Below are 85,477 nucleotides of genomic sequence, written 5' to 3' on the forward strand. Positions count from 1 at the left end.
CCGACCCTGAAGCTGCGCGGTGACTACCTGGCCATCGTGACGCTGGGCTTCGGCGAGATCATCCGCATCTTCATGAACAACCTCAACGCGCCGGTGAACATCACCAACGGTCCGCAGGGCATCAACCTGATCGACCCGATCCGCGTGTTCGGCGTGTCGCTGGCCGGTGAGCCGGGTTCGGGTTCGATGGTCAAGGTCTTCGGCATGAACCTGCCCTCGGTGAACGCGTACTACTACCTGTTCCTGGTGCTGTGCATCTTCGTGATCTTCTTCTCGTCCCGCCTGCAGGATTCGCGCCTGGGCCGTGCCTGGGTGGCCATCCGTGAAGACGAGATCGCCGCCAAGGCGATGGGCATCAACACCCGCAACGTCAAGCTGCTGGCCTTCGCCATGGGCGCTTCGTTTGGTGGCGTGGCCGGTGCCATGTTCGGTGCCTTCCAGGGCTTCGTCTCGCCGGAATCCTTCTCCCTGACCGAATCCATCGCCGTGCTGGCCATGGTGGTGCTGGGCGGCATCGGCCACATTCCTGGCGTGGTGCTGGGTGGCGTGATCCTGGCGGCGCTGCCCGAAGTGCTGCGCCATGTGGTGGAGCCGCTGCAGATGGCCATTTTCGGGAAGGTGTGGATCGATGCCGAAGTGCTGCGCCAGCTGCTCTACGGCCTGGCCATGGTGATCATCATGCTGACCCGTCCGGCTGGACTGTGGCCCTCGCCGCGCCATGAGGACCGTCCCGAAGTGGACCATACCAAAGTCGGTACCACCGGCGAAGTCAAAGCCTAAGCAGGAGATAAGAAGATGAGTCAGACACTGCTCAAGATCCGTGACGTCAGCAAGCGTTTCGGCGGCCTGCAAGCCTTGAATGGCGTGGGCCTCACCATCGAGCGCGGCCAGATCTATGGCCTGATCGGCCCCAACGGCGCCGGCAAGACCACGTTCTTCAACGTCATCACGGGCCTGTACCAACCCGATACCGGCAGCTTTGAACTGGATGGCAAGCCTTATTCGCCGAGCGCCCCGCACGAAGTGGCCAAGGCCGGCATCGCGCGTACCTTCCAGAACATTCGCCTCTTCGGTGAAATGACCGTGCTGGAAAACGTGATGGTCGGCTGCCACGTGCGCACCAAGCAAAATGTGTTCGGTGCCGTGTTCCGCCACAAGGCAGCACGTGACGAAGAGGCGGCGATCCGCGCCAAGTCGCAGCAGCTGCTGGACTTCGTGGGCATCGGCCAGTTCGCCAAGCGCACGGCGCGCCACCTGTCGTATGGCGACCAGCGCCGCCTGGAAATCGCCCGTGCCCTGGCGACCGATCCGCAACTGCTGGCGCTGGATGAACCGGCGGCCGGCATGAATGCCACCGAGAAACTGGGCCTGCGCGAGCTGCTGGTGAAGATACAGGCTGAAGGCAAGACCATCCTGCTGATCGAACACGATGTGAAGCTGATGATGGGCCTGTGCAACCGCATCACGGTGCTGGACTACGGCAAGCCGATTGCCGAAGGTGTGCCGGCCGACGTGCAGAAGAACCCGGCGGTGATCGAGGCCTACCTCGGTGCAGGACATTAAGCGAGACCACAGAACATGACAACGAACATCCTCAAAGTCGAACAACTGAGCGTGGCCTATGGCGGCATCCAGGCCGTCAAGGGCATCAGCCTGGAAGTCAACGACGGTGAATTGGTCACCCTGATCGGCGCCAATGGCGCGGGCAAGACCACCACCCTGAAAGCCATCACCGGCACGCTGCCCAGCAGTAAAGTCGATGGTCACATCTACTATCTCGGCAATCCGTTGAAGGGCAAGAAGTCCTTCGAGCTGGTCAAGGACAAGCTGGCGATGGTGCCGGAAGGCCGTGGCGTATTTACGCGCATGAGCATCCAGGAAAACCTGTTGATGGGGGCTTACACCAGCAATGACAAGGGCCAGATCCAGGCCGACATCGACCGTTGGTTCGAGGTCTTCCCGCGCCTGAAGGAACGTGCGGCGCAGATGGCGGGGACCTTGTCGGGTGGCGAGCAGCAGATGCTGGCGATGGCGCGCGCGCTGATGAGCCATCCCAAGCTGTTGCTGCTGGATGAACCGTCGATGGGCCTGTCGCCGATCATGGTGGAGAAGATCTTTGAAGTGATCCGCAATGTGTCGGCGCAGGGGATCACCATCCTGCTGGTGGAGCAGAACGCCAAGCTGGCACTGCAGGCGGCGCATCGCGGTTATGTGATGGAGTCGGGCCTGATCACCATGGAAGGGCAGGCGCAGCAGATGCTGGATGATCCGCGGGTGAAGGCGGCTTATCTGGGTGAGGGGTAAGTCGAGCCGGTAATTCGTAAATGATATAAATCATTTGTGATGTATCGACGAAAAAACGCAGCCTTGGCTGCGTTTTTTTTACGTCATCCGCATGCGATGACCAAGCATGCATCACGCGTGACCTCAGGCAGTCTTGCGTGCCCGAACCTCATTGCGCAAGCTGCGCACCTTGTCATGGTTGGCCAGCACGCCTTGGTACTGGCGTTCGATGACCAGGCGGATGTCGGTCGGCAGGTCTTCGCTCAGTGCCTTGCGATAGGCATTGACGGCGGCATCCTCGCCGCGTTCGCATTCTTCCAGGATGCTTTCGTCATCGCGCCCGGTGATGGCGCTCTTGAGGTTGACCCACTGGCGATGCAGGGTGCCGCCCAGGGTGCTGTGGCTGGCCGGTTCGCCGCCCAGGCGCTGCACCAGGTCCTGCAGGTCCAGCGCTGCCTGCGCACACTCGGTGGCGCGCAGCATGAAGGTTTCCTTGTAGGGAATGTAGCGCTCCTGCGCATCATCGGCACAGGCACGGAAGCCCTTTTCGCCATCGATGGAGATCTGGATCAGGTCGTTGAGGGTGGAAATCAGGTGGTCATTGTTCATGTTGCCTTCCTTTCTTTTTGCGTTCTTCGGGCTCGCCGCACGCGCTGTCCGGCAGGACATCCGGGGCGGCAGCGGGTTGTTCAATGCCTCAATGGAAGAAGAAATAGATCAGCACCAGCAGAAACGCCGGAACGCCGCACAGCCATGCCAGGAAATACTTGCCCATGATGTTCTCCTTGTCGGTATAGGGTGAATGGTCAACAGTCGCCTCCCGGACAGATCAGCCTGGATCAGCCGACCAGCAGAAGCAGGACCGTCGTTGCACAGTTCCATCCTAGGAGCCCGGCGTGCTTGACTCCATCGGACGGCAACGCAAGCCCGTGTAGGAAACGGCCGCGCTTTTGCCTGCCTCAAGCCCCACCGTAAAGATTGCCTCATCCGCCGCCATACCAATGCCGACAAGGCTTTCCGGTTTGTCCTACAAAACAATTGGCCGCCGTCCTATAGAGCAGAACAGTAGGCGCTCGCTATCATTTTTCCCATGATGTTCACGGTCACACAGGCAGCAAAAAACGCTGCAGCGGATCGTGGATATATCTACGCAAGACCTGCACCGCTCCTTTCAATCCATGTTGAACCCTTGACGACGAGGAACCGCATCATGAACAAGAAGACGATCACCGGCCAGTTCAACTTTGCCCTCGGCAAGTTCCAGGAAAGCGTGGGATCGGTGCTGGGCAACGTGCAGCTGCAGCGTGCGGCACAGCGCCGCCAGATGGACGGTCGCATCATGCACGCCGTCGGCGAAGCGCAGGACCTGATCAAGCGCTCCCTGCGCCAGCGTGCAGGTTCGCTGTAAGGCGCCGCCGTTGCGACGCAAACCGAAGGAGAGCATTGATGAGTTTCGGAAAGACATTGTTATGGGCCGCCGGCATCGCCGGTGTGGCCGTCGGTGCCAGCCTGCGCATGCTGGCTCGCCAGGCGCAGCGCCGCGACCAGCGCCAGCAGGACATCGCCCTGCAGCGTTGGGAAGACGAGGGCGGCAGCGCCCGTAGCGTCGCGCAACGCCGTGTTCGGTGAGCGGCGGCAACGGTGGCCGGTGGGCCTTTGTCCTACACGGCAATCGGTCTGGCGCCGATACAAAGCGCGACAAGGCACCGGTATCTTGCTCCTGACTCTCTGAATCAAGCAGGTGAGAGCAGCAAGCAGAGATGGCGAGAGCAGCACGGAAATTGAACGCAGCAGGACAGCATCAACGAAGGCGCCGGAATTTGCGTCGAGTCAGTCCGCAACCGCCCGGCACGACCAAGAACAAGGGAGGAGATCATGGACAAGCTCGTACTCGGATGGCTTCTGGGTGTGCCGGTGCTGATGCTGATCGTGCTGCAGTACCTGATGTGAGCAACACGTGAGCACGCCTCACCCCGGGTGGCCGGAACAAGTCCGCCGCCCCGATCAAACCGCAACGTATACCAGGAGGCCAAGCATGCAAGCCAACAAATTCAAGACCGCCCGTACCGACGTGCAATCCCTGCTGCAGCAAGCCCAGGACATGTTCGCCGAGGCCGCCAGCGCCACCGGCAAGAAGGCCGACGACCTGCGCGCCGGTGCCCAGGACCTGCTGGAGCAGGCACTCAACACCGCCCAGGATGCCCAGGCTGCCGTGGTCGAAACGGGGCGCCAGATCGTCACCAGCACCGACGATTACGTGCAGTCCAACCCGTGGCGCGCCATTGCCATCGGCACCGGTATCGGCCTGCTGGTCGGCCTGGCCGTGGGCCGCAGCGCTGACCGCTACTAAGCACAAAAGCACAAGCATTTTCCCGGAACCCGGTACTGCCCTAGGGCAAGGCCGGATCCAGCCAGGCGCGCGGCTGCCAGACAGACCGCAGCGCATTAGTCAAGAAACCGGAGAGAAGGAATGACCATGACCAAGAATCCACCGAAGACCGACGTCAAGAACAAGCAGGGCTTCCACCTCGACAAGGATGCCATCCGCGCCGCCGCCAAGAAGATTGATGACGGTGCCGTCACCGAAGGCTATCGCGGCAACCGCGAGGAAGTCGTGGCGATGTTGAACGATGCGCTGGCCACCGAGCTGCTGTGCGTGATGCGCTACAAGCGCCACTACTACACCGCCAAGGGCCTGAATGTGGAAGCGATCAAGGGCGAATTCCTGGCGCACGCGCAGGAAGAACAGAGCCACGCCGACCAGATTGCCGAGCGCATCGTGCAGCTCAATGGCGAGCCCGATTTCAACCCGAAGACCATCGCCGAGCGCAGCCATGCGCAGTACGACGAGTCCGAGGACATCAAGGACATGATCCGCGCCAACCTGGTGGAAGAGCGTGTGGCCATCGAAGCCTATCGCCAGATGATCGAACGCATCGGCGATGACGATCCGACCACCAAGCACCTGCTGATCCAGATCATGGCGCAGGAAGAGGAACACGCCGACGACATGAGCGACCTGCTGGGCCTGTAAGCCCGGGCAGCGAGCCACTGGAGCAGCACATCATTCCGGGAATTCTTTCCCCCACCGTCACAAGGAGATCGACATGAACTGGGACATCGTTGAAGGCAACTGGAAGCAATTCAAGGGCAAGGCCAAGGAACAGTGGGGCAAGCTGACCGATGACGATCTCGACGTCATCGCAGGCAAGCGTGACCAACTGGCCGGCCGCGTGCAGGAAGCTTACGGCGTGAGCAAGGACGAAGCCGAAAAGCAGATCCGCGACTGGGAAGACCGCAACAAGGATTGGCGCCAGTAAGCATCCCTGATGCACAGGCGCAATCCCGCCGCCGGGCGCAGTCCAGGTGGCGGGAGCAGCAGGAGTTGGAGTGTGTGAGTGTGAGTGAGTGAAAGTGCAGGACGCAGGCCGGTCACCATGCCGGCCTGCATAAGAATACGGCCCCAGGCCGCAACCCAAGCAAACCATGAGGAAGGACACAATGAAAAAAATCATCGCAACCATGATCTTCGGCGCAGCCGCTATCGGCATGCATGGCGCAGTCTTCGCAGCCGACCCGGCAGCGGCCCAGTACAAGGCCGACAAGGCCAAGGCTGATGCCGACTACAAGACTGCCAAGAAGAAGTGCGGTCCTTTGAAGGGCAACGACAAGGACGTCTGCGAGAAGGAAGCCAAGGCCGCACACGAATCGGCCGTCGCTGACGCCAAGGCCAAGCGCAAGGGCGTGGAAGCCGACAAGGACGCCATGAAGGACAAGAACGACGCCAACTATGACGTCGCCAAGGAAAAGTGCGACGCCATGAGCGGCGACGCCAAGGACAAGTGCGTGGCCAACGCCAAGGCCAAGTACGGCAAGTAATCCTGTCCGGCGCGATTGAGCGCAACTGATTCGCACCCGGGCCTGCGGCCCGGGACGATCAAGAATCAATATCTTTATCCCGTTCCTGTCGCAGTCACCCGATTGCGCAACACAACTCAAAGGAGTTTCATCATGTCGCTGACCAAAATGTCCCTGACCAAGCGTTTCCTCGGTTTCTTCCTGGCCCTGTTCATGGTTTCCCTGGTGGGCTGCGCATCCAGCCCGGGCAAGGAAGGCACCGGCGAATACGTCGATGATGCCGTCATCACCACCAAGGTGAAGGCCGTCATCTTCAACGAGCCGAACCTGAAGTCCGCGGAAATCAACGTCGAAACCTACAAGGGCGTGGTCCAGCTGTCCGGTTTCGTCTCCAGCTCGACCTCGGCTGCCCGTGCTACCGAACTGGCCCGTGGCGTCAAGGGCGTGGTCTCGGTGCGTAATGACCTGCGCTTGAAGCAGTAAAGCGCGGAACTTGCAAGCGCGTGTCCGGTCTGTTGACCGGTCCGCGCTTTGCCTGCTTGTGGATTTGCCGCTTGCAAAGCGCATCGAGACGATCCGGTGCGTTTCGCAAGAAGACAGGTCAGGGCCTGTCAGGTATAGTTGGAACCCGTTGCTGCCGGGCAGGGGCAGGCCACCGGTCTGCCAGGACAGGGAGGCAGCGATGATCACCGGAACTCGCGCATGCATGACGGTACAGATTGCTGTACGGAATCATGTGTTGCACCCGGTGCAGAATCGAGTACAAACATAAAACAGGTCCAAGCAGCGCCCACGGCGCTGAAGTTACAATTCACCGCTCAAAAATGCCATGACAAAAATACTTGTAGTCGATGACCACGCGGTCGTACGGGCAGGTGTGCACCACTTCATTTCGGAAATCCCGTCGATGGAAATCGGCGGCGAGGCCAGCACGGCCGAAGAAGCCATTCGCCTGGTGCGTACCCAGGATTGGGATATCGTCCTGCTCGATATCGCCATGCCCGACAAGAGTGGCGTGGAGGTCCTCAAGCAGATCAAGCGGGAAAAACCGGAATTGCCGGTGCTGATGCTGTCGATGCACCCCGAAAGCCGCTATGCGGTGCAGGTGCTGCGCAGCGGCGCCTCCGGCTACGTGCAGAAGGAAGCGCTGGCGACCGAGCTGGTCAATGCCATCAACACCATCCTGCGCGGGCACAAGTACATCAGCTACGGTGTGGCCGAACTGCTCACCAGCGAGCCGGTGGATTCCGAGAAGCCGCTGCATGAGACGCTCTCGCAGCGCGAGTACGAAATCTTCTACAAGCTGGGCCAGGGCCAGGGCGTGACGCAGATCGCTGACGAGCTGTGCCTGTCGGTCAAGACGGTCAGTACCTATCGTTCGCGCGTGCTGCAGAAGATGAGCATGACCAACAACGCGGACATCATTTATTACGCGATCAAGAACAACCTGATCGACTGAGGCCTGGCACCCCGGGCAGATATGCCACCGACAGGTCGATGAGGCCGGTCGGCAGGCAGGGAAGAGTGGTACGGCGCATCATGGATGACATTCTCAACAGCAGGCCCCAGCGCGAGAGCGACGGGACGCCCTTGCGGATCTTCCTGGTGGAGGATTCGGAGGACGTGCGGGACCTGATCGTGGAGAGCCTGGCGGAGATTGCTGGCGTGCGCCTGGTGGGCTATGCCGAGACCGAGCTGGAAGCCCTGCGCGATTTGCAGCAGAACAGCTATGACGTCCTGATCCTCGATATCCAGCTCAAGCAGGGTAACGGCATGAGCCTGCTGCAGTCGTTGGCACGATCCAATACGCGGCGCCAGAGCGAGGTCAAGGTGGTCTTCAGCAATCACGTCAGCCCGACCTATCGGCGCGTGGGAGTGCAATGCGGGGTCCAGCACTTCTTCGACAAGTCTTCCGAACTACCGCTGCTGTGCGACCTGCTGGAGGAATTGGCAGCACAGCGGGCGGGCAAGTTTGGCCGTACCTCTTCGAGCAACAATTCGCCGCAGGGCCCGGCCCAGGCGGGGGGACTTTGATGCCTCTTTTTGCTGCATAATTCGCGCAGCCCAACATCCTGCCGCCAGGGCAATTCGGCGCGGCACGGATGAAGAAAGACAATGAGAACCGATCAAGGCAAGCGGGCCGCCAGCGATGGCCGGTGCGTGGCACGGATCGCACTAGAGCAAGGGATTTCCGACGATGCAGAAGAACAATGACGGCCTTCGTCCGTCCTCCGCCGATCTCCAGAACAGCGCATCGGTAGAGTATTTTGCCGCGTCCCACGCGCATTACAGCAGCATGGTGACGCTGGCCATGGGACTGTCCATGGCGGTGATCCTGCTGGGTGTGGTGGTGCTCGTGACAGGCCTGTTGGGCGCGGAATACCGTCGCCTGCTTTCGGGCCTGCTGGCCGTGCGCGAAGTGACGGCCGGTGGCTTCATCCTGGGTGCGTCAGCGCTCTACCTGCGCTGCATGCATTCGGGCGCGCGCCGCGCGTCGGTGCGCAAGCTGGCCGCCGGGCTGGCGCTGCTGTTGCTGGTGCTGGGCGTGGCCTCGCTCGTCCATGCAATGATGCTCACACTGGGCTGGCTGCCGCTGGATGGCGCCAATCCGATCTCGCCGCTGGCCATTCCGCCCTTGCTGTCGGTGGGCTTCGTCCTGATGGCGCTGGCCTTGCTGCTGCATGACTGGCGCTTGCTGGGCGGCTACTATCCCGCCGAGTACCTGGCCTTCACGCTCATGGGCCTGTCGGCCATTCCGCTGGTGGGTTACCTGTATGACGTGAGCCAGTTCATCTATCTCGATTTCCCGCTACCGATCTCGCTGCTGTCGTCGCTGGTGTTTGCGCTCCTGGGCGCGGCCTTGCTGATGGCGCGTCCGTCTCATCCGCTCATGGCGGTGATCCTGCGCATGGCCCCAGGCGGCCAAATGCTGCGCCATCTGCTGCCGCAGACCCTGTTCCTGCTGCTGGCGTTCAGCCTGCTGCTGAACTGGGGCATGTCGCACGGCTGGATCCTGCCGGAACTGGTGCTGCCGACCTTGACGCTGATCAACGGCGTGATCGTGCTCTTCATCTTCTGGGGGTCGGCCAGCCGGCTCGACAGCGAATACGGCGAACGCACGCGTAACGCCCAGAAGCTGGCCGAGACCAGTGCGCTGCTCAATGCCGTGAGCGAAAGCACGAGCGACCCGATCTTCGTGAAGAACCGCCAGGGCCTGATGATCTTTGCCAACCCGGCGACCCTGCACAAGCTCGGCAAGACCTGGGAAGAGACCATGTACCGCTCCAGCCGCGAGCTGTTCCTGGTCGAGGAAGAGGCCGATACGGTGGACCGCGACGATCGCCGCGTGATGGCCTCGGGCAAGCCCGAGAAACTGGAACAGACCCTGCACCTGCCCGAAGGCGTGGTCACCTTCCAGACCGCCAAGGTGCCCTGGTTCGGCAAGGATGGCAGTGTGCAGGGGGTCATCGGGATCAGTACCGACATCACCGAGCGCAAGCAGGCCGAGGATGAATTGCGCGAGCGCGAGAGCCGGCTGGAAAAGACCGTCATCGAACGTACTGCGCTGTTGCGCGAACTGACCAACCACCTGGAAACGGTGCGGGAGGAAGAAAAGCGTGCCATCGCCCGCGAGCTTCACGACAACATGGGCGCCTCGCTCACAGCCCTGTCGATGCATCTGGAAGGGGTCTACCAGATCCTGCCGCAGGATGAAAAGTGGGCAGACCGCAAGGTGCGCATGCAGGGGCTGATGAAGTCGCTGGTGGCCACCACGCGCCGCATCCAGACCGAGCTGCGACCCAATACGCTGGACCTGTTCGGCCTGAAGGCAGCGATCTCGGAACAGCTCGATGAGCTGCACGAACGCACCGGCATCGCCTGCCATGCCAGCCTGCCCGATGAAGACGTCGATGTGGGCCACGAGATGGAAATTGCCATCTACCGCATGCTGCAGGAAATGCTCAACAACGTGACCAAGCATGCCAAGGCCAGCAAGGTCGATGTCATTCTCGACGTCGATGAGGACCACGTGGCCCTGACCGTACGCGATGATGGCGTGGGCATTCCCGAAGAGCGGCGTGACAACCACAAGACCTACGGCCTGCGCGGCTTGCGCGAGCGCGCCACGTTCTTTGGCGGGGAGGTCGATATCCGTTCCACGCCGGGCAAGGGTGCCCTCATCAGCATCAGCCTGCCGATACGCCCGGAGCTGGCTGCCAGCGACGCCTGAGATCGCGGCTGCACGGCTGTTTCAAGTACTCGTCATCATCCACGAAAGCCGCCCCCAGGGCGGCTTTCTGCGTTTTGGTGAGCTTGTTTGCAAGAGCGTTTTTCCGGCACGATTTTTCGTTTTTTCCTACGCGTGAAAGGGCGACTCTCTTATGTCGGGCCAAGAGGCTCATCGGTACCATGGATTCATCGTCACTCACCGCCCGAACGGGAGGCCAGGGTGGCGGGACCGGCAAGGAACGGAGCTCTGCGCCGGGTAACCCACAGACGAACAACGCAAAGGAGCCATCATGAACAAGGATCAGATCAAGGGCAGCTTGAAGGAAGTTGCAGGCAAGGTGCAGGAGAAGACCGGTGAGCTGACCGGCAACACCAGCCAGCAGGTCAAGGGCGCCGCCAAGCAGGTCGAAGGCAACGTCCAGAAGACCTATGGTGACGCCAAGGAAGCCGCCAAGGACTAATCCGGACTGCGTGCCGTCAGAGGCAGGACTGCGTTGGTGGTCGTTTTTGCATCGCTGCGGCGATTGCTGGCTACCACTGGCGCAGGCCGAAGCTCAGCCGTGTAGGAAAACGCCTACGCCAGAATCGGAAATGGCTGATTTTGTGATGCAGCAATTTCCGCGACCATGTCGTCATGGTGCTGGTAGAGCCGGGAAATCAAAAAGAGTTCTCGGTTTGCCGCATGAAATTTTCAGCTCACCGCCAGAAGGGACCCCTGAAAGGGCAGACCATGAAAAAAACAGTCGGTATTTGCATGCTGGCAGCCGCCTCGGCTTTCGCCTCTCACGCTTTCGCAGAAACTTCACAAGCCGTCGACAGCGCCGCGCGCTGGTCGGCTTCCACGATGGACCGTCACATGCCGGTTGATGCAGCGCGCCTGCACAAGCTGGGGCAGAAGAAATTCCGCTACATGGACATGGCCCAGAGCAAGCGCTCCAAGTCCCTGCAGAATGCCGTGCTGCTGTTTGGCGCACGTGCCGACGGCCAGGGCCAGGTGGCGCAACGCGACCAAGCCAAGGCTGCGCCCAGCGCACCGGTTTATCGTGATCACGCACAGTCCAAGCCACCGCGCGTGATCATGCGTCCGTCGACCTGAGCGCCGGGCGTATCCAACCATTCGATCAAGAGGAAGGAGTCATCATGAAGACCATGCAAAAACTGGCAGTGACCTCGGTAGCCATCTGTGCCTTTGCCGCCTTGACCGGCTGCAGCGGCATGACCCAGCAAGACAAGAACACCGCCATCGGCGCAGGTGCCGGTGCTGTCGGTGGTGCCGTCCTCACTGGTGGCAGCGCCATCGGGACCGTCGGTGGTGCCGCTGTCGGTGGCGTGATCGGCAACCAGGTCGGCAAGTAATTTGCTGATCGGCTGATCGCCTGGCACTGCGCCTCGTGGTGAGGCGCAGCACCCATCAACAACGCCGCGACGGGAATGACCTGTCGCGGCGTTGTTGCATTGAGGGCGGGATGCGGGTCAGCTTATTTGGCAGCGGGCATGGCGCCGTGCTTGTGTGGCGGCTTGCGTGTGCCCTTCCTGGCGGATGCAGCGGCGGGAGCGTCACCCTGGTAGTCCTTGAAGATGCGCTGCGCGCGTGCCGCATCCTGCGACCTGGCTTGTGCCGCCTGCTGGCGGCATGCCGCAGCGTCCTTCCCCTTCATGCTTTTGCAGGCCTGCAGCGCTTCGGCATAGGCCGCTGCGGTTTCCTTGTTGAGGTTCTGCAGCCGGCCCTTGGGGCTGTTGTCTTCCTGGTACCAGCGCTGCGGATCGGCCTTGCTGACATCTTCTTCAGCAGCGTGCACGGTACCGGCAGACAGGATGGCGAAGGCCGCAAGGAGAGCGGGCAGGGGAGAAGCGAGGAATTTATTGTTCATCTGATGTCAGCCTCTTCACGTTACGGGTGCGGGAGAGCCGCGTGCGTGAACCTGCCCCCACAGGGGATGAGGCAGCCTCCACAAGCAAACGGCGCGGACGGTGACAGGCACCGTCCGCGCCGTTTTCCCGTCCGCCACCGGATGTTATCAGGCTTGCGGGAGGGAAGGGAGCGTCAGAGAGGAGGGGCTTGGCCGCCGGATCGAAGATGCCAGCGGCCGCCCCGCCTTATATCTTGCCAAGCAGCAGCAGGATCAGCAGGATGATGACGATGGTGCCAGCGATGCCGCTGGGACCATAGCCCCAGCTGCGGCTGTGCGGCCAGGCCGGGATGACGCCGAGCAGGATCAGGATCAGGACGATGAGCAGGATGGTGCCGAGGGTCATGGATTTCTCCTTTGTTATTGAGTTCGTTCTTGCCCGCCAGGGTGCAAGCGCCGGTTGATTCGTGAAGCTGGGCCCATTTTGGGGCCACCCCGTCGGCCAGACGATCAGCGGCCCTCGCAATGTGCTGTAGGAAAATCCGGCAAGCGCGAGTAGGTGGCCGGGCGTGCCTGACAAATCGCTGCCAACTTGGTGCAAGGCACAATCGAAGTGCGGGCCACGCCCGATTTGATCGCGCCGTGCCACCTCCAAGGGCCCGTAGGGTGGGCTGGCCTTTCTCCCGCAAGTTCAGTCCCCGCGCGGCTTTGCGAGCGAGGAGGAGGTTCTGGCACGCTCTTTGCTGAATCCTCGTCACAAGCGCAGCAATGCGCAAGCAATGTGAAGGTGTGGCCAATGGCGGTCGCGCCGTCCAGGACAAAGGCGTCTTCCGGTATGGGCATCCATGTCGGAACACGCCTTTTTTTCGTTTGGGCTTTCTTCAAATCGCAACACAAGGGGAACAGTGCTATGGAATCCAAAGGTCAGGCAGGCAAGGCAGGCGCGCTGGAGAGCGGCACGCCAGTCGTACAGGACAGCGCCGTCAAGGCAGCCGATGGTGTAGACGGACGTCGCCGCACCCTCCTGCAGGGCGCGGCACTGGCTGCCGGCAGCGGCATGCTGGGGCTGGCCCCGGGCGGCGCCTGGGCGGCCGGTTCCGACAAGCCGGAGAAGGAAGAGGTCAAGATCGGCTTCATCCCCCTGACCGATTGCGCCTCGGTGGTGATGGCTTCGGTGATGGGCTTCGACAAGAAGTACGGCATCAAGATCGTCCCCAGCAAGGAAGCCTCCTGGGCCGGTGTGCGCGACAAGCTCACCAACGGTGAACTGGATGCGGCCCACGTGCTGTATGGCCTGATCTACGGCGTGCAGATGGGCATCGGCGGCCAGAAGAAGGACATGGCCGTGCTGATGGGCCTGAACCACAACGGGCAGGCCATCACCCTGTCCAGGAAACTGGCCGACAAGGGCGCCGTCGATGGCGCATCGCTGGCCAAGCTGATGCAGGCCGAGAAGCGCGAATACACCTTCGCACAGACTTTCCCGACGGGCACGCACGCCATGTGGCTGTATTACTGGCTGGCCGCCAACGGCATCAATCCGATGAAGGATGCCAAGGTCATCACGGTGCCGCCGCCGCAGATGGTGGCCAACATGCGGGTGGGCAACATGGATGGCTTCTGCGTGGGCGAACCCTGGGGCCATCGCGCCATCGTCGACGGCGTGGGCATCACCGCCATCACCACCCAGGACATCTGGAAGGACCATCCCGAGAAGGTGCTGGGCACCTCGCTGGAGTTCGTGCAGAAGTATCCCAACACCTGTCGCGCGATGATGGCCGCCATCCTGGAAGCCAGCAAGTGGATCGATGCCTCGCTGGCCAACAAGAACAAGATGGCCGAGGTGATCGCCGACAAATCCTATGTGAACACCAGCAAGGACGTGATCGACCAGCGCATCCTCGGGCGCTACCAGAACGGCCTGGGCAAGACCTGGGACGATCCCAACTACATGAAGTTTTACGACGAAGGCCAGGTCAACTTCCCCTTCCTCTCCGACGGCATGTGGTTCATGACCCAGCACCGCCGCTGGGGCCTGTTGAAGAGCGATCCGGATTACCTGGCCGTGGCCAAGTCGGTCAACCAGATCGATCTCTACAAGGACGCAGCCGCGATGACCAAGACGCCCTTGCCCAAGGATGTCATGCGCAGTTCCAAGCTCATGGATGGCACGGTGTGGGATGGCAAGAATCCGGCCGCCTACGCGCAGTCGTTCAAGATCAAGGTGTGAGCGGGTGCGGCCAGGTGCCGTGTCCATCAAGGTGAAGTGCATAGAGCAAGGGGAAGATGATGAGTGCAGTCGCAGAAAGCATCATGGGTGACAACGCCAAGCCCGCCGGCGTGCCTGCGGCCAGCGAGCCGCTGCGTGCCGCCGCCGCCAACGAAGCGCAGGTGGCGCCTGCGGCCAGCGCTGCCGGCAGCGTGAAGACACGCAGCCTGCGCAAGAAGATCATCGCGGGCGGACTCTTCATGCGCGTGGTGCCGCCGCTGCTGGGGGTGGCGCTGCTGGTGCTGGTCTGGCAGATCATCGCCTTGAAGACCGCCAGTTTCCCCACGCCATGGGTGACCCTGAAGGAAGCGGGCGTGATGTTTTCCGATCCCTTCTACCGCAACAGTCCCAATGACCAGGGCATAGGCTGGAACGTGCTGGCCTCGCTGCAACGGGTCGGCATGGGCTTTGGACTGGCCGCGCTGGTGGGCATCCCGCTGGGCTTTGCGATCGGCCGCGTGGAATTCCTCTCGCGCATGTTCGGCCCCATCATCAGCCTGCTGCGTCCGGTCTCGCCGCTGGCCTGGCTGCCCATTGGTTTGCTGGTCTTCAAGTCGGCCAATCCGGCGGCGATCTGGTCGATCTTCATCTGCTCGATCTGGCCGATGATCATCAACACGGCCGTCGGTGTGCAGCGCGTGCCGCAGGATTACATGAACGTGGCGCGGGTCTTGAATCTCTCTGAATGGAAGGTGCTGACCAAGATCCTGTTCCCTTCGGTGTTGCCTTACATGCTGACGGGCGTGCGTCTTTCCATCGGGACTGCGTGGCTGGTGATCGTGGCCGCCGAGATGCTCACCGGTGGTGTCGGTATCGGCTTCTGGGTCTGGGATGAATGGAACAACCTGAACGTGCCGCACATCATCATCGCCATCGTCGTCATCGGGGTGGTGGGGCTGGTGCTGGAGCAATTGCTGGTGGCGCTGGCCAAGGCGTTTACCTACGAACAGGTCAACAACTGAGGAGGGCAGGATCATGGACAACATCAACGGCAAGTTCATCGACATCCACGGCGTGGAGATGGTGTTCCACACCAAGAAGGGCGTCTTCCATGCACTGCGCGAGATCAACCTGACGGTGGCCAAGGGCGAGTTCGTGACCTTGATCGGGCACTCCGGCTGCGGCAAGTCGACCTTGCTGAACCTGATCGCGGGTCTGCTCAAGCCCAGCGAGGGCGTGCTGCTGTGTGCCAATCGCGAAATCGGCGGCCCGGCCCCGGAGCGCGCAGTCGTGTTCCAGAACCACTCGCTGCTGCCCTGGCTGACCTGCTACGAAAACATCTATCTCGGCGTGGAGCGTGTCTTCGGCGCCACCGAGAATCGCACCCAGCTGCGTGACCGCACGCGTGCCGCGCTGGCGCTGGTGGGGCTGACCGCCGCCGAGGCCAAGCGGCCCAATGAGATCTCCGGCGGCATGAAGCAGCGCGTTGGCATTGCCCGCGCGTTGGCGATGGAGCCCAAGGTCTTGCTGATGGATGAACCCTTTGGTGCCCTCGATGCGTTGACGCGCGCGCACCTGCAGGATGAGCTGTTGAAGATCGTTGCCAAGACCGAATCCACCGTGGTGATGGTGACCCACGATGTGGATGAGGCAGTGCTGCTGTCGGACCGGATCGTGATGATGACCAACGGACCGGCCGCCACCATCGGTGAGGTCGTGGAAGTGAAGCTGCCGCGTCCGCGTGACCGTGTCACGCTGGCGCAGGATGCGCAGTATGGTGCCTATCGCACGGCGGTGCTGGAGTTCCTGTATCGCAAGCAGGCGCATCCGGCCCGGGAGGCAGCGTGAGCCTGCGCTAGCGGAGTGCCAAGGCCACCTGTCCAATGCCATTGAAGGAGAAGTCCATGAGCAGCCTGGCTGTCATCGAAGAGGCCCCGGTTCAAGGGGAGGAGGCATCCGGAGTCGTTCCGCTCTCGGGCGAAGTGTTCGGTGCCCTGATCAATCTCTCGGGCCGCCGCCGTTTCACCTCGCAGCGCCTGGTGCTGTACGCGGTGCTGGCCGCACAGGGCCAGCAGGGCGCGTGTGCCACCGCGCGCGAGGCGCTGGGCTTGTTTCGCAGTGCCCATGCGGCCTTGCTCAAGCGCTCCGGGGATTTGCCCGGCGTCTTCTGCCCGGAGCTGGAAGAGGTCTATTTCGGACGCAGCCGGGGCGATGCCCGCATCACCAGTTTTGCCGAGCTGGCGCAACGTGCGCTCAATGCCATCGAGGACAAGCTCAAGACCGGTCCGGCCCTGCTGGAACAACTGGTGCAGGAAACCACGCCGCTCCTGGCCGTGTTGAACGAGATCACGGCGGTCTACGAAGCGCAGTCCAGGAAGCATGCGCGCCTCATGCGCGAACAGTTGCGCGGCATCATGACCGATATCGAAACCATTGCGCGCGAAGCCAAGATGGTGGCCTTCAATGCCCGTATCGTGGCGGCCCGGTCAGGACAGGCGGGCCGGGAATTTTCGGTGGTGGCCGGTGTGCTTTCCAACATCACCGGTGAAATCGATGAACTGGTCAAGGAGGCCTTGAGCGGTGCTGCCGCCTGAACTCGCCTTCCTGGCGCCATTCATCTGCGTTTAATGCTCTTTTGCAGAGCATTTAATCTTGCTTAATGCTGCTCACCGGTTCTTCAACGCTGCCCATGCCACCAGCAGCCAAGCAGCGAGGAAGGCCACGCCGCCGAACGGCGTGATGGCGCCCAGGATGCGCGTGCCGGTCAGGGCCAGCAGGTAGAGGCTGCCGCTGAAGATGACGATGCCCGCCAGCATCAGCCGGCCGGCCCAGTGCAGGGCGGCCCCGGCCATGCGTGGCATGAGCAGCGCGATGGCAATCATGCCCAGCGCATGCATGACCTGGTAGGTCACGGCGGTGTGCCAGATCGCCAGCATCTCTTCGGAAATCATTTTCTTCAAACCATGCGCGCCGAAGGCGCCACAGCCCACGGCCACGAACATGTTCAGCGCGCCGGCGGCGATCAGGGTGCGTTCTTTCATCGGTCTCGTTCTCGGTCAGCGGTCATCAGCGATTCAATAAGTCGGGCGCATGCCCTTGCCCAGCCGATACTCATGCCGCAATACGAACTGGGAGGTAGCGATCAGGCCCGACAATCCCAGGATCAGTTGCGTCAGGGTATCCGGCGGCAGCACCCATACGCTGCCGGCGGGGGCGGGCACATTGGCGGCAGCGCTGATGACCGGGGCGGCCCATGCGGCTTCCTCGCTCACGTCCAGCAGGATCTGGCCTTCGGGTGTGGTGTGCAGATGGATCTCGCCGCCCAGCTCCAGCGTGAAGCAGATGCCCTGGCCGGCGTTGACGGTGTTCATCTTGTGACGGAAGACCACGGCTTGCAGTTCGCGGTTGTAGGTGTCGATCCAGGTCTCCACTTCCTGCACGTTCTGCAGGACGATCCAGCGGCGTGGCGCGGGAATGGTCTCGGCGCCGGCGACGGCATCATCGGGGAAGATCGGTTCGGGGGCTTGCTCGGACATGGTGGCTGCGGGAGTCGGGGGAAGGCAGCAGTATATAGGATCGCTGTGGCGCAAGGCAGCGGCCGTGGACGTGCCAAAGCGCTTGCCTGGCACAGCGCAATGGCGGTAGCTTATGCACTCCGGGCTGCCCGGCTCTCATCATAAAAATTCCATGCGCCAATTCTCTTTCTCCGCCTTCGGCAGGCTGCTGCCGGCATTGGGCCTGTGCGGCCTGATCCTGGTTCCCTTCTCGGGACGCGCCCAGCAGCTGGCGCTGGACATCAACGAATCGGTCAGCAGCATCGACGTAAGCGTCAAGGACATGTATGGCCGGCAAGAGAGCGGCAAGGTCGTCATCACCCAGTTCAAGCCGGCCGGACCGGGACCTTTCCCGGTGATCATCCTCAGTCACGGACGCAGTCCCACCAATCGCCAGGATCCGCCGCGTTTTCGCTTCACCAGGCAGGTACGCTACTTCGTCTCGCGCGGCTTTGCCGTCTTCGAACCGACCCGCATCGGCTACGGCGCCTACATGACGCAGTTCGATCCTGAGGACAGTGGCAGTTGCGCCAGCAAGGATTACGCGCCCATGGCCGAGGCCGGCAGCACCGAAATCCTGGCCGTGCTGGATTATGCCAGGCAGCAGCCGTATGTCGATGCCAAGCGCGTGCTGCTGGTGGGTCAGTCGGTGGGTGGCTACCTCACGGTGGCCACTTCCGCGCACAACCCCGAGGGGGTCGTGGGTGCAATCAATTTTGCCGGTGGCTCCGGCGGCGATCCGGAAAAACGTCCCGGCAATCCCTGCGCACCCCAGCGGCTGGAAGAGATGTACGCCCGCTTTGGCCAGGCCACGAAGATGCCCATGCTGTGGATCTATACCGAGAACGACCTCTACTTCGCCCCGACCCACAGCAAGGCGTGGCACGAGGCCTTCGTCAAGGCCGGCGGCAAGGCGGACTATCGGCTCCTGCCGCCCTTCGCCCAGAACGGGCATACGCTCTTTGCCCGGGGCCCCGAGATCTGGGAGCCCATCGTCGGCGAGTTCCTCGACAAGCTCGGCCTGCCGGCACCGCGTGCGGCTCAATAAGCCAGCCGATACGCCTCATTGGTCGATTCCAGCCGGCTGGCAATGACCTTGACCACATACGCATGCAGCCGCAGGGCCGTGGCCGGGTCGTCCTGCTCCAGCTGGCGCAGGTTGGCCCGCGTCAGTTGCCAGGCGCGCGTGGGACGATCGGTGACCACGTCGGCGGTGCGCCGCTGGCCGCGGTAGAGCGCCATCTCGCCCACGATGGTGGCACTGCCGAAGGAGCGCAAACGCATGCGGCCGCCTCCTTCCAGGGGTAACGAGATGCTGACCAGCCCCTCGTCGATGAAATACATCGAATCACCCGCATCACCCTTGCGAAACAGCATCGTGCCGGCGGCCAGTTCCACTTTCTCCATGCGCGCCAGCAGGGCGGCCAGTTCGCGCGCATCGAAATGCTCGGCCAGGCTGCTGTGCAGGGCATCGCGCGACTGGTCGCCTGCGGCGTGTTGCAGCAACTGGTCTTCTACCCATTCCAGTGCCAGGTCGAGATCGGCGAACTCGCGCGGGGCCTGGCCGGGGAAGGCGGCGCGTGCGATGGGGCGGCGGATCGCTTCGCTGATGCCGGTCAGGATCAGGGTCACCTTGTAGTGCTCGCACACCTGCGCCAGCTTGACGAAGCTCTGCGAGGTCGATGCATCCAGGCCCTGGACGTGGCGGAAGTCGATGATGATGAACTGGCGCGGCGACTGCAGTTGTTCGCGCACCCGATGCACGATCTGGTTGGCGCTGCCAAAGAACAGGAAACCCTGCAGGCGCATGCCGAAGACGCGCTGGCCCAGCTGCTTGAGTTCGGCCTGGGCGGCGGCGCTGCGCTCGAGCTTGGAGTGCAGCGTGGCACCGGTGAATTCCATCTTCACGCAGGATACCCGGCCATAGTCCAGCACGAACAGGACGCAGGCCACCACCACGCCCAGCGCTACGCCGGTGACGAAGCCGTAGCAGGCCACCACTGCCACGATCAGCACGATCAGGAAATAGTCCCCGCGCGCCAGGCGGCGGCTGCGCACCAGCCATTCATTGAGCAATCCGCCACCCAGGCCGATGAGCAGGCCGGCCAGGACCGGCTTGGGGAAATAGGCCAGCAGCGGGATGAAGAAAAGTGCAAACACCAGGCAGAGCAGCGCTGCCAACAGCGTGGCGATGCGGTCGCGCGAGCCGAAGCGGTAGTTCAGCAGCGTGCGCGAGAGCGAATGACAGCCGACCACGCCGCCGAACAGCCCGCTGAGCATGTTGGCCAGGCCGGCGCTGCGCAGCTCGCGGTTGAAATCGACCTCGCGCCGCGTGGCCAGGCTTACCCCGGTGGCATTGAGCAGGATGGCCAGTGTGGTCACGGCAATGAGCGCCAGCAGTTCGCCGTAGTGGCGCCACAGGATGTCCCAGTGCACCAGCGACCAGGAGACTTGCACCGGCAGCTGCACATGCCCGGGGCTCAGCGGCGCGAACATCCAGCCAAAAGCACGCGCCTGGGCCAGCGAGATGCCGCTGGCGGCCAGGGCGGCGTAGAAGGCGGCACTGGCCAGCGCCAGCGAGGCCGGCAGGGCCAGCGGATGTTCGAACTTGCGTCCCGGCAGGCCCAGCATGCCGACCACCACGATGGCCACCGGCAGCAGTTCCTGCCAGTGCAGCTCAATGCCGGCGCCCAAGGCATCCAGGCCCAGGGGATGTCCGGTCAGCACCGTGAAGGCCCCGGTCCACAGCAGGTAGCCGGTGCCGGCGAGGAAACCGCCGATCACCGGGAAGGGGACGAACAGCACCAGGTTGCCCCGCCGCAGCGCGCCCAGCAGCATCAGCACCAGACCCACCAACAGGCTGCTCATGGTGATGGCGGTGGTGACCGTGGCCAGGATCTCGGCCGGGGAAAGTTGGGCACGTTGCATGGTGGCGCTGATGCCGCCGACCATCAGCGAGAGCAGGCCCACCGAATTGGAGTCGGCGCCGCCCAGCATGAAGGGCAACGAACTGGTGAAGCAGATCACCAGCAGGCAGAGCACGCTGGTGATGAACATGAGCGGCAAGCCGGCCTGCAGGAGGCCATCGCCACTGCCCCCGAAAATCATGACGGCGTAGCTCACTGCATAGCTCACCGACACCAGTGCCACCACGCAGGCTGCCGGCAGGCTGCCCAGGCAGTGGCGCAAGCGGGTGAGCGGACTGGATTGCGGCATCAGATGACCTTCCCCGAAGGCTGCGCGTTTGTGCGGCATGCCTGTACCCCCATCGATATGGCCGCGCACGTGCCGGCCGTTCTTGTTGTCTGGCGTCTTGCCGCGCGCCCCCGCGCGCGATACCGGACGGGCGCCGCTGCGGTGCATGCCGCAGGGTCGCTGGTGTCCGGATATTGCCAATGATGAATGCCAATCTATCACACGAAAATGACAGAATTACAACAAGAGGCGGCTTTCTGGGCGAAATGAAATAAAGCTCAGGTATTCCGGTCGCGACGGCCGCGCAGCCGTTGCATGCAGGAAAAAAGTGAACGTTTACATCCTCGTTCACATCCTCTTCAGGACGATCTGCCGTCGGCATGCTGGCGATGCCATTGCACCGAAGCTTGCCCGGCCAGTTCACGCAGGCTGCGCAGGGAGGCGACCTCTTCCGAGGTCAGTCCGTCGCGCTGGCGGCGCAGGCCACCCAGTTCGTGCAGGGCGGTTTCGGCGTCGATGCTGGCCAGCCCGGCCTGCCGTTGCAGCTGGCGCAGTACCGGGGCCGGCTGGCGCGCCAGTACGGCATCCAGGTAGGCGCGGTTGGCCTCCAGTCCGGCGGCGATACGCTGGCGCGGCGTGGCACCCAGATCGGGCCACAGCGCCAGCGCGGCCAACAGGGCGGCGCCGCTGCCGACCAGGTTATCCAGTGCGCGGGCCGAGGCGATGCCGGCACCGGGCTGCAGCATGTCGGTCACGCAGATGAAGAGCATGGTCAGGAACACCACGAACACCGTGTAGTTCACCAGCCGCAGGGCAATCGCCAGCCCTGCCAGCAGGATCGCCAGCAGCGGCAGCAGCAGCCCGTGGGGCGGGACCAGCTGCAGCAGCGTCAAGGCCAGCAGGCCGCCCAGCAGGCTGCCAAGGATGCGTTCCACGCAGCGCGCCCAGGTCTGGCGGGCGGCTCCCTGCAACACCACCACCACAGCCATCGTGGCCCAGTACGGATAGCCAAGGTGGAAGGCCTGCGCCGCATAGAACACGGCACCCACCCCCGCTGCCTGGCGGCCACCCTGCTGCAGGCTCTTGTGCAGCTGCGGCAGCAGGGGCTTGCGGGGCGGCGTGGGCGCGGTTTCTGCCACCTCCCGGGAGCGCTGTTCGGCCCACAGCAGCCTGTCGGCGTGCGACAGCGCGCGCAGGCAGCCGGCAACCAGCGGGTCGGACACCGGCGCTTGCTGGCTGGCGCTGAAGCGCTCCTGCAGGGCGCGGCCGGGGGGCATGCCGCGGGTGGCCTCCAGCCGGGCATGGGCGCGCAGCAGCACCGCCAGGGCCAGGCGCGCGGCGCGCCGCTGCTCGTGCGGGGTGGTCAGTTGCTGGATGGCGGCGTGCTCCAGGGCGATGAGCGTGTGGAAGATCATTTCGCTGGCCTGCAGCAGGTGTTCCCAGGGATGTGCATCGGCCATGGCCGTGCCGGCATGCCGTTGCAGCATGGCACGCAGGCGTTCCAGGGCCAGTCGCGTGGCGCGGCGATGTTCGCCGTGCTCCCGGTGCCAGTGCTGGTCGCGGTGCTGGCCGGCTGGCGAGGCCAGCAGGGCCTGGCTCATGTCGAGCATGCGCAGCAGGGCTGCGCGCGCGGCCTGGCGCAGGGCGGCCTGGTCATCGATGCGCCAGATCAGGTTGATGAGCAGCCAGGCCCAGAGCGCGCCAGCGCAGAAGGACGCGGCCTGCAGCGCGGCCATCGCCTGGCCTTGCGGAAAGCCTGCCGCCACTACGGCGACCACCGCCAGCAGCGTGCCCAGTAGCGCACCGGACTCGATGGCACCAGTGAGCGTGACCGCGCCCAGCACCATCAGCGGCGCCGTGAGCAGGGCGGCATGCGGGGTCCATGAGGAGGTCCAGGCACCGATGAACGCCACCACTGTTCCTGCCAGGGCAAAGATGCCCAGCAACAGGCGGCGCTGCGCATGCGGGCCGGGTGCATCGCACAGGCAGGTCCAGAAGGCGGCGAACACCGCCCACGCCAGCCAGCGCTGTCCGCTCAGCATGGCGGCCGCCAGCGGCAGGGCAATGGCGACCCCGGCACGCAAGCCTTCCTGGGCGCTGAACTGTTCCTGGAGCAAAGGAAAAGAGCGCAATTCCAGCCGCCGTGCGATGCGGCGCGCATGGGCGGCGAGGGTGCGGGTCTCGGGCAGGAAGATGGTGCGCATGGCAAGTACAAGTGGTCGGACCACTTTTTCAATGAATTTGGCGTGGTATGGAGTGGATACTACAATCGACTGCACTACCTTTGTGAGGACTCTGTAAAGTGGTCCGACCACCTTCCAAGGAGCCGCCGATGACTGCCTCTCCCCTGGTTGACCGCCTGGCCGACCTGATTGCCCAGCGTGCGCTGGTACCGGGCCAGAAGCTACCGTCTGAACGCACACTGGCCTCGGAGTTCGGCGTGTCGCGTTCGTCCCTGCGCGAGGCCATTGGCGTGCTCACCAGCCGGGGTGTACTGGTGGCCCGCCATGGCGGTGGCACTTTCCTGGCCGAAGACGAGCATGCGGCGCTGACCGATCCGATTGCCGACGCCTTGCTGCCGCTCGCACCGCTGGCCCGCAGTGATGCCGGCTATTGGAAGGACGTGGCCGAGATCCGGTTTTCGCTGGAAGGCGATGCCGCGTATTTCGCCGCCCTGCGCGCTAGCGAATCAGACAAGCAGCGTTTGCAACAGGCATATTTCGCCGTCTCCACCGCGCCCCTCGATGACCTGGCCGCGCAGGCCCGCACCGATGCCGCCTTTCACCTGGCCATCGCCCAGGCCTCGCGCAATGTGGTGCTGCGGCAGGTGATGTCGGGCCTGCTGCGGCTGCTGGAGATCAGCATTGCCGACACCTTGCGGCAGCTGTATCGCCTGCCGGACATCGTGGCCCAACTGGACAAGCAGCATCGCCAGATCCTCGACGCCATTCTCGCCGGCCGCGCCGAGGAGGCGCGCCAGCATGCCAATGCGCACCTCGACTTCGTACAGCAGCGCCTGCTGGACATCGAAGAAGCCCCTGCCCGGGCGCGGCGTGCCGCTGCCGTTTGATTTTCTTCACGTTACCAGGACCATCATGATCATCTCTTCCACCCACGATTACCGCGAAGCCGCCCGGCGGCGCTTGCCGCGTTTCCTGTTCAATTACATCGACGGCGGTGCCTACGATGAACACACACTGGCGCGCAATTCGCTGGACCTGCGCCAGCTGGCCTTGCGTCAGCGGGTGCTCAAGGAAGTGGGCGAGGTCGATCTCTCCACCACGCTGCTGGGCCAGTCGCTGTCCATGCCGCTGGCGCTGTCGCCGGTCGGCCTGACCGGGATGTATGCACGGCGCGGTGAAGTGCAGGCGGCACGGGCGGCAGAAAAGGCTGGCATCCCCTTCACCTTGTCGACGGTGTCGGTGTGCCCGATCGAAGAGGTGCAGCAGGCGGTGACGCGGCCGATCTGGTTCCAGCTGTATGTGCTCAAGGATCGCGGGTTCATGAAGAATGTGCTGGACCGTGCCTGGGCGGCGGGTGTGCGCACGCTGGTGTTCACGGTGGACATGCCGGTGCCGGGCGCACGCTATCGCGACCGCCATTCGGGCATGTCCGGGCCCAACGCGGCGCTGCGCCGCTATCTGCAGGCCGTCACGCATCCGCGCTGGGCGTGGGATGTGGGTTTGCTGGGACGTCCGCATGATCTCGGCAATGTCTCGGCGTATCTCAAGAAGAAGACCGGGCTGGAAGATTACGTGGGCTGGCTGGGAGCCAATTTCGATCCGGGCATCGGTTGGCATGACCTGCAGTGGATACGTGATTCGTGGCAGGGCAGCATGCTGTTGAAGGGCATCCTTGATCCCGAGGACGCGCGCGAGGCAGTCCGATTCGGTGCGGATGGCATCGTGGTCTCCAACCATGGTGGCCGCCAGCTGGACGGCGTGCTGTCGACCGCGCGCGCCTTGCCGGAGATCGCCAGTGCGGTGAAGGGGGATCTCGCCCTGCTGGTGGATTCGGGCGTGCGGTCGGGACTGGATGTGGTGCGACTGCTGGCATTGGGTGCCGATACGGTGATGCTGGGGCGCGCCTTCATCTATGCGCTGGCCGCAGAGGGGCAGGCAGGGGTGGAGAACGTGCTGAGTCTGTTTGCCAGGGAGATGCAGGTGGCCATGACCTTGACGGGGGCGCGCCGGATCGCGGAGATCAGTGCGGATAGTCTGGTGAGGGCAGGGGTAGAAGGGCAGTGACGTTCCGCCGGCCGCGCTGGGGGATCGGATGTACGCCGGCGTATCCCAAGGTAGTGCGCGCGGGCTAGGCCGATGGCAAGCAGAGCAGCGATGCTTGCCGATGCATTTCGTCACTTCATTTCACCAATTACTGCCAACTATGGTGTCATGTCGTCTCGTGCGAAGGTGATCAGGTTTGCAGCGTGGAAATCCTGATGGATGCCGGGTCTGAATTGCAGTCACGTTTTCGCAAGCGCGAAAAACAAAAAGGGCTCCAGCGAACTGGAGCCCTTCGTATTTCTGGTAGGCCGTGCGGGACTCGAACCTGCGACCAACGGATTAAAAGTCCGCTGCTCTACCAACTGAGCTAACGACCCGAAAGACCGCTATTATAGGCAAACTCTATCAGCGGTGTCAACACTGTGCCGTCACAAACGATCATCGATCGTTCATCAAACACCCCACCGCGATGAAGCCGCTTACTTGAGCGATGCCATCCTGTCCTTGCCGGTCTGCGCGGCAGGGGTGTTCGGATACTTGGCGATCAACTGTTCCAGCGTTTTCTTGGCCGCTGCCTTGTCCTTCAGTTCGGCTTGCGAACTGGCGATGTTGAGCAGGGCGTCAGCGGCCTTGGGGTTGTCCGGATAATTCTTCACCACCACCTGCTGCGCAGCGATGGCACCCTTGTAGTCGCGCTGGGCGTACAGGGCATTGCCTTGCCAGTATTGCGCCGAGGCGGCGTAGCCGGATTGCGGATAGCGCTTGAGGAAGTCGGCGAAGGCGTTGCCCGCTCCCTTGTAGTCGCCACCCTTGAATTGCGACAGGGCCGCATCATAGGCCTGCTGTTCGGAGACGCCTACAGCCACGGTCTGGCCATCGACTTGCACCTGCTGCGGTTCCAGCTTGCGCAGGCGTGCATCCAGGTCGACGTAGAAATCCTTCTGGCGTTGCTGGGCGTTGGTAATCTCGTTGGTCAGCACCTCGATCTGGCCGCGCAGCGCCGCAATCTGGGATTGCAGGTTGTCGTTGCGGTCCGAGAGCGTCAGGACGCTGTTCTTGTCAGCCTTGTTGGCGACGTCACGCTGCAGGGCTTCGATCTTGGAACGGATGTCCAGGATGGCCTTGCGCGCCTCGTCATCATCAAACAGGCCGGCACGGGCGGTAAGCGGTAGGAAAGCCGTGGCGGCCAGCAAGGCCGCCACGGTTACCGATTTCAGTTTGAAAGCGGTATGCATGTCGATTATTGGTAAGCGATGTCAGCGCGACGGTTCTCGGCGTAGGACGCTTCATCCTGGCCCAGTGCCTTGGGCTTTTCCTTGCCGAAGGAAACCGCTTCCACTTGTGCATCCGACACGCCCAGCAGGACCAGAGCCTTGCGGACTGCTTCAGCACGCTTCTGACCCAGGGCCAGGTTGTACTCGGCGCCACCGCGATCATCGGTGTTGCCCTGGATGATCACCTTGCGGTCCTTGTGGGCCACCAGGTACTTGGCGTGGTTTTCGATGACGGTACGGTATTCCGGCTTGACAGTGTAGCTGTCGTAGTCGAAGTACACGCTACGCTTGGCCAGCACGCCTTGCGGGTCGTTCAGCGGATCAACCGAACCGGCGTTGACGGTGCCCACGGCGCGGGTGTCAGCGCCGTTGCTGGCGCCGTTCTGCACGGGAGCGTTGGCCTTGTCGTCCAGCTTGGTCGACGAGCAGGCGGCCAGCAGGACAGCGCTGGAGACGATGAGGGCGAAGGTACTGATAGTGCGCATTTTGGATTTCTCCTTGTCGTGATGAAAGCAATATTGGATTTCTTTATTTCATGAACGGACCCCAGGTCGGTTCCCTGATATCACCGGCCTGCGTCGTGAGACGCTGTTTGATTCGGCCATCGACGGAAACGACGGCCAGGGATCCGCGACGACCAGATTCCGTCGCGTACATGATGTATTTGCCATTGGGCGCAAAGCTGGGCGACTGGTCGCGGCTGCCGTCGGAGAGGCGAATCTCCTGGCCATTGGTCAGGTCCAGCGCATACAGCTGGAACAGACCGTCGCGACGCGAGATGAAGGCCAGCGTCTTGCCATCCGGCGAAATGCGCGGGCTGATGTTGTAGCTGCCATTGAAGGTGACGCGCTGGGGCGAGCCACCATCCAGGCCGACCTTGTACACCTGCGGACCGCCGCTGCGGTCGCTGGTGAAGTAGACGCTACCGCCATCGGGCGAAAACTGCGGTTCGGTATCGATGCCGGCGCTGTTGGTCAGGCGGCGCAGGCCCGAACCGTCGGCATTGATCACGTACACCTGGGTCAGGCCATCGCGGGTCAGGGCCACGGCCAGGCGCGAGCCGTCCGGCGACCAGGCCGGGGCCGAGTTGCTGCCCTTGAAGTTGGCCACGATGGAGCGCTGGCGGGTCACCAGGTTCTGGATGTAGACCACCGGCTTCTTCATCTCGAAGGAGACGTAGGCGACCTTGGTGCCGTCAGGCGACCAGGACGGCGAAATGATCGGCTCATTGGAGCGCAGTGCCACTTGCGTGCCTTCACCATCGGCATCAGCCACTTCCAGGCGGTATTCGCTGCCGGACTTGGTCACGTAGGAGATGCGGGTGGAGAAGATGCCGGGAATGCCGGTCAGCTTCTGGTAGATGTCGTCGGCGATCTTGTGCGCGGTCAGGCGCAGCAGTTGCGGCTGGGCGCCGATGGACAGGGCCGAGAGCTGGGTCGATTGCACCGTGTCGAAGAGGCGATAACGCACGTCGAAACGGCCATCGGCCAGGCGCGTGACGCTGCCCACGGCCAGTGCATTGGCACCGCGCTTCTGCCAGTCGGCATAGTTGATGGCCGAGGAGTCCGAGAGTGCATCGCCATTGTCGATGAGCTTGAAGATGCCGCTGCGGGCCAGGTCGGCCTTGACCACCGAGGTGATCTGCTGCGGCGCGGCTTCTTCGCCGGGGAAGGCGGTGATGGCCACCGGGATCTGGGAAGCACCCACGCCGGTGATCTCGAAGCGGATCTGCGCCTGCGAGGCCGGGGCGAAGGACAGGCCGGCCACGGCCACCATGGCAGTGGCCATGCGGGTCAGGGACAGGGTCAGGTAACGGGCTTTAATCATCGTTTACTGATCTTTCGGATAATGGGTGAATGTGAAGCTGGACGGTACCTTGCCATCCGCGTCGGCCGGGAAGGGCTGGGACTTCATGATGGCAGTGCGCACGGCTTCGTCGAAGCCCGGGACGCCTGAAGGCTTGTTCACACGCACGCTGCGTACGGTCCCGTCCGGGAACAATTCGACAGTGTACTCCCCGGCAGGGTTTCCGCTGACGCCGCTATTGTCGAAGACCGTATTGCTGCGGATCTTGGCGCGCAACTTGTTGGCGTAGTTCGGGCTGCCCTTCGGACCTTGCGACTTCTCCGCCGTGCCGGTGCCGCCGGTGGCACTGGTCGCCTGGCCCATCATGCGCTTCAAGTCTTCCTGGCGACGTGCTTCAGCAGCCTTGGCGTCGGCCGCGGCTTGCTGCTGCTTCTTCTTGTCGGCAGCCTGCTTTTCGGCGTCGGCCTTCTTCTTGGCCTCTTCTTCCTTCTGCTTTTCTTCCTTCAGCTTCTTCTGCTTTTCGGCTTCCAGCTTTTCCTTCTTCTCGCGTTCCGCCTTGTCCTTCTCGGCCTGTTCCTTCTTCTCGCGCTCGGCCTTTTCCTTTTCGGCCTTGAGCTTGTCAGCCTTTTCCTGTTTCTCCTGCTCTTCCTTGCGCTTCTTTTCCTTCTCTTTTTGCAGGGCGATATCGGGCTTGTCGAGCTTGGGCTCGTCGATCACCTTGGGGGCGACGGGCTTGGGCTCGATCACGGGCTGCGGCTTGGGCGGCTCGACCACCGGATCCGGTTCGGGCTGCGGCTGGGGCGGCGTGGGCAGGGGCGCGGCTTCCTTGTACTGCGGATCCCAGATCTCGGCTTCCACGGTCAGCGGTGTTTCGCTCTGCCAGCGGATGCCGATCCAGAAGAACAGGAACAAGGCCACGTGCATCACCAGCGCCAGCGTGATGGCGCGCCAGCGGCCGGGTGGCTTGGGGATGGTGTAGTGTGCGTTATCGCTCATATCACTCGGCTGTGCGCTTACTTGGTGGCCAGGCCGACCCGCGCGATTCCTTGTTTCTTGGCTTCCGAGATGACTTGCACCACGTCGTCGTACTTGATTTCCTTGTCGGCCGAAATCATCACGGCCAGGTCCGGATTGTCCTCATGCAGCTTGCGCAGGCGTTCCGACAGGTCGGTCTTGCCGGTCACGGTCTCGGCCTTCTTGCCGCCGCTCTTGGGGCCGTTGATGCGGATGGTGGCCTGGGCGTTGGGCTTCAAGGCGATCTCGATGTAATCCGACGGCGGCTGCGTGGACTTGCCCGCCGTAGGCAGGTTGATCACGCTGGGATTGGTGATGGGGGTGGCCACCATGAAGATGATGAGCAGCACCAGCATCACATCGATGTAGGGCACGACGTTGATCTCGGACTTGAACTTGCGGGGACGGCCCCCGCGCATCGATGAGCCAGCCATTAGCGTGCCTGACGTTGCAAGATGTTGGAGAACTCTTCGATGAAGCTCTCGAAGCGGATCGCCAGACGGTCGATGTCGTGCGAATAGCGGTTGTAGGCCACCACCGCCGGAATGGCCGCGAACAGGCCGATGGCCGTGGCGATCAGGGCTTCGGCAATGCCGGGCGCGACGGCCGCCAGGGTGGCCTGCTGCACGTTGGCCAGGCCGCGGAAGGCGTTCATGATGCCCCAGACGGTGCCGAACAGGCCCACATACGGGGAGACCGACCCGACCGAGGCCAGGAAGGCCAGGTGCGATTCCAGCGCATCCATCTCGCGCTGGTAGGCCGCGCGCATGGCACGGCGGGCACCGTCCAGCAGCAGGCCGGGATCGACTGCGCCGCCGCGGGCGGCAACCGATGCCTTGGCCTTGGTGAATTCGCCCATGCCGGCCTGGAAGATGCGCTCCAGCGCGCCACCGGCGTCGGCCTTGCGGCGGTTGGACAAGGCATCCTGATACAGCGCCGAGAGGTTGCCGCCAGACCAGAAGACGCGTTCGAATTCCTCGGTCTGCACGCGCGCCGAGCGAATGGTGAACATCTTGCGGAAGATGTAGGTCCAGCTGATGATCGATGCCGACAGCAGCAGCAGCATCACCAGTTGCACCAGGACGGACGCGTTTGCGATCAGTGAAATGAAGGACAGGTCTTGTGTGACGTTCATGGGAAAGTGTGGCGGCTTGGAGGCGGCGTTTGGATGATGAAGCTAGGTTAAGGATCTGTTGTAGTGTTCAATCGTTCATGTGTTGATGAAACGATACGAAACAAAAGACGGTAAATACGCAGAGAAGTTTTCCATGGTGCAGATTGTCCCAGCCGGCGGGAGTTTGTCGCCCTGCGGCGACACGCCCAGCACCATAAAGGCCCGGATGAGCTTTTTCGTTGACATCATGTGGTCGTTTTGATGCAGGTCATCAATTCGTCAGGAATCGGACGCGGCCGGAAAGTGGCCTGGTCCACGCAGACTACGGTAATGCTGCCTCGTGCCAGCAGCCTGGGTTGCACATCATCGGCATGGGCGCCATCCAAGCCGTCCCCCGACGGCAGGCGCCAGGCCTCCTGGATGAATTGCATGGAGGCATTTCGACATTTTTCGACCACGACGGTCATGCGGAGTTCATCGTCCAGGCGGGCTGGCGAGAGATAGTCGACACTGGTGTTCTTGACCACGAAGATGGCGCCGGTGGTCTCGGCCAGGTGCTGTTGCTGGAAACCGAAGGAGCGCAGCCATTCCGTGCGGGCGCGCTCGAAGAACTTCAGGTAGTTGGCGTAGAAGACTACGCCTCCGGTGTCAGTATCTTCATAATAGACCCGGATATTCCAGTCGAATGGACTACTGGCGGCACTCATATGCTTCTTGTTATTGGGAAATCTGCTGTGGCAGTGAAGAAGGAATCAAGAAAAACGAATCAAGGAAAACACGTCGGCGATTCACGATGATGCCGTCAGGCAAGCGGACTGGGAGGGGCCGGCCGCTGCCAGAAGAACTTGTCCATCAGGCAATGATCTGGCGAGGATGGCGTTCTTGCGGTGCCAGGGCACCTTCGGCAAAAACGCCATTCTACTCCATCCCTTACTGTTTGCGCTTGATGTTGAAGGGGCTGAAGCCCTGGCAGGTCGGCATCAGTTCCATGTAATTGATGTTCACATGGGCGGGCATGGTGGCGACCCAGAAGGCGGCTTCGGCGATGTCTTCGGCCGTCAGCGGGGTGGTTCCTTCATACACCTTCGCTGCCGCCCCATCGTCACCCTTGAAGCGCACGTTGGAGAACTCGGTGCCGCCGCACAGGCCGGGGGCCAGGTTGGTGGCGCGCACGCCGGTACCGACCAGGTCAGCGCGCAGGTTCAGGGTGAACTGGTCGACGAAGGCCTTGGTGGCACCGTAGACGTTGCCGCCCGGGTAGGGGTAGGCACCGGCCACCGAGCCCAGGTTGATGATGGTGCCGCTGCCGCGCTTGACCATCTCCGGCAGCAGGGCGTGGGTGATGGTGACCAGGCCCTTGACGTTGGTGTCGATCATGGTTTCCCAGTCCGACAGCGCCACTTCGTGGGCCGGGCCCAGGCCCAGGGCCAGGCCGGCGTTGTTGATCAGCACGTCGACCTGCTTCCATTCGCCCGAGAGGCTCTCCAGGCCGGCGTTGATCGATTCCTTGCTGGTCACGTCCAGCACCAGGGGCAGCACCTTGTCGGCACCCAGTTCCTTGACCAGGTCATCCAGGCGCTCCTTGCGGCGACCGGCCGCGATCACCTTGTGACCGTTGCCGGCAAATTTGCGCGCCATGGCGGCGCCGAAGCCTGCGGTTGCTCCTGTAATCAACACGACCATCTCTTGATTCTCCTGTTGTGTGGCAGTTGGACCGGCGCCGGCGCAGAGCTTGTGTAAAGCTTCATGCCAGCAGTCCGGAGATAAAACGAAATTGTAGCCGAAAGCCGCTTTTTACGAGGATGGGGGCGCTTTTGCACGCGGTTTTCTCGCTTTTTCGTTCATATTCGCGTGGTGCGATGCTGTTGCGCGGCCACCATGGTTCTTGCCCAAATCGCCCCGTTTCACTACAATGCGTTCACCATTTCGTCTCACGTGACTGGCGAAAAGCCGCTTAAAACCGGCCAAGATGGGGATCCATCGGGAAGCGTGAGATTTCAACAGCCGTGCGCCTGGGCAGCCGAATGGACAGTACGACTGAGGCTGCCCGCAATCCCATTCCATTTTTCAGGCCCTCATTCGATTTCGGAAGTCGAGCCCCCGGCATGTCCGCATGCTGCCGGTGACGCGATCTTCGGCCCAGCTCATCAATTTGGAGAAAAACCATGTTTGACAAGAACCAGACTCTCGCGGAAGTCGATCCCGACCTGTGGTCTGCCATCCAGAAGGAAAACACCCGCCAGCAGGATCACATCGAGCTGATCGCGTCCGAAAACTACACCTCGCCGGCCGTGATGGAAGCGCAAGGTTCGCAGCTGACCAACAAGTACGCCGAAGGCTATCCGGGCAAGCGCTACTACGGCGGCTGTGAATTCGTGGACGTGGCCGAGCAGCTGGCCATCGACCGCCTGAAGGCCCTGTTCGGCGCCGAAGCCGCCAACGTGCAACCGAACTCCGGTTCCCAGGCCAACCAGGGCGTGTTCTTCGCCATGTTGAAACCGGGCGACACCATCATGGGCATGTCGCTGGCAGAAGGCGGCCACCTGACCCACGGCATGGCACTGAACATGTCGGGCAAGTGGTTCAACGTGGTTTCCTACGGCCTGAACGACAAGGAAGAAATCGACTACGACGCCATGGAACGCCTGGCCCGTGAGAAGAAGCCCAAGCTGATCATCGCTGGCGCCTCGGCTTACTCGCTGCGCATCGATTTCGAGCGCTTCGCCAAGATCGCCAAGGAAGTCGGCGCCTACTTCATGGTGGACATGGCCCACTACGCCGGCCTGATCGCGGCCGGCGTGTACCCGAACCCGGTGCCCTTCGCCGACTTCGTCACCTCGACCACCCACAAGTCCCTGCGCGGTCCGCGCGGTGGCGTGATCCTGATGAAGGCCGAGCACGAGAAGGCCATCAACTCGGCCATCTTCCCCGGCATCCAGGGCGGCCCGCTGATGCACGTCATCGCTGCCAAGGCCGTGGCCTTCAAGGAAGCGGCGTCGCCGGAATTCAAGGCGTACCAGCAGCAAGTGGTGAAGAACGCCGACGTGCTGGCCAAGACCCTGATCAAGCGCGGCCTGCGCATCGTCTCCGGCGGCACCGAGTCGCACGTGATGCTGGTGGACCTGCGTCCCAAGGGCCTGACCGGCAAGGAAGCCGAAGCCATCCTGGGTTCGGCCCATATGACCTGCAACAAGAACGGCATCCCCAACGATCCGGAAAAGCCATTCGTGACCTCCGGCATCCGCCTGGGCAGCCCGGCCATGACGACCCGTGGTTTCAAGGAAGCCGAAGCCGAGAAGGTCGGCAACCTGATCGCCGACGTGCTGGACAACCCGCACGATGCAGCCACCATCGAGCGCGTCAAGGCCGAAGTGAAGAAGCTGACTGAAGCCTTCCCGGTCTACGGCTGATCCAGGTTGGAAGGGCTGGCCCGTTTCGGGCCGGTGTGAAGTTTCCTGCAAAAACCAGGAAATTTCCGAAGTGCAGGAAGATGTTGCTGACGGCGCCCGTTCCCGCGGGCGCCGTCGCTTATTGGACCCTGGTGTTTGCACTACCATACGATGGTGCCGGCGATGTCCGGATGCAACACTGGCGAGCCTGCTACAGCATGCATGCAGCGTGCCAGCGAAGTCCCGGGGGCCAGGCCCTCATTGTTCAGTTCAACCAGATCACAGCCACCATGAAGTGCCCATTCTGCAATCACGAAGACACCCCGGTGCTGGATACGCGCCTGTCCGAAGACGGCCATTCCATCCGCCGCCGCCGCCGCTGCGGCAATTGCGACAAGCGCTTCACCACCTACGAACGCATCGAGCTGACCATGCCGGTGATCGTCAAGAAGAATGGCAGCCGCACCGATTTCGATCCGGCCAAGCTGCGCGGCAGCCTGATGCTGGCCTTGCGCAAGCGCCCGGTCTCAGCCGAGGCGGTCGACATGGCCATCCAGAGCATCCAGGACAAGCTGCTGCAAAGCGGCGAGCGTGAGGTGATGTCGGCGCAGGTCGGGGAGCTGGTCATGCGCGAATTGAAGCGGCTGGACAAGATCGCCTATATCCGCTTTGCCTCGGTCTACAAGAGCTTCGAGGACGTGACCGAATTCCAGGATGTGATCGATGAAGTGGGGCTGGAGCGCAAGGGCGCGAAAAAGCGCGAGAGCTGAGTGCGGCGCAGAGGGCCTGTCTGTTGGGTCCCTATGTCCCGGTGTCGCCAGCGAACGGGCATAAAAAAACGGCTGCGAATGCAGCCGTTTTTCTTCAATCCAAGTCCCGCCTGTGCCGCTGTGCCGGCATCCTGAACCTGACGGTTCAAGTTGGCTGCGGTAGTTCAATTTCGGGTTCATCGGACTAGCGACGCTCACGCCCATCGAACGATCCCACAGCCTATGCTCGTAAATGGTTCAAGGAATATATGGCAATCGCGAACACGGCAGGAGTACGAAGTCTAACCCATTCATGTTCGTCCTCCAAGACCTTCCTCAAAAATAAATCCGCGATTTTGTAACCGGATTTCCTGGCCCGCATCGTAGCGGGAGTGCAAAACAAAATGGCTGCGCAAGGCAGCCGTTTCATCGACGTCAGGGCACAGGATCTGCGCTGTCAGCAAGATCCTGACAGGGTGCTCAGAACAACTTCTCCTGCGGTGCCAGTGCCTGGTCCACCACTTCGGTGATGGCGGCAATCTGCTGCTGCCACTGGGCAATGGTCAGGCCGGCGAAGGGGCCTTCAGCGCGTTGCATGCTCAGCAACTCGGCGGCGATGCCAAGTCCCGCCATCACGGCGATGCGATCAGTGCCCTTGATGCGGCCGGCGTCGCGGATGGCACGCATCTTCTGGTCGAGGTAGGCGACTGCATGATGCAGCGCGGCCTGTTCGCCTTCCTGGCAGGCCAGGGTATAGGACTGGCCCATGATCATGGCGTTGATCTGGATGGTGCTCATGCAGCCTCCTCATCGGCCGCAGCCGCTTCTTCCACTTCGGCTACCGGCAGTTGCGCCAGGACAGCGGCCACGCGGTCGTAGGCCTGGTCCACGCGGGAGAGCAGGGTGGTGTTGTCTTCGGAGAGCAGTTTGACTTTCCGGCGCAGCTCGGCATTTTCTTCGCGCAGGCCTTGTGCCAGCTTGGCGAGCTGAGTGACTTTTTCAGCCAGTTGCAGGAATTCGGAACTCATGTGTTGATTTGTTCGCAGGAATGGGATGACGCCAGCGGGCGCCAGCGTGTGTCAGAGATGTTCAGGATCACGGCATCTCAATCGCACAATTATAAGCGCATTGCCGCGCCACCTGAACAAGAACGGCCGCACGGAGCGGCCGGATGGGTTTGGTCAGCGCCGGCCGGGTTTGGTTCCCGGCGCAGGGCGCCGCATTGCGGTTACTTGTCGCTGCGCCGCGTGGCCTGTCCGTGCATGCGCATATAGCCTTGTTGCAGCACGAAGTTGTCGAAGGCCGTCAGCAGGGGATGGTATTTCTCGCTGTTGCGTTCCAGTTGCATGAGCGCGTAGCCGGTCGCCTCCAGGGTGGCCAGTTGCTCGGGCTTGTGCGATTTGCGGATGGTGTAGCGGGACGTCGGCGTGTCGATCAGCATCATGCGCGGCAGGGTCTGCAGGATCGGGTTTTCGAACAGCATCTTGCGGCTCTTGCGCCAGGTGCCATCGATGATCACCAGGCGGATACGCTTGAGTACTTCCTGCTTGTCCACCATCATGGTGCGCGCATCGAAATAACGCGTCTCGGGGGTACAGACGTCATCCGTGTACAGCAGGACCGGGTGCACCGTCTCGCCGGGGGGCACGTTGCGCAGGCGGGACGGCGCGTGCAGCATCGCCTGCAATTCCTCCGGATCGAAGGCGGAGCCGACCGCCAGCTTGCTGTAGGGCAGGCTCAGGTGCAGCAGCCGAACGCTGTTCTTGGCGTTGTTCACTTCGAGCGGGTGCTGCAGGATCAGCACATCGACAGCGTGATCGATGGGGGAGGTCCAGTGGCAGATGCATGCCGTCAGCGCCCTCTGGCAGATCGGGCAGAGCAGCCTGCGGGCCAATTGTTGATCGTGGTTGGAAACCAAAATGTTCAGCCTTCTGTAGTTAGCGATGGTCACCTTGCAGAACGGGAAGGCGGCTGCAATCCGGCGTGCGCCGCGCCACCCCTTCGTGATCCCGTTCATCGTGGGCCGTAGATTGGACTCAGTGCTGCTGTCAGTCAATCGACATAAAGCGAAGAAATTCTCGATTATTGCGGAAATGTGGTTGGCATTTTGCTGATTTGGGTTTGCAGCCCTTGCACTGGCCCGCCGCGTGAGAGATGCTGGAAAGCTTTGCTGGTGGCCGCTGCTGCCCAGATGGGCAGGTCATACCTTCAGGAAATCTTCCCGTCCGCCCAGCCAGCGTGCCAGATGGCGGTCGACAATGTCGGGGGCGTGTTGCAGCAAGGCCTGGGCGGTATCGCGGGCCTTTTCCACCAGCCACTGGTCCGTCGCCAGGTCGGCGAAACGCAGCATCGCCTCGCCCGACTGCCTGGCCCCCAGGAATTCCCCGGGTCCGCGGATATCCAGGTCGCGCCGGGCGATCTCGAAGCCGTCGGTAGTTTCGCGCATGGTTGCCAGCCGCTGCTTGGCGGTGCCGCCCAGCGGTCCCTGGTACAGCAGCAGGCACACGCTGGCCGCCGAGCCCCGACCTACACGTCCGCGTAGCTGGTGCAGCTGCGACAGGCCAAAACGCTCGGCATGCTCGATCACCATCAGCGAGGCGTTGGGCACGTCCACACCGACTTCGATGACGGTCGTCGCCACCAGCAGGTGGATGGCACCCCGGCTGAAACCCTCCATGACGATCTGTTTTTCCACCGGTTTCATGCGGCCGTGTACCAGGCCGATCTGCAGGTCCGGCAGGGCCGCCGAGAGGGCGGCATGGGTGTCGGTCGCAGTCTGCAATTGCAAAGCCTCGGATTCCTCGATCAGCGGGCAGACCCAATAAATCTGCTTGCCTTCCAGTGCCGCCGCATGCACGCGTTCGATGACTTCATCGCGGCGGTTCTGGTCGATCACGCGGGTGACGATGGGGGAGCGCCCTGGCGGCAGTTCATCGATTACCGAGACTTCCAGATCGGCGTAATAGGTCATCGCCAGCGTGCGCGGAATGGGAGTGGCCGACATCATCAGCTGGTGCGGCACGGCAGCCGCCTCGCGATCGGCCGGATTGAAGCTCTTGTTGCGCAAGGCCAGGCGCTGGCCCACGCCGAAGCGATGTTGCTCATCGACGATCACCAGGCCCAGGTTCTCGAATTGCACCGTGTCCTGGATCAGCGCATGCGTGCCGATGACCAGGCGTGCCGCGCCGGATTCGATGTGGGCCAGGGCCTCGGTCTTTTCCTTTTTCTTCTGGCTGCCCGAGAGCCAGGCTACGCCCACGTTGAGCGGCTCCATCCAGGCCGCGATCTTGCGGAAATGCTGTTCGGCCAGGATTTCGGTCGGTGCCATCAGCACCGCCTGGCAGCCGCTGTCGATGGCCTGGGCGGCGGCCAGCGCGGCCACCACCGTCTTGCCGCTGCCGACATCGCCCTGCAGCAGGCGCTGCATGGGGAAGGACTGGCGCAGGTCAGCGCGGATTTCTTCGAGTACGCGCTGCTGGGCAGCGGTCAGCTGGAAGGGGAGGACCTTGGTCAGTTCCTCGGTCACGCGTCCCGTCACGGGCAAAGCGCGCGAGGTCTTGGCCCGGCGCGCGGCCTGGGCGCGCTTGAGCGAGAGCTGCTGGGCCAGCAATTCATCGAACTTCATGCGGATCCAGGCAGGATGTGAACGTTCGATCAGGGCATGTTCATCCACGTCCGGCGGCGGATTGTGCAGCAGCCGCACCGACGGTTCGAAGCCGGCCAGGTTCAGGGTCTCCAGCATGGACGGCGGCAGCGTATCGCTCCAGTCCAGCCGGCTCATGGCGTTGGCGATGGCCTTGCGCAGATAGGCCTGCGAGAGGCCTTCGCCAGCCGGGTAGACGGGCGTGAGGACATCGGGCAGCGGTGCGCCCTGGTTGACCACCTTGTAAGAGGGATGGACCATCTCGGCGCCGAAGAAACCATGCCGCAATTCCCCGCGCACCCGCACCCGGGTGCCTTCGGCCAGCTGCTTGGTCTGGCTGCCGTAGAAGTTGATGAAGCGCATGGTCAACTGCCCGCTGTCGTCCCCCACCGTCACGATCAATTGCCGGCGCGGGCGGAACTGCACGTCGCAGGCGGTGACCACGCCTTCTACCTGCACCGTCTGCAGGCCCCGCAGGGAGGCCTCGGCGATGCTCATGAGGGTGGTTTCGTCCTCGTAGCGCAGCGGCAGGTGCAGCACCAGGTCCATGTCGTTGTGCAGGCCCAGCTTGGCCAGCTTGTTTTCGGGCTTGGCGGCGGCCTTGGAAGCGGGAGCGGCCTTTTTCTTCGAGGCCGGCGGGCTGTTTTTCTTCGCGGTAGCGGGCATGCGGTCGGCGTTGGTTGGACGGAGGGCCATAATGGTTAGCCGCACGCGCATATGGGAAAAACGCGCAGACAGCGTAAAATAGCGGGTTACGCTATTTTACTGTGAATATTTACAGTATCAATCCCGCCGGCAACAGTTCTTGCCCGGGAACGCCCGGCGCCAGTCCGTCTGCCGCCGCCGCGCGCATCGCCTCCATCATTATTTTGCAAGCTTGTACTCGCGCATGTACTCATTATCCGACTTCGATTTCGAGCTCCCCCCCGAGCTGATCGCCCAGACCCCGCTGGCCGAGCGCAGCGCCTCGCGCCTGCTGCAGGTGCAAGGTGCGCAACTGACCGACCGCCGCTTCTCCGACATCGTCGATCTGCTGCAACCCGGCGACCTGCTGGTCTTCAACGATACCCGCGTCATCAAGGCGCGCCTGTTCGGTGTGAAGGAAACCGGCGGCAAGATCGAGGCCCTGGTCGAGCGCATCCTCGATGCGCGCACCGTCCACGCCCAGGTACGGGCTTCCAAGTCGCCGCCACCGGGTACCCGGATCCGCCTGGCCGATGCCTTCGATGTGACCGTAGGTGAACGTTTCGGCGAATTCTTTACCCTGCATTTCCCGGCCGATGCCTTTGAGTTGCTGGAGCAATACGGCAGCTTGCCGCTGCCGCCCTACATCGACCACGAGGCCGATGCCTATGACGAGACGCGCTACCAGACCGTCTACGCCAAGGAACCCGGCGCCGTGGCCGCACCGACTGCCGGCCTGCACTTCGATGAAGCCCTGCTGCAGCAATTGACCGCACGCGGCGTCAAGCAGGCCTTCGTGACCCTGCACGTGGGTGCCGGCACCTTCCAGCCGGTGCGGGTGGAAGACCTGTCGCAGCACAAGATGCACAGCGAGTGGTACACCATCTCTCCCGAGACGGTAGAGGCCGTGCGTGCCACCAAGGCGGCAGGGCGCCGTGTCATTGCAGTCGGCACCACCAGCATGCGCGCCCTGGAATCCGGTTCGCAGAGCGGTGAGCTCAAGGCCGGCAGTGATGACACCCAGCTCTTCATCACGCCCGGCTACACCTTCAAGACCGTCGACCAGCTGGTGACCAACTTCCACCTGCCCAAGTCGACCCTGCTGATGCTGGTGTCAGCCTTCGCCGGCTATGAACACATCCGCGCGGCCTATGCGCACGCCATTGCACACAAATACCGTTTCTTCAGCTATGGCGATGCCATGCTGCTGACCCGTACCTGAGAAACCCGGAAAGAAAACAGAGAGCACCATGCTGGAATTCACCCTGCTGAAAACCGACGGAAAGGCCCGCCGCGGCCGCGTCAAACTGAACCACGGCACCGTCGAGACCCCCATCTTCATGCCGGTGGGCACCTATGGTTCGGTCAAGGCCATGTCGCCGCTGGAACTGAAGGAAATCAACGCCCAGATCATCCTCGGCAATACCTTTCACCTGTGGCTGCGTCCGGGGCTGGAGGTGGTCAGCAAATTCGGTGGCCTGCACAAGTTCATCGGCTGGGACAAGCCCATCCTGACCGACTCCGGCGGCTTCCAGGTGTTTTCCTTGGGCGAGATGCGCAAGATCACGGAAGAGGGCGTGCACTTTGCTTCACCCATCAACGGTGACCGCCTGTTCCTCTCGCCAGAGATATCCATGCAGATCCAGCGCGTGCTCAATTCGGACATCGTCATGCAGTTCGACGAATGCACGCCCTACGAGATCGATGGCCGTCCCGCCACCCGTGAAGAGGCCGGCAAGTCCATGCGCATGTCGCTGCGCTGGGCCAAGCGATCCAAGGATGAATTCGATCGCGGCGAGAACCCGAATGCGCTCTTCGGCATCGTCCAGGGCGGCATGTTCGAAGGCCTGCGCGATGAATCGCTGGCCGGCCTGGAAGAACTGGGCTTCGATGGTTTCGCCATCGGTGGCCTGTCGGTGGGCGAGCCCAAGGAAGACATGATGCGCGTGCTGGAACATGTTGGCCCGCGCCTGCCGGCCGACAAGCCGCACTACCTGATGGGCGTGGGCACGCCGGAAGACCTGGTGGAAGGCGTCTCCAACGGTGTGGACATGTTCGATTGCGTCATGCCGACCCGCAATGCCCGCAACGGCTGGATCTTCACGCGCTACGGCGACGTCAAGATCAAGAACGCCAAGTACAAGAACGACGACCGTCCCTTCGACGAGAGCTGTGACTGCTACGCCTGCAAGAACTTCTCGCGCGCCTACCTGCACCACCTGCATCGCGCCGGTGAAATCCTGGGTGCCCGCATGAACACCGTGCACAACCTGCACTACTACCTGCAACTGATGCAGGAGATGCGCGACGCCATCGACGCTGGCACCTTCCAGGCGTTCGTCAAGAAATTCAAGGAAGACCGCGCCCGCGGCGTGGACTGATAACCACGGGCCGGCGCTGTTGCATCAGCCCGGCTGCGCCTGCTGCGCGCCTGGCGCCAGGCGCAGCAGGGCCTCCCACAATTGCCCCGGCGCCACCGGCTTGTGCAGCATGGGAATGCCGCTTTCGCTGGCCTCGCGCAACCTGGCCGGTGCCGTATCGCCGGTGATGAGCAGCGCACCGACATGGCGCTGGCTGGCTTGCCGCACTGCTGCGATGGCCTCGGTGCCATTGCGGTGTGCGCGCAGGCGGTAGTCGCTGATGACCACGTCGAATTCCTGTGTGCCCGCCAGGGTTTGGGCCTCGTCCAGTCCTTCCACCGCGACGCACTGGCAACCCCATTGGGTCAGTAGCTGCGCCATGCTGTCGCGTACCCGCTGGTCGTCCTCGATCAACAGGATGCGCAATCCATGCAGGTCGCGCTGTGCCTTGTGCAACGCTACGGGGGCGGGCGCAGGCACCTTCTGCGGCATGACCGCTGCGGGCAGCAGCAGCTTGAAGACGCTCCCGCGTCCGGGCAGCGACTGTACCGTGAGCTGCAAGCCCTGCATCTTTGCCAATCCCTCGGCAATGGCCAGTCCCAGTCCCATGCCCTTGTTGTGATCGCGTTCCGGATTGCCCAGCTGGTGGAACTCGCGGAAGATTTCCTGCTGCTGCTCCGGCGCGATCCCGATGCCGGTATCCCACACCTCCAGCCACACCTGGCTGCCACGATGGCGGCAGGCCATCAAGATACCGCCCTGTTCGGTATAGCGAATCGCATTGGACACCAGATTGCGCAGGATCAGCTCGGTCAGCCCGGCGTCGGCACTGGCGACGGCCTGGCTCTCGCGGGTGCGAAAGACCAGACCCTTGGCTTCAGCCTGCGCGGCCATCTCGCGGCTGATGCGATGAAGCAGTGCCTGCACGCGGAAGGGGGCGACCTGGGGAGTCACCACGCCGGCTTCGATGCGGGAGTAGTCCAGCAGTGTATGCAGCATGTCGGCGCAATTGTCGGCGGCACTGCGCAGGCGGCCGACCACCTCGCGCTGCATCGGATCGAGCGGGGTATTGGACAGCACCTCAAGGAACAGACCCTGGGCATGGATGGGTTGCCGCAGGTCGTGGCTGGCACCGGCCAGGAAACGCGACTTGGCGGCATTGGCCTGTTCGGCCTGCTGCAGGGCTTGCTGGGTTTTTTCGGATTCGCGCTGCAGGCGCTCAATGAGCGCATTGTTCTCGAAGCGCAGCATGATGGCCGCACGCGCCGCGCGTGCGCTGTTGCGCGCCTGGACCAGCAGCGAAGCCACATAGAGCAGGGCGGCCACCGCCAGCACTTGCAGCGCGTTTTCGTGGGTATGCCAGGCACTGGTCGCCAGCATGCCCAACTCCACCAGGCAGAAGGAAACGAAGGCCGGCATCACCGGCGAGAGGATGGACATGGAATTGCCCGCCACCCCCGCCAGCACCCCGATGAGCAGGATGCTGCCGCCGGGGCTGGCGGTGTCCAGCGCCAGCGGGGCCAGGAGCCCCCAGGCGGCGCCGTCGATGCCATGCAGTACCACCAGGCGGCGCGTGACTTGGCCGATGTTGGCCGGGGTGATCTCCATGTCCAGCATGCGCCGGGCATCGGCGTAGTCGAACAGCTTGGAGGCAATCACCACGCCGGCCCAGCCCAGCAGCGGCCATAGTCCTGCGCTGGCGCGCAGGGCGTAGGCCACCAGCAGCGCCACCAGGATGCCCGGCAAGACCGAGCTGCCCAGGTTGCCGCACAACAGGCGAACCTGTTCGACCCGCACGCGATGCAGCGTGTCTTCAGCCACAGCGTGGACCGGTGCACCCTGCAGGGCCGTACCGTCTTTCATGCGCTAGCTCACCAGCCCGCGCCGGCGTGCGGCGAAGGCGGCTTCGGCCCGGTTGTCCACATCCAGGGCCAGCAGGATGGCCTGGACATGCCCGCGGATGGTGTTTTCGGACAGGTTCAGGCGGCGCCCGATGGCCTTGTTGGTCAAGCCCTGGCTGAGCAAGCCCAGTACCTCGTATTGGCGCGGCGTGAACTGGGGTTTGCCGGTATCGTCGGACTCTACCGCGGGTGCCGCCATCGCATGCCCTCTACCGGCCACTTCCAGCAGCACCTTCAGGATGTGCTCGGCGGTGGCGGCTTTGGAGACGAAGGCCGCCGCCCCGCGCCGGGTCGCTTCGCGTACGGTCTCGTCGGTATCGTCGGCCGAGAGGATGATGACCGGCACCTGCGGCCACTTGCGTGCCAGCACCGACATGCCGTCGATACCATTGAGTCCGCCCAGCTGGATGTCCAGCAGCACCATGCCGGGGGGCTGGCCGTCGTCCAGGCGCATGGCGTCCTCCAGCGAGGCGGCCTCGGCGATGCTGGTGTGTGGCAAAGCCGCCTGCAGTACCAGCCGCAGGCCGCAACGAAAGAGTGCGTGATCGTCAATGATCAGCAGGCGTGAAGTCGGCATGTTGGGAACCCCTCCCGAAGCCGCATCCGCACAATCGTCGGCGGCTCCCGGAAACTGTTTTTGTTGTGCCGCGATTCTACGCTGTTGTGGGGCAATGACGCACGTTGTGATGAGGTAGCAGGTGCTGCTGCGGCTTCAGGCGCCTTCTTCGAGGCAGAGGGTGAAGCGGCTGCCCGCGCCGGGCCGGCTTTGCACGGTGATGGTGCCGCCCATCAGGTGGGCCAGCTTCTGGCTCAGGTACAGGCCCTGGCCCATGCCCTCATGCTTGCGCGAGGGCTTGGCATCGAGCTGGGTGAAGGCACGAAAGAGCTTTTGCTGGTCCTGCTCGCTGATGCCGCAGCCGGTATCGATCACATCAATCCAGCTGGTGAGGCTTTCGCCCTGGTGCTGCTGGCGCAGCTTGACCTGCACCTGGCCTTGCTCGGTGAACTTGACGGCATTGCTCACCAGGTTCAGCAGGATTTGCGCCAGGGCGCGGCGGTTGGCGTGGATCCGCACTTCGCCGGCATACGGCGCCAGGCTCAGCTGCAAGCCCTTCTTGGTGGCCGCCGGGCGCATTGCCGCCACCGCCTCCTCGATCAGTTCGGAACAGAGCAGGGCCTCGGGGATCAGGTCTTCCTCCTCGGCTTCCATGCGGGAGACGTCCAGCAGGCTGGTGATGAGTCCCAGCAAGTGCTGGGCGCTGTCGTGCACGGTCTGCAGCTGCTGCTCCTGCTCGGCCGTCAGCGGCCCGCCCATGCGCGTGAGCAGGATTTCGGTGAAGCCGAGGATGGCGTTCAAGGGCGTGCGCAGCTCGTGCGAGGTGTTGGCCAGGAAACGGTCGCGCGATTCCACGGCCTCCACCAAGGCGCGGTTTTTCTCGGCCAGGTCTTGCTCGATGCGCTTGCGGTCGCTGATGTCGCGCACTGCAATCATGAGGAAGGTTTCGCCTTCGATGACCAGCGGGCTCAGGCTGACGTCGACCGGGAATTCGCCGCCATCGCGTTTCAGGCCGCACAGTTCAGGGGTCGGGTTGCTGGCCGGAGCGGCCCGGCCGGACAAGTAGTTGGCCAGGTTCTGCGCATGCATGGCCAGGAAGCGCTGCGGAATCAGCACGTCGATGGCGCGCCCCGTCAGGTCGGCCACTTCCCAGCCGAAGAGCTCGCCCGCGCGGCGATTGACCAGCACCAAACGGTCCAGCGCATTGACCACGAGGATGCCGTCCGGCAGCGAATCGTAAAGCCCGTGCACACTGGCGGCGATCAGGCTGATGTCGCGCAGGACGGTGGCCTGGCTGATGTCGCGCTTGCAGGAGAGTACGTATTGCGGCTGGCCGCGGTCATCGCGCAGCAGCTTGTTGGATACCGAGAGGTGCAGCAGGGAGCCATCCTTGCGGCGGCGGATGGACTGGCATTCGGCCCGGCCCAGCGCCAGCGTATCAGCGAACACCCGCTCTTCCTCGGCGCGCCGCTCGGGCGGCACGATGAAGTCCGACAGATGCTGGCCCAGCACTTCCTGGCCGCTGTAGCCGAAGATCTGTTCGGCGCAGCGGTTCCAGTAGACGACCCCTCCCTGCATGTCCATCAGGACATAGGCATCGGGCGCCTCGCTGAGCAGCAGTCGTTCAAGCTGCTGCATTGCCGTCGCCGACCGCCTCTTGCAGGCGCAGCAGTTTGTCGTGAACCTGGGTCGGCAACCCTTGCCACAGGCTCCTGGCGCTCAGGTGCATGGTCTGGGTCCAGTCCTGCCAGTCTTCGCCGGCCACCTGATACAGCTCGGGGAAATCGTGCGGTGCCAGCTGCAGGTGCGGCAGCGCCCGGGCGATCTTGGGCAGGGCCGCCTCGGCGACCTGGGGCGTGCCGCAGCCCAGTTCGGCCATGGCGGCCGACAGGTACAGGGTCCAGATGATTTCCAGCGGGCGCGGCACCGGCCATTCCTGCGGCAGGGGCGGCGCTTCGTAGTGCAGCACGGCGTCGCAGAAGAGTTCCGGAATCTTCCAGTCCTGCATCAGGGCTGCTGCGATATTGAGGTGGTTGAAGCCGAACAGCGACTGCTCCATCGCCAGTTGACCAGAAGGCTCCAGCGGGCGCGTCAGCAGCGACGAGTAGCCGGCCGGATGGGCCGAGGCCAGGGTCAGCCTGCCGATGTTGGCCAGCAGACCCGTGGTGAACATTTCTCCCAGGGGAGCCACGCGCGTGTGGCTGCTGATGGCCTGGGCGCTGCAGGCCATGGCGAAGCTGTGCGCCCAGAAGGCCGGCAGCTTGAAGTTCGCGCAGGAGGCGGGGGCCGTGGTCTCTGCGAGCGACAGCGCCAGGGCAAGCTGGCGCACGGCCTGCAGGCCGACCAGCAGCATGCTGTCCATGCTGACCGAGGCAATCGGGCGCACGCGGTCGGCATTGAGTACGTTGACGATGCGGATGATGCGTCCGGACAGGGCCGGGTCGCCCTGGACCAGATGGATCAGTTCATGCATGTCGGGATCATCCTGCGCACACATGCGCATGATGGTCAGGCGCACCCCCCCCGGCGAAGGCAGGGCTTGCGCGCTCCTGAGCTTCTCGAACAGGGTGGGTTCAACAAAGGTGAGCATCATTTGCTGTCCTGGTTGCGGTTGTAGATGTCGACCACTTCCTCCCATCCGGCAAAGAAGGCCTCTACACAGCGCGGATCGAAGTGGCTGCCCGCATTGTCGCGCAGATAACGGGCGGCGTCTTCCAGGCTCCAGCCTTTTTTGTAGGGACGCGAGGAGGTCAGCGCGTCGAACACGTCGGCCACCGCCACGATGCGCCCGTAGAGCGGGATATCTTCGCCCTTGAGCGCATTGGGATAGCCGCTGCCATCCCATTTCTCATGGTGCGTCTCGGCGATCCGGGAGGCTGTCTGCAGCAGCGCTGACGGGCTGGCGCGCAGGATGTCGGCGCCGATCTGGGCGTGCAGGCGCATGACCTTCAGTTCTTCTTCGTCCAGCCGTCCGGGCTTGAGCAGGATGTGGTCGGGGATGCCCATCTTGCCGATGTCGTGCATGGGGGAGGCGGCCAGCAGCAGGTCCTGCTCCTCCTTGGGCAAGCCGAGATGGGCGGCGATGATGCGGGTGTAGTTGGACATGCGCACCAGGTGTTCGCCCGTTTCGGGGTCCCGGTAGCCGGCTGCGCGCGCCAGCAGGTCCACCGAATTGAGCGCCAGGCTGGTGCTCTGCTGCGCCTTCTGTTCCACCTCTTCGGACAGGTGCTCGATCTTCTGGCTCATGGCCAGCTGCGACTTGCGCATGGCCAGCATGTTCTTCACGCGTGCCAGCAGCTCCACCCTGTTCACCGGCTTGGAGAGGAAGTCATTGGCCGTCATCTGCAGCGCCTTGTGGCGTACTTGCAGCCCCATGTCAGCGGTGATCATGATGACCGGCGTCATTTCCTGTCCCGGCATGGCGCGAAAACGCGAGAGGAAGTCCAGGCCATCCATGCCCGGCATCATGTAGTCCAGCAGGATCAGGTCGGGATCGTGGCTACCGCACCAGTCCAGCGCTTCGAAGGCGTCCGGGCAGGTGCTGATGCTGGTATCCGGCAGTTGCGCCAGCATGTGCGTGAATAGCGACAGATTGGTCTTGTCGTCGTCGACGATCAGAATCTTCATGTGTTCCCCCGGCCCCTCTCTTGTATCTGTTCTCGCAAGGCAGCGAAGGCGCGCGCGCACTCTTCGGCCAGCGTACGGACTTGCGCCAGGTCCCCCTGGCGTGCCGCGATTTCCATTTGACGTCCGGTCTCGCCCAGCGACTGGATGCCCAGGTTCAGGCAACTGCCCGCCAGCCGGTGGCCCAGCGCCTGGATCTCGCCCAGCAGCGGATCAGCAGCCTGGCAATGCCGGGCCAGTTCGTCCATCACCGGCGTGGTGTGCTCGATGAACATGTCCAGCATTTCGCCAGCCAGTGCGGTGTCGTCGCCAAAGAGTTCCTGCAAGCGGCGCTCGTCGAGCACCACCGGCGCCGCGCCGGCATCGCCTTGCGCGGCTGGCGCGGCCGGCAGGTAGTGCTCCAGCATCGCTGCCAGTTGCGAGCGCAGCAAGGGCTTGGTCAGATAGTCGTCCATACCCGCCTCCAGGCATTGTTCGCGGTCGCCCGCCATGGCATTGGCGGTCATCGCGACGATGGGGGTATGGGCCAGCTCGCCCTGCAGGCGCCGGATACGGCGCGTGGTTTCGTAGCCATCCAGCACCGGCATCTGGCAATCCATCAGGATCAGCGCATAAGCGCGCTGCGCCAGCTTTTCGAGCGCCTCCGCACCGTTGGAGGCGATATCGACCGCGTAGCCCATGGCATTGAGCTGGTATACCGCCACCTTCTGGTTCATTACGTTGTCTTCCACCAGCAGGAGTTCGTGCTGCTCCTGCCGCCCTTGTTGCCCCTTTTGCGATGATTCCCTGATCAGGCGGCCGGAAGGCGCCTGTGCTGGCGCGGCTGCCTTCTCCGCCGGCACCAGATGGACCGCGCGCAGCAATTGCTGCTTGCGCAGCGGCAACTGCAGCGCTGCCGACGTTAATGTTCCGTCTATATTAAGGCCGTGTACGCCGTGGTCAAGCAGCACGCACGTGACTGCCGGTCTTTCAGCGTGCATGCGCGCCAGCACCGCCGCCGGTGGCACATCGCGGATCTCGCTGCTGACGATCAGGGTATCGATGCCGCTGGCCGTGGCCGCCGGGCCGGTCAAGGCCGCCAGGGCGTCGCTGGCGCTGCTGTAACGTACCGTCTCCAATCCTGCGGCGCGCAGGTATTCGTGCAGCATGGCAGCACTGGCATCATGCGTTTCGAGCAGGGCCACCTGTCGTTTTTTCGCTGCATGCGCGCGCACGGCGAACTGCGCAGGTTGCGCCACGGGAATGCCCAGTTCGAACCAGAAGCAGGAGCCGTTGCCCGGCGTACTCTCCACGCCGATCTGGCCGCCCATCAGTTCGACCAGGCGCTTGCAGATCGACAGCCCCAGGCCGGTGCCACCGTACTGGCGCGTGACCGAATTGTCGGCCTGTGAAAACGGTGAGAAGAGCCGGCGCAACGTATCGTCATCCATGCCGATACCACTGTCGCGCACCTCGAAATGCACCCGGCAGTGGTCCCCCGAGACATGTAGCGCCTGGACCCGCAGCAGCACTTCACCCACGTGGGTGAACTTGAGCGCATTGCCCAGCAGGTTCAGGAGCACCTGGCGGATGCGTCCGGGGTCTCCCAGCAGCCGCAGCGGCAGGCGCGGATCCACATGGGCCAGCAAGCGCACGCGCTTCTCGCGGGCCTTGAAGGAGAGCGCTTCGGTGCTGGCCTCCACCACTTCCAGCAGATCGAACTCGACCACGGCGATATCCATCTTGCCGACATCGATCTTGGAAAAATCCAGCACGTCATTGACGATGCCCAGCAAGGCATGGGCCGAATCCTCGATCGCCTTGGCGAACTCGGCCTGCTGCGTATCCAGGCGAGTGCTGCGCAACAGGCCTGCCATGCCCAGCACCGCATTCATGGGGGTGCGGATTTCATGGCTCATGGTCGAGAGAAAGGCGCCGCGCGTGAGCATGGCCTGGTCGGCCGCTTCCTTGGCCAGCACCAGGTTGCGCGCGGCGCGCTGGTTGTCGCGCAGCAGGCGCAGCAGGATCAGTGCGCGCACCAGCCACAACGCCAGCAGACCCAGGATCAGCCAGGCCGGCAGGTCGGTCTGCCACAGCGCGGCTACCGCCAGAACGGCAAAGCCGGCCTCGGCCAGCGCCAGCAGCAGGCGACCGTCGCGCGGCCGCTGCCGTGCCTGGCTGGGGGTGTGCCCTGGTGTCACGAGTTTGTCTCCATGGTTCCCGGTTCCGGTGAATGTTGCACGCCGACGCAAGAAGGCGCAGGCGTTTTGATTGGAATCAATTATAACGAATCGATAATTTAATTGCTAAAACTGTTTTATTTGTTTCAGCAGATTGAGTGCGCCTGTGGTCAAAAAGCGGCAGAATGTTGAGCTTGCATTCCAAACAACATCTAGTTTTTTGCACCAAGAAACCAAGGCGGCCGGGGATTTTTGTTCAGCCTGATGCGATCAATATTGTTATTTTTTCTGTGTAAATTAATTTTATTGATTTATTCGATTAATTTATTTAGAGTGACAGTTCACAAAAAACATGCAGTGGCTAACCTCCAAGGAGCCTGCAAGATGAATTCCCCTCTCTCAACGGGTTACACGCGGCTGAGCCGCCCTGTTTTGCTGCGCTGGATCGCTGCCATGATCTTGCTGACGCTCGGCTGCTGGACCTGGCCGCACCTGCATGCGGCGACCACGGCCAAGCTGGCGATCTCGGTGCTGGTGGCCACGCGCTGCAATGTGGTGGTCAGCGTCATCAATGGTGTCGCTGCCGTGTCCAATACCTGTGGCGCGGTGCCCTCCGGCAGTCCCGACGGGCGTGCATTGCTGCTGGTGAACCAGCAGGAGCGTTCGGTGCTGGTGGTCTACTGAAGCGGGTGGCGCGCCAGCTGCTTTCACAGGCCTGCCAGCGGGGCAAGCGTGGCCGCCAGTACAGCCAGCAGCACAACCGCCCAAGACGGCCACTTGCGCCAGACCAGTGCCGCGAAGGCGACGATGGCAATGAGCAGGTCGCGCGCGCTGAAGATGGCGCTGGTCCAGACCGGCTGGTAGAGCGCCGCCAGCAGCAGTCCCACGACTGCGGCATTGACGCCAGCCAGCACCGCCTGCATCGCGGCCTGGCGACGCACGCCATCCCAGAACGGCAGCAGCCCGGTCACCAGCAGGAACGAGGGCGCAAAGATGGCCAGCAGGCACAGCAGGCCGCCGGCCACGCCGTTGGGCCAGGAGGACATTACCACCCCCAGATAGGCTGCCAGCGTGAAGAGCGGGCCGGGAATTGCCTGGGCCGCGCCATAGCCGGCCAGGAAGACGTCCTTGTTCACCCAGCCCGTGGGTACCAATTCGGCCTGCAACAGCGGCAGCACCACATGCCCGCCCCCGAAGACCAGTGAGCCGACGCGATAGAAGATGTTGACCTGCTGCAGCCACGCCGCCGGATAGACCGCAGCCACCAGCGGTATGCCGGCCAGGAGGACGAAGAACAGCAGCAGGCAGGCGCGACCCGTACGGCGGCTGACCACCAGCGGCAGGTGTTCCTGCAGTGCAACCTGTGGTCCGTGCAGCAGCAGCCGTCCGGCCAGGCCGGCCGCCACGATCACTCCCAGCTGCACCAGGCTGCCCTGCAGCTGCCAGGCCGCCAGCGCAGCCAGCATCATGATGGCCAGCCGCACCGGTCCGCGGCACAGTGTCTGCGCCATCCCCCACACCGCCTGCGCCACGATGGCCACGGCCACGATCTTCAGGCCGTGCACCACGTCCCCGGAGAGCCAATGCGCATCCTCCAGCACCGACAACGCTACCACCATCAGCAGCAGCGCGGAGGGCAGCGTAAAACCCAGCCAGGCCGCCAGGGCACCACGATAGCTGCCCCGGACCAGGCCGATGGCCAGTCCGACCTGGCTGCTGGAGGGGCCGGGCAGGAACTGGCACATGGCCACCAGGTCGGCATAGGTCTGTTCGGTCAGCCAGCGCCGCCGTGCCACGAATTCATGGCGGAAGTAGCCGAGATGGGCGGCTGGCCCGCCAAAGGAGGTCAGTCCCAGTCGGAGGAAGATCATGAACAGGGACCAGGCAGACTGGCGGGGCGCGCTTGGCAAGGCAGAGTGAGCGGCGGGTACGGGAGCAGGGGAGGCAGGCATGCGGTGGTCGGGGCAGGGTGTCCGGGGAGTCCGGGTGGCGCCTATATTAGAGGCGGCTTGAGGGCGAAATGAAGTTTTTTTCATGCTGCCAGCCATTTCATGCGGGATACGCCGCTTTTTCAGTCTGCGCAGGTGATAAAAAAGCCCGATTTTGCCCGGTTCCCCCTTGATCTGCGGCAATGCATCCCGATTTGGCGGTTTGGTGCCTGCGCAGTGCTAGAATGCAGGGCTATTTTTCAATCAACCTTTGGAGCCTTACGTGTTTATTTCCGACGCATACGCGCAAACGGCCGCAGCAGCCCCTGGTGGCGCGATGGGCAACCTGGCCAGCTTCCTGCCGATCATCCTGATGTTCGTGGTCCTGTATTTCCTGATGATCCGCCCGCAGATGAAGCGTCAGAAAGAACAGAAAGCCATGATGGACGCACTGGGCAAGGGCGACGAAGTCGTCACCTCCGGTGGTCTCTTGGGCCGCATCACCAAGGTGGCCGATGGCTACATTACCATCGAAGTCTCCGAAGGCACCGAAGTCATCGTGCAAAAGGGCGCTGTCACCACCCTGCTGCCCAAGGGCACCATCAAGGGCCTGTAATCGGCCTCACCGGTTGGCCGGCCTGAACCGGCGAACCCATGGGCGCATCGCTGATGCGCCCATGTCGTTAGAACGGCGCGCAGAAACTTCCGGTTCCTGGCGAGCGTTCTGAACAGGGTGGCAGGTCCCTGCCGCCCTCTCCCGCAAGCAAGAAGCACAAGACCATGAATCGTTACTCTCTCTGGAAATACGCACTGATCGTCCTGGCCCTGCTGTTCGGCGTGATCTATACCGTCCCGAACTTCTTCGGCGAATCCCCCGCGGTACAGATCAGCAGTGCCAAGTCGACCCTGAAGGTCGAGCCTGCCGTGGCCGGCCGTGTCGATCAGATCCTGAAACAAGGCAATCTCGGCGCAGAGAGCGTGGCGTTCGACAATGCCGGTTCGCAGCCGTCGGTGCGTGCCCGCTTTGCCACCACCGACATCCAGTTCAAGGCCAAGGCCCTGCTGGAGAAGGAACTCAACACCGACCCCAGCGACCCGACCTACATCGTCGCCTTCAACCTGCTGCCCAACACCCCGCAATGGCTGCAAAGCCTGCACGCCTTCCCGATGTACCTGGGCCTGGACTTGCGCGGCGGCGTGCACTTCCTGATGCAGGTCGACATCAAGGCGGTCCTGAACAAGCGCTTGCAAGGCATGCAAGCGAGCGTGCGCAGCCTGCTGCGTGACAAGAACATCCGCCACAGCGGCATCAACCGCTCCGGCGACAGCATCGAGATTTCCTTCCGCGATGCCGATACCCGCAACAAGGCCCGCGCCGCCCTGGGCGAACTGCAGGAAATGCTGCTCACCGACGCCGGCAGCGGCGATGACCTCAAGCTCATCGCCACCCTGCGTCCGGAAGCCCTGAAGCAGACCCAGGAAGACGGCGTCAAGCAGAACATCAGTACCCTGTCCAAGCGCGTCAACGAACTGGGCGTGGCCGAGCCGCTGATCCAGCGCCAGGGCGCCGACCGCATCGTGGTCGAGCTGCCGGGCGTGCAGGACGTCTCGCGCGCCAAGGACATCATCGGCCGTACCGCCACCCTGGAAGTGCGCATGGTCGATGAGAGCGTGGTGCGCGGCACCGAAGAAACCTCGGCCATCCCCTTCGGCTCCGAACTGTTCAAGATCGGCAAGGGCGCGCCCGTGGTCCTGAACAAGGAACCGGTGCTGACCGGCGACTACATCTCCAACGCCTCGGCCAGCTTCGATGAAAACCACCAGCCGGCGGTGAGCATCGACTTGAACGGCGATGGCGGCCGCAAGATGCGCGAAGCCACCCGTGACAAGGTCGGCAAAGCCATGGCCATCGTCCTGTTCGAAAAGGGCAAGGGCGAAGTCCTGACCGTAGCCACCATCCGCTCCGAACTGGGTTCGCGCTTCCAGATCACCGGCATGGGTTCGCCCGAAGCCGCCAGCGACCTGGCCCTGCTGCTGCGTGCCGGTTCGCTGGCCGCACCGATGGACATCATCGAAGAGCGCACCATCGGCCCGCAACTGGGTGCCGACAACATCAAGAAGGGCTTTGATTCGGTGCTGTATGGCTTCCTGGCCATGGCCGTCTTCATGGTGATCTACTACCAGCTGTTCGGTTTCTTCAGCGCCCTGGCGCTGTCGGTGAACGTGCTGCTGCTGGTGGCGCTGCTGTCCACGCTGCAGGTCACGCTGACCCTGCCGGGTATTGCCGCCATCGCGCTGGCGCTCGGTATGGCGATCGACTCCAACGTGCTGATCAACGAACGCATCCGTGAGGAACTGCGCGCAGGCAATTCGCCGCAGGCAGCCATTGCTGCCGGTTTCGATCGCGCGTGGGCGACCATCCTGGACTCCAACGTGACCACCCTGATCGCCGGCCTGGCGCTGCTGATCTTCGGTTCCGGCGCGATTCGCGGCTTTGCCGTGGTGCACTGCCTGGGCATCCTGACCTCGATGTTCTCGGCCGTGTTCTTCTCGCGCGGCGTGGTCAACCTCTGGTATGGCCGCAAGAAGCGCCTGTCCGGCCTGGCCATCGGCCAGATCTGGAAGCCCGAGGGTGACGTGCTCTCGACCTCCGGCAAGGCACAGGCCAAGCGCGACGCCAAGTAATCATCAGCAGCACAGCCAGATTTGAGCCGGGCGCCCCGTTGAAGGCGGCGCCGGCACCGAAAGGATAGTGATGGAATTTTTCCGCATCAAAAAAGACATTCCCTTCATGCGTCATGCCCTGATCTTCAATGCGATCTCGGCACTGACCTTCGTGGCCGCGGTGTTCTTCCTGTTCTCCAAGGGATTGCACTTCTCCATCGAATTCACCGGCGGCACGGTCATGGAAGTGGCCTACAACAAGCCGGCTGACCTGGAGAAGATCCGCAAGTCCATTGAGGGACTGGGTTACCGCGACACCCTGGTGCAAAGCTTCGGCACTGCCCAGGACGTCATGATCCGCCTGCCCGCCCAAGCCGGCGTGAACGCCAGCCAGCAGAGCGAGAAGGTCAATGCCGCCCTGAAGGCTGATGATCCGGACGTGCGCCTGCAGCGCGTGGAATTCGTCGGTCCCCAGGTGGGTGACGAGCTGGCCCATGATGGCCTGCTGGCCCTGGGCATGGTGGTGCTGGGCATCGTGATCTACCTGGCCTTCCGCTTCGAATGGAAGTTCGCGGTGGCGGCAGTGATCGCCAACCTGCACGACATCATCATCATCCTGGGCTTCTTCGCCTTCTTCCAGTGGGAGTTCTCGCTCACGGTGCTGGCCGCCATCCTGGCCGTGCTGGGTTACTCGGTCAACGAGTCGGTGGTGGTGTTCGACCGGGTGCGCGAAGCCTTCCGGGACCGCCGCTTCGGCAAGCTCTCCGCGCCCGAAGTACTGAACCACGCGATCACCAGCACCATGTCGCGTACCGTCATCACCCACGGCAGCACGGAAATGATGGTGCTGGCGATGTTCTTCTTCGGTGGCCCGACGCTGCACTATTTTGCGCTGGCGCTGACCATCGGCATCCTGTTCGGTATCTATTCGTCGGTGTTCGTGGCGGCAGCCCTGGCCATGTGGCTGGGCGTGAAGCGCGAAGACCTGATCAAGCCGGTCAAGGTCAAGGACGAGAACGGCGGCGCAGTGGTCTGATTCCCGGATTCAACTGCGTTGCACAGGAAGGGCCGCCGCGTTCGCGCAGCGGCCCTTTTTCATGAGAGGCCCGCAAAGGCGGGATAATGCGGCAGTTCATCACTGCACATCACGGCATTCCAGATTTTTCATCATGACCCCATCCATCGATCTGAACGATATCGACTATGAACGCCGCTTCGGCGGTGTGGCACGTCTCTATGGCGCGGCCGGCTTGCAAGCTTTCCGCCAGGCGCGCGTATGCGTGGTCGGGGTCGGCGGCGTAGGCTCGTGGATCGTCGAGGCGCTGGCCCGCAGCGCCATCGGCCACCTGACCCTGATCGACCTGGACAACCTGGCCGAATCCAACGTCAATCGCCAGATCCATGCGCTCACCGGCACGCTGGGACAGGCCAAGGTGACGGCCCTGCACGAGCGCATCAGGCAGATCAATCCGACCTGCGTGGTCACCGAGGTGGAGGATTTCGTCGATCCGGAGAACGTGGAGCAGATGCTGGGCGGCGGCCGTTTCGATTACGTCATCGACGCCATCGACAACGTCCCGGCCAAGGTGGCCATGATCGCCTGGTGCCGCCAGAACGGCATGCCCATGGTCACCATCGGCAGCGCCGGCGGGCAGATCGATCCGACCCAAATCGAGATCCGTGATCTCTGCCGCACCGAGCAGGAACCGCTGCTGGCCAAGGTGCGCAAGCGCCTGCGCTCACAGCATGGTTTCCCGCGCGGGACCAAGAACAAATTCCACATTGACGCCGTGTTCTCCACCGAACCGCTGCGTTTCCCTGAACTGGCCGAGGGCGAGGCCTGCGAGATCGCACCGGGTGAAGACCTGGATGTGGGCGAGGATGCCGCCGACAGCACGCAAGCCGGCGTGACAGGATTGAATTGCGCCGGTTTCGGCTCGGCCATGGTGGTCACGGCCAGCTTCGGCCTGGTGGCCGCAGCGCATGTCCTGAAAAAGCTGGCCGGGAAGGCCAGCTGACAAAAGGGGCGGGGCCAGCTCAGTGCCCGCCGCCCTCATCGACCCGGTGCGCGGACACGCACAGCAGCACGCTGACGGTGACCAGCACCATGGCTGCGATCTCCAGCAGGGTCGGCCAGCGCTGTTCCCAGAGGAAGCCGTAGAGCAGGGCGAAGAGGGTCTCGAACAGGATCATCTGGCCGATCATGGTCAGCGGCAGCAGGCGGCTGGCCTTGTTCCAGCAGGCATTGCCGAACAACGAGGCAAAGATGGCCACGCCCGCCGACACCGCCACGAAATGCATCCACTCGCTGCCCGGATGCGGCTGCAGCATCACCGTGAAGGCGGGCACTGCGATGAACAGCGACAGCAGCCCCGTGACCACACCGATCAGCAGGTTCCAGTCATGCGCAGAAACTTCATGCAGGCGTCCCAGCCAGCGGCTGTTGCCGACCGCATAGGTCGTCCAGGAGACCAATGCGGCCAGGGCGCAGAAGAAGCCGATGATACTTTGCTTCATATCGCCTCCAGCCGACCCGGCCAGCGACTGCCAGGCGACGCAGGCAATCCCCGCCAGGCCCAGCCCCAGCGACGGCGCCAGCTTGCGCAGCGAGACCGCGCCATGCCCGCGGCTGCCGATGATGCTCACCGCCACCGGCAGGAAGCCGATCACCAGCGAAGTCATCGCCATGCCGCCCAGTTGCACGGCACTGGCCAGGAAGACGTAATACACCACGTTGCCCAGGAGGCTCAGCCACACCAGCGCGCGCCATTCAGCGCGGCCCAGGTGGGGCAGCAGCTTCCTGATGCGCGGTGCGATCAGCAGTGCGGCGAACAGTCCATAGGCGAGATAGCGCCCGGCCGTCAGTTGCCAGGGCGAGAAGGCGCGGGTCAGTTCAGGTGCGAGGAACACCAGGCCCCAGGCCGCACCGGCCAGTGCGCCATAGAAGATGCCTTGCAGGATCGCGTTGGAACTCATCGGGAATCAAAGCCAGCCATGTTGCGAAGTGGGGCAGTATGCCGCAGCGGGCGCAGGAAGGATTGTTGCAGGCTACGGATTTCTTGTGGCGGGCGAGGGCGGAAACGAAAACGCCGGCATGACGCCGGCGTTTGCCTGCAACCAGCGTGACCGTCAGACGATGGCGCCGAACAGGCCCGCACCGATAAAGGCCAGCGCCACCACGCCAATACCCATCGACAGGTAGGCCAGCACGGCGACGCCCGTGATGATGGTGGCCGACGCCAGGACGATGGCCACTTGCAGCATACCCGCGGCCATTTCCATCTTCTCGTATTTCTCCATGTAGGCATGCGCCTCATGCTCGGCTGCGCGCGCCTTGTGGGACAGCTCCTTCTTGCCTTCGCCGCTCTTCTCGTCGCTGTCGTAATGGGCGATGGCGTCGTCGAGCTTGGCCACGGCCGCGCTGATGCGTTCATCCTTGGGATTGCCCAGCAGGGTCAGTTGCTGCTTGGCCAGCTGCGCCGCATTGCCGCGTACCGACTTGGCCTGGAAGAAGGACCACAGGTTGGCCGCCTCCTGATGCTTCAGGATGACTTCGGTCTGGTACGACTTGGACAGGGTTTCGGTAATGGCCAGCACCAGCGCCAGGATGGCGATGAGCAGGGCCAGCTTCTTGTTGCCGGAGGCATGGGCGTGCTCGGCGTGTTCCAGGTTTTCGGTGGTTTCCGTCATGATCGTTGTTGGTATGGGAGCAAAGGAGGCCGGCCCGGCAATTGGGCAGCGTTTCAACAACGATTCACATGCACATCGGTTGACCTGAATCATCACGAAACTCGTCTTTTCCCGTAGGGCGGGTGCGTCCTATCCTCAGGGATAATTGCACCAACGGGCAATGTTCGGGTAAAACATTCGCATTTCCTCACGGCTTGCGCGCAAACCGCCGGACCGGTCCCCGGGGGGAGGGTAGCAAGGTCCGCCCAGATTGCGACTCCTGCAAGTCCAGTTGTCTTTGGCTACACTGTTGAGCCACAAATTCTGAATTTGCGGGATTGGATTTATTGACTGACGTTATACAAAAAGACAATCACATGATCGTTATTGATCAATTACATTAATGGTTCTTCGCAAGCACGACCGGGACAAGGCCAGGCTGGCCCCGCAGTACGGCGTCGTGGCGCCGTAGCAGAACGCAGTCAGTCTATTGCCGAATCATCAAGCCGCCGCCCGCCAGGCAGTCTGGGGGTGGCCAAAGGATGCCCGTCCCCCGGTCCGGGCATCATGACCATCGGGTCGATCAACAGGAGAGAACGCAATGTCGAATGAAGCCAAGTGCCCCTTCAACCATACCGCCGGCGGCGGCACCAGCAACCGCGACTGGTGGCCCAAGCAGCTCCGTCTGGACCTGCTGGCCCAGCATTCTTCCAAGTCCAACCCCATGGGTGAGGATTTCGATTACGCAGAAGCCTTCAAGAGCCTCGACCTGGCTGCCGTCAAGGCCGACCTGGCCAAGGTGATGACCGATTCGCAGGACTGGTGGCCGGCCGACTTCGGCCACTATGGTCCGCTGTTCATCCGCATGGCCTGGCACAGCGCCGGCACCTATCGCATTGGCGACGGCCGTGGCGGTGCAGGCCGTGGCCAGCAGCGCTTCGCGCCCTTGAACAGCTGGCCCGACAACGTCAACCTGGACAAGGCCCGCCGCCTGCTGTGGCCGGTCAAGCAGAAGTACGGCAACAAGATTTCCTGGGCCGACCTGCTGATCCTGACCGGCAACGTCGCGCTGGAAACCATGGGCTTCAAGACCTTCGGCTTCGCCGGTGGCCGCCAGGACGTATGGGAACCGGACCTGGACGTGTACTGGGGCACGGAAACCACCTGGCTGGGCGGCGATGATCGCTACGGCAAGGGCAAAGCCGGTGCCAGCCATGGCGAGATCACGGCCGACGCCGACCGTCACGGCAACGAGCAGAGCCGTACCGCCCCCACCGGCCGCAACCTGGAAAACCCGCTGGCCGCCGTCCAGATGGGCCTGATCTACGTGAACCCGGAAGGTCCGGAAGGCAACCCCGACCCGGTCGCAGCCGCCCATGACATCCGCGAAACCTTCGCCCGCATGGCGATGGACGATGAAGAAACCGTGGCCCTGATCGCCGGCGGCCACACCTTCGGCAAGACCCACGGTGCGGGCGACGCCAAGCACGTGGGCCGTGAGCCGGAAGGCGGCGACCTGGAAAGCCAGGGCCTGGGCTGGAAGAGCAGCTTCGGCAGCGGCGCCGGTGGCGACACCATCAGTTCCGGCCTGGAAGTGACCTGGACCCAGACCCCGGCCCAGTGGAGCAATTACTTCTTCGAGAACCTGTTCAACTATGAATGGGAACTGACCAAGAGCCCGGCCGGCGCCCACCAGTGGGTGGCCAAGGGTGCCGATGCGGTGATCCCGCACGCCCATGGTGGCGCACCGCTGCGTCCGACCATGCTGACCACGGACTTGTCGCTGCGCTTCGATCCGGCCTATGAAAAAATCTCGCGCCGCTTCCTGGAAAACCCCGACCAGTTCGCCGACGCCTTCGCCCGCGCCTGGTTCAAGCTGACCCACCGCGACCTCGGCCCGCGTGCGCGCTACCTCGGTCCGGAAGTGCCGGCCGAAGAACTGATCTGGCAAGACCCGCTGCCCAAGGCAGAGGGTGCGCCGATTGATGCCGCCGATGTGAGCGTCTTGAAGAGCAAGATCCTGGCCTCGGGCCTGTCGGTGAGCGAGCTGGTCTCGACCGCCTGGGCCTCGGCCTCCACCTTCCGTGGTGGCGACAAGCGCGGCGGTGCCAACGGTGCACGCATCCGCCTGGCGCCGCAGAAGGATTGGGCTGCCAACCAGCCGGCCCAGCTGGCCAAGGTATTGAAGGCGCTGGAAGGCATCCAGGCCGAGTTCAACCAAGGTGCCAAGAAGGTATCGCTGGCTGACCTGATCGTGCTGGCCGGTAGCGCAGCCGTTGAAAAGGCGGCCAAGGATGCCGGCGTCGCGGTCACTGTGCCCTTCAGCGCAGGTCGTGTGGACGCGTCGCAGGCGCAGACCGACGTCGCTTCCTTCGAACCGCTGGAACCCGTCGTCGATGGTTTCCGCAACTTCCAGAAGCAGCGTTATGCAGTGCGTGCCGAAGACATGCTCATCGACAAGGCCCAGCAGCTGACCCTGACCGCGCCGGAAATGACGGTCTTGATCGGTGGCCTGCGCGTGCTGGGCAACACGGTCGGTGGCAGCACCAAGGGTGTGTTCACGTCCAAGGTCGGTGTGCTCTCCAATGACTTCTTCGTCAACCTGCTGGACATGGGGACCGAGTGGAAATCCACGTCGCCCGCCCAGGAAGAGTTCGAAGGCCGTGACCGCAAGAGCGGTGCCGTCAAGTGGACCGGCACGCGCGTGGACCTGGTGTTCGGCTCCAACGCCGTGCTGCGCGCCCTGGCCGAAGTCTATGCCAGCTCGGACGCCAAGGAAAAGTTCGTCAAGGACTTCGTGGCCGCCTGGGTCAAGGTGATGGACCTGGATCGCTATGACCTGAAGAAGTAAGCAGCAAAGCAGCAACGCAGTCAGGCAGTGAAGCGATGAACGACGGCGGGCCGCAAGGCTCGCCGTTTTTCTTTGCGTGCGCGCATGTCATGGAGATGTCACGGAGTACGTCGGCGCAGGGGCTATAGTGGCGTTCGGTCTTTTTCTTCACCTGCGAGGCGCACGATGGCACTGAGCCTGGATGACATTGCCCTGCTGTTCACACGGCACGGCCACACCCAATATGCCGGCGAGCCGGTCACGCAACTGGAACACGCGCTGCAATCGGCGCTGCTGGCCGAGCAGGAGGGCGCAGCGCCCAGCCTGATCGTGGCCAGCCTGCTGCACGACCTCGGGCATCTGCTGGAAGATCTGGGCCAGACCCCGACGCTGGCCGGCATCGATGACCTGCACCAGTACCGCGTGCTGCCTTTCCTGCGGGGTGTGTTCGATGAAGCCGTGCTGGCCCCGATCGCCCTGCATGTGGATGCCAAGCGCTACCTGTGCGCCACCGATCCGGATTACTTCGCCCAGCTCTCCGCCGATTCGGTGCGCAGCCTGCAATTGCAGGGCGGGATCTTCGATGTGGAACAGGCTGCGGCGTTCATTGACCGGCCCTATGCAGAGGAGGCGGTCAGGTTGCGGCGCTGGGATGATCGCGCCAAGATGGCGGGTTTGCCCACGCCCGATTATGCGCACTATGCCGGCTACTTCAGCCAGTGCCTGCTGCAGCCAGGCAAGTCCGGCCGTGCTCAGGCCAGGTAAGTCTTCCGATACGCCGCTGGGGTGGTGCCGCGCAACTTGCGCAGCGCGTGCGTGAGTGCACTCTGGTCGCCATAGCCACAACGCTGGGCAATCTGCGCCAGCGGCAGGCTGCTCGTGCGCAGCAGCTGGCAGGCCCGGGCCACGCGGACTTCGGCCAGCCAGGCGCGCGGCGACGTGTCCAGTTCGGCGCGAAACCATTCATGTAGCCGGCTGGGGGAGATCGCTGCCAGTTGCGCCATCTGCGCCACCGTCCAGGGATGGTCGGCGCGCGCCTCCACCCGCGCCAGCATCAGGCGCAGACGCGACAGCGCCTGCGGCTGCTGCGTGAGTGTGTCCAGCAGCAGGGGAATCCAATGCTGTAGCGTTTTGCCGGCGGGGCGGGTGTCGCTCAGTGCCAGCGCCATGAATTCCACCAGTTTGCCGGCGGCGCCTGACAAGGGCAAAAATGGCCGCTGCGCCAGCGCCTCCAGTTGCAGGCTGCCGACCGCATCGGGGGCCAGGTCCACCACCAGCGAACGATTCTCGCCGCCGGCGCGCGTGGCGTGCCGCGCACCGGGTTCGACGAAGGCTGCCGTGGCGGTATCGGCCAGGCCTTCGCGGCCGGCGATGTCCATCGCCAGATGGCCTGCCAGCGGCAGTACCAGCTGCGGGAAATCATGCCGGTGCGCCAATGACTCCTCGCGATAGCTGCGCAGGTGCAACTGCGCCATGGGCGGGGCAGTGTCGGGATGCGGTAGCGAGGATGGGATCATGGCGCGCAGGGAGGTGAGGCAACCCCGCCATGATAGCGGACTTCGCTGTGACGGCCGCAAGCGCGATCCCTTCACACGACATCCGCATGACCTGAAGCGTCTTGCAAAACATCAGTGTTGCCGGCAGCCAAGACAAAGCCGCCGGGCTTGCGCCACGGCGGCTTCGGGAGAGGCCTGGATGCGGGTGAAGCTTACTGCATATGCCAGCCATGGCTGACCACGACGGACTGGCCGGTCAGCGCGTTGGTCGGGAAGGCCGCCAGGAAGACGGCAGTCTGGGCCACGTCCTGGGTGGTGGTGAATTCACCGTCCACGGTGTCCTTCAACATGATCTTCTTGATGACGTCCTCTTCGCTGATGCCGAATTCCTTGGCCTGCTCGGGGATCTGCTTTTCCACCAGCGGCGTGCGCACGAAGCCGGGACAGATGACGTTGGTGCGGATCTTGTCCTTGGCGCCTTCCTTGGCCACGGTCTTGGCCAGCCCCAGCAGGCCATGCTTGGCGGTGACATAGGGCGACTTGAGCGCCGAGGCCTGGTGCGAGTGGACCGAACCCATGTAGATGATGGAGCCGCCACGGCCTTGCTTGATCATGGCCTTCATCGCCGCGCGGGTGGTCAGGAAGGCGCCGTCGAGGTGGATCGCCAGCATCTTGCGCCAGTTCTCCAGCGACAGCTCGGTGACCGAACTGATGATCTGGATGCCGGCATTGCTGATCATGATGTCCAGTCCGCCGTAGGTGTTCACGGCATCGGCCACGCCCTTGTCGACCTGGGTTTCATCGGTGACGTTCATGGCCACCGCCATGGCGGTGCCGCCATTCTTGACGATCTCTTCGGCCGTGGCCTTGGCCGCTTCCAGGGCCAGGTCGGCGATGACGACCTTGGCACCCTGCTTTGCATATTCGACCGCGATTTCCTTGCCGATGCCGCTGGCCGAACCGGTGATGAGAGCGACTTTATCCTTGAGTAGCATGATCTTCCTTTATGTTTCGAGTTGACGGACATTGCAAAGCCAGGCCGCCAATGCCACCGGCGCAATTGCGCTCGGCCAGCATGGCGGCCAGCTATCCCTGGTTTCGATGAACTGAGCATCGAAAGATTCCACGGGTGCCGATCTCGCCCTTGCACCCGTTTTCCTTGCCCTCGCGCGTGTGCCTGCTCCTCGATGGGAGGTCTCCTGGCGCCGCTTTGTCATGCCATTGTAACGCTGGGCAGCCGGTTGTTGCTGCACTGCCAAAACGCTTGCAGAGGTCATGTGCGTGAAACATTCGCTGGTTAGTCTGTGCAGCGTTATCCCGGGGACATCGGCTGTTTCTCGAAAACCATCGATCCATTCTTCGATTTCATTTGAGACAGCCGCAATTCTGAAGGGGATGCAGGAAGCATGTCAGGCGAGGTCGCTTATGTTGTTTGGTTGACCTGGCAGATGTTTTCCACGGTCCCCTTCAACATCACCACAAAGGACAATGCATGAGACTGCTTACCATTCCTGCCGATGCCAATCCGAGTTTTGCCAAGCTCAACCTGAGCCTGGCCAGCACCCCGGAAGAAGTGCGCGAAGTGCAGCGCCTGCGCTACAAGGTGTTCATCGAAGCGATGAACCTGTCGGCCCTGGCCAACCCGGAAGGCCTGGACAAGGATGAGTTCGACGACTACTGCGATCACCTGATCGTGCGCGACAGCAAGACCCTCTCGGTGGTCGGCACCTATCGCGTGCTCAGTCCGCACGGTGCACGCCGCATGGGCAAGTTCTACTCGGAACAGGAATTCGACCTCTCGCGCCTGGACAACATCCGTGGTGTCATCGCCGAAGCCGGCCGCGCCTGCATCCACCCGGACTACCGCAGCGGCGGCGTCATCATGATGCTGTGGGCTGGCCTGGCCGCCTACATGCGCAAGGAACGCTGCGAATACCTGATGGGCTGCGCCAGCGTGAGCCTGGCCGATGGTGGCCACAACGCCGCCGCGCTGTATCACGCCTTCCGCGAAAAGAACCTGGCGCCGCCGGACTACCGCGTCACGCCGCTGCTGCCCTTCCCGCTGGAAGACCGCCAGGCCGGCGTCGAGCCGCAGATCCCGCCGCTGCTGCGCGGCTACCTGCGCAGCGGTGCCTGGGTGTGCGGCGAACCGGCCTGGGATCCTGATTTCCACTCGGCCGATTTCTTCCTGCTGCTGCCGCTCTCCAAGCTCGACAGCCGCTACGCCCGCCACTACCTCAAGGATTCGAGGACCGCATGAAGCCACGCGAACAGTTCATGGAAAAAGCCCAGGGGCTGTTCGCCGACCTGGGTCCCGACCACGATGCCGGTGACGAGGAAGCCAAGCGCGAACCGCTGCGCTTCCGCACCATCTGGATTTCCGACATCCACCTGGGGACCACCGGCTGCCAGGCCGAGCGCCTGCTGGAGTTCCTGCGCGCCACCGAATCCGAGACGCTCTATCTCGTGGGCGACATCATCGATGGCTGGCAACTCAAGCGCCGCTGGTACTGGGACCAGTCCCACAACAACGTGGTGCAGACCGTCCTCAAGAAAGCCAAGAAGGGCACCAACGTCATCTTCGTCCCCGGCAACCACGATGAAGTGATCCGCCAGTTCATCGACCTCGATTTCGGCGGCATCAAGATCCGCGACGAACTGGTGCATGTGACTGCAGAGGGCAAGCGCATGCTGGTGCTGCACGGCGACCGTTTCGATGGCGTCATCGCCTGCGCCAAGTGGCTCGCCTACGTGGGCGACAGCCTCTACACCATGATCCTCAAGTTCAACCAGTGGTTCAACAGCTGGCGTGCCCGTGCCGGGCTGCCGTACTGGTCGCTCTCGCAGTACCTCAAGTCCAAGGTCAAGAATGCGGTGAACTACATCACCTCCTTCGAAGATGCACTCGCTGAAGAAGCCAAGAAGAAGGGACTGGATGGCGTCATCTGCGGCCACATCCACAAGCCCGAGATCCGCGACATCGGTGGTGTCGTCTACTGCAACGACGGCGACTGGGTCGAGAGCCTCTCGGCACTGGTGGAAGATCCGAATGGTGAACTGCGCCTGGTGACCTGGCAGGAAATCATGCAGCTCAAACGCGCCGGCAAGGAAGCGCGCCAGGCTGCCCGGGAACTCGCCACCGCCTGAGGGTGGCAAGTTCATCGCGCTACATATCGTTTATATTGTTTATATAGTTTATGCGCATTGCCATCATCAGCGACGCCGGAGAGCCGCAAGTCAACGGCGTCGTCAACACCTTGCGCTCTACCGTGCGTTGCCTGCGCGGTCTCGGCCACGAAGTGCTGCTGCTGTCGCCGCGCGACTTCCGCACCTTCGCCTGTCCGACCTATCCTGAAATCCGCCTGGCCTACAAGCCTTATGCCCGCATCGCGGCCACGCTCGAATCCTTCCAGCCCGACTGCATCCACATCGCCACCGAAGGACCGATGGGGCTGGCAGCGCGCCGTTATTGCGTGCGCCACAAGCTCAGTTTTACCACGGCCTATCACACCCGCTTCCCGGAATACCTGGCTGCGCGCAAGCTGCTGCCCAAGGCGATCACCTATCTCCTGCTGCGCTGGTTCCATGGCCGCTCCGAAGCCATCATGGTGCCCACCCCGGCGATGAAGTCGGCGCTGGAAGAAGAGGGCTTCCGCAATGTCGTCCTGTGGGGGCGGGGCGTCGATACCAATCATTTCCGTCCGGCGGTGGAAGACCACGCCTGCATCGAGCGGCCACTGTTCCTCTACGTGGGCCGCGTGGCCGTGGAAAAGAACATCGAAGCCTTCCTCAAACTGGACCTCCCTGGCACCAAGTGGGTGGTCGGCGATGGCCCGCAGCTCGAAGACCTGAGTGCCCGCTATCCCCAAGTACGGTTCTTGGGCGCCAAGGGCCATGACGAACTGCCGGCCTATTACAACTGCGCCGATGTCTTCGTCTTCCCCAGCAAGACCGATACCTTCGGCCTGGTGCTGCTCGAAGCCATGGCCTGCGGCATCCCGGTGGCCGCTTATCCGGTCGAGGGCCCCATCGATGTGGTCGACAACGGCGTCTCCGGCGTGCTGCGCCACGACCTCCAGCAGGCCTGCCTGCAAGCCCTGAAGCTGGACCAGGAAGCCGTGCGTGCCCACGCCGCCACCCGCTCCTGGGAATCTGCGACCCAGCAGTTCCTGCAGCACCTGCACCTGGCGCATCGCAGCGCGCCTGGCAAGGCCGGTGCCATCAAGCCGGTACGCGAGTCCCGCTGAGTTGGCGACGTCTGCCGTGCGCAGCCGTCCCTTTTCTTCATTTTTTGATAACTATGCAAGAGGAACAGGGCCGCATGCCGACAAAGCATTGGCATGCGCGCTCGCGCCTCTTCTAAGATGCGCCACGCCCGCGTGCGCTGACGTCGCAATTGGCTAGTCGCATGGCGCAGCGCCCATAACAAAACGCTAACAGAGACGCCCATGTCGCGCATCACAGCCCGTCAGTGCCGGCCTGACAGGTCCGCCCCACGCACTTTGGCAAAGGCCTGGCGCGGAGCAGGCATGAATCATGCTCACCCGCGAGCGCAAGAACAGCAAAGCAAAACGGACGACGCACCGTGGCCCTCGCCGGTGTCGGCATCCGCATCAAAGTCGTAGTGCGCGTTACAAGGAAGAGAACATCCATGATTCAACATCTCAAGATCGGCAGCCGCCTGGCTTTCGGCTTCTGCCTCATCCTGCTGCTGGCCACCGCCATCCTGCTCATCGGCCTGTGGCGCATGGCCGAGCTGGAGGCCAGCAGTGAATACGTGATCGAGAAGAAGGTCACCGCCATGACGGCCGCCATGAACATGCGCGAAGCCGGCAGCCAGCTGGCGCTGGCCCTGCGCAAGGTGGTTACGCCTACCGATGCCGCCGAAGGCAAGGCCGAGGACGCGCACCTGGGCCAGATCCTGAAGGCCTACGCCGGATTTGAAAAGCAGATCACCGAGCTCTCCTCGGAGGGCCAGGGCAAGCAGTTGCTGGAGGCCACCAGCGGCGAGAGCAAGAAGCTGTTCCCGCTGGTGGAGCAGATTCGCCAGCAGGTGGTCAGCAACAATTACTTCGATGCCGCCCAGCAGTTGAAGAGCGACTTCCTGCCCGCGCACGACAAGTGGATGGCCAGCGTGGCCGCGCTGGCCACCTTCCAGCAGGACGACATGAAACAAGCCCATGCCGACGCCAAGGACAGCTACCGCAAGGCCCAGGTCGGCATGCTGGCCATGGGCGCGCTCACGCTCGGGCTGGGCTTCTTCTTCACCTTCGTCATCACGCGCTCCATCGTCAATCCGCTCAAGCGCGCCGGCCATATCGCGGAAACGATTTCCCGTGGCGACCTGACCCACGACTTCCACGACCAGGGCCGCGATGAAGCCGCCCACCTGGTCAACGCCCTCGATGCCATGCAGGGCAACCTGGCCGCCACGCTCAACGAGGTCAAGGAAAGCGCCGCCGTCATCGCGGTGGCCTCGCATGAAATCGCTCGCGGCAACGTGGATCTGTCCAACCGCACCGAATCGCAAGCCTCCAGCCTGGAAGAAACCGCCAGCTCCATGGAGCAGCTCACCTCCACCGTGCAGCAGAACGCCGCCAACGCGCAGCAGGCCAACCAGCTGGTGCTGTCGGCCTCGGACTACGCCACCAAGGGCGGACGCGTGGTGGGCGACGTCGTGGCGACCATGGGCTCGATCAAGGAAAGCTCGGGCAAGATCGTCGACATTATCGGCGTCATCGATGGCATCGCCTTCCAGACCAATATCCTGGCTCTGAACGCCGCCGTGGAAGCGGCCCGTGCCGGCGAGCAGGGCCGCGGGTTTGCGGTCGTTGCCTCGGAAGTGCGCGCGCTGGCCCAGCGCAGCGCGGCCGCCGCCAAGGAAATCAAGGAACTCATCAGCGACTCGGTGGACAAGGTCGATGCCGGCGGCAAGCTGGTCGATGAAGCCGGTGCGACCATGAGCGAGATCGTCAGCTCGGTCAAGCACGTGGCCGACATCATGGGCGAGATCACGGCCGCCAGCCAGGAGCAGAGTGCCGGCATCGCCGAGGTCAACAATGCCATCGCCCAGATCGACGAGATCACCCAGCAGAATGCGGCCCTGGTCGAGCAGGCTGCGGCCGCCGCCGAAAGCCTGCAGGAGCAGTCCGATGTCCTGGCCCGCGCAGTGGCGGTGTTCAAGCTCAAGACTGCGCGTGCGGGGCAAGCGGGCATGCCGCATCCTGCGCCGGTGATGGGCAGCGTGCAGCCGGCGCGCACCGTCAACGCACCACCGGCCGTGAGCGTGGTCAAGAGCCGGCCGGTGGCCAGCCTGCCGGCAGCGGGTACACCTGCCAACCGCAAGCCGGCAGCCGCGGCACGGGATGATGATTTCGAGGAATTCTGATGGCGGGTACTGAAGCGACCCTGTGATTTCAATGAATAGATAGTTAACTAAAAATCAAGTCAACGCGCAAGCGCCGCCACCTGGCAGGGTGGCGGCGTTTTTTTTTCAAGGCAGAGCAAGCACGTTCCGTGAGAATTCAAGATAATTGCGAAGTTGCCGTAAAGCTATATCAATGCGGCAGACAGACCGTTCCTGCAAGGGGAGGGCGGTCGCCTGCTCAACCGGGGGGAAGAGCGCGGCGTCACGGAAGCGGCCACACAGGCTCGACGACGCCCATGCCGACTGCACGAAGAAGGCGGCCCCGGGGATCACCTTGCGGTACTTTCCCTTCATCCACCGGAACCAGTCCATGTCCATCAAGAACCTTTCGATCAAGGCGCAACTCGCCGTTGCCGTCCTTGTCCTGTCCCTCCTGCTGCTTGCGCTCGGCCTGTCGGGCCTGTTGGGCATGTCGGCCGCCGTGAGTATCAACCGCCAGCTCTCCGAAGAGCGCATTCCCAAGACGGTCGCCGCCGACAATACCCTGATCTGGATCGGCCGCCAGCGTACCTCGCTGGACCAGGCCGCCATGACCAATGACCCGGCCTGGGCCGAGCGCATGATGGGCATGGACGCCAACGCCCGCAAGGAAGCCCTGCAATGGTGGGGCAAGTACACCGCGCTGCCCCAGACCGACGACGGCCGGGTGCTGGTCAAGAAAGTCTCCGAAGGCATCGACAAGACCGAGCAGGAACTGGCCCGCTTCGCCGAGGTGATCAAGGGCGGGGACCGCCAGGCCATCGCCGACCAGGCGCGCAAGGTCGGCACCATCTACACCGCCATGCAACTGGATGGCCAGGCCCTGAGCAAGTATGAGACCGAGCAGGCCGCCGCCAGTGTGGAAGCGAACATGGCCCGGTTCGAGGCCTCACGCATGTTTTCCATCGCGGCCGTCATCGGCGGCCTGCTGCTGGCCTTCTTCAGCTGGTGGTCACTGCGCCGTGCCATCGGCGAGCCGATGCAGCGCGCCCTGCGCCACTTCGATGCCATTGCCAATGGCGACCTGACCCAGCCGGTCCACGTGCATTCGAAGAATGAAATGGGCCAGTTGCTGCAGGGCCTGGCACGCATGCAGGAGAGCCTCTCTCGCACCGTACGTGCCGTGCGTGGCGGCAGCGATGCCATTGCCACGGCCACGCGCGAGATCGCTTCGGGCAACCTGGACCTGTCGGCGCGCACCGAGCAGCAGGCCGCCTCGCTGGAAGAAACCGCCTCCAGCATGGAAGAACTGACCGGCACCGTGAAGCACAACGCCGACAACGCCCGCCAGGCCACGACGCTGGCCGTCAATGCCTCCACCATCGCCGCCGACGGCAATGCCGTGGTCGGCCGCGTGGTGCAGACCATGGAAGAGATCCGCGAGAGCTCGGCGCGCATCACCGACATCGTCAGCATCATCGATGGCATCGCCTTCCAGACCAACATCCTGGCCCTCAATGCTGCGGTGGAAGCGGCCCGTGCCGGTGAGCAGGGCCGAGGCTTTGCCGTGGTGGCCACCGAAGTGCGCGCGCTGGCGCAGCGTTCTTCCAGTGCTGCCAAGGAAATCAAGGAACTGATCATGCATTCGGTCGACCGCGTGCAGGCCGGTTCCCAACTGGTCGGCCAGGCCGGCGACACCATGAATGACGTGATCCAGGCCGTGCAGCGCGTCACCGACATCATGAGCGAGATCTCGGCGGCTTCCAACGAGCAGAGCGCCGGCATCGACCAGGTCTCGCGCGCGGTGACGCAGATGGATGAAGCCACCCAGCAGAATGCCGCCCTGGTGGAGCAGGCCAGTGCCGCCGCCAAGTCGCTGGAGCAGCAAGCCCAGGCGTTGATGCAGGAAGTGGCGATCTTCCGTGTGGGGCAGGGCGAGGCTGTGGCCGTGCGGGCTCCGGTCGAGGTGGTGCAGCCCGTTGCCAAGCCGGTAGCCGCGCCGCTCAAGGCGGCGGCGCCCAAGGCCGCACCGGTCCTGAAGCGTCCCGCCTTGCCGGCGGCTACGTCCGCAGCCAAGCCGGCCTCGCGCCAGCCTGCCAGTAGCGATGACGGTGACTGGGAGACGTTCTGATCGTCCGTTTTTTTGCCTGAAACTTCAGGCGCTCCCATGAAGAATCGCCGCAGCCCGCTTGTGCAGGGTGCGGCGATTTTTTTCTTCACATCCGGCTTCGGGAGGAGCGCCCCGCCCATTGCGCGCGGGTTTTCAGCGTGACGGATGCTTGGCCGGGCCGTTGAGCAACTCCGGGGCGACCACGGCCTTGAGGTAATTGGTGGTCACGTCGCCCCGCTCGCGCTGGGCGATCCACCAGACGTTGCCCTTGCGCAGCGACCATTCCTGAGGTTGTCCCGAGATCAGCCGGGCCGCAACCTGCCCTAGCGTGGGCTGGTGGCCCACGATCAATACCGGTTCGCGGCTGTCGGGCCAGTTGGCCGCACGCAGCAGGTCATCGGCACTCATGTTGGGCGCCAGGTCGGCCACCACCTTGTATTTGCGCTTCAAGGCTTCCACCGTCTGCAGCGTGCGGGTGGCCGGACTGACCAGGATGCGGCAGCTTTCGGGCAGGTTGCGGTCCAGCCATTCCGCCATCTTCGCCGCCTGCTTGTGCCCCTTCGGGGTCAGCGCGCGGCCTTCGTCAGGTTCGCCCAGTTCGGCCTCGGCGTGACGCCACAGAATCAGGTCCATCTCAGCTCCTTGAGGAAATCAGCAGGCCGCCATGCGCGGCGTTACACCGGTTCTTCCGGCGGCGTGGCCGGAATGCCCAGGGTGGTCATCAGGTGTTGCTGGGCGTTGAAGCACTGCTGCTTGTTGCGCGCCTTCTTGAGGGTGTAGACGCCGTTGACGTCGAGGTGCCAGGCGTTGGTGTTGTCCTTCAGGTAGGGATTCAATCCCTCGGTCATCACGCGCTTCTTGAGCGTCTTGTCCAGCACCGGGAAGGCGACCTCGATGCGGCGGAACAGGTTGCGGTTCATCCAGTCGGCGCTGGCCAGGTAGACGTCGTGCTTCAGGTCGTTGCGGAAGTAATAGATGCGCGAGTGTTCCAGGTAGCGGCCGATGATGGAGCGCACCTTGATGTTCTCCGACAGCCCCGGTACGCCGGGCCGCAGCGCGCAGGCACCGCGCACGATCAGGTCGATCTTGACGCCGTCGGCTGAAGCCGCATAGAGCGCGCGGATCACCGACTCATCCAGCAGCGCATTCATCTTGGCGATGATGCGTGCCGGTCGTCCCTCGCGGGCAATCTGTCCCTCGTTGCGGATGGCGCGGATGATTTCCTTCTGCAGCGAGAAGGGCGCCAGCCACAGGTGCGTGAGATTGCGCGGCTTGGTCAGGCTGGTGAGGTGGATGAAGACCTCGTTGACTTCGGCGGTCAGCTCCTGGTTGGAGGTCAAGAGACCAAAGTCGGTATAGAACTTGGTGGTATTGGGGTGGTAGTTGCCGGTGCCCAGGTGCGCATAGAAGCGCAGGTTCTGGTCGTCGTCACGGCGGATCACCAGGGCCAGCTTGGCGTGCGTCTTCAGGCCGACCACGCCGTAGACCACCTGCGCACCGGCCTGCTCCAGCTTGACCGCCCAGTTGATGTTGGCCTCTTCGTCGAAGCGCGCCATCAGCTCCACGATCACTGTCACTTCCTTGCCGTGCTGGGCGGCGTAGATCAGGGCCTCCATCAGGTCCGAGTTCATGCCGGTGCGGTAGATGGTCTGCTTGATGGCCAGCACGCGCGGATCATGGGCGGCGGTGCGGATGAAATCGACCACCGGCTGGAAGGACTGGAAGGGGTGGTGCAGCAGCACGTCCTTCCTGTCCAGCGCGGCGAAGATGTTTTCATTGGCCAGCTGCGGGGGCAGCGTGGGCGAGAAGGGCGGGAAGCGCAACTCGGGCTGGTTCACCAGGTTCACGATCTCGCCCAGGCGCACCATGTTCACAGGACCCTGCACGGCGTAGAGACGATTGCGCTCGATGTTGAACTGGTTCAGCAGGAACTGCGCCAGGTGTTCCGGGCAATTGGCCGCCACTTCCAGGCGCACCGCCACACCGAACTGGCGGCTTTGCAATTCGGTCTCCAGCGCCTGGCGCAGGTTCTTGACCTCTTCTTCATCGACCCACAGGTCGCTGTTGCGGGTGACGCGGAATTGCGAATAGGCGGTGATATCGCGGCCCGGGAACAGGTCCGCGATATGCGCATGGATCACCGAAGAGAGCAGGCAGAACGAGGACTGGCCCTTGGCCGACAGGTGGTCCGGCAGCTTGATCACGCGCGGCAGTACGCGTGGCGCCTTGACGATGACGATGGCCGTACCGCGTCCGAAGGCATCCTTGCCGGAGAGCTCGATGATGAAATTGAGGCTCTTGTTGTGCACCTGCGGGAAGGGGTGGGCCGGGTCCAGCCCGATGGGCGTCAAGAGCGGGCGCACGTGCTGCTCGAAATATTGCTTCACCCAGGCGCGCTGGGCTTCGTTGCGGTCGTCATGGCGCAGCAGGTGGATGCCGTTGGCGGCCAGCTGCGGCAGGATCTCTTCGTTCAGGAGTTCATATTGGCGCGTGACGATGCGGTGGCATTCGGCGCTGGTGCGCTCGAGCGCGGCGCGCAGCTCGGGCGGATCGATGTTCTCGCCCTCGATGCGGTTGGCCAGCAGGCTGGCGATACGCACTTCAAAGAATTCATCGAGATTGCTGCTGCAAATGCACAAATAGCGCAGGCGCTCCAGCAGCGGCACGCTGTCGTCTTCGGCCTGGGCCAGCACACGGCGGTTGAAGGCCAGTTGCGACAGTTCACGGTTGAGGTAAATCGTACTAGCGGGAAGTTCAGGTTGGGTACTGCTCTCCGGCTTTGCTTTTCTGGTCATCAATGGTCCCTGTCCATCCACTTTGAGCGGGCAGTGTATTTAGGAGGTATGACGAGTTTATGACAACACCTTGGCGGCCTTGTCACATTTGGATCAGTATAAATCCATCTTTATATGATGACAAAATCATATTTGTCGCGAGGCAACCCTTTGCATTGGCCTGCGCGGACCGTGACATCAAATTGTCAGGAAAGCCGCACTGCGCGTGGCATGCGGCTTTTCGGGCGGTTCGGGCGCGCTGTTGAGGGTCTGCTGCAACGCGGCGCAGGGGCCTGTGCAATCTGGACTGGATGACAAGTTCGGGTCATAAACTCGTCACATTAGCTGGTTAAAGTTCGCCCTGTCTCGAAAGTCATCCCTCCCGATGTGATGTTTCTCGGTGACCGTCCTCTCTTCAAAATCATAGGAGTAGCAGAAATGGGTTTTAACCATCTGATCAAGTCTGTTGCAATCGCAGTGGCTGGCGCTTTCGCTTTCAGCGGTGCCGCGCATGCAGCAGAAATCACCGGCGCTGGCGCCTCCTTCCCGTACCCGGTCTACGCCAAGTGGGCTGAGCTGTACAAGGCCGCCACCGGCAACAGCCTGAACTACCAATCCATCGGTTCGGGCGGTGGTATCAAGCAGATCAAGGCCAAGACCGTCGATTTCGGCGCCTCCGACGCCCCGCTGCCGCAGAGCGAGCTGGCTGAAGCCGGCCTGACCCAGTTCCCCGCCGTCGTCGGTGGTGTGGTCCCCGTGGTCAACCTGGACGGCGTGACCCCCGGCCAGATCAAGCTGTCGGGCCAGGTGCTGGGCGACATCTACGCCGGCAAGATCACCAAGTGGAACGCCGCTGAAATCACCGCGCTGAACCCGGGCGTGAAGCTGCCCAATGAAGACATCACCGTCGTCTACCGTTCGGACGCATCGGGCACCTCCTACGTCTTCACCTCCTACCTGTCCAAGGCCAACGCTGACTTCAAGAGCAAGATCGGTGCTGGTACTGCCGTGAAGTGGCCCACCGGCGTGGGTGGCAAGGGTAACGAAGGCGTTGCCGCCAACGTGCAGAAGGTCAAGGGCGCCATCGGCTACGTCGAGTACGCCTACGTCAAGAAGAACAAGCTGAACTACACCCAGCTGAAGAACAAGGATGGCAACTTCGTCTCCCCGGACGATTCCACCTTCAAGGCCGCTACCGCCGCTGGCGACTGGGCCAAGACCCCGGGCTTCGCTGTTGACTTCACCGATGCCGCCGGCAAGGAATCGTGGCCGATCTCCAGCGCCACCTTCATCCTGCTGCACAAGGAACAGGCTGGCGATGGCGCCAAGGGCAAGGAAGTCCTGAAGTTCTTCGACTGGGCCTACAAGAACGGCGGCAAGGTTGCTGCTGAACTGGACTACGTGCCCCTGCCGGATTCGGTCACCAAGCTGGTGGAAGATTCCTGGAAGAGCAACGTCAAGGACAGCAGCGGCAAGGCGCTCTGGTAAGCCAAGCCCAGTCCGGCCGGATGCCATCAACATCCGGTCATAGCAGCCTCTCCCCTACGGAGCATTCGGGTCATCGCAGCGAGAACGAGCAACTCTGGAGCACAGAGCATTCGCGGCGATGGCCCGTTTTAATGGTGAATTCAAATGAGCGCTAATTATTCCACCACGGCAATGTCGAATACCGAAGTCAAAAAATCCCCGACAGAGACTGAAAGCGCGCAAGCGGCGCGCGAGAAGCTGATGGTCGTCATGCGCCACCAGCGTCTGCAGGATTTCTTTTTCCACAAGATCACCCTGATCTTCGCCCTGTCCGTGCTGCTGATGCTGGGCGGGATCATCGTTTCCCTCATCATCGGTGCCGCGCCGGCGTTCCAGGCCTTTGGCCCGGGCTTCATCACGCGCGTCGAATGGGATCCGACCAATAACGAATTCGGCGCCATGATCGCCATCGTCGGCACGCTGTCGACCTCGATCATCGCCTTGCTGATCGCCTTCCCCGTCAGCTTCGGCATTGCCCTGTTCCTGACCGAAATCTGCCCCGCCAAGCTGCGCCGCCCGCTGGGCACCTGCGTGGAACTGCTGGCCGGCGTGCCCTCCATCATCTACGGCATGTGGGGCCTGTTCGTGTTCGCGCCGCTGTTCTCCGAATATGGCCAGCCCTTCCTGAAGGCTACCTTGGGCCAGATCCCCGGCATCGGCGTGCTGTTCTCCGGCCCGACCATGGGCATCGGCATCCTGACCGCCGGCCTGATCCTGTCGGTGATGATCATCCCCTTCATCTCCTCGGTGATGCGCGACGTGTTTGAAGTCGTCCCTGCAGTGCTGAAGGAGTCGGCCTACGGTCTCGGCTGCACCCGCTGGGAAGTGGTGCGCAAGGTGGTGCTGCCCTATACCAAGACCGGTGTGGTCGGTGGCGTGATGCTGGGCCTGGGCCGTGCGCTGGGCGAGACCATGGCGGTCACCTTCGTGATCGGCAACTCGCACCGCCTGTCCTGGTCGCTGTTCTCGGCCGGCAACTCGATTGCCTCCACCCTGGCCAATGAAATCGCCGAAGCCTCCAGCAAGCTGCACGTGTCTTCGCTGTTTGCCCTGGGCCTGATCCTGTTCGTCATCACCTTCATCGTTCTGTCCGCCGCCAAGATCATGCTCATGGGCATGACCCGCAAGGAAGGATCCAAATAATGAGCCAGACCGTACAAGCCGGTGTGAAAAGCACCGACCAGGCGCAAGCCATGAACCCCGTCTACCGCCGTCGCCTGATGCAGCATCGCATGGGCATGCTGTTCTCCTTCCTGGCCATGGGCCTGGGCCTGTTCGTGCTGGCCTGGATCCTGCTGACCCTGGTGTTCAAGGGCGTGGCAGCCCTCAACCTGGGCCTGCTGACCGAAAACACGCCTGGTCCGGGCGATGCCGGCGGCGGCCTGCTGAACCCCATCGTCGGCTCGCTGCTGATGGTCGGTATCAGCACCATCATCAGCACCCCGATCGGCATCCTGGCCGGCGTCTATCTGGCGGAATACGGCGAGGAAAGCAAGCTGGCCCAGGTCACCCGCTTCGTCACCGACATCATGCTGTCGGCGCCGTCGATCGTCATTGGCCTCTTCATCTACGCCATCTACGTGGCCAACGTGAACCACTTCTCGGGCTGGGCCGGTACCTTCGCCATTTCGCTCATCGCCATTCCGGTGGTGGTGCGTACCACCGACAACATGTTGAAGCTGGTGCCCAACGGCCTGCGCGAAGCCGCCTTCGCCCTGGGTGCGCCGCGCTGGAAGGTGGCCATCATCGTGCGCCTGCGTGCCGTCAAGGCGGGCGTGGTGACCGGTGTGCTGCTGGCCGTGGCGCGTATCTCGGGTGAGACCGCTCCGCTGCTGTTCACCGCCCTGAACAACCAGTTCTTCAGCACCAACATGAACCGTCCGATCGCCAACCTGCCGGTGGTGATCAACCAGTTCGCCATGAGCCCGTATGACAACTGGGTCTCGCTGGCATGGGGCGGCGCCTTGCTGATCACCTTCAGCGTGCTGCTGCTCAACGTGCTCTCGCGCACCCTGTTCAAACAACAAATCCCCGGCTAATTCTCCAAGTGACCGACATGACTACTGCTCATCAAATGGCAAGCCACGCTTCGACCGCACCTCTCAACGCCGCTGCGGCCCAGAAGGCCACGCTGGAAGTTTCGCAACTGAACTTCTACTACGGCGGATTCCAGGGTTTGAAGAACATCAACCTGAACATCTACGAAGGCAAGGTGACCGCCTTCATCGGCCCCTCCGGCTGCGGCAAGTCTACGCTGCTGCGCACCTTCAACCGCATGTATGACCTGTACCCCGGCCAGCGCGCCGAGGGCAAGATCATCTATGCCGGCAACAACATCCTCGAAGCGGGCCAGGACCTGAACATGCTGCGCGCCAAGGTCGGCATGGTGTTCCAGAAACCGACCCCGTTCCCGATGTCGGTGTACGACAACATCGCCTTCGGTATCCGCCTGTATGAAAACCTGCCCAAGGGCGAGATGGATGAGCGCGTCGAATGGGCCTTGAACAAGGCGGCCCTGTGGGGTGAAGTCAAGGACAAGCTGCACAAGAGCGGCCTGTCGCTCTCCGGCGGCCAGCAACAACGCCTGTGTATCGCACGCGGCGTGGCCGTGAAGCCGGAAGTGCTGCTGCTGGATGAACCGACGTCGGCACTGGACCCGATTTCGACGGCCAAGGTGGAAGAGCTGATCGGTGAGCTCAAGAACGACTACACCATCGCCATCGTGACCCACAACATGCAGCAGGCGGCGCGCTGCTCGGATTACACCGCTTACATGTACCTGGGTGAGCTGGTGGAGTTTGGCGAGACCGACCAGATCTTCATGAATCCGGTGCGCAAGGAAACCCAAGACTACATCACCGGCCGCTTTGGCTAATAGGGTACGGCCTGGGCTACTGCGCATCCCGATCTCTGCGCTGCGATGCTCGCCGTACCCCAGTACGGCTGCGCTTCTCCCGCAGACCTCGGGATTGCTCGCTACGCCCATGCCGCACCCCGAACCGTAGTCATTGCACTGTATAAATTATTTATAGAAATTCTTTTTAGGGACGTCACATGACCGGCGATCATTCCTCCAAACAGTATGACCAGGATCTGGAGCAGATCCGCTCCAAGGTGCTCGCCATGGGCGGCATGGTGGAACACCAGTTCCAGGACGCGATTGCAGCCTTCCGCAACGGCAACCTCGATGTCGCCCATCGCGTGATGAAGGACGACGAAGCCGTCAACCGCCTCGAAGTCGAACTCGACGACGCCTGCAGCCACCTGATCGTGCGCCGCCAGCCGACCGCCAATGACCTGCGTACCGTCATGGCAACCATCAAGATCATCACCGACCTGGAACGCGTGGGCGACGAGGCGACCAAGATCGCCCGTACCGCCATCCACCTGCACAAGCGCGGTATCGGCCTGGTCTCGCACTACGAAACCGTAAGCCTGATCGCCGAGCAGGCCATGGACCAGCTGCGCAGCGCCCTGGACGCCTTCGCCCGCCTGGACGACCAGCAGGCCGCTGAACTCATCAAGCAGGATGAGCGCATCGATCACGGCTTCCGCTCCATCACCCGCAGCCTCATCACCTTCATGATGGAAGACCCGCGCACCATCTCCGGTTCCATCGATACCCTGTGGGTGGCCAAGGCCATCGAACGCATCGGCGACCACGCCAAGAACATCGCTGAATACGTGGTCTACGTGGTCGGTGGCAAGGACATCCGCCATACCGATTTCGGTTCGGCCAAGTCCGCCCTGGACGAAGAAGACTAAGCACGACGGCACCGGTGCTGGCAGCGGGGGAAGCGCTGCCAGCACCGGATTGCGGAGGGGAGACCCGCGATACTGCTTACCAGCCCGAATATCATGACCACTATCCTCATCGTCGAAGACGAACCCTCCATCGCCGAACTGATTGCCTTCACCTTGAAGGAGGCAGGCTGGTCCAGTTTCGTCGTCTCCAACGCGGCCGCGGCCTGGGATTTCGTCCAGCACCGCGCCCCGCAACTGGTACTGCTGGACTGGATGCTGCCGGACCGCAGCGGCCTGCACCTGCTCTCGCGCATCCGCGCCGACCGCCAGCTGCAGCAGCTCTCGGTCATCATGCTCACCGCCAAGAGCATGGAAGAAGACAAGATCGCCGGCCTCGACAACGGCGCCGACGACTACATCACCAAGCCCTTCTCGCCGCGCGAACTGACCGCGCGCATCAAGGCCCTGCTGCGCCGCAAGAGCCCGGAGCATGCCCAGGAAGTGATGTCGGCCGGTCCGGTCACGCTCGATCCGGCCAGCTGCTCGGTGAGCCTGTCGGGTGCACGCATCGATATCGGTCACGCTGAATACAAGCTGCTGAAGTTTTTCCTGGCGCATCCTGACCGCGTGTTCTCGCGCAGCCAGCTGCTCGACCGCGTCTGGGGCGACCACGTAGTGATCGAAGAGCGCACCGTGGACGTCCACGTATTGCGCCTGCGCAAGGCCCTGCGTGATGCCGAGTACCTCATCAAGACGGTGCGCAGCGTGGGCTACATGCTCTCGACCAAATAAAGATCAGGCAAATAAAGATCAGGCAAATAAAGATCAAAGACCAAACCAGCCCGCGTCGTTCATAATCAGGAAAATTATAAATTCGGCGCGCGGGCGCTTCCCAGATTTATCTGTCAAATCAATGAGTCCACAACTTTTGTTCTGGATTCCTGCTGTATTGCGCCTGGTGTTGTGCCTGGCCGGAGCGGGAGTCGTCGGTTTCTTTTTCGGTCCCATCATCGGACTGGTCACGGCGGTGCTGGGCGTGGGCGCGATGATGATTGCCCATCTCCACTACCTGCTGCGCCTGTCGACCTGGCTGGATGATTCCGGCCAGTCGCGCCTGCCCGATGGCTGGGGCGCCTGGACCGATGTCTATGCGCGCCTCTACCGCATGCGCCGCGACGATGAAAAGAACCAGGCCGAACTGGCCGAGTGGCTGGCGCGCTTCCGCCAGGCCATGAGCCTGCTGCCGGATGGCGTGGTGATCATGGATGATGTGCTCTTCCTTGAATGGTGCAACCCCGCCGCACAGGCGCACCTGGGCCTGAAGCTGGACCGCGACAAGGGCATGCGGGTCACCAACCTGATCCGCAACCCGGCCTTCATCGATTACATCATCCTGGGCCGCTACGAGCAGCCGCTCACGCTGGCCCTGCACGAGCGCAAGCTGATCATCCAGATCATTCCCTTCGAGAACCGCAGGCAGATCCTGGTCACCCACGATGTCACCGAATCGCAGCGCATCGACATGATGCGTCGTGACTTCGTGGCCAATGCCTCGCACGAATTGCGTACGCCGCTCACCGTCATCAACGGCTTTCTCGAAATTGCGCTGGCCCAGCCGAACCTGGATGAGTCCACCCGCATGGCCCACCTGAAGCTCATGACCGAGCAGGGCCAGCGCATGCAGAACCTGATTGACGACATGCTCACGCTGACGCGCCTGGAGTCGATCGACTACCCGCTGCGTTCCGAAGTGCTGCGCGTGCGCCCGCTGCTGGAGCGCATCGCCGAGGAAGGCCGCGCGCTGTCGGCGGGCAAGCATGACATCCGCCTGGTGGTCGACGGCCCCGACCTCAAGGGCAATGCCGACGAACTGCGCAGCGCCTTCACCAACCTGGTCACCAATGCCGTGCGCTATACCCCGGAAGGCGGCACCATCACGCTGCGCTGGCAGAGTGACGAGCAGGGCGCCCATTTCGCGGTGCAGGATACCGGCATCGGGATCAGCCCCGAACACATCTCCCGCCTGACCGAACGTTTCTATCGCGTCGACAAGAGCCGCTCGCGCGAGACCCAGGGCACCGGCCTGGGCCTGGCCATCGTGCGCCACGTGCTGCTGCGCCACCATGCCACGCTGGAGATCGCCTCGGTGCCGGATCATGGCAGTACCTTCACCGTGCACTTCCCGGCCACCCAGACCATCGAGGACTATGCGGCGCAGCCGCAGCCCTGATCCTTGCAGAGTCGTTCAAACGGAATTGGAAAGGATGCTTCGGCATCCTTTTTTCATCTTTGAATTGAAGACAGCGGCGTACCATGGCGCCATAGCTCAACGCTGACACATCGTCAGTAAGTGAAATTACGAATGCCCGCTTCTCTGTCTTCCCGGCAACAATGGCGCCTCGCCGGGCCCTGCGGTCTGTGGGGAATCCGCACGCCCCGGAGCAATGCGAGTCTCAGGCGGGCTTTGCATTCCTGCCGCGCATACGGCGCATGACGCCCTGTGTACGGTATCCGTCATTGAACCGGCGGCGGTCATCCCGTTGCCGTGCTGAAAGCTTGTTGTCAGGAAAACCCTGATCGCGCCGCGACGGTATTCGTCGCACCATGTACCGAAGTGTCAACACCCGGTCTGCAGCATGGCCCGGTTTGCCTTTCCACCTACTGCGCAAAAGAGAAAACGATGAGCTATTTCGCCAACATGAAAATCGGGCGCCGCCTGGGCGTAGGATTTGCCGTGATCCTGGCCGCTGCCAGCGTCGTGGTCGCACTCTCGATCTGGCGCCTGCAAGGCATCGCCGCAGCCACCGACGAGATGATGCACGAGCCGCTGACCAAGGAACGCCTGGTCTCCGACTGGTATCGCACCATTCACACCAGCGTGCGCCGCACCACGGCCATTGCCAAGAGTGCCGATCCAAGCCTGGCCAGCTTCTTCGCCGCCGACGCGGCCGAAGCCAGCCGCATGTCCACCGAGCAACAGAAGGCCATCGAAGCGCTGATCGAGTCGCCCGAGGAGAAAGCCGTCTTCGCCAAGCTGGGCGAGGTGCGCAAGGATTACATCAAGCATCGCGATGCCATCTCCAAGGCCAAGGCCGACGGCAACGCCGAAGAAGCCGCCAAGATCCTGGCCGGCCCCTTTGACGTGGCAGCCAAGGGCTACCTGGATTTGCTGCAGCAGTTGCTCAACCTGCAGCGTGCCAATATTGACCAGGTGGCGCTGCATATCCAGGAGGTCTATCGCGAGAGCCGCAACCTCATGATCGGCCTGGCCATCCTGCAGGTGGTACTGGGCTGGCTGTTTGCGCGCAGCCTGGCGCTGGGCATCACGCGGCCGCTGGAGAAGGCGGTCAATGTGGCAGAAGCCGTGGCGGCCGGAGACCTCACCACCCGCGTCGATGACAGCCTGATCGCCCGCAAGGATGAAACGGGCAAGCTCATGCACGCCCTGCACGCCATGACCGTCAACCTGGCCCGCATCGTCGGCCAGGTGCGCAGCGGCACCGATGCCATCGGCACCGCCTCGCGCGAGATCGCCACCGGCAACCTCGACCTCTCCGCCCGCACGGAGCGCCAGGCCGGTGCGCTGGAGGAAACCGCATCAGCCATGGAAGAACTGACCTCCACCGTGGCCCAGAACGCCGACAACGCACGCCAGGCCAACCAGCTCGCGGCGTCGGCTTCGTCAGTGGCGCAGCAGGGTGGGGAAGTGGTGTCGCAGGTCATTTCCACGATGGGCTCGATCAACGAATCCTCGCGCAAGATCGTCGACATCATCAGCGTCATCGACGGCATCGCTTTCCAGACCAACATCCTGGCCTTGAACGCTGCGGTCGAAGCAGCCCGTGCCGGCGAGCAGGGCAGGGGCTTTGCAGTGGTGGCCTCCGAAGTGCGTTCGCTGGCCCAGCGTTCGGCCTCGGCCGCCAAGGAAATCAAGACCTTGATCGATGACTCCGTGGCCAAGGTCGGCTCGGGCAGCGAACTGGTGGAGCGTGCCGGCACGACCATGGATGAAGTGGTGGCCAGTGTGCGCCAGGTCGCCGACATCGTCTCCGAGATCACTGCTGCCAGCAGCGAGCAGAGCGACGGCATCAGCCAGGTCAACTTGGCCATCACCGACATGGACCAGACCACGCAGCAGAACGCGGCCCTGGTCGAAGAAGCCGCCGCCGCCGCCGAAGCCATGCAGGAGCAGGCCGCGCGCCTGTCCGAGGTGGTGAGCCAGTTCAAGGTACTGGCGCAGGACCAGGTGGGTTATGGCAGCGAAGAAGTGGCCAGCCGCGTGGCAGTGGACATCACGCCGCCGCGACCGGCCTTGCGCTGATATCGCGACGAAACTGACGACCCAAACAAGGAACCCGCCATGCATATCCTGGCGGGTTCTTTGTTTTGGGAGGCCGTCAATCCGGTGGTAGCGAGGCAGGTGAAACAATCTGCTGCACCTCCACAGGGCAGGGTCGGGGACCGAGCCCCCGCGCCCTCAGTAGGTCGCGCGTCCGCCCGACAGATCGAAAACGGATGCGGTAGTGAAGGAATTTTCCTCCGACACCAGCCACGCCACCATCGCTGCCAGCTCCTCCACCTTCACGAAGCGCGCGCGCGGGATCTTGGAGAGCATGTAGTCGATGTGGGCCTGGGTGCATTGCTCCAGGATGCGGGTCTGTGCGGCCGCCGGGGTGATGGCGTTGACGGCGATGTTGCGGGTAGCCGTTTCCTTGCCCAGGCTCTTGGTCAGGGCGATCATGCCGGCCTTGGCCGCGCTGTAGGCCGAGGCGGTCGGATTGCCTTCCTTGCCGGCGATGGAGGCGATGTTGACGATGCGACCGTAGTTCTGCGCGATCATGCGCTGGACCACCACCTGGTTGACGTAGAAGGCCCCGTTGAGATCGATGTCGATCACGCGGCGCCACTCTTCGGGCGAGTAGTCCGCCACCGGATTGTTCTGTCCGGCGATGCCGGCGCTATGCACCAGGATGTCGATGGACTGGGTGAGTTTTTCGGTCGCTTCAATGGCTTGCTGGACATCGGCCTGGCTGGAGATGTCGACGCGGATGGTCTCGACATGGCCCAGCGGCTCCAGCTTGGCGCGGGCCTCGGCCAGCGCTTTTTCGTCCATGTCCCACAGCACCACCTTGGCGCGCCCTTGCAGCAGGCGTTCGGCCACGGCATAGCCGAAGCCCTGGGCGCCACCGGTGATGATGGCGCTGCGGCCCTGGAAATCGTAGTGATTCATTGTGTCTTCTCCTTCCCTGTTGCGGTCTATTGGATCGCGCAAGCGGACATGCGCCCGCGCATGGTCGTTCTTGTTCTTGTGGATGTCGATGGAGATGCAACCGCGCCGCCGGATGGCAGCGCGGGGTGACGCGGCGACCGTTGTGGGTCAGGCGTCGATGGTCTTCTGCTGCTGTTCGCCCAGGCCGTCGATGCCCAGGCGCATGGTCTGGCCGGCGCGCAGGTAGACCGCTTCCGGCTTCACGCCCATGCCCACGCCCGGTGGCGTGCCGGTGGAGATGACGTCGCCCGGCTGCAGGCTCATGAAGCGCGACAGGTAGGAGACGATGTGGGCCACGCCGAAGATCATGGTGCTGGTGTTGCCGTTCTGGTAGCGCTTGCCGTCCACTTCCAGCCACATGCCCAGCTTTTGCGGGTCGGCGACTTCATCGCGGGTGACCAGCCAGGGGCCGATGGGGCCGAAGGTATCGCAGCCCTTGCCCTTGTCCCAGGTGCCGCCGCGTTCGATCTGGTATTCGCGCTCGGAGACGTCGTTGACCACGCAATAACCGGCCACGTGGGACATGGCGTCCTTCTCGTCGATATAGGTGCCGCCCTTGCCGATGACCACGCCCAGTTCGACTTCCCAGTCGGTCTTTTTCGACCCGCGCGGGATCTTGACGTCGTCATTGGGGCCGACCACGGCGGAGGTCCACTTGTTGAACACCACCGGTTCTGCCGGGATGGGCAGGTTGGATTCGGCGGCGTGATCGGCGTAGTTCAGGCCGATGCAGATGAACTTGCCGATGTTGCCCACGCAGGCGCCAATGCGCGGCGAGCCTTCCACGGCGGGCAGGCTTTCCAGGTCGAGCTTCTTGATCTTGTCCAGGGAAGCGTCATCCAGTACGGCACCGTTGACGTCCTTGATGTAGGCGGACAGATCGCGGATCTTGCCGGATTGGTCGAGGATGCCGGGCTTTTCCTGCCCCACCGGGCCGTAACGCAGTAATTTCATCGTGTTTCCTTTGAGAAAATTTGTCTCTGGATGACAGCGCGGTGCCGTGGCGCGGCCTCAGGCTGCCGAGGACCAGCGACATGCGGGACACTGTCGTTTTGGGAAGCACGATATTACCAGTTTATTGGTAAGACCAATAGAGTTTGGATACGCATTGAGGGAAGATGAGTTCCCGCGTATTTGAGAATTGCAAGTTGACAGGTTTAATGATGAGTTGAATTTCAACTCAATAAAATTAATAGATTAGGTTCGAAGTGCAATTGTCGGCCAGGACTTCTAAGCTGAAAAACATCTCGTCGTTCGGAGAAAGAATAATTCGAGAAGGTGCCACTTGAACACCTCAATTGAAATTCAGGGAGCGCGGCGAGAAATACTTTCTCGGTAAAAGTACTGTGTTGATTTGCTCGCAGAATTGACCCTCTCCATCTGACCCACCTTCCACCGCCTTCCGAAGGCTGCGACGCGGTCGTACGACCCCTTATAGCCTA

The 85,477-nt window shown here is 62.9% G+C and carries 83 protein-coding genes, 1 tRNA gene, 1 other RNA gene and 1 riboswitch; of the genes, 48 read left to right on the forward strand and 37 right to left on the reverse strand.

The annotated features are described in order from the left end of the window. The 3 genes from CEJ45_RS22545 to CEJ45_RS22555 form a co-directional block, all read left to right on the forward strand. A partial coding sequence (locus CEJ45_RS22545) for a branched-chain amino acid ABC transporter permease (protein ID WP_420913297.1) occupies nucleotides 1-780 on the forward strand: 780 nt, incomplete at its 5' end. Nucleotides 781-795: 15 nt separating this feature from the next. Beyond that, the gene (locus tag CEJ45_RS22550) at nucleotides 796-1,563 is read left to right on the forward strand and encodes an ABC transporter ATP-binding protein (RefSeq protein ID WP_088757288.1); all 768 of its coding nucleotides are present in this window, start codon (nucleotides 796-798) and stop codon (nucleotides 1,561-1,563) included. 15 nt (nucleotides 1,564-1,578) lie between these two features. Continuing rightward, on the forward strand, nucleotides 1,579-2,304 hold the full coding sequence (locus tag CEJ45_RS22555) for an ABC transporter ATP-binding protein (RefSeq protein WP_088755760.1): 726 nt from the start codon (nucleotides 1,579-1,581) through the stop codon (nucleotides 2,302-2,304). A 123-nt stretch (nucleotides 2,305-2,427) separates the two neighbouring features. Here CEJ45_RS22555 and CEJ45_RS22560 read toward each other — a convergent pair whose 3' ends face one another. After that, nucleotides 2,428-2,892, reverse strand: a complete 465-nt coding sequence (locus CEJ45_RS22560; protein ID WP_088757289.1) for a PA2169 family four-helix-bundle protein — start codon at nucleotides 2,890-2,892, stop codon at nucleotides 2,428-2,430. Here CEJ45_RS22560 and CEJ45_RS22565 point away from each other — a divergent pair. The 14 genes from CEJ45_RS22565 (at nucleotide 2,891) to CEJ45_RS22630 (ending at nucleotide 11,727) form a co-directional block, all read left to right on the forward strand. Then, nucleotides 2,891-3,085 carry a hypothetical protein gene (locus tag CEJ45_RS22565; RefSeq protein ID WP_088757290.1) on the forward strand — a complete coding sequence of 65 codons (195 nt, stop codon included), beginning with the start codon at nucleotides 2,891-2,893 and terminating at the stop codon, nucleotides 3,083-3,085. The two genes, CEJ45_RS22560 and CEJ45_RS22565, sit on opposite strands and share 2 nt — an antisense overlap. 408 nt (nucleotides 3,086-3,493) lie before the next feature. Next, nucleotides 3,494-3,691: a CsbD family protein gene (locus CEJ45_RS22570; RefSeq protein ID WP_034338209.1), complete on the forward strand. Its 198-nt coding sequence runs from the start codon at nucleotides 3,494-3,496 to the stop codon at nucleotides 3,689-3,691. Between the two features lie 38 nt (nucleotides 3,692-3,729). Next, the gene (locus CEJ45_RS22575) at nucleotides 3,730-3,912 is read left to right on the forward strand and encodes a hypothetical protein (protein ID WP_088757291.1); all 183 of its coding nucleotides are present in this window, start codon (nucleotides 3,730-3,732) and stop codon (nucleotides 3,910-3,912) included. 406 nt (nucleotides 3,913-4,318) lie between these two features. Continuing rightward, on the forward strand, nucleotides 4,319-4,633 hold the full coding sequence (locus tag CEJ45_RS22580; protein ID WP_088757292.1) for an ElaB/YgaM/YqjD family protein: 315 nt from the start codon (nucleotides 4,319-4,321) through the stop codon (nucleotides 4,631-4,633). 120 nt (nucleotides 4,634-4,753) lie between these two features. After that, nucleotides 4,754-5,317, forward strand: coding sequence for a ferritin-like domain-containing protein (locus CEJ45_RS22585; RefSeq protein WP_088757293.1), 564 nt, complete (start codon nucleotides 4,754-4,756; stop codon nucleotides 5,315-5,317). A gap of 73 nt (nucleotides 5,318-5,390) precedes the next feature. Then, nucleotides 5,391-5,603, forward strand: a complete 213-nt coding sequence (locus tag CEJ45_RS22590) for a CsbD family protein (RefSeq protein WP_058894511.1) — start codon at nucleotides 5,391-5,393, stop codon at nucleotides 5,601-5,603. Between the two features lie 181 nt (nucleotides 5,604-5,784). After that, nucleotides 5,785-6,162, forward strand: a complete 378-nt coding sequence (locus CEJ45_RS22595) for a cell envelope biogenesis protein TolA (protein WP_088757294.1) — start codon at nucleotides 5,785-5,787, stop codon at nucleotides 6,160-6,162. 132 nt (nucleotides 6,163-6,294) lie between these two features. After that, the gene (locus CEJ45_RS22600) at nucleotides 6,295-6,624 is read left to right on the forward strand and encodes a BON domain-containing protein (protein WP_088757295.1); all 330 of its coding nucleotides are present in this window, start codon (nucleotides 6,295-6,297) and stop codon (nucleotides 6,622-6,624) included. Between the two features lie 346 nt (nucleotides 6,625-6,970). Further along, the gene (locus CEJ45_RS22605; protein ID WP_006464715.1) at nucleotides 6,971-7,600 is read left to right on the forward strand and encodes a response regulator; all 630 of its coding nucleotides are present in this window, start codon (nucleotides 6,971-6,973) and stop codon (nucleotides 7,598-7,600) included. Nucleotides 7,601-7,680: 80 nt separating this feature from the next. After that, nucleotides 7,681-8,175, forward strand: a complete 495-nt coding sequence (locus CEJ45_RS22610) for a response regulator (RefSeq protein ID WP_229296857.1) — start codon at nucleotides 7,681-7,683, stop codon at nucleotides 8,173-8,175. 163 nt (nucleotides 8,176-8,338) lie between these two features. Then, a complete protein-coding gene (locus tag CEJ45_RS22615; protein ID WP_088757297.1) occupies nucleotides 8,339-10,372 on the forward strand; it encodes a PAS domain-containing sensor histidine kinase in 2,034 nt (677 codons plus the stop codon). 289 nt (nucleotides 10,373-10,661) lie between these two features. Then, nucleotides 10,662-10,832 (forward strand): CsbD family protein, encoded by a 171-nt coding sequence (locus CEJ45_RS22620; protein WP_034338233.1) that lies wholly within the window; start codon nucleotides 10,662-10,664, stop codon nucleotides 10,830-10,832. 269 nt (nucleotides 10,833-11,101) lie between these two features. Next, nucleotides 11,102-11,467 (forward strand): hypothetical protein, encoded by a 366-nt coding sequence (locus CEJ45_RS22625; RefSeq protein ID WP_141107042.1) that lies wholly within the window; start codon nucleotides 11,102-11,104, stop codon nucleotides 11,465-11,467. Nucleotides 11,468-11,511: 44 nt separating this feature from the next. Further along, nucleotides 11,512-11,727 carry a glycine zipper 2TM domain-containing protein gene (locus CEJ45_RS22630; protein WP_008326509.1) on the forward strand — a complete coding sequence of 72 codons (216 nt, stop codon included), beginning with the start codon at nucleotides 11,512-11,514 and terminating at the stop codon, nucleotides 11,725-11,727. Between the two features lie 122 nt (nucleotides 11,728-11,849). Here CEJ45_RS22630 and CEJ45_RS22635 read toward each other — a convergent pair whose 3' ends face one another. Continuing rightward, nucleotides 11,850-12,242 carry a hypothetical protein gene (locus tag CEJ45_RS22635; protein WP_088757299.1) on the reverse strand — a complete coding sequence of 131 codons (393 nt, stop codon included), beginning with the start codon at nucleotides 12,240-12,242 and terminating at the stop codon, nucleotides 11,850-11,852. Between the two features lie 226 nt (nucleotides 12,243-12,468). Further along, a complete protein-coding gene (locus CEJ45_RS22640; protein ID WP_039788823.1) occupies nucleotides 12,469-12,627 on the reverse strand; it encodes a DUF3309 family protein in 159 nt (52 codons plus the stop codon). Between the two features lie 651 nt (nucleotides 12,628-13,278). Between CEJ45_RS22640 and CEJ45_RS22645 the strand changes: the two genes are divergently transcribed. From CEJ45_RS22645 to CEJ45_RS22660, 4 genes are read left to right on the forward strand one after another with little or no spacing between them, the layout of a single operon-like run. Continuing rightward, nucleotides 13,279-14,451, forward strand: coding sequence for a CmpA/NrtA family ABC transporter substrate-binding protein (locus tag CEJ45_RS22645; protein ID WP_187697730.1), 1,173 nt, complete (start codon nucleotides 13,279-13,281; stop codon nucleotides 14,449-14,451). 59 nt (nucleotides 14,452-14,510) lie between these two features. Next, nucleotides 14,511-15,452, forward strand: a complete 942-nt coding sequence (ntrB, locus tag CEJ45_RS22650; RefSeq protein WP_088757354.1) for a nitrate ABC transporter permease — start codon at nucleotides 14,511-14,513, stop codon at nucleotides 15,450-15,452. 13 nt (nucleotides 15,453-15,465) lie between these two features. Further along, nucleotides 15,466-16,278, forward strand: coding sequence for an ABC transporter ATP-binding protein (locus tag CEJ45_RS22655; protein ID WP_088757300.1), 813 nt, complete (start codon nucleotides 15,466-15,468; stop codon nucleotides 16,276-16,278). Between the two features lie 56 nt (nucleotides 16,279-16,334). Next, on the forward strand, nucleotides 16,335-17,024 hold the full coding sequence (locus CEJ45_RS22660) for a methyl-accepting chemotaxis protein (protein WP_088757301.1): 690 nt from the start codon (nucleotides 16,335-16,337) through the stop codon (nucleotides 17,022-17,024). Between the two features lie 72 nt (nucleotides 17,025-17,096). Here CEJ45_RS22660 and CEJ45_RS22665 read toward each other — a convergent pair whose 3' ends face one another. Both CEJ45_RS22665 and CEJ45_RS22670 read right to left on the reverse strand, forming a co-directional pair. Further along, a complete protein-coding gene (locus CEJ45_RS22665; RefSeq protein ID WP_088757302.1) occupies nucleotides 17,097-17,471 on the reverse strand; it encodes a DUF423 domain-containing protein in 375 nt (124 codons plus the stop codon). Between the two features lie 33 nt (nucleotides 17,472-17,504). Continuing rightward, complete coding sequence (locus tag CEJ45_RS22670; protein ID WP_088757303.1) at nucleotides 17,505-17,966, reverse strand: hypothetical protein; 462 nt, start codon at nucleotides 17,964-17,966, stop codon at nucleotides 17,505-17,507. A 151-nt stretch (nucleotides 17,967-18,117) separates the two neighbouring features. On the opposite strand from CEJ45_RS22670, the gene CEJ45_RS22675 reads away from it, so the two are divergent. Then, complete coding sequence (locus CEJ45_RS22675) at nucleotides 18,118-19,032, forward strand: alpha/beta hydrolase family protein (protein WP_088757304.1); 915 nt, start codon at nucleotides 18,118-18,120, stop codon at nucleotides 19,030-19,032. On the opposite strand, the gene CEJ45_RS22680 is transcribed toward CEJ45_RS22675, so the two are convergent. Both CEJ45_RS22680 and CEJ45_RS22685 read right to left on the reverse strand, forming a co-directional pair. After that, complete coding sequence (locus CEJ45_RS22680) at nucleotides 19,026-21,347, reverse strand: SLC26A/SulP transporter family protein (RefSeq protein WP_088757305.1); 2,322 nt, start codon at nucleotides 21,345-21,347, stop codon at nucleotides 19,026-19,028. The two genes, CEJ45_RS22675 and CEJ45_RS22680, sit on opposite strands and share 7 nt — an antisense overlap. A gap of 191 nt (nucleotides 21,348-21,538) precedes the next feature. Then, nucleotides 21,539-23,383, reverse strand: coding sequence for an FUSC family protein (locus CEJ45_RS22685; protein WP_088757306.1), 1,845 nt, complete (start codon nucleotides 23,381-23,383; stop codon nucleotides 21,539-21,541). Nucleotides 23,384-23,511: 128 nt separating this feature from the next. Here CEJ45_RS22685 and CEJ45_RS22690 point away from each other — a divergent pair, with 128 nt between their 5' ends. Together CEJ45_RS22690 and lldD are read left to right on the forward strand one after the other, a co-directional pair. Then, a complete protein-coding gene (locus tag CEJ45_RS22690) occupies nucleotides 23,512-24,249 on the forward strand; it encodes an FCD domain-containing protein (protein WP_088757307.1) in 738 nt (245 codons plus the stop codon). A 25-nt stretch (nucleotides 24,250-24,274) separates the two neighbouring features. Further along, nucleotides 24,275-25,426 (forward strand): FMN-dependent L-lactate dehydrogenase LldD, encoded by a 1,152-nt coding sequence (gene lldD, locus CEJ45_RS22695; RefSeq protein ID WP_088757308.1) that lies wholly within the window; start codon nucleotides 24,275-24,277, stop codon nucleotides 25,424-25,426. Nucleotides 25,427-25,706: 280 nt separating this feature from the next. On the opposite strand, the gene CEJ45_RS22700 is transcribed toward lldD, so the two are convergent. From CEJ45_RS22700 to CEJ45_RS22740, 9 genes are all read right to left on the reverse strand, one after another. After that, a tRNA-Lys gene (locus CEJ45_RS22700) sits at nucleotides 25,707-25,782 on the reverse strand. Nucleotides 25,783-25,884: 102 nt separating this feature from the next. After that, nucleotides 25,885-26,640, reverse strand: a complete 756-nt coding sequence (gene ybgF, locus CEJ45_RS22705) for a tol-pal system protein YbgF (protein WP_088757309.1) — start codon at nucleotides 26,638-26,640, stop codon at nucleotides 25,885-25,887. Between the two features lie 5 nt (nucleotides 26,641-26,645). After that, nucleotides 26,646-27,164 (reverse strand): peptidoglycan-associated lipoprotein Pal, encoded by a 519-nt coding sequence (pal, locus tag CEJ45_RS22710; RefSeq protein WP_008326545.1) that lies wholly within the window; start codon nucleotides 27,162-27,164, stop codon nucleotides 26,646-26,648. A 43-nt stretch (nucleotides 27,165-27,207) separates the two neighbouring features. Next, nucleotides 27,208-28,506 carry a Tol-Pal system beta propeller repeat protein TolB gene (gene tolB, locus CEJ45_RS22715; RefSeq protein ID WP_088757310.1) on the reverse strand — a complete coding sequence of 433 codons (1,299 nt, stop codon included), beginning with the start codon at nucleotides 28,504-28,506 and terminating at the stop codon, nucleotides 27,208-27,210. 3 nt (nucleotides 28,507-28,509) lie between these two features. Continuing rightward, on the reverse strand, nucleotides 28,510-29,481 hold the full coding sequence (tolA, locus tag CEJ45_RS22720; protein WP_088757311.1) for a cell envelope integrity protein TolA: 972 nt from the start codon (nucleotides 29,479-29,481) through the stop codon (nucleotides 28,510-28,512). Between the two features lie 17 nt (nucleotides 29,482-29,498). After that, nucleotides 29,499-29,933 carry a biopolymer transporter ExbD gene (locus tag CEJ45_RS22725; protein WP_039788988.1) on the reverse strand — a complete coding sequence of 145 codons (435 nt, stop codon included), beginning with the start codon at nucleotides 29,931-29,933 and terminating at the stop codon, nucleotides 29,499-29,501. Continuing rightward, nucleotides 29,933-30,634 carry a protein TolQ gene (gene tolQ / locus CEJ45_RS22730; protein ID WP_088757312.1) on the reverse strand — a complete coding sequence of 234 codons (702 nt, stop codon included), beginning with the start codon at nucleotides 30,632-30,634 and terminating at the stop codon, nucleotides 29,933-29,935. The genes CEJ45_RS22725 and tolQ overlap by 1 nt, the downstream gene beginning before the upstream one ends. A 224-nt stretch (nucleotides 30,635-30,858) precedes the next feature. After that, a complete protein-coding gene (gene ybgC, locus CEJ45_RS22735) occupies nucleotides 30,859-31,320 on the reverse strand; it encodes a tol-pal system-associated acyl-CoA thioesterase (protein ID WP_088757313.1) in 462 nt (153 codons plus the stop codon). A gap of 223 nt (nucleotides 31,321-31,543) precedes the next feature. Continuing rightward, a complete protein-coding gene (locus CEJ45_RS22740; RefSeq protein ID WP_088757314.1) occupies nucleotides 31,544-32,296 on the reverse strand; it encodes an SDR family oxidoreductase in 753 nt (250 codons plus the stop codon). Between the two features lie 242 nt (nucleotides 32,297-32,538). Continuing rightward, nucleotides 32,539-32,638, forward strand: a riboswitch (ZMP/ZTP riboswitch). Nucleotides 32,639-32,778: 140 nt separating this feature from the next. On the opposite strand from CEJ45_RS22740, the gene glyA reads away from it, so the two are divergent. Next, complete coding sequence (gene glyA, locus CEJ45_RS22745; RefSeq protein ID WP_088757315.1) at nucleotides 32,779-34,023, forward strand: serine hydroxymethyltransferase; 1,245 nt, start codon at nucleotides 32,779-32,781, stop codon at nucleotides 34,021-34,023. A gap of 269 nt (nucleotides 34,024-34,292) precedes the next feature. Beyond that, complete coding sequence (gene nrdR / locus CEJ45_RS22750) at nucleotides 34,293-34,772, forward strand: transcriptional regulator NrdR (protein ID WP_088757316.1); 480 nt, start codon at nucleotides 34,293-34,295, stop codon at nucleotides 34,770-34,772. Nucleotides 34,773-34,871: 99 nt separating this feature from the next. Here nrdR and ssrS read toward each other — a convergent pair. The 5 genes from ssrS to recG form a co-directional block, all read right to left on the reverse strand. Continuing rightward, nucleotides 34,872-35,048, reverse strand: a non-coding RNA gene (gene ssrS, locus CEJ45_RS22755) — 6S RNA. A gap of 183 nt (nucleotides 35,049-35,231) precedes the next feature. Beyond that, nucleotides 35,232-35,549: a cell division protein ZapA gene (locus CEJ45_RS22760; protein ID WP_034330349.1), complete on the reverse strand. Its 318-nt coding sequence runs from the start codon at nucleotides 35,547-35,549 to the stop codon at nucleotides 35,232-35,234. Continuing rightward, nucleotides 35,546-35,779 (reverse strand): DUF904 domain-containing protein, encoded by a 234-nt coding sequence (locus tag CEJ45_RS22765; RefSeq protein ID WP_088757317.1) that lies wholly within the window; start codon nucleotides 35,777-35,779, stop codon nucleotides 35,546-35,548. The genes CEJ45_RS22760 and CEJ45_RS22765 overlap by 4 nt, the downstream gene beginning before the upstream one ends. Before the next feature lie 200 nt (nucleotides 35,780-35,979). Continuing rightward, nucleotides 35,980-36,669 carry a tRNA-uridine aminocarboxypropyltransferase gene (locus tag CEJ45_RS22770; RefSeq protein WP_088757318.1) on the reverse strand — a complete coding sequence of 230 codons (690 nt, stop codon included), beginning with the start codon at nucleotides 36,667-36,669 and terminating at the stop codon, nucleotides 35,980-35,982. A gap of 282 nt (nucleotides 36,670-36,951) precedes the next feature. After that, entirely contained in the window at nucleotides 36,952-39,060 is a 2,109-nt protein-coding gene (recG, locus tag CEJ45_RS22775) for an ATP-dependent DNA helicase RecG (RefSeq protein WP_088757355.1), read from the reverse strand. A gap of 223 nt (nucleotides 39,061-39,283) precedes the next feature. On the opposite strand from recG, the gene queA reads away from it, so the two are divergent. Further along, on the forward strand, nucleotides 39,284-40,300 hold the full coding sequence (queA, locus tag CEJ45_RS22780; RefSeq protein ID WP_088757319.1) for a tRNA preQ1(34) S-adenosylmethionine ribosyltransferase-isomerase QueA: 1,017 nt from the start codon (nucleotides 39,284-39,286) through the stop codon (nucleotides 40,298-40,300). A gap of 28 nt (nucleotides 40,301-40,328) precedes the next feature. After that, a complete protein-coding gene (gene tgt, locus CEJ45_RS22785) occupies nucleotides 40,329-41,459 on the forward strand; it encodes a tRNA guanosine(34) transglycosylase Tgt (RefSeq protein WP_088757320.1) in 1,131 nt (376 codons plus the stop codon). A gap of 24 nt (nucleotides 41,460-41,483) precedes the next feature. Here the strand turns inward: tgt and CEJ45_RS22790 are convergent, their stop codons facing one another. From CEJ45_RS22790 to CEJ45_RS22815, 6 genes are all read right to left on the reverse strand, one after another. Next, entirely contained in the window at nucleotides 41,484-43,301 is a 1,818-nt protein-coding gene (locus tag CEJ45_RS22790; RefSeq protein ID WP_088757321.1) for an ATP-binding response regulator, read from the reverse strand. A gap of 3 nt (nucleotides 43,302-43,304) precedes the next feature. After that, nucleotides 43,305-43,916, reverse strand: coding sequence for a response regulator transcription factor (locus CEJ45_RS22795; protein ID WP_088757322.1), 612 nt, complete (start codon nucleotides 43,914-43,916; stop codon nucleotides 43,305-43,307). 135 nt (nucleotides 43,917-44,051) lie between these two features. Further along, a complete protein-coding gene (locus tag CEJ45_RS22800; RefSeq protein ID WP_088757323.1) occupies nucleotides 44,052-45,533 on the reverse strand; it encodes a PAS domain-containing sensor histidine kinase in 1,482 nt (493 codons plus the stop codon). After that, a complete protein-coding gene (locus CEJ45_RS22805) occupies nucleotides 45,520-46,488 on the reverse strand; it encodes an HDOD domain-containing protein (protein WP_088757324.1) in 969 nt (322 codons plus the stop codon). The genes CEJ45_RS22800 and CEJ45_RS22805 overlap by 14 nt, the downstream gene beginning before the upstream one ends. Further along, entirely contained in the window at nucleotides 46,485-47,522 is a 1,038-nt protein-coding gene (locus tag CEJ45_RS22810; protein ID WP_088757325.1) for an HD domain-containing phosphohydrolase, read from the reverse strand. Before CEJ45_RS22810 ends, CEJ45_RS22805 begins: the two co-directional genes overlap by 4 nt. Then, nucleotides 47,519-49,699: an ATP-binding protein gene (locus tag CEJ45_RS22815; RefSeq protein WP_088757326.1), complete on the reverse strand. Its 2,181-nt coding sequence runs from the start codon at nucleotides 49,697-49,699 to the stop codon at nucleotides 47,519-47,521. The genes CEJ45_RS22810 and CEJ45_RS22815 overlap by 4 nt, the downstream gene beginning before the upstream one ends. Before the next feature lie 363 nt (nucleotides 49,700-50,062). Between CEJ45_RS22815 and CEJ45_RS22820 the strand changes: the two genes are divergently transcribed. Beyond that, nucleotides 50,063-50,362, forward strand: coding sequence for a hypothetical protein (locus CEJ45_RS22820; RefSeq protein ID WP_088757327.1), 300 nt, complete (start codon nucleotides 50,063-50,065; stop codon nucleotides 50,360-50,362). A gap of 23 nt (nucleotides 50,363-50,385) precedes the next feature. Here CEJ45_RS22820 and chrA read toward each other — a convergent pair whose 3' ends face one another. Continuing rightward, nucleotides 50,386-51,630: a chromate efflux transporter gene (chrA, locus tag CEJ45_RS22825; RefSeq protein ID WP_088757328.1), complete on the reverse strand. Its 1,245-nt coding sequence runs from the start codon at nucleotides 51,628-51,630 to the stop codon at nucleotides 50,386-50,388. Nucleotides 51,631-51,889: 259 nt separating this feature from the next. On the opposite strand from chrA, the gene yajC reads away from it, so the two are divergent. The 4 genes from yajC (at nucleotide 51,890) to tcdA (ending at nucleotide 56,288) form a co-directional block, all read left to right on the forward strand. Further along, a complete protein-coding gene (gene yajC / locus CEJ45_RS22830) occupies nucleotides 51,890-52,222 on the forward strand; it encodes a preprotein translocase subunit YajC (protein WP_088757356.1) in 333 nt (110 codons plus the stop codon). A gap of 164 nt (nucleotides 52,223-52,386) precedes the next feature. Beyond that, nucleotides 52,387-54,291, forward strand: coding sequence for a protein translocase subunit SecD (gene secD / locus CEJ45_RS22835; protein ID WP_088757329.1), 1,905 nt, complete (start codon nucleotides 52,387-52,389; stop codon nucleotides 54,289-54,291). 70 nt (nucleotides 54,292-54,361) lie between these two features. Next, nucleotides 54,362-55,306 carry a protein translocase subunit SecF gene (secF, locus tag CEJ45_RS22840; protein ID WP_006464758.1) on the forward strand — a complete coding sequence of 315 codons (945 nt, stop codon included), beginning with the start codon at nucleotides 54,362-54,364 and terminating at the stop codon, nucleotides 55,304-55,306. Between the two features lie 133 nt (nucleotides 55,307-55,439). Continuing rightward, a complete protein-coding gene (tcdA, locus tag CEJ45_RS22845) occupies nucleotides 55,440-56,288 on the forward strand; it encodes a tRNA cyclic N6-threonylcarbamoyladenosine(37) synthase TcdA (protein ID WP_088757330.1) in 849 nt (282 codons plus the stop codon). A gap of 19 nt (nucleotides 56,289-56,307) precedes the next feature. Here the strand turns inward: tcdA and CEJ45_RS22850 are convergent, their stop codons facing one another. Together CEJ45_RS22850 and CEJ45_RS22855 are read right to left on the reverse strand one after the other, a co-directional pair. Further along, a complete protein-coding gene (locus tag CEJ45_RS22850; RefSeq protein ID WP_088757331.1) occupies nucleotides 56,308-57,246 on the reverse strand; it encodes a DMT family transporter in 939 nt (312 codons plus the stop codon). A 153-nt stretch (nucleotides 57,247-57,399) separates the two neighbouring features. Then, nucleotides 57,400-57,960, reverse strand: coding sequence for a DUF4337 domain-containing protein (locus CEJ45_RS22855; protein WP_088757332.1), 561 nt, complete (start codon nucleotides 57,958-57,960; stop codon nucleotides 57,400-57,402). A 580-nt stretch (nucleotides 57,961-58,540) separates the two neighbouring features. Between CEJ45_RS22855 and katG the strand changes: the two genes are divergently transcribed. Beyond that, on the forward strand, nucleotides 58,541-60,790 hold the full coding sequence (katG, locus tag CEJ45_RS22860; RefSeq protein ID WP_088757333.1) for a catalase/peroxidase HPI: 2,250 nt from the start codon (nucleotides 58,541-58,543) through the stop codon (nucleotides 60,788-60,790). Between the two features lie 165 nt (nucleotides 60,791-60,955). Next, nucleotides 60,956-61,534, forward strand: a complete 579-nt coding sequence (locus CEJ45_RS22865; RefSeq protein WP_088757334.1) for a phosphonate degradation HD-domain oxygenase — start codon at nucleotides 60,956-60,958, stop codon at nucleotides 61,532-61,534. Here the strand turns inward: CEJ45_RS22865 and CEJ45_RS22870 are convergent. After that, nucleotides 61,522-62,286 carry a helix-turn-helix transcriptional regulator gene (locus tag CEJ45_RS22870; RefSeq protein WP_088757335.1) on the reverse strand — a complete coding sequence of 255 codons (765 nt, stop codon included), beginning with the start codon at nucleotides 62,284-62,286 and terminating at the stop codon, nucleotides 61,522-61,524. The two genes, CEJ45_RS22865 and CEJ45_RS22870, sit on opposite strands and share 13 nt — an antisense overlap. 191 nt (nucleotides 62,287-62,477) lie before the next feature. Beyond that, on the reverse strand, nucleotides 62,478-63,260 hold the full coding sequence (locus tag CEJ45_RS22875; protein ID WP_088757336.1) for a 3-hydroxybutyrate dehydrogenase: 783 nt from the start codon (nucleotides 63,258-63,260) through the stop codon (nucleotides 62,478-62,480). Between the two features lie 497 nt (nucleotides 63,261-63,757). On the opposite strand from CEJ45_RS22875, the gene CEJ45_RS22880 reads away from it, so the two are divergent. From CEJ45_RS22880 to CEJ45_RS22895, 4 genes are all read left to right on the forward strand, one after another. After that, the gene (locus CEJ45_RS22880) at nucleotides 63,758-64,525 is read left to right on the forward strand and encodes a GNAT family N-acetyltransferase (RefSeq protein WP_008326596.1); all 768 of its coding nucleotides are present in this window, start codon (nucleotides 63,758-63,760) and stop codon (nucleotides 64,523-64,525) included. Continuing rightward, the gene (locus tag CEJ45_RS22885) at nucleotides 64,522-65,412 is read left to right on the forward strand and encodes a UDP-2,3-diacylglucosamine diphosphatase (RefSeq protein WP_088757337.1); all 891 of its coding nucleotides are present in this window, start codon (nucleotides 64,522-64,524) and stop codon (nucleotides 65,410-65,412) included. Before CEJ45_RS22880 ends, CEJ45_RS22885 begins: the two co-directional genes overlap by 4 nt. Before the next feature lie 50 nt (nucleotides 65,413-65,462). Beyond that, nucleotides 65,463-66,512, forward strand: coding sequence for a glycosyltransferase family 4 protein (locus tag CEJ45_RS22890; RefSeq protein ID WP_088757338.1), 1,050 nt, complete (start codon nucleotides 65,463-65,465; stop codon nucleotides 66,510-66,512). Nucleotides 66,513-66,916: 404 nt separating this feature from the next. Further along, nucleotides 66,917-68,653: a methyl-accepting chemotaxis protein gene (locus CEJ45_RS22895; protein WP_088757339.1), complete on the forward strand. Its 1,737-nt coding sequence runs from the start codon at nucleotides 66,917-66,919 to the stop codon at nucleotides 68,651-68,653. Nucleotides 68,654-68,758: 105 nt separating this feature from the next. On the opposite strand, the gene CEJ45_RS22900 is transcribed toward CEJ45_RS22895, so the two are convergent. After that, nucleotides 68,759-69,013: a hypothetical protein gene (locus CEJ45_RS22900; protein WP_141107043.1), complete on the reverse strand. Its 255-nt coding sequence runs from the start codon at nucleotides 69,011-69,013 to the stop codon at nucleotides 68,759-68,761. Between CEJ45_RS22900 and CEJ45_RS22905 the strand changes: the two genes are divergently transcribed. Beyond that, nucleotides 69,003-70,742 (forward strand): methyl-accepting chemotaxis protein, encoded by a 1,740-nt coding sequence (locus CEJ45_RS22905; RefSeq protein WP_088757341.1) that lies wholly within the window; start codon nucleotides 69,003-69,005, stop codon nucleotides 70,740-70,742. The genes CEJ45_RS22900 and CEJ45_RS22905 overlap by 11 nt on opposite strands. 132 nt (nucleotides 70,743-70,874) lie before the next feature. Here the strand turns inward: CEJ45_RS22905 and sixA are convergent, their stop codons facing one another. Next, the gene (gene sixA, locus CEJ45_RS22910) at nucleotides 70,875-71,354 is read right to left on the reverse strand and encodes a phosphohistidine phosphatase SixA (RefSeq protein ID WP_088757342.1); all 480 of its coding nucleotides are present in this window, start codon (nucleotides 71,352-71,354) and stop codon (nucleotides 70,875-70,877) included. Nucleotides 71,355-71,395: 41 nt separating this feature from the next. After that, on the reverse strand, nucleotides 71,396-73,516 hold the full coding sequence (gene ppk1 / locus CEJ45_RS22915) for a polyphosphate kinase 1 (protein WP_088757343.1): 2,121 nt from the start codon (nucleotides 73,514-73,516) through the stop codon (nucleotides 71,396-71,398). A 417-nt stretch (nucleotides 73,517-73,933) separates the two neighbouring features. Here ppk1 and pstS point away from each other — a divergent pair, with 417 nt between their 5' ends. The 8 genes from pstS (at nucleotide 73,934) to CEJ45_RS22955 (ending at nucleotide 83,087) form a co-directional block, all read left to right on the forward strand. Continuing rightward, nucleotides 73,934-74,983 (forward strand): phosphate ABC transporter substrate-binding protein PstS, encoded by a 1,050-nt coding sequence (gene pstS, locus CEJ45_RS22920; RefSeq protein WP_088757344.1) that lies wholly within the window; start codon nucleotides 73,934-73,936, stop codon nucleotides 74,981-74,983. Between the two features lie 144 nt (nucleotides 74,984-75,127). Further along, nucleotides 75,128-76,165, forward strand: coding sequence for a phosphate ABC transporter permease subunit PstC (pstC, locus tag CEJ45_RS22925; protein WP_370516288.1), 1,038 nt, complete (start codon nucleotides 75,128-75,130; stop codon nucleotides 76,163-76,165). Further along, complete coding sequence (gene pstA / locus CEJ45_RS22930) at nucleotides 76,165-77,061, forward strand: phosphate ABC transporter permease PstA (protein WP_088757346.1); 897 nt, start codon at nucleotides 76,165-76,167, stop codon at nucleotides 77,059-77,061. The genes pstC and pstA overlap by 1 nt, the downstream gene beginning before the upstream one ends. A gap of 35 nt (nucleotides 77,062-77,096) precedes the next feature. Next, nucleotides 77,097-77,897 (forward strand): phosphate ABC transporter ATP-binding protein PstB, encoded by an 801-nt coding sequence (gene pstB, locus CEJ45_RS22935; RefSeq protein ID WP_088757347.1) that lies wholly within the window; start codon nucleotides 77,097-77,099, stop codon nucleotides 77,895-77,897. A 179-nt stretch (nucleotides 77,898-78,076) separates the two neighbouring features. Next, on the forward strand, nucleotides 78,077-78,787 hold the full coding sequence (phoU, locus tag CEJ45_RS22940; RefSeq protein ID WP_088757348.1) for a phosphate signaling complex protein PhoU: 711 nt from the start codon (nucleotides 78,077-78,079) through the stop codon (nucleotides 78,785-78,787). A gap of 93 nt (nucleotides 78,788-78,880) precedes the next feature. Next, nucleotides 78,881-79,558, forward strand: a complete 678-nt coding sequence (locus CEJ45_RS22945; RefSeq protein WP_034332673.1) for a response regulator — start codon at nucleotides 78,881-78,883, stop codon at nucleotides 79,556-79,558. A gap of 121 nt (nucleotides 79,559-79,679) precedes the next feature. Continuing rightward, nucleotides 79,680-80,996, forward strand: coding sequence for a phosphate regulon sensor histidine kinase PhoR (gene phoR / locus CEJ45_RS22950; RefSeq protein ID WP_088757349.1), 1,317 nt, complete (start codon nucleotides 79,680-79,682; stop codon nucleotides 80,994-80,996). A 450-nt stretch (nucleotides 80,997-81,446) separates the two neighbouring features. Then, nucleotides 81,447-83,087, forward strand: a complete 1,641-nt coding sequence (locus tag CEJ45_RS22955) for a methyl-accepting chemotaxis protein (RefSeq protein ID WP_088757350.1) — start codon at nucleotides 81,447-81,449, stop codon at nucleotides 83,085-83,087. Nucleotides 83,088-83,243: 156 nt separating this feature from the next. On the opposite strand, the gene CEJ45_RS22960 is transcribed toward CEJ45_RS22955, so the two are convergent. Both CEJ45_RS22960 and CEJ45_RS22965 read right to left on the reverse strand, forming a co-directional pair. After that, a complete protein-coding gene (locus tag CEJ45_RS22960) occupies nucleotides 83,244-83,996 on the reverse strand; it encodes an SDR family NAD(P)-dependent oxidoreductase (protein ID WP_088757351.1) in 753 nt (250 codons plus the stop codon). Between the two features lie 147 nt (nucleotides 83,997-84,143). Further along, complete coding sequence (locus CEJ45_RS22965) at nucleotides 84,144-84,989, reverse strand: ureidoglycolate lyase (RefSeq protein WP_088757352.1); 846 nt, start codon at nucleotides 84,987-84,989, stop codon at nucleotides 84,144-84,146. Between the last annotated feature and the right edge of the window lie 488 nt (nucleotides 84,990-85,477).

The sequence above is a fragment of the Herbaspirillum aquaticum genome (assembly GCF_002213425.1).
Taxonomy (GTDB): domain Bacteria; phylum Pseudomonadota; class Gammaproteobacteria; order Burkholderiales; family Burkholderiaceae_D; genus Herbaspirillum; species Herbaspirillum aquaticum.

Coding starts and splice junctions, on each gene's coding strand:
- chrA (WP_088757328.1), bottom strand. CDS start 51,630: ATGCCTGCCTCCCCTGCTCCCGTACCCGCCGCTCACTCTGCCTTGCCA.
- glyA (WP_088757315.1), top strand. CDS start 32,779: ATGTTTGACAAGAACCAGACTCTCGCGGAAGTCGATCCCGACCTGTGG.
- CEJ45_RS22945 (WP_034332673.1), top strand. CDS start 78,881: ATGACCACTATCCTCATCGTCGAAGACGAACCCTCCATCGCCGAACTG.
- CEJ45_RS22795 (WP_088757322.1), bottom strand. CDS start 43,916: ATGCCGACTTCACGCCTGCTGATCATTGACGATCACGCACTCTTTCGT.
- phoR (WP_088757349.1), top strand. CDS start 79,680: ATGAGTCCACAACTTTTGTTCTGGATTCCTGCTGTATTGCGCCTGGTG.
- CEJ45_RS22670 (WP_088757303.1), bottom strand. CDS start 17,966: ATGTCCGAGCAAGCCCCCGAACCGATCTTCCCCGATGATGCCGTCGCC.
- CEJ45_RS22665 (WP_088757302.1), bottom strand. CDS start 17,471: ATGAAAGAACGCACCCTGATCGCCGCCGGCGCGCTGAACATGTTCGTG.
- CEJ45_RS22855 (WP_088757332.1), bottom strand. CDS start 57,960: ATGACGGAAACCACCGAAAACCTGGAACACGCCGAGCACGCCCATGCC.
- CEJ45_RS22955 (WP_088757350.1), top strand. CDS start 81,447: ATGAGCTATTTCGCCAACATGAAAATCGGGCGCCGCCTGGGCGTAGGA.
- CEJ45_RS22610 (WP_229296857.1), top strand. CDS start 7,681: ATGGATGACATTCTCAACAGCAGGCCCCAGCGCGAGAGCGACGGGACG.
- CEJ45_RS22675 (WP_088757304.1), top strand. CDS start 18,118: ATGCGCCAATTCTCTTTCTCCGCCTTCGGCAGGCTGCTGCCGGCATTG.
- CEJ45_RS22590 (WP_058894511.1), top strand. CDS start 5,391: ATGAACTGGGACATCGTTGAAGGCAACTGGAAGCAATTCAAGGGCAAG.
- ybgC (WP_088757313.1), bottom strand. CDS start 31,320: ATGAGTGCCGCCAGTAGTCCATTCGACTGGAATATCCGGGTCTATTAT.
- pal (WP_008326545.1), bottom strand. CDS start 27,164: ATGCGCACTATCAGTACCTTCGCCCTCATCGTCTCCAGCGCTGTCCTG.
- CEJ45_RS22810 (WP_088757325.1), bottom strand. CDS start 47,522: ATGAAGATTCTGATCGTCGACGACGACAAGACCAATCTGTCGCTATTC.
- CEJ45_RS22630 (WP_008326509.1), top strand. CDS start 11,512: ATGAAGACCATGCAAAAACTGGCAGTGACCTCGGTAGCCATCTGTGCC.
- tolA (WP_088757311.1), bottom strand. CDS start 29,481: ATGAGCGATAACGCACACTACACCATCCCCAAGCCACCCGGCCGCTGG.
- CEJ45_RS22885 (WP_088757337.1), top strand. CDS start 64,522: ATGAAGCCACGCGAACAGTTCATGGAAAAAGCCCAGGGGCTGTTCGCC.
- pstA (WP_088757346.1), top strand. CDS start 76,165: ATGAGCCAGACCGTACAAGCCGGTGTGAAAAGCACCGACCAGGCGCAA.
- ybgF (WP_088757309.1), bottom strand. CDS start 26,640: ATGCATACCGCTTTCAAACTGAAATCGGTAACCGTGGCGGCCTTGCTG.
- CEJ45_RS22690 (WP_088757307.1), top strand. CDS start 23,512: ATGACTGCCTCTCCCCTGGTTGACCGCCTGGCCGACCTGATTGCCCAG.
- tgt (WP_088757320.1), top strand. CDS start 40,329: ATGCTGGAATTCACCCTGCTGAAAACCGACGGAAAGGCCCGCCGCGGC.
- ppk1 (WP_088757343.1), bottom strand. CDS start 73,516: ATGACCAGAAAAGCAAAGCCGGAGAGCAGTACCCAACCTGAACTTCCC.
- tolB (WP_088757310.1), bottom strand. CDS start 28,506: ATGATTAAAGCCCGTTACCTGACCCTGTCCCTGACCCGCATGGCCACT.
- CEJ45_RS22740 (WP_088757314.1), bottom strand. CDS start 32,296: ATGGTCGTGTTGATTACAGGAGCAACCGCAGGCTTCGGCGCCGCCATG.
- CEJ45_RS22890 (WP_088757338.1), top strand. CDS start 65,463: ATGCGCATTGCCATCATCAGCGACGCCGGAGAGCCGCAAGTCAACGGC.
- CEJ45_RS22905 (WP_088757341.1), top strand. CDS start 69,003: ATGTCCATCAAGAACCTTTCGATCAAGGCGCAACTCGCCGTTGCCGTC.
- CEJ45_RS22960 (WP_088757351.1), bottom strand. CDS start 83,996: ATGAATCACTACGATTTCCAGGGCCGCAGCGCCATCATCACCGGTGGC.
- CEJ45_RS22685 (WP_088757306.1), bottom strand. CDS start 23,383: ATGCGCACCATCTTCCTGCCCGAGACCCGCACCCTCGCCGCCCATGCG.
- CEJ45_RS22555 (WP_088755760.1), top strand. CDS start 1,579: ATGACAACGAACATCCTCAAAGTCGAACAACTGAGCGTGGCCTATGGC.
- CEJ45_RS22625 (WP_141107042.1), top strand. CDS start 11,102: ATGAAAAAAACAGTCGGTATTTGCATGCTGGCAGCCGCCTCGGCTTTC.
- CEJ45_RS22865 (WP_088757334.1), top strand. CDS start 60,956: ATGGCACTGAGCCTGGATGACATTGCCCTGCTGTTCACACGGCACGGC.
- pstB (WP_088757347.1), top strand. CDS start 77,097: ATGGCAAGCCACGCTTCGACCGCACCTCTCAACGCCGCTGCGGCCCAG.
- CEJ45_RS22800 (WP_088757323.1), bottom strand. CDS start 45,533: ATGCAGCAGCTTGAACGACTGCTGCTCAGCGAGGCGCCCGATGCCTAT.
- CEJ45_RS22645 (WP_187697730.1), top strand. CDS start 13,279: ATGCTGGGGCTGGCCCCGGGCGGCGCCTGGGCGGCCGGTTCCGACAAG.
- CEJ45_RS22680 (WP_088757305.1), bottom strand. CDS start 21,347: ATGCACCGCAGCGGCGCCCGTCCGGTATCGCGCGCGGGGGCGCGCGGC.
- CEJ45_RS22580 (WP_088757292.1), top strand. CDS start 4,319: ATGCAAGCCAACAAATTCAAGACCGCCCGTACCGACGTGCAATCCCTG.
- katG (WP_088757333.1), top strand. CDS start 58,541: ATGTCGAATGAAGCCAAGTGCCCCTTCAACCATACCGCCGGCGGCGGC.
- CEJ45_RS22875 (WP_088757336.1), bottom strand. CDS start 63,260: ATGCTACTCAAGGATAAAGTCGCTCTCATCACCGGTTCGGCCAGCGGC.
- CEJ45_RS22820 (WP_088757327.1), top strand. CDS start 50,063: ATGAATTCCCCTCTCTCAACGGGTTACACGCGGCTGAGCCGCCCTGTT.
- CEJ45_RS22595 (WP_088757294.1), top strand. CDS start 5,785: ATGAAAAAAATCATCGCAACCATGATCTTCGGCGCAGCCGCTATCGGC.
- pstS (WP_088757344.1), top strand. CDS start 73,934: ATGGGTTTTAACCATCTGATCAAGTCTGTTGCAATCGCAGTGGCTGGC.
- CEJ45_RS22550 (WP_088757288.1), top strand. CDS start 796: ATGAGTCAGACACTGCTCAAGATCCGTGACGTCAGCAAGCGTTTCGGC.
- CEJ45_RS22600 (WP_088757295.1), top strand. CDS start 6,295: ATGTCGCTGACCAAAATGTCCCTGACCAAGCGTTTCCTCGGTTTCTTC.
- secD (WP_088757329.1), top strand. CDS start 52,387: ATGAATCGTTACTCTCTCTGGAAATACGCACTGATCGTCCTGGCCCTG.
- tolQ (WP_088757312.1), bottom strand. CDS start 30,634: ATGAACGTCACACAAGACCTGTCCTTCATTTCACTGATCGCAAACGCG.
- nrdR (WP_088757316.1), top strand. CDS start 34,293: ATGAAGTGCCCATTCTGCAATCACGAAGACACCCCGGTGCTGGATACG.
- pstC (WP_370516288.1), top strand. CDS start 75,128: ATGAGCGCTAATTATTCCACCACGGCAATGTCGAATACCGAAGTCAAA.
- CEJ45_RS22575 (WP_088757291.1), top strand. CDS start 3,730: ATGAGTTTCGGAAAGACATTGTTATGGGCCGCCGGCATCGCCGGTGTG.
- CEJ45_RS22655 (WP_088757300.1), top strand. CDS start 15,466: ATGGACAACATCAACGGCAAGTTCATCGACATCCACGGCGTGGAGATG.
- queA (WP_088757319.1), top strand. CDS start 39,284: ATGTACTCATTATCCGACTTCGATTTCGAGCTCCCCCCCGAGCTGATC.
- CEJ45_RS22635 (WP_088757299.1), bottom strand. CDS start 12,242: ATGAACAATAAATTCCTCGCTTCTCCCCTGCCCGCTCTCCTTGCGGCC.
- CEJ45_RS22620 (WP_034338233.1), top strand. CDS start 10,662: ATGAACAAGGATCAGATCAAGGGCAGCTTGAAGGAAGTTGCAGGCAAG.
- tcdA (WP_088757330.1), top strand. CDS start 55,440: ATGACCCCATCCATCGATCTGAACGATATCGACTATGAACGCCGCTTC.
- CEJ45_RS22965 (WP_088757352.1), bottom strand. CDS start 84,989: ATGAAATTACTGCGTTACGGCCCGGTGGGGCAGGAAAAGCCCGGCATC.
- CEJ45_RS22895 (WP_088757339.1), top strand. CDS start 66,917: ATGATTCAACATCTCAAGATCGGCAGCCGCCTGGCTTTCGGCTTCTGC.
- ntrB (WP_088757354.1), top strand. CDS start 14,511: ATGAGTGCAGTCGCAGAAAGCATCATGGGTGACAACGCCAAGCCCGCC.
- CEJ45_RS22560 (WP_088757289.1), bottom strand. CDS start 2,892: ATGAACAATGACCACCTGATTTCCACCCTCAACGACCTGATCCAGATC.
- lldD (WP_088757308.1), top strand. CDS start 24,275: ATGATCATCTCTTCCACCCACGATTACCGCGAAGCCGCCCGGCGGCGC.
- CEJ45_RS22880 (WP_008326596.1), top strand. CDS start 63,758: ATGAGACTGCTTACCATTCCTGCCGATGCCAATCCGAGTTTTGCCAAG.
- CEJ45_RS22790 (WP_088757321.1), bottom strand. CDS start 43,301: ATGAAAGACGGTACGGCCCTGCAGGGTGCACCGGTCCACGCTGTGGCT.
- CEJ45_RS22765 (WP_088757317.1), bottom strand. CDS start 35,779: ATGAGTTCCGAATTCCTGCAACTGGCTGAAAAAGTCACTCAGCTCGCC.
- secF (WP_006464758.1), top strand. CDS start 54,362: ATGGAATTTTTCCGCATCAAAAAAGACATTCCCTTCATGCGTCATGCC.
- recG (WP_088757355.1), bottom strand. CDS start 39,060: ATGCCCGCTACCGCGAAGAAAAACAGCCCGCCGGCCTCGAAGAAAAAG.
- CEJ45_RS22585 (WP_088757293.1), top strand. CDS start 4,754: ATGACCATGACCAAGAATCCACCGAAGACCGACGTCAAGAACAAGCAG.
- CEJ45_RS22850 (WP_088757331.1), bottom strand. CDS start 57,246: ATGAGTTCCAACGCGATCCTGCAAGGCATCTTCTATGGCGCACTGGCC.
- CEJ45_RS22870 (WP_088757335.1), bottom strand. CDS start 62,286: ATGATCCCATCCTCGCTACCGCATCCCGACACTGCCCCGCCCATGGCG.
- sixA (WP_088757342.1), bottom strand. CDS start 71,354: ATGGACCTGATTCTGTGGCGTCACGCCGAGGCCGAACTGGGCGAACCT.
- phoU (WP_088757348.1), top strand. CDS start 78,077: ATGACCGGCGATCATTCCTCCAAACAGTATGACCAGGATCTGGAGCAG.
- CEJ45_RS22615 (WP_088757297.1), top strand. CDS start 8,339: ATGCAGAAGAACAATGACGGCCTTCGTCCGTCCTCCGCCGATCTCCAG.
- CEJ45_RS22805 (WP_088757324.1), bottom strand. CDS start 46,488: ATGATGCTCACCTTTGTTGAACCCACCCTGTTCGAGAAGCTCAGGAGC.
- CEJ45_RS22660 (WP_088757301.1), top strand. CDS start 16,335: ATGAGCAGCCTGGCTGTCATCGAAGAGGCCCCGGTTCAAGGGGAGGAG.
- CEJ45_RS22640 (WP_039788823.1), bottom strand. CDS start 12,627: ATGACCCTCGGCACCATCCTGCTCATCGTCCTGATCCTGATCCTGCTC.
- CEJ45_RS22605 (WP_006464715.1), top strand. CDS start 6,971: ATGACAAAAATACTTGTAGTCGATGACCACGCGGTCGTACGGGCAGGT.
- CEJ45_RS22570 (WP_034338209.1), top strand. CDS start 3,494: ATGAACAAGAAGACGATCACCGGCCAGTTCAACTTTGCCCTCGGCAAG.
- CEJ45_RS22725 (WP_039788988.1), bottom strand. CDS start 29,933: ATGGCTGGCTCATCGATGCGCGGGGGCCGTCCCCGCAAGTTCAAGTCC.
- CEJ45_RS22760 (WP_034330349.1), bottom strand. CDS start 35,549: ATGAGCACCATCCAGATCAACGCCATGATCATGGGCCAGTCCTATACC.
- CEJ45_RS22565 (WP_088757290.1), top strand. CDS start 2,891: ATGTTGCCTTCCTTTCTTTTTGCGTTCTTCGGGCTCGCCGCACGCGCT.